Raw genomic sequence first — 115343 nt, forward strand, 5'->3', positions numbered from 1 at the left:
CTTGGTCGGCGTCGGCGGTGTTGTTTACGGAGGCGTCGGTGGTGGCGGCGGTGGCCGTGGCGGTCGTCGTTATTAATCGCCTCTCGCGATTTCTATCGCTAGAGAGAAGTAGATTCCCTTCAATGGGTTGCGTGATTGCCTGACACAGGCTGCGCGAAACTTGAATGACCAGCTAGTGCGAACCTACCCGGTTCGCCGGCTGTGACATTCGGTTTGGCCTGCTTTTGCTTAAGGCTGTTTCGTAATACGCAATCAGGGAATTACGCGTACAGAGTGATTGCTGTGATGGCGCATGCGTAAGCGTGGATGACTGCGCACGCCATCTTTCGTGCCTATAGCCCCGGGGGAATTGTGTCAAAGAACCAGAACACTGTAGAAAAACGACGACGAGAGTCTGAAAAGAAACGTAAAGCAGAAGAGAAGAGAGAAAAGAGACGCGTGCGCAAGGAACAGCCAGACGCGGATGTCCCACCATCTTCGAGCATAGATAACGGTGCCGACCTGGACTAGCAGGATGCTAGGATTCGTCCGAGATCATGTTTCCCAAACATTCCGCGAGGTTCCAAGCATGTTGTCTATTTCTGAAGTGAGTGTCCTGAGAACGTTTCGCAAATTTTACATGGAGCCCGGTGAGATGCTGTGCTTCAATGGAGTCGATCTCGCAACTAAGACTCCGGCTTTAGATAGTCTGGTCAATAAAGACTTTCTCATTCGCGAGAAATTCAACGGCGCTTTTTCTCTTACCCGCGCCGGTTATGTCAAGATGCGACATACCACTTAGGTCTGCCCGAAAGAATCGTTGACGCTTCTCACTCAGCAATAGAGTACGGAAGCGATACTGGGATTTGGTGACCGCTGCTGTTGCCTTGGCTTATTTGCTGTCCTGCTTTTGCGGGGGTGCAGGAAGTGAGTCCAGGAATCGATCAAGCTGTTGCAGATATTCTCCTGTGATCCAGTTGTTGTGACCGGCGTTGTCGATGGTGACCCACTGCTTCGGCTGGTTGGCTGCCTGGAACAGCTTTTCGGCCAAAGCAATAGGAATCGTACGGTCTGCGTTGCCGTGACTTTGCAGCAAAGGCCCCTGATACTGGGCGATTGCTGTGACCGAGTCGAGTTTAGAGCGTGAGACCAGCCAAGCAAGTCTCGGATAGTGAACGGCCGCCACTTCGCGAAGCGATGGAAACGTGCTTTGCAAGATCAATGCGCGTGGTTTCGCCTGAGCGGCCAATGCCGTCGCGACCGCTCCGCCGAGTGATTCTCCCATTAAGATCACGTCGGAATCGTTGACTTTCGCTAACTCACACAACTTGGCCCGCGCGGCCGTTGCATCTTGCAAGACACCTTTGACCGACGGTTTACCTTCACTCTTGCCGTAGCCTCGGTAGTCGAACGCGAAGACCGACAAGCGGGCTTTACGCTGCAAATAGCGAATCCAATCGACCCGCGTAGCGATGTTACCCGCATTGCCGTGGGCTAATAGGAGGACGCCTCGTGGCTCTTCACACGGGCAATACCAACCATGCAGTTGCGTGCCATCTTCGGCCTGAAAAGTCACGTCCTCAAACGTCTCGCCTTCCGGCTGCCAATCCCCCTCCGGGAACTTCGCAGGAAAGAAGAGCAGCAGTTCATCCAGAGGAACCATAGACGTTGTCGCATTGTGCTGAGAGTGGCAAGTTCGAGCAATGGTTGTTGTGGCCAAAACGGCACCTAGAATCAAGCCTGTCCACCAAAAACGATTCCGGTCCTTCATTGCGACACTCCGGGAAACATGCTGTTTCGAGAACATTGAGGTCTGCGCCACCAAGCCAATAGGGGCGACCAACGGCAGCCCCGGACTCGTGGCAAGTTGGCCCATAGTCATGTTGGATTACCGGCGCAGACATCAAAGACATCGATTTCAGTTTACTAAACGTGAACATAATTTGCTGGATTAAGACACGTCACACCTCGCGGCTGCCGGGCGAAATGCTGCGCTGTTAGAAAGGGCTCTCGTCCTGAAAAGGGTTTTCCTCTGCCGGCGGGGGCGTTTCGGCAGCAGGCTGGCCGAGGCCAAAGGGATCGTCGTCGGAGGGCTTGGGTGGGGGCGTTGGTGCTTGGTCGATTGGTGCTGAAGTGCTGGGGAGTGGTGTCGTTCGCTGGTGGTGAAGTTCGCGATAAGAGCCAGCCAGCAATCGATCTTCTCGCCCCTCGCCTGCCTCGATAATAATCGCCGATTTGGCCAGCACGTGGCGCTGCTTCACGTTGATGACATGACAACGGGTTTGGCATAAGCCGCAACCGACGCACTTATCGGCGAGAACCAGCGGAGCGGCGTACCCGGTTCCTTCCACGGGTTGCCCTTGGGCGTCCAGTTCGACGCATACCTGGGTATATTCGATAGCGTGATAACCGGCGGCCGTACATTCCTGCACGCACAGATCGCATGCTTCCTTCCCGGCGAAAGGAAGACAAGTTTGTTCGTTGACGATCGCCAGTCCCATGCGGGCAAAGCGTTTTTCTTCCAATGGCAACGGGCGAATCGCTCCGGTGGGACAAACCTGTCCGCAAGCATTGCAACTCGACTCGCATCCAGCCCAATCCGCATTGACGAGCGGAGTCCACAGCCCTTCGAGACCTTGCTGAAAGCTCTCTGGCTGCAGCACGTTGTTAGGGCACGCTTTGAAGCACTCGCCGCAGCGAATGCACATTTGCAAAAACTCACGCTCTGGCACGCTACCCGGCGGACGTACCGGCAGCCAAGGGGTACGCGAATCGTTCGGTACGATCGGTAGTTCGCTAGGAAGCTGAGCCCCGGTAGCTTTCGTTCCAAGAGCAACCGCCGTCCCTCCCACCACTGCAGCCGTAGAACCGATTGCCAATGATAGAAAGCCACGTCTTCCGATGGCGGTTTCTTGCGTGGGTGGATCGTTCTCGACTTTCAATTCAACCAGGTTCCAACGTTCGACAAACTTAATTGCATGCGTGGGGCAAACGCCTGCGCAGGTTTGGCAAAGCGTGCAATCGGTTTCGCGGGTGGTGAAGTCTGGCTTGATGGCGTCGAACGGGCAGACTTCGACACATTTGTTGCAATGAATACAGCTGGTTTCGACCTTGCGTTCGGTTAGGCGAAACAAATTCCCGAGAGAAAACAACGCGCCGCTGGGGCAAACGTACTTGCACCAGAAACGAGGCCGCAAAAATCCCAAACAGAGCACGCCGAAGAACAGCCCAATAGAAACTGCTTGCCCCAGATTGAATCCGGGAATCAAATGCCAACCACGTCCCAGGCCGGTTTGCAGCGGCTCGAATAGAAAAAGTAGCCCGCGGGTAATGACCGGGATGGCGGAAAAGAAGCCTGAAATCAGTACGCCGAACATCGCCGAGATCAAAATGGTGATCAGCAAATAATATTTGATATGCACCCACCAGCCATCGCCCGGAACCTGAAAGCGGCGCGTCCGTCCGGTGACTGCCCAATCGAACAAATCGATGGTGGTTCCCAAGGGACATAAGTAGCCGCAAAACCCTCGCGGAATCAGCACGCAAACCAGTAAGATGGCAGCCGCACTCGCCAGCGACCAAACCCAGCTGCGCGAGGCAATGGCCGTCGAAAGACTAACCAGCGGATCGATCATTAAGAAAGTTTCGGCGGGCAGCCACTCTTTGGCGGCCAAGTTGTCGGCATAATGGGCCGGCCACGCGGTAGGGTCGTGCTTGTACAAGCCAAACGTTTGCTCCCCTGCCCCACCCAAGATCAACTGCACCATTGCCGGTGTGGTCTCGCCGTTAGGTGAAAGGGCAAGCACCGTACTGCTTGCTTCTCCTGGCGTCACCTCCGCAATATGAAACTCGCCGAGCAAAAGATCTTCGTCGCCCGTAAGCGGTTGAGTTGGTTGTCGCACGACGAAGAGTGATTCCCCTTGCACCAGGCCATTTTTCTCGGCCTGGGCGGCTTCCCAGGTAAACAGGTTCTGGGCTTGGTCGAATCCGACGTACCGCCAGCCTTCGCTGATCGCTTGAGTGTTTACCGGCCGGGCGTCGTATGGCCAGCAGGTGTAAAAGAAGAGGGCACAGAAGGTGACCAGGCAAATTCCTTGTACCAGCCGCCGCACTGGCGAGGCCAACCAAGAAGGGCCGATTGCACGTAGCCAACGACGAAGCGGCCCACGCTTTTTCTTCGCCCAATCCGATTGCCAACCCTTGGGAACGAGAACGCGAAACAGTTGACCGCAGAGCGATGACGCTGCTGGTGTGCTGGTAGCCTGACGACGTAGCATCGGTACGTACCAATCAAGCCGCAGTATGGCGGTGGTGCGACGATCGAAAGCGGTAAGCAGCGCGATCAGGGACATCGCGGTTAGTGTGCCCAGAATGGTCCAGCAGAACGCCGGATGCTTTTGCGCCCAGGCCTGCCAGCTTGATGTGGGCGGCTCCTCTGGGTGTGTTAGCACCACGCCAAGCACCACCACGAAGGCCCCCAGGGCAATCGCTAAAGCGAGAGGTTTCCAGCGGGTGAGGTGCTTCTTCATGCTGGGGATCGGCTTTACGAAAGTCGGTTACGTATTGCTGACGAAAGTTTGAAAGCAAAGGAAGAGGTTCTTTTCACGAGCACTATTTCGCCCCTTGCGCCAGTGCTTTGGCTGTCGCGTTGACGATGGCCTGGGAAGTGATCGTGGCGCCGCTGGTTCCGTCGATGTTGCGATAACTTTGCTGCTCGACAATCTGCTGAGGTGTGTCGGTTAAGGCAGCGTAGAACTGTTTTTCCCGATGCTTGGTAACTTTGACCTGCGTGATGCGGGCATTGTTGACGGTGACTTCGACTTCCAGCGGGCCGTTATAACCGGTGGCCGATTGGCGATACTTGCCGTCCGCCACTTTGCTGACGTCGGCTTGGTCGAACAACCGAATCGCTTCAATCGCCTCCGCCGCGCGGCCTTTATAGCGAGAGAGATATTCCTGGTTGCGAGCCTGGTTTTTGTCGAGCACTTTCTGATAGTAGGCGATCGCCTCGTCTAGCCGACCTGCTGCGCGAAGCGCGTCGCCAGCGTTGAGCCAGGCTTCGTTGAACAGCGATGTCTTTTCAAACGATTGCGTCACGGCCAAGGCCTTGTCGACCTCGCCCATGTCGCCGTACAGCTTGATCGCACTGATATGCAGCCGATTTCCCGCGAGTGCTTGCATGGCCAGCGATTTGCTGCCTAAACGCCAGTAACATTCGCACAAATGAATGCCGGGTTCGGTGGTTGGTTGGGCATCGGCTTGTTGCAGCCAATAAGCGGCCCGTTCATAATCTTGCAGCAATTGGAAGTACATGACGCCCAGTTTTTCCTTGTCGCGCTGCAGCAAATCAGGCTCGTTTTGGTGCAAATCAAGGCAGTGGTAAACCAACTTGATCCCTGGCCGCCAGCGCGAAACGTTGGGATTGACGCGGCCCCAAATGTATTGGCCAATGTTCTTTGACTCGTCCCAAGGTCCGCCCGGATTTTTTGGCCAAGTCATATCTAGAGTCGCGGGATGATTCATTTCGGTGGTGGCTAACCAATCTGGCACGCTGGCCCCAATGGTATCGATTCGCTGCTGCACCTTTTCCGCTGTGCGGACAACTCGCGCAGTGGCTGCCGCTTCTTTCTCCGTAAGTACGAACCGTTTGCCTTTCAGTGTTACAGCGTGAACCTTGGCGTATGCGATGGTCTGGGTAACTTCCTTACCAGCGATCTTGAACTTGAAGTCGAACTCTTGGTTCGGTTTGCGGATTTCGAGAATCTCTCCCTGCACCTCCGTCCCGTTCAGAAACTCGACCAAATCTTCTGCGACGGAAAGCGACGACCAGAAAAAGACCAGGCTCAGGCTGATGGCCAAGCAAAAAAACAAATTGTTCTTGGTGGGGACAAGCATCATTCGTCTTCGGTAGAAAGGCGGGCGGAAAAGAGGCGAATAAGTAGCGACGTGAGGGGCGATTCGGTTATAAATCAATTGAGCAAGCTTCGCTCTCACCGATCGAAACCAGCGCGGCTATAACCGAGAACCTGATTTACTGAATGCCGGCACAGCATTCAGTAAATCAGGTCACTCGCCAGCCGGATTTTACCAGCCAGCGCAGGCGATTCAATGAGCAAACGTTCCCCTCCCCCTCTGCAGCGGATGAAATGAATGCGTCTTCGCTGCCATTTGCCTGCTTCACTCCTTATTCTTATTGAAAGAAGATCATGCGTCGTCACTCTGTTTGGCTGTTTACCGGTTGGTTTCTGCTGTTAGCGTTGGCAGGAAACGTGGTTGCCCAAGAGACCGCGCCGCCCCAGCATCAGGAAGTGATCTATGGCCACAAAGATGGCCTGGCGATGACGTTTGATGTTTTTCAGCCCGATGAAAAGCCCAATGGTGCAGCGGTTGTTTTTATTGTCAGCGGTGGTTGGTTCTCGAAATGGTCTCCGCCGCAGCAAACGCGAATGTCAATGAGCCCCTTCCTGGCAAGTGGGTATACCGGCTTTGCGGTGCGGCATGGAAGCAGTCCGCGCTATTCGATTGCCGAAGCGGTATCCGACGTACGGCAAGCGGTCCGAACGATTCGTCGCGATGCCAAACAGTACGGCATCGATCCCGATCGGATTGGTGTTTACGGGATGAGTGCCGGAGGACATCTGACGTTGATGCTGGCCACCACCGGAGACGATGGCAACCCGAACGCCGGTGATCCGCTGGAAAGAGTGAGCAGCCGCATCACCGCTGGGGTCGCTTTTGTCCCGCCGAGCGACATTACTTCGTACGTTTGGAGTACCCCAGGGCTGGCCGAGCAATACCGCCGATTCCCGGCGCTCGACATCTCGAAAGGAGAAGCCCAAGCGGTCTCGCCTCTCTTTTTCGTAACCGAGGACGACGCCCCTTGCTTAGTCATCTCAGGCGGCAAAGATACGTTGGTCTTGCCGGAACAAGGAAAGTGGATTCACGATAAGCTGGACGAGGCTGGCGTCGAGAACAAGTTTATCGTCTACGAAAACTCGGGGCACGGCTTAGAAAAGAACATACCCCAAGCGGTCAACGAAGCGGTAATGTGGTTCGATAAGTATTTGCAGTAGCCAAGCGCTGGCTAAGGTGAAATTAGAGGGGGTTGTGTAAGGAATCATCGGCTGAAAAGTTGCTGAGGGGTATTCGAGGGGAGTATCTTGAGGGAGAATTCGCTTCCCCTCTTTGCTCCTCATGCGTTAGGAATTGTCTTATGAAATTGATGCCCCACTGCTTGCTGGTCCCTTTTCTTCTGCTAGGAACCGTTGTGTTACCAGTTTCGGCTCAGGACGGAGAACGTCCTAATCGTCGCGGTGGTTTTGGTGGTCCCATTGTGCTGGCCGAGGATGACGTCGCGTTCTACCAAGCACCTCCTCAGGGCTTTAAGACCGAGCGCGAGGACATTCCGCATGGCAAGCTAGAAATGGTTGAGTACGAATCGAAAACGGTTGGTACCAAGCGGAAGATGCAAGTTTACACGCCGCCTGGTTATTCGGCGGATAAGAAATACCCCGTCCTCTATCTGTTGCATGGCATTGGCGGGGACGAGACCGAATGGCAACGTTTTGCCAATGTCAACGTGATGCTCGATAACCTGATCGCCGACAGGAAAGCGGTCCCCATGATTGTGGTGATGCCCAACGGCAGGGCTCAAAAGAATGATCGGGCAGAAGGGAACGTGTTTGCCAGTGCTCCGTCATTCGCGACGTTCGAGAAGGACTTGTTGGACGATGTCATTCCAGCGATCGACGCGAAGTACTCGGTAGAAGCCGATGCCGAGCACCGCGCACTGGCGGGACTTTCGATGGGCGGGGGACAAACGCTGAACTTTGGGCTGACGCACTTAGATACGTTTGCTTGGATCGGGGCGTTCTCTTCGGCACCGAATACGAAACCAGCCAAAGAATTGGTTTCTGATGTCGACGCGCTCAAGAAGCATGCCAAGTTGATTGTGCTGACTTGTGGCAATAAGGATGGCCTGATCAACATCTCGCAGCGGATGCACAAGTTCCTGCAAGAGAACGAAGTCGAGCATGTGTGGCATGTCGATGAACACGCACACGATCCGCAGCACTGGAGCAACAGTCTGTATTGGTTTGCTCAGAATATCTTTCAAGACCAGCCAGCGGCTCAGGATGCTGCCGCGAAGAACTAACGTTTTTCGCCTCGCAAGCGTTCTCTGGCTTTTCGCACGCCATGCACCCATTGCATGGCGTGCTTGTTTACGGGCCTGGTTTTAGTGATCGCGGAAATCGGTATACTACCCCGCGAATGAATTTCTCAGGTTCCGCCGATCGTGCTTGTTTCGGTTGGTGGCTTATTGAATTGGACGCTGCCAAGCGAACATGGGCAGCCGGCGGTTGCCGTACGATTCGCGTGCTGACAGCCTGGCCCGGCTTGCGATTGCGTCGGCAGAATTCAATAAATGTCTATAAGGTTAAGTTGATGGCGAAGATTCTGGTGCTCTACCATTCCAACAGCGGCAACACGCAGCGAATGGCCCAGTTGGTGGCCGAAGGGGCTGGCTTGGTTGCGGGAAGCGAAGTTCGCCTGCGTGATATTTCCGAGGCCGATCACACCGACCTTGCGTGGTGCGACGGAATTGCTGTCGGCTCGCCCACCAACTACGGCAGTGTCAGTTGGCAGATGAAGAAGTGGTGGGACGAGCAGCCGATTGAAAATTGGGGTCAGCGAGACGGCAAGATTGGCTGTGTCTTCAGTTCTGCTGGGGCTTGGGGAGGAGGCCAGGAATGGACTTGCCTGGCGCTGCTTTCCATTTTGATGAACTACGGTTTTCTCGTCTTCGGGCTAACCGATTACACCGGCATCAAATTCTCGGCCCATTATGGCGCGATCGTGGCTGGTGCGCCGCGAGAAGAAAAAGAACAACAAGCGTGCCGTCGACTAGGCCAGCGTTTGGCAGAGTGGGCAACGACCATGATCGATGGCAAAGCGGAATCGCACCCACTCAAACAATCGTACGACCGGTTTGGCGACTTGGGAAAATAGGGCCCGCCCCAAGCCAAATCTAGCCTTTGCTCTTTATTGAGAGACACGTTCGGGCTGGCTCGTGCGCTGAATTTGTCGGCCTGCTCAGGCAACTTCTACTGCTGCAACAATCGCTACGACTGCGCTGATCGTCGTAGCCGCTTCTTTCTGCGCGGTTCTTACCGGTAACAATCCAAAACGAATTAGGGAGACCCGCATTTGAGGGGGATTTTGCCAAAAGCAGATCGCTCCGCACGATTACGCCCCTATATTTCAACACGATTATTGAGGACTGCGTTGCCTAGCGAATAAGGGGCGACCAGCAATAGCCCGGGGTCGTTGAAATCGACCGGGCACGTTGTTGGATTGAACGCGTAGACATCTCAGTAAATCAAATTGAAACGAACAAGAAGTTAGTTCTGGGGTAGGTTCGTGGAGATTACAGCCAATACGATCAACAATGCGTGGCTTGTCGGATGCGCTGCGCTAGTTTTATTGATGCAGGCAGGTTTCTGCTGCCTAGAGGCTGGACTAGCGCGCTCGAAGAACAGTTCTAATGTGGCCGCGAAGAACATCGCCGACTTTGGAATCTCGGGGCTGATCTTCTGGTTGTTCGGTTTCAGCGTGATCTTTGGGACGACGCACTACGGGATTTTTGGTTTCGATCGACTGCTGGTGGGGGACGATCTGGATAGCGAATACTCGCTGGCCTTTTTTCTTTTCGAGCTCACTTTCTGTGGTACCGCGACCACAATCATTGGCGGTGCGGTCTCCGAGAGAATGCGTTTTACCGGCTATCTGCTTGTCGCCGCGATTACTTCCGCTTTGTTTTATCCTTTGTATGCGCATTGGGTGTGGGGAGACGGCGGTTGGCTGGCCGAGTTAGGCTTTGTCGATTTCGCCGGATCGAGTGTCGTGCATGGAGTAGGTGCCTGGATTGGGCTGGCATGCTGTCTCTTGATCGGACCTCGGCAGAATCGGTTTTGCCAAGAGAAGCCGATTGCCTACAACAGTCATAATCTTTCGATCGCGTCGATCGGTGTCTTTTTTTTAGCAATGGGCTGGATTGGCTTCAATGGAGGAGGCACGTTGCGGCTGGACGAACGCTTGCCGCATATCGTGACGGCCACCACCTTGGCCGGTATCGCTGGGATAACGACCGCGATTCTCTACACAAGAATGGTCCGTCGTAAGAAGGAATTGGAGACGCTTTTTAATGGCTTCATCGCAGGACTTGTCGCGATTACGGCTTGTTGCGATGTGGTGGCGTTGTGGGCGGCAGTCGTTATCGGAGCTGTCGCGTGCGGTTGTTCGATTGTGGGGGTGAAGCTTCTAGAAATCTGGGAAATTGACGACCCGGTGACGGTTGTGCCCGTGCATGGGTTAGCTGGCGTTTGGGGAACGCTGTGCGTCGCGCTGTTCGGCGACTTGGCGCTGCTCGATACCGGCTTGAGTCGCTGGGAACAATTCGCCGCCCAACTGTTAGGCACGGTGGTTTGTTTTGGTTGGGCGTTTGTCGGTGGATACGTCATTCTGTGGTGTATTAACCGATTTTATCGTTTCCGGGTTGACGCTTACACCGAAACGATTGGTTTGAACGTCGCTGAGCATGGCGATCCTTCCGAGCTTTATGAACTGCTGCAAGTGATGGAGCGGCATTTCGAGACAGACGATTTTGTAGTGGAATTCGATCTTCCCTCGGATAGCGATGTTGGGCAAATTGCCAAGGCTTATAACAAGTTGGTTGCCTCGCTCAATGGTAAGCAGCGACAATTAGACTCGGCGATCAGCGAACTCTACCAAACGAAACTCGACGTTGAAGAGTCGAAGCGCCAATTTGATTCGCTGAAGCACGCGTTAGATCAACATACGCTGTACTCGATTACAGATCGATTCGGAAAAATTATCGAAGTCAACGAAGGCTTCTGCCGCATCTCTGGTTACACCGCAGAAGAATTGCTAGGCAGGGACCACCGGATATTGAATTCCGGATATCACCCAAAGTCGTTTTGGGTGAACATGTGGCGAACGATCAGCCGTGGTGAAACGTGGCGTGACGAGGTTTGCAATCGCGCTAAGGATGGTTCGTTGTACTGGGTCGATTCGACAAACGTCCCCTTTTTCGACGCCGAAGGTAATGTCGAAAAGTTCTTTTCACTCCGCTTCGATATTACAAGTCGCAAGCAAGCGGAGCAAGCTTCGGAAGAGGCTAGCAATGAAATGCAAATGCTGTTGGATGGCGCAACGCATGTGGGCGTGATTGCCTCGGACTGTGAAGGAGTGATCACGACGTTCAATGCCGGCGCAGAGAGGATGCTGGGGTACTCTGCAGAAGAGATCATCGGAAAGCAAACGCCCATCATCTTTCATGATCAAACGGAAGTTGAACAACGCCGCCAAGAGCTATGCGAACAATACGGCAGGCCAATTAGCGATTTTGAAGTGTTTGTTATCAATGCCAAAATAAAAGGATGTGACGATCACGAATGGACGTATGTCCGTAAAGATGGCTCCACGTTAATCGTACGGCTTGTTATTACTGCTCAACGAAACCAAGAGGGGGAAATCGTTGGCTACTTGGAAGTGGCCCAGAACATCACCGAACGGAAGATCGTCGAGCAGGATAATTTGCAGTTAACAGAACGATTGAACCTAGCCTTGCGAGCTTCGGACACGGGACTTTGGGACTGGGAACTTCAAACAGGCAACATCGTTCTCAATGATGTTTGGTATACCATGCTCGGCTATCAGCCTGGCGAGTTGCCCATGGCTTTGGAAACGTGGCTTGGTTTATGCCATCCCGATGACATCGCCGTTTCGCGCGAGATACTGCAGCGACATTTCCGCAGAGAGATAAACGTCTATTGCTGTGAGGTTCGCGCACGACGCAAAGATGGTTCCTGGCATTGGATTCGTGATATTGGCGAAGTTGTCGCGTGGGATGAAACGGGCAAACCCCAACGGATGGTCGGTGTTCATATTGATGTGCAGGAATTGCACGAGGCAGTTGAAAGTGCCAATGCCGCCAATGCCGCCAAAAGCGAGTTTCTGGCGAATATGTCACACGAGATTCGCACGCCGATGACGGCCATTCTTGGTTACTCGGAACTGTTGCTAGGTGAACTCGGATCGCACAAACTATCCAATGAACAACACAACGCGCTGGAAACAATTCATCGAAATGGCGAGCATTTGTTAGCGATCGTGAACGACATCTTAGATATGTCGAAGATTGACGCCGGCAAGATGAATATCGAGATCATGCCAACCAAGCCGCTGAGCATTGTGGAAGAGGTGGTCTCGCTGATGAATGTTCGGGCGGTAGGAAAAGGGATCGCGTTGCGGGTACGCTTCGAGTCCGAATTTCCCGAGACCATTCAAACCGACCCTATTCGCTTAAGACAGATTCTGTTGAACCTGGTGGGCAATGCGATCAAGTTTACGGAAATCGGCGAAGTGAAGATTAGCCTTTCGCTGGACGCCGATCAGCAGTTGATGAAGTTTACGGTTACCGATTCCGGAATCGGGATGTCCGAGACTCAGTTGCAGCGGATAACCAATTTTGAAGCCTTCAGCCAAGCCGATTCGTCAACCACGCGTGAGTTCGGCGGAACGGGATTGGGGCTGCGGATTTCCAATTGTCTAGCACAGATGCTGGGGGGTGAGATTCATATCAGTTCCGAGAAGGGACTTGGCAGCACCTTTACCGTTACCGTTTCGACCGGGGATATTTCGTCGGCAGAGATGCTGACCCAGAAATCACTTTTGAATCGACCCTTTATTTCAAATTCAAGCGATCAATCAAACATCCCTAAGAAATTGGCGGAAACTCCTCAGGACAATCTCAAAGGGGTTCGGATTTTGTTAGCCGAAGATGGCATCGATAATCAACGCCTCATTTCTTTCGTCCTGCGAAAAGTAGGAGCTGAGGTTACCGTCGTCGAGAATGGAAAATTGGCCTACGACGAAGTGATGCGAGCCGAGCGCGAGAAGACGTCCTACGATGTGCTTCTTACCGACATGCAAATGCCAGTCCTCGATGGCTATTCAACCGTGAGAAAGTTGCGTTCCGAGGGGTATCAAGGCAAAGTGGTCGCACTGACGGCACACGCCATGGCCAGTGATCGAGATAAATGCTTGCAAGCGGGTTGCGATGGATTTGCCACCAAACCGATTGATCGAGTCGAACTAATTCGTGCGATTCTCGATATTCTTGACCGTGAATCCACCGATGGCGAAAGTGATTCGTTGGCACACAGCGGGAACAACTATTGAGTTCCCGCCAGCGATTATGTGAGCGTTGTCCCTTTTTTATTGATTCTACCGGGACATTCTGCCCCCTTCGCAGGATTTGGGGAAGGGGCTGATGAGGGCATTGGCCGGGCTTAGGAATGTCTCGCTATTGGCAAATAAACCCTCCTGCAGTAGGGAAAAAGTTTTGCATAAAGCTCGTTTCAACCTATTGTTTCCCACGAGGAGCAGGTTTCTCGTGGGAATCCGTTTTGATTGTGGCTTGACTAGGGTTCGTTGTGATGTCGACCGTAGCCGAAAACGCGTCTTTAAGGCGAAATTATTTGCCCGTGCCGCTGCTTACCCTTTGTCTGACGGGAACATTGCCGGTTGATATCTACTTGGGGCAAGAGAAGAATTCTGCCCCGGTCCTATTTCGTCGTAAACACATTGATATCGCGGGGAGCGAACTGGCCACTTTGCGGGAAAGTGGTATTGAAACCGTTTATGTTTCGCTTGATCAAGCCGACGACTATCAGCAACACCTGCAAAGCAATGTCTCCAGCATTATCTCCAATGCGGACCTGCCACTAGCGTATCGCTTGCAATTCTTAAGCGACACGGGACGCAGCATGTTGCGTGAGTCCTTTCGAGCCGACCAAGTTGACGGCATGATCCAACAAATCGGCGAGCTGAGTAGTTTTATAAGCTCGCTCATGTCAAAGAATGAGGTGGTCGTGTCAGAGTTGTTCGAAGTTTTACGTCACGACTATCAAACTTATACACACGTCTACAATGTGGCCACCTATTCGTTGTTGTTAGCGAAAGGGCTGGGGGTCACCGATGAAAAGGAACTGCAAAGTATCTCGATGGGGGGCTTACTTCATGATCTCGGTAAGCTGCGAATTCCGCTCCATATTTTGAACAAAAAGGAACGGCTTACGGACATCGAGTGGTCTATCATCCAGCGGCACCCAACCGATGGATTTATTGAATTGGCCGTCCGAGAAGATATCTCCGAAGCGCAGTTGATGATGGTTTATCAACATCACGAGAAGTTGGACGGTTCAGGCTACCCGGTTGGCATCGGAGCGAACGAAATTCACTTTTATGCCAAGGTGTGCGCGGTGGCTGATGTGTTTGAAGCCCTCACTGGTAACCGTCCCTATCGAAACCCAGTCACCAAAGCGGAAGCATTGGAAACTCTGGAGGGACTTGCTCCGCACAAACTCGACCAGGAAATGGTTCAATGCTGGATAGCACTCACGAATCGGTAGATACGGCAGGCGAGACAGCAAACGAAGACGCTTTCCATAGGGCGTTGAACACGCTGCCGTTGGAGATTGCCGTTCCGCGCAAAATGATCGAGGTTTACCAGGGAACTGGGCCAACGCTTACCTCGATGGCCGAGCAAAGACGTTTCGTGCGTTTTCGCTATCTGACGAAAGCGATTTTGCGATACAAGCAATCGTTTCCCTCGATCCCGCGATCCGATTCGTTACGTTTGGTGCTTGTAACCGACGTTTCTAAAACTGGGATCGGGATACTCAACAGCGAGCAACTTTTTCCCAGCGAACGTGTCAACTTGTGGACAAGCGGCAAGGGCATTTTACAGATCACCGTTGCCCGTTGCCGCAAAGTCAACGATCGCTGTTTTGAAATCGGCGCTATTATTTAGTGTTCGATCGAGAAGTGAGCGAACGTAACTTTCCCCTCGAGGGCTCGTAAGCCAACTTGGCCGCTGCCGTAGGAGGCATCGTTCGCGGTTAGTTGCGGTGATTCTGCCCCATCCAGATAAACCTTCAGCGTTTCCCCTTCGGCGACAACACGCAAATCGTACCAACGTTGTGGGGCGAAAGGGACTTGGGTGCTCGCCAGGACCGACATCTTTTGACCGTCACATTTCGCCAGAACCAACTGGCCTGACGAAGTGATTTGGGCAGCGTAACCTTGGAAATTGTCGCGTCCAATGCCGGCGTTGGCGACACGAAACACAATCCCGGCTGTTCCTTCTTCAGAATCGAAACGAACCCGCGTGTGAACGTCGAGATTGCGATACTCAAACCCACGTAGCAGCACCTTGTCGCCAAAACGGCGATCAGCACTCGCATTGATGCGTAGTTGCTTATCTGCCAGCTTCAGCGTTTGCCCATTGTAAAAATGAAGCAGTTCCCAGCGGTCTAAAGTATCGAATGCCTCGGATAAGTTGGGCCCTGGTTTTAAAGCGGGCTCTCCAGCAGGAACCGGCACCGGCACTCCCCATGAAGTCGGCTGACCAGCGACGGGCATTCCGTCGTCGTTCCATTCAACCTTTTTCAAATTGATGCAACGATTCCACGAGCCTTGCGGATCGATCGAACTGTGAAACACGAGCCAGTCCTCGCTACCATCAGGTGACGAGATCAGGCAGCCATGTCCCGGGCCGTAAACGTCTTTGGATCTGGAAAACCAAGGTGTCGCTTGCTTGACCCAAGCCGAAGCATCGAGCGGGTTCTCACCTTCCAGCGTCATCAAGCCAAAGCAATAGTCAGGCGTCCACGAGCCACTGGCCGCATAAAGAAGGATCGTTTTCCCATTGCGATGAATCAACTGGGCACCTTCGTTCAGCCCGTCAGGACGCCCCACCGTTTCCCAGGGATACATCTTCGAAGAAATATCGACGATTGGCCCAGTTAGCTTGGTGGGAGATTCCATCTCCGAGATAAACAAGTGCTGCGTCGAATCAGGCCGAGTCCCTTCGGGCCAGCCTGACCAAACGCAGTATCGTTTGCCATTCGGAAACTTCGAGACCGTCGCGTCGATTGCCCAAGCTGGCGTTTTCAGTTCCGCCGCGATCTTATAGCTGCCGAGGGGATCATCCGTTTCCGCTTCCAACACGATCACGCGATGGTTCGCGTTGTCGCCGTCGTCGGCACACGTGTAAATCCACCACTTGCCATCCAGGTAATGAATTTCTGGTGCCCAAAGCTGATCGCGATACGGACCTTTATCGGGGGCTGTGAACACCACGCGATGAATGCCTCGGTCGGTTAAACTTTCACTGCGGTAAACCGCAATCGCTCGGTCCGACTTCAAGCTGGCAGCCTGATAATACGCGCCGTCGGGCCCAACCATCAGGTAAGGATCTTGGGCGGCATAAACCGGATTTACAAAGGTTGTTTCGTGTTCTTCTGCATTGGCTGCGGTGGCAAGACAGAGACAAACCAACAACCAAAGCACGACCGTAACCCAAGAGGGAACGAGGGAACTGGCAAGCAAAAATCGCAAACGCATCGAAACGAACTTTCTCTTTGAAAGGTGGGGCTTTCAGCGACAAATGGCGATGTTGTTTGTCGATGATTACTTCTCAAAGAATAGTTGAAAGGGGCGTCGTTTGCCTACCGTCTCCGGCTGGCTTTCGCCACGTCAGACGCCAATTTGCCTGATTCTGTCGCCCCCGTGGCAAACATCTCAGGCAAATTGAGTTTACAGGGAGTTGAGTGGCCAAATCGGACTATTGCGGGGCGATGTTCGGAGGAATCCCTAGCAGGGTGGAAAATTCCAGCAGCAACCGTTCTGGCGTGCTCATTTCGTTCCGTTGGCGAAGCACCGAACGTGCCAATGCGGGCTTATCGGTCAGAATGCCATCGACGCCACGGCTAATCATGGTCGACATCGTCGTCGCGTCGTTGACCGTCCAAACGTAAATATCTTTGTGGTTATCGTGGGCGTTTTGAATGAACATCGGCGTCGCAAAGCGGGCATTGATGGCCAGAAAGTCGGCGTCGAGCTTTTTCAGATTCCCGGTCGCCACCGACAGCAGCAGCCCGACTTTCCAGTTGGGGCGAAGCGCTTTCATCTTTGCGACCGCTTTCCGTTTAAGCGACATAATCATGATCTGCGAGGCCATGCCTTGCTGGTCAACGATATCGGCCACGCGCTGCTCTAGCTGCTGATCGTGGCCGTAGTATTTCAGTTCGATGTTGACTTTGATTTTCCCTTTGCAGGTCGCTAGAACTTCCGCCAAAGTTGGTACACGTTCCGCACTGAACTCTGGGGCGAACCAGCTTCCGATATCGATTTTCTGAAGATCTTCATGCCGAGCATTCCACAGTTTTAGCCGGTTATGTGCTTGTCGCATGAAGTCGCTATCGTGAAAGACGACCACTTCGCCGTCGGCCGTTTCTTGCACGTCAATTTCAATCCAATTGGCCCCTGCTTCAATGGCGTGATGAATGGAAGCGAGCGTGTTCTCTGGGGCGGTACTCGAGGCACCCCGGTGGGCCATGATCTGGACGTTGTCTTCCATCTGCACACTATCCATACTCGCCAAACCAATCAAAATGGCCAGCAACACACCGACAATGCCAGCACAAGCCAGGCGGAAACGTGTGATTTGGAATACGTCATCCTCGGCATTGGAAAGGGCAAAATGCTGCGAAAGGTCGACCTCCTTTCCGGCTCCGAGGTTGCGATAACAGGCGAACAACATACTCGCGAACGTGGTCGTACCCAAAAGGTTGATCGTCAAGTTGACCAGCGAAAGGCAAACCAGCCCTACCCCGATGGAAGCAACCAGCCACTGCAGCGAGGAAGTCGAATCTGGCACCAAGTGATGCCAGAGCCAGCCAAGCAGAGACGAGGCAATGGTCGACACCGTCAGCATGGCAATCCCCCACAGAAACAGCATCGTAATCAGCGGGAAGCGGTGTCCGCGGACCCGCAAGCGACTTTGTCGGAGGGCTTCTCCCGGGGCGACACCTTCGAAGAGAACCAACGGAATGGCTAAAAGATAGCTGGCGACCAACCACAGCATCAGCGCTCCCAAGCCGATAGCCAGCACCGCGCCAATGCCCAGCGAAACACGAAAAACAGGAGGATTCTCTTTCAAGTAGTAGTTGATATCGTACTCGGTCAAAAGGGCCCAATAGACAGCCCCGGCGACCAGTAGGAACGGAACGATTGCCAAGACAACGACCACGATTAGCCGCAACGTCAGCCGCAGCACGGCAACGCCGTTCTTGGCAGCGAATTGTAACGCTCCGATCGGTGTCAACTTGGCGCCGGCTTCGTGCGAGGCAAGCACGCCGAGCAAGGAAGCTTGGGCGACAATCACAATCCCCAGCCAGAGCGTTCCGACAACCAGCGAGCAGAACCAACCCGCTGGCCCTAGCAGGAAGATCACAATATCGACATCGGAAAGAACATCGTCGCCAAAAGCTGCGAGCAACAAACGGAACAAACTGCTCAGCAAGGGGGTCAACAAGATGAACGTCAACAACTTGTAAAGCAAGTCGGTGGCAACCAGCGTTCTCCCACAGTTCCAAAGATTGCGCGTGATTTCCGAGGCTAATTGGCTCATAACAAAAAAATGGTGTCTTGACATCGTGTGAAAGTTTTGCGGCGACGTGCAATGGTTGCTTAGGATTGGGCATGATCCGCCAAGCGAGTTTGTAACATCTGCTCTAAACGCTCGATCTCGGTTTGAATATCCGGGTTACGATCGCGGATCAAATTATTCGTTTCGCCAGGGTCGTTCCGCAAGTCGTAGAACTCGTCGCGATCTTGGTTATGAAGGTCTTGGATCAGCTTGAAATGGGGTGTTCGATAACACCGTAGGGAAGCCTCCGCATAATGGCTCATGTCGTACTCGGCGTAAACGTCATTGTTCCATGCCGCAGGACTAGCGCCTTCGAGCAAAGGAACGAGGCTCCTGCCTGGCAGGTTATGATCGACAGGACGGCCGGCAATTTGAGCGAGCGTGGGGAAGAGGTCCAAACTGGTCGCACTTTGCGGAATAACCTTTCCCGCTGGAACGTTACCAGGCCAGCGAACAACCAGCGGCACGCGAAGGCTGTTGTCGTAGAGATTGGGGCGGTACTTATCCGAAATGACCCGTGTACCGTTATGCCACTCGCCTGGCGGACGCTTTTTGGTTGCCCAGATACCGTTCCCTTTATGCCAGATTCCGTTGTGCCCCATGTTGTATCCATGATCGGAGGTGACGATCACGATGGTGTTGTCGGTCAGCCCCTGCTGATCGAGCGCTGCAAGTAAACGTCCTAAGTTTCGATCGACCCCCGAAGTGCTGGCCAAGTATTCGCGCATCATCTGTTTGACCCGTTTCTCATCGAGGCCTGGGTAGCTCGGGATGGTAGGGTCCATTTGGGCGTACGGCTGCCAGTCTTCCTCTGCCACCGGCAACCATTTGCCATGCGGAGCACGTGTGGCCAGGCAAAGGAAGAACGGCTGATCGCTAGGGCGTTGGATAAAGCCAATCGCGCGGTCGGTCAAAATATCGGTAGTCAGTCCGGAGAACTGGCGGACCTCGCCATCTTCTTCCAGAGTCGGATCGTCTGGGGTGGTACCACCTCCGGTCAAGCCCATGAAATAGTCAAACCCATGCTGGGAGGGATGAAAGCGCTGCTTACCTTCGGCCAGCCAATCTCCCAAATGCCATTTGCCCACGAGCCCGGTACGGTATCCGGCAGACTTCATCATTTCCGCCAAGGTAACCGTCGTGTCGGGATCGAGCGCGACAGGAGCTTGGGGATCGTAAAGTTTGTGTCCTGGTTGGGGAATGAAATCGCGGATACCCAATTCGCTGGCATATCGCCCCGTCATTAACGAGGCCCGCGCCGGGCTACAAACTGGGGTCGTGCAGAAGAAATTTTGAAACCGCGCCCCTTCCCGGGCCAGACGATCGAAGTTTGGCGTGGCTGGCACCGGCACGTCTGGAAATTCGCCCGCTTCGACCGCCGTAGCAAACGCCCACGGGGCTTGGTCGTCGGTAAGCACCAGCAGCACGTTTGGCTTCTCGCCCCTAGCGACAGAAATTACCCCAATTAATAGGCAAACCGCCAACCAAAGTGATACGAATCGAGGCATCGCAATTATTCTGGAAGATAGAGAAAGTTTTGGGAGAAAACGACCCCAAGTTCGACGAAACACGTGCTCGTGATTGTCAACGTAAGTCAGCAGGCAAACAACCACTTACGTGGGTTCGTGGTGAAATCCACCACGCAATTACCAGGGGGCTCTCGATACCCGAGTTTAGCAGATATTGCGATAATAAAGAGGTAAGCCTCAATTTCGGAAGGCGGCAAATCATGTTCAACTGGTACGCAACACCGCAGGAGCAGAGAGAAACACTTCCCGGAGACGAACTGATTTCCGAGATTCAAAACTGCTCGACCTATGCCATCACGATCCATGCTTCCCCACACGAAGTCTGGCCGTGGCTTGTCCAAATGGGATGCAACCGTGGCGGCTATTACAGTTACGATTGGTTAGACAACGGCGAGAAGCGAAGCGCTAACCAGATTATCGAGGAATATCAATCAACCAAAGTAGGCGATATTCTTCCCTCTCGGCCTGGCAGTCATTACGGTTTCGAGGTCTTGCGGATGGAGCGTCCGCATCTCTTTTTGCTGGGGGCTTATTTACGGGCGGGGCAAATTGCTAACCTACCGTGGAACGACCCTCCACCGGCTGCGTACGTCCGTTCGACTTGGGCATTCGTTCTGAGAGAATCGGAAGAAGGTGCAAGGCTGATTGTTCGTACCCGGGGTGTAATTCACCCGTGGTGGTTCCGCATGCTCACCAATATGTTCTTCGTCCCAGCCCATGTCATCATGCAGCGGAAACAGCTGCTGAGTTTACGCGAGCGGATCGAGACCGCGCACATGGCGCAGGCACCTCCCCTAGTAAAAATGACGTAACGGTTTGCTTCCCCAATGGCAGCGAAGGTGGGCACGCCGACAAAACGTTGTGACGACTACGAGGAGGAAAGCCATTCCTCTGCGAGATGTCCCTTTTGAAAACGCAACGCGAAGTGGGGCATCTCGTTTGAATTTGCCTAAGGCAACCTCTGATGCGACTTTCTGTCGAAATTTGGCAAGCGAGTGACTTAATATATATACATCGTGTCGATGTGAAGTAGCGTCCCCGTCGATCACAAGAGTCGTTGTCACTTGGTTAGAGGAACATGAGTTTCACCTCGAACAAGCAGCCGATCTGAAAAAGGCACAGGAGATCTTGCCTGCGTTGTTGGGGAAGAAGCTCCGCGTGGAATTATGAGCCAAGCGGAGCGATGATTTTCAAAAGGGTTTGCCGGGCGATTACTTCTTCGCTTCCGCCGGGGTGTCTTGAAACAACTGGGAAGCAAACTGCCGGAGGTAGTTCCGCCAGTTGACCCAGGTGTGCCCGCCGTCGGTTTCTTCGTAAACGGCTTCAAAGCCATGCTTCTTCATGAGGTCGACGGAAGCACGCGAGGTTTCTACTAGAAAGTCATCTCGCCCGGTCGAAAACCAAAGCAGTTTCAACCCTTGCTTGAGTTCTGGATCTTTCAGCACTTCGAGGTGTTGTTCTTCCCAGGTCGGCTGATCGTTGGAAGCTTCTGGACCGCGCCGCCGAAGGCCGAAAATGCCGGAGCTAAACACGCCCACGTAGCCGTAGTCTTTCAGATCGTTCAGGGCGATGTCCAATGTTTGAGCGCCCCCCATCGAAAGGCCAGCGATGGCGTGGTTCTCGCGACCGCTTTTGACGCGGTAGTTCTTTTCGATCGTGGGGACAATATCGTCGGCGAACTCTTTAACGAACTTTTGCATCTGCATGCCGCGCTCCTGGCGATCCATGCGCCCCACGTGACCATCGGGCATGACGATAATCATGGGGACGGCTTCCCCGTTGGCAATCATGTTATCTAAGATCAGATTGGCCCGCCCGGCTGTAGACCACGAATCGTCACTGTCGGAGGCACCATGCAGTAAATAGAAAACCGGGTACGATTGGTCTCCTTTTTCGTAGCCTGGCGGGGTGTAAACGTGCATGCGGCGAAACTTGTCGAGCACTTTCGAGAAGTAGGTCACTTCCGCCACGGTGCCATGAGGTACATCGGCGAGTTGCATGAAGTCGAGCCCCGGCACGTAGGCCATGCTGAAAACGGTAGCATTGGCTTCGCTGGTTTCGCGATTTACCGGATCGGTCACCGTCACGCCGTCGATGTTGTACCGATAGCGAATCGGCCCGGGGGTTTTGACCGGACCGAAAACCAGTTCCCAGACGCCTGAATCGTTTTTCGTCAGGGCTCCGTTCTCGTTCAAGTTGCCTAGGTCCGGGCTGACCAGACGAACCGACTCGGCATTAGGGGCAAGAATGCGAAACGCAACTTTGCCATCTTCTAAGACTTCCGGTGAGACGACCTGAGGGGGCCGCTGCCGCCCTGGTTGCGCTTGGGCAATTTGTGGGATGACGATTAACGCTCCCAATACTAACAGAGCTGTAAGGGAAAAGTTCTTCATGTGTTTTATCCGCCTAATGGAGAGATTATGGAGGTCGGTGTGGGGAACCCAGCATGCGTTATTGTTTGAGTTCCGCCGATTTCGTGGGCCCCAGCGGTTGTGTTGCTGAATTTGTCGTTGGTCGCTATTGCTTTGTTGCTTTTAATTCCAACATGGTCTCGGCCAGCTTCTGCCCGATTCGGTTGTACCAGATGCCACTTCCGAAGTAATGATAAGCACGGTCGGAACCGACTTTCTGCCAAGCTTCGCGATGATCTTCCCAATCGGGAAATAACTCTTCGGCCGTTTTATCGACCAAGACATCCGTACGAATTGTTTTCACGTTGCCGGCGAACTCAGGGACTTCGTTCATTGCCAGTTGGGCGTCTTGAATTTTCTTCATGTTCGGTTGCGGCTCAGACGAACCATTCTGCCCCAAAGCCCCGATCACCACCGGCAGGTTAGGAGAATGCCAGGCCGCGCGAACATCGTGAATCAAGTGCTTTAGGTTCTGCTCGTACTCTTTAGGAGCGTGGTCGCCGAACATATCGTTGAAGCCTTGAAACCACACGAAGCCAGCGATGTGCGGCTGTTTACCTTTGAGCTCCGGGAATAGCTCGCCTGCATTCTTTAGCGTGGTGTCGACATCTTCCATCATCGCCTTGTAGGAAATACCGTACTCCGCTTTGATGTCTTCCATGGTGGGCAGAGGATCGTTCCGGTTTCGCTTTTCGTTATTGTTCCGTACCCGCTTTTTGGCCTGCTCCAGTTCTTCCGCCAGCACCTCTTCACTTGGCATGCCGGCGCTAGGGGGGCGGAACTTCTGATAGAGCGAATGCCCGCCCCAGGCCGTTTTGATAAGCAGCACTGGTTCGTCGTAGGCTTCGCCCATGGCAAAGCCGAACGCCAACTCGAGGCCGGTTTTATTGGGCGAACCGTAACCAATGGTCAGTGGCCCTTGGCGATTGAGGAACTTGATCAGCACGTCGTCCCGCTCGATCCACTTGCCATCTTGGCGGAAAGGGGCATAGATGGCTTTTGTCGGGTCGTTGGTTGCTTGATATTCCAGCAGTTCGTTACTGGCTTTTCCTTCCATGTTCGATTGACCGGCGAGGATAAAAACCTGGTAAGTATCGTCTGCTTCTGCCACGGAAACACCATGACAGCAAGTTAGCAGGGTAACGATCAGCAAGAGATTGAGACGTAGCACCGCAGGAACCTCATGAGAAGGGAGACGTGGGGCGAAGTTGAAGAGGCAAATAATGCTTGTTCCGTACAGACCAGGATCGCATACGGAACAAGCAAAATAAAGCACCTTGTGGCGAATTCTACGCGAGAGCTGCTAAGACATCTCGTGCGTCCCGCCAGCACTTCGCCAGTATTTGTCGACTTCCGACAAGATGAATAGAAGTAGCCCGGTCCCGAAAGCCAGAGCCCAAGGTCGCCAGGTGGTTGGTTGGGTTTCGAAGATTTGGTTTAAGAACGGCACATAAGTCAGCATCACTTGCAAGCCAATCATCGTGGCAATGCCTAGCCAGATTAACGGATTGCTGAACAGCCCCAACTGAAAGAACGAATGCCGCAACGAACGACACGTAAGCAGGTAGGCCGCTTGTCCCATAACGATCACGTTCACCGCAGCCGTTCGAGCTGACTCGAGTTCGACCCCTAAGTACTTTTTGAAGGCGAACACTCCGTAGGTCGCGATGACCAGCAAAGCTCCCACCCACAGCGTGCGCCCCATTAGCGGAACGGAGAGAATCGGTTCTTCCGCATCTCGCGGAGGACGCGCCATCAGGCCAGGCTCTTTGGGCTCGAAGGCCAAGGTCGCGCCCAGTAAGATGGCGGTCGACATATTGATCCATAAAATTTGCAGCGGCGTTATCGGCAACTGAAAGCCAAGAAATGCGGCAACCAGGATGATGCCCGCTTCGCCCAAGTTGGTGGGAAGAGTCCACGCGATGAACTTCTTCAGGTTGTCGTAAATCCCCCGCCCCTCTTCGACCGCCGCTTCGATTGTGGCGAAGTTATCGTCGGTCAAAATCATGTCGGCGGCTTCTTTGGTCACTTCGGTCCCGGCGATACCCATCGCCACACCGATGTTCGCTTGACGCAGCGCTGGGGCGTCGTTCACACCATCGCCGGTCATCGCCACCACGTTGCCGCGCGATTGCAAGGCTTCCACCAGACGCAACTTCTGCGCTGGTGACACGCGGGCAAACACGGCAATGTCTTCGACCGAGTCGATCAGGTCGCGATCCGAGAGGGCTTCTAGCTCGGTGCCGGTAATGCCGAACAGGCCGGTGTTCTCGTCGTTTCGGCGACCTTGCAAACCGAGCTGACCGGCGATGGCCGTGGCGGTGCCGACATGATCGCCGGTGATCATCTTGACCTTGATACCAGCTTCTTGGCAAACAGCGACCGCTTGGATGGCTTCAGGCCGAGGTGGATCAATCATCCCTTGCAGACCAAGCAGCTGTAGCCCGGTGGTAAGATCGTCGTGATCTAAACAGGTTTTCTCTGCCGGAAAGGTCTTCTTGGCGAAGGCCAGCACCCGGAGACCATCGGCCGCCATCTCGGCAACTTCGGTTTCGATTGCGGAGGGAGCCAGCGGGTCACCATTGGCTAAATGCTCGCAGCGTGGTAGAAGCCGTTCAACCGAACCTTTCACGTACGCCACGCTCTGCGTTTGGTTAAGCTGATGTAAGGTGGCCATGTATTGGTACTGCGATTCAAACGGAATCGCATCACGCCGAGGATATTGCATGTTGGCAGCTTGGTGGGTGAGACCAAGCTTATTGGCAGAAATCAACAACGCCGCCTCGGTCGGATCACCTTCCACTTTCCATACCCCCTGGGCGATGGAAACCAGACGCGTGTCGTTACACAATAGGCCCGCTCGTAGCATCTCGACAAGTTGCTGATCGTCAACCGGCGCGTATTCACTTGGCGTAACGGCAGAAACACTCCCTTGGGCTTCATAGCCAGAGCCAGCGACATCGTACTGTCGCGCGCCGGTGGATATTTTGCGCACCGTCATCTGATTCTGCGTAAGCGTTCCGGTTTTGTCGGAACAGATCACGTTGGTACTGCCCAAGGTTTCAACTGCTGGCAGTTTGCGGACGATCGCCCGGCGACGGGCCAAGCGCGAAACACCTAGGGCCAGCGTTGCCGTGACCACGGCCGGCAAACCTTCGGGAATTGCCCCCACGGCCAAAGCGACGGCGGCCAATATCACTTCAACCGGAGGCTCGCCACGCAGCAAGATTGCTAACGCAACTAAACCGGCCAGCGTGAGAATCACCTTCAGCAGCAGATGGCTAAGTTGATTGATCCGCCGCACCAACGGCGTTTCGAGAACATCTGCCGAGGCAATCAGCTTGTTGATGTGACCGATTTCGGTATGGTCGCCGGTGGCAACCACAATGCCGGTCCCCGTGCCGTAGGTAACCAGGGTGGAAGAAAACGCCATGTTGGCACGTTCGGCCAAAGGGGTTCCTTCTTCCAACGCGGCAACATTCTTTTCCACCGGAACCGATTCACCGGTGAGGGCCGACTCGTCGATTTGCAGATCTCGCTGGTGGATCAAACGAATATCGGCCGGCACACGATCGCCTGATTGTAGCTTCACGCAATCGCCAGGGACTAATTCGGAGGCGGCGATTTGCATGGTTTGCCCGCCACGGATTACGGTTGCCTCGCTGTTGAGGACCTTGCTCAGCGCGCTGATGGCTTTTAGCGCCTTGGCTTCCTGAACGTAGCCGATAACCGAGTTGACCAATACCACCGCGAAGATCACCGAGGCATCGACCCACTCGCGCAAAACAACCGTCAGCGCGGTTGCGGCCAACAGTATGTAGACCAGCGGCTGTTGAAACTGACGAAGGAAAATCCGTAGCTTCGTTTCACCTTCGGCTTGAGTGAGTTGATTCTCGCCGAAACGTTTGCGTCGCCGTGTTACTTCCAGTAAGGGCAAACCATGTTCAAGATTGGTTTCCCAGCGCGAGGCGATGTCTTCGGTGGCAAAGTGATACCAATGCTCCGTCTCTGGCCGACTCATGGGTACGCTCCTCAAGGGCTAGCCCAGTCAACAAAAGGTGACAGTCGACTGGTTGGGGTTGCTTCGTCCAAGGTGAATACCAGGGACATCCCTGGTCGAGGTCGGTCGTCAGTCACTGTACGACGAGGCAACTACGAATTCAAGCTCGGCAATTTTGGGGGCGTGCGATTACCGATGAAGAAGCTTGCCCACGCCTCCTGAAATAAGCGTAGACACGTTGGCTAATACCTGTGGCAAAGCAATTCCGCCAGGACTGGCCAGATATTTGGGAGACCAAACGGGATCGAATTTATCTTTGTAGTTGCGCAATCCCTGAAAGTTGTAGAAGTGTTCGCCATGTTGATAGACAACACTACAAACACGATTCCATAACGGCCCCAAGCGATTGGCATCGATGCCAGAAAGTGGGGCCATTCCCAGGTTAAACCATTGGTAACCTTGTTGGTGTCCGTAACGCATCAATTCGATGAAGAGATATTCCATCACGTTCCGCTGAGCGTCCGGAACGTATCGCATCAGATCGAGCGAGAGTTCCTGTTTATCGGCTCCTCGCCAAATATTCGCGAAGGCAATCGCCGTTCCTTGCGCGTCACGCACGAGGGCGATGTCGTAGCGTGAAAGATATTCTTCACGGAAGAAGCCGAGCGAAAACCCTTTCTCACCGGTCGACTTGTCGCCGAGCCAGGCGTCGGAAATCTCTTTCATGCGCGGCATGATTTCGGCGACGTCAGCTTGCGGAACGACCTCGAAGGTCAGCCCTGCTTCTTGGCACTTTTTATCGGTATGACGCAAACCACGGCGTTGGCTTCCCTCTAGCGAGAAGTCAACCAAAGAGACTCTGGCTTCTTCCCCTAGCTTGATCAGCGTGAGTCCCATTTCGACGTAGCGGGAAAGAGAGGCCTGACTGACTTGGTAAAAGACCGGCCAAGTTCCCGCAGCGTCGCAGGCTTCGCGAAAGTTCCACGCGGCATCGTCCATAGATGCGGCTTGACCGAAGGGATCTCCCATGGTGATCCAGCAGTTGCCTTGACAGCCGAACATAACGGCGGCCTGACGATCGTGACTGAAGACAAAACGCTTGTCCCCAAGCAAGGCCAGATGGGCGTGCGTTGCTTCACTTTTCGTAACCAGATCGGCCACTTCCGCCAGTTCCTCGTCGGTGGCTAGGGTGGGTGTGATCGGCTTAGGACGAAGCAGGCTGGCCACGGCAAACACCGTAATCGTGACCGCAGCGGCCAGCAGCGCACGAAGCGAGCGGGGGGCATCGCGTCGGTAGGCGAATTCCCACCAAAGGTCGTTGTTGTATTCGACATGCCGATAGGCGAACATCACGATCCAAAAGATCAGCCCTAACGAAAGCACCACGGCCAACAGCCACGTAGGCGAAAGGTTGGGTGAGAGGAGCTGCCCTTTGCGGAAGAAGTGACTACGGCACGGTAGCAACGCCAACAGCAAGACAAACAATACGATCGCTTCTTCGTAATCAAAACCTTTCGCCAGAGTGACCAGCACTCCACATCCCAACAGAATACAGGTGATTAACCAGGCCGCATCAATGCGGCGCTGCAAGCCGCGAGCTAAAACCAAAAGTAACGCGCCGATGACACTGCCCAGCAGGTGCGAGACTTCCACCACCGGGAGCGGCAGGAACTCGCGCAGCAGGGCCATGCGGCCTTTCTCGGCCGGCAACGAACCAGAGATCAACAAGATTAAGCCTGCGACAAAAACGCCGCCCGTTACCACACTCGGGCCAATGACACTGGTCCAGCGGACCACTTCTTTGCCCACGGCAGTCGCCTTGCCGGCATGTTGCCGGAACGTGGCCACCCCCACAATGCAAAGCCCCACGGTAAGTGGCAGCAAGTAATAAATCACGCGGTAAGCGAGTAAAGATGCCAGCAAACCGTGCGAGTCTGAGAAGGGAAGCATCGTCACCACGACCAGCTCTAACACGCCTAGCCCACCAGGAACGTGGCTGACCAGAGAAACAATGATCGCCAATATAAAGATAGCCGTGAACGGGAGAAAGCTGATTTGCGCGTCCTTCGGCAGCAAGACATACAATGCCGCTGACGCACACATGAAGTCGGTCGCTGAAACCAACGTTTGGGCCAAGGCAATCCGTAAGGGAGGCGGCTGAAAGTTGATCTTCATCCAGTGCAGTGGACGCTGTCGCACCCAACACACCACAAAGAACAACCCCACCATGCTCAGCAAGATCGCACCGAGCGGGCGACTGGTAGTGAGTGGCAAGTTAAACCGAGCCGGGATATCGAAAGGAGTGAACAAAAACAGCGTTCCCCCGAGCGTAAACAGCCCCATCCAAAAGGCCGCCGCGATCAAGAGGATCATTCGAACGATCTCGGGCGAGGTCATTCCCCAACTCGCGTACAGCCGCACACGAATCGGCGTTCCCCCAAAGACCGAGCCTAACGTATTGCTGAACGAATAGTACAGAAACGAGACAATCGCGACTTGGCGAAGCTTGAGAACATGATCGATCAGGTTAACGGCCAGCCAGTCGTAACCGATCATCACCGCGTAATTCAGCACAGTGAAAAACAGCGATAAGACAACGGCCTGCCAAGGGAGCGTTTCAAAGCTCTCCGCCACGTCATGTGCATGGAGGTTGCGAAATTCGTAGTGCAACAGCCACAACGCCCCGCCAAACATGACGACCGTCAGAATATTGAGCAGCGTGTGATAGTGCTGAGTAAGCCAGGAGAACCAGGTCGCACGGCTCTCGTCCGGTAGATCGATCGCGTCGTGTGCCAGCGCCGGCGGTATTGGTTCTTCTTCCTGAGAGGGACGATCAAACTGCGTCACGGATGGCTTCCCTCGACGGGCAAATTAACGGGGTTTTAAGATTCTGAAAATGGGCAACAGGCAACATGCTTTTCGCTTGCATCTTGCCGGGAATCGCTGGCAGCCCTCAATGATATCGCCGAATGACTGCGATGCTGGCAATGATATCAGTTTTCTGTCGTGCGTTGGGCAGAACCTGCGGACTTGCGCGAAAGGATTCGGCCATAACGATTCTGCCGAGATGTCGCTGTATCGTCATTTAATGGGTGATTCTTGTCGACCTCTTTTTGTGGGGTAGAAACCTCCGTGGAATGGGGGTGTGTTGGAAACATTTTATCTGGCCAGGAGGGCTTCTCGCGATCAAATCAATCGCCCCTTTTTTACCATTTATCGTCATCTGTATGGGATGTGCCCATCATCAGTTGGGATATCAGACGGTAAAGCAAGCCCATACCGTTGCGGATGTTCATACCCAGCAGGCTCTGGATAACCTTGCCAAATTTGTTCACAATCCCAACGCGTTGCCTCATTTTTCGTATCCATCGCAAGGCAGTTCGGAAGTCAACGAAACATCTCGCCTGCTCCGGCACGCTGATGTTTAAGCATTGCCAAAGGGTCACGTGTCTCACGAAGGATCCGCCGGCAGAGAGAGCCACCATACTGGCTGACCGTAAGTTTCGAAATAGCAAGAAGCCTCTTCAGGAAGAGGCTTCTTCGCTTTTCGTAGGTCGGGAGCGTCCGATTTCTTATTCGGTTTCTTTGGCTTCCGGCACTTTAAATTCCGCTTTCGCCCCTTGGACGGTCAGTTCCGTTTTCAAAGGACCTCCAGTGAATGGGGACTTGGCTTGTTCGGCTTAATCGATGGGTACGAAACGTCGTTGTTTAATTACCGATAAAAATCGATCCAACGCAACGTAATCTCTGACGGGTTGTCAGCGAATAGTGGGGCCGGCAAAGGAACCTCGAAGTAGCCACCTTCGAGCGGAATCGATGCATTACCACCAACGATTTTTACCTCGGTATAAAGCAGACTGGGAGGGGCCAGCGTGGAATGCTCTCGGCCAGATTGGTAAGTGGTTGTCTGCTGATGATCTCCGCCACTGGCAAGCGACCATTCAAACACCCCCTTCGCGTTGCTCACTTGCAACGATTCGAGCCCCTTCAGGTGCAAGCGAACGAGTACCTGGCCAGGCCAATGGTCGGCGGTGCGATGAATTGTCGCGGTGCCGATTCCTTTCTCACTGGTAATGTCGAAAATGGTTGCTTCCGCGTGTTGTAAGAACTTGACTTTCCCCTTACTAACAACGGCGCTTAGCCCATCCTGCTTTGGGGCAGTCTCTTGTTCTGCGGTTGCTGCCTTCAATTTCGTAACCTCGACGATCCATCGCGTTGGCCCTTCCACGCCAGGCCGACGTACCAACGTTCCCTTGACCGTTGCCTTCTTTCCTGCGAGCTTGTCGGCCAGTTGGCGGAGCTTGGCGTTCTGGCCGAAATCGAGTTCCCAAGTGATTTCGTTGGCTGTGATTGTGGTGCCGGTCGTTTCTCCGCCGATGGCTACCAATCCGGTCCGCACGGTGCCGACGACGGATACCGTGATGGAATCTTCGTTCGCTTCTTTTACGGCATGCCCATTGATGGTCGCGATGCCCTTTCGCTCGACCTGGACCAGCTTGTAACCAAAGCCAGGCCCACCCATTTTGGTACTAAAAATAACAAACGTAACATTCCCATCCGCATCGATCTGCGGATTCATCCCCACGTTATTCGGCCCAGGAGCCGTTCCGACAAGCACCAGATCTTGGGCGAAATCAACGTGAGGAACCTCTTGATCAGGACGCCAGGCCTGCCACAACTTCTTCCAGGCTGCTGCATCGGTAATGAATTCTGTTTGCGGAGCCAGCTTCCCTCGTAGCGACTTGTCCGCCAGCTTGCCCGACCACGTTTCAAGCGCCTTAATCTCCACCCGCTGCGCCAGCACCCAATCGGGACTGCACAGGATAGCCAAAAAAGCGAGTAAAAGACTTATTTTCGCGGTCATCGAGAGACTCCCAAGCTGTTCGTTATTCAAGTTCGTTAGTAAAGACGAACAACCCAGGCCAAGAGTTCTCGGCATGGGGCAATTTTTCAAATCGGCCAGAAACCAAGGCCCCAGGACGCCAAACAGATGAGGCCCTTCCCGCTTCAACCCCAAACCCTTCGGACTGTGGCGGACTAACGCATTTTCTTGGGAAGTTTCGGAATGACTTCTACCCTAGCTCTAAGGCACAGATTATTCAGGTCATTGATGAAAGGGACCACAAGCCCCATGATATAGTACTTGCGGTCATATTCGTCAACGATCCACGGTTCTAGTGTGCCGGTTTCCTCGTCCTTGGTGATCAGCCAGGCACCCTCAAACACCGAGCGGCGAACGATTTCACCAGCATAGGCAAGCAGCGGTGAAAACAAGGCTGCCCGTTGCTCTTGGAAGCTTTTGTTGTCCCATCTCGATAAGATGCGACCTTCCACCATGTCTAGGCTGAATGTGCTGAAGTCGAGGATGTCACGATCGAGCCCTGGCAGGTTCGCCAACTGATCGACGTGCTGGTCGATATGTTCTTCCCAGCCAGGGGTGATAACACCTTTGAGCATGTGTTCGCTAGGCATGTTTGCATTTCCTGGTGGCTGCGGTAGGTTTTTGGTTGAGTGCACGGTGACTCTTTTGTGTGTTCTGCGAATCAGCCGAGCATGATCAAGCAATCTTGGGTACCAATTGGGTAAGCCGCTCGCGCGAATGCGACATTAAACTGCGCAATTGAGAGAATCATAACGGCCCCTTCTCGGGTACACTAGCATATACCCCCTGCCCCTCTTCATGCTGCTACAGACTTACCACTTGCGACTCTTGAGGAGCGCCTACTCATGGCTTGGTTACGGATTGTGATGGTGATGGTTGGCTCGCTCGTTTCCTGGCAGGCATGCTGGGCCGATGACGCTACGTTGGCGCAGACGCAGCCGTTGGAACTCGCAGGCGACTTCAAACAAGCCGAGCAACTTCTCGACACGGCCTTGGCTCAGGACGATCTTTCGCCGGAAACGCGTTACACGCTTACATATGAACGGGACCGGCTGTTCCGTATTCGCCGCGATTTCACCCTTACTCAAGAGATGCTGCAGAAGAAGATCTTGGCTGGCGTGAAAGAAGCAACGCCGGAAGAATTCGCCCAGTGGCTGAAAGAAGGACGGTTCGACTATCGCGATATTGACGGCCAGCGGTTCTACATGGATTCGAGCGTGCGGAACCTGTTCTACCGCGACCCTAAGCTCGAACACCGCCGTTATGCCCCAGCCGACGAAGCCGACGTTCAGCAGTTGCGGCTCAACCTCACGCGTCAGATTCGAGCTGCGGTGAAAGCGGAAAAGTCGCCGTATGTGCTGACCAAGAAGTTCGATGTCCACTTTACCGGCAAGGTCCATGCCGACGCGGTGCCGGCTGGCAGCACGATCAAGGCCTGGTTGCCGATTCCGCGCAGCTTCCCGTTTCAGCGTGGGTTTCAATTGATTTCCAGCTCGCCTCAACCGCTGGAAGTTGCCCCAGCAGATAGCCCGAGCCGCTCGGTGTATTTCGAGCAGAAAGCGACCGCTGGCCAGCCCACCACGTTTGAAACGCATTTCACCTTCGAGCACGACGCGATCCGCTTCGATATCGATCCGTCGCTGGTTACCCCGTTTGATGGCAACGATCCAGAGATCGCTTGCTTCGTGCAGGAAGGCCCGCATGTGGAGTTCACGCCGGAACTAATTGCCCTTTCGAAAGAGATTGTCGGCGACGAAAAGAACCCGGCGATTGTGGCCCGTAAAATCTTTGATTGGATGTCGAACAACATTCAGTACAGCCTGGCGATCGAGTACTCGACCATTCGGAACGTCAGCGATTACTGCCGCGAGAAACGGTACGGCGACTGCGGGCAGGAAGCGTTGCTGTACATCGCCCTCTGCCGCGTGAACGGCATTCCGGCCCGTTGGCAATCGGGCTGGAACTTGTTCCCCGGGCGTTTGAATCTGCACGATTGGTCCGAGATTTATCTGGCTCCGTACGGTTGGGTTCCGGTCGATGTCTGCTACGGCATTACCGCCCTGCAATCGATGAACTACCTGACCGAAAGCGAACGGCAAGAAGTGGCCGACTTCTACTTCGGCGGCCTCGAACCATACCGCATGGCTGCCAATAGCGACCACTCGCAAAAGCTCTCACCCACCAAACTCGCCCCTCCGTCCGATACCATCGACTTCCAGCGCGGCGAATACGAAGTGGGAGATAAAAACCTCTACTACGATCGCTTCTCGTACGATTTCGAGGTCGAAGAAATCCCTGCGCCGACGACCACAGCTGCGAAGTAAGTAATCATCTTTATCGGGGGCCCGCCTGCGAAGCTATTACGTTATCGCAGGTGTTGTCGTGTTCGCGTTGGCATGGCGTGACAAATGGCCAGCGGTAAGTCGTGATCAGCAATCGACTATGCACCGCATTGTGTTGTCGATTGCGTCGCTAATACCAAGGGAATTGCTAGTCAATCCGGAACACAACACACAGCGTCTAGCAGTTCTTTTCAGGCTGACGTTCTTAGGCAAACCCTGCCGGTTATTTCTTGTTTTACGTCAATCCATAAACGCATCGTTCTTGCTTAAAGAGCCTCTCTTCTTAGGGCGTTTGTCCCGCTATTGCCAGCGTATTTCGAATTCTTGAAAGCTCTGTCAAAAGCAGGGTCATCTTCAGCTGACAACCCAAGATTGCTATTTGTTGTTCGTGCCCAAAGGTCTACCATGCTCGGCAATTTCGTAAAGCAAACACAACCGAGCTGCCATTGTTTTTGGGTCCAATCGAAGGACGCGACATGCCTTCAGAGAATGAATTCCGTTATCGGCCCGACATCGATGGTCTGCGAGCCATAGCGGTTGCTCTCGTCTTGTTGTTTCATGCTCGACTTGGCTTCACTGGCGGGTTTATCGGCGTTGATGTCTTTTTTGTCATTTCAGGCTACCTGATTACGGGGCTCATTCTTAAAGGGCAAGCTGAAGGCCGGTTCAGCATGGGGACTTTCTGGCAGCGACGGATTCGGCGAATTCTGCCTGCGTCGTTGGTGGTTGTCTTGGGCACGCTGGTCGCTGGTCGCTGGTTGCTTTTTGCTTCTTCCTGCGGATTTCAACCAACTGGCCGAGTCCGCGCTTGCTCAGCAGGTGATGTTGGCGAATGTCTATTTCAGCTATTCCCTCGATTACTTCGCGGGCCCGGCAGAAACGCAACCTCCATTGCATATGTGGTCGTTGGCCGTTGAAGAACAGTTTTACCTCTTTTACCCTTTGTTGCTGGTCGCCTTTCGGCCACTTGGCCGACGGACCACTTTTGTCTTGCTGGCCTTGTTGGCATTGGCGTCTTTCGCGTTGAGCGTTTGGGGCATGACGAAATCGCCCACGCTAACTTTCTTCTTATTACCAACTCGCATGTGGGAACTGCTCGCTGGCGGGCTGTTGGCCTTCACGCCGCTGCCGCAACGTTGGCCCAGCGTGGTTCGTGAAATGTTGGCTTGGACCGGGATGGTTGCGATTTTGGGAAGTGGCTGGTTCTATCATCCCTCGATGGTGTTTCCAGGCACGGCGGCTCTTGTGCCGGTGCTTGGCGCAGTATTGGTTATCTTGGCATGTGGTAGCCAACGTCCGACATCCTTAAGCCAAACGTTATCGCACCGCAGCTTCGTCTTCGTTGGCTTGACTTCGTATTCGCTTTATCTGTGGCATTGGCCCATCTTGGCGTTTATGCATTACCTGGTCGGTGCTGAACTTACCTGGTTCCAAACGCTTTTGGCCGTCGCAGGTAGTTTTGCCGCTGGGGTACTTAGTTGGCGATTCGTCGAGACCCCGTTCCGCCGGAACTTCACGCAAACGCACGTCAGCAAAACTGCTGGTACCGCGTTGGCGGCTTCGCTTGTGATGGGCTGCTTGGCGTTGGTGGTAGTGCAAACTCAAGGACTGCCGCAAAGATTGCCGCCGCAAATTCGTGAAATGATTCCGCTCGTCATGGGATTCGAGAAATACATAGCCGAGACCGAGCAATTGAAACAGAACCAGCCTTACCTGGTTGAAACGGCTGCCCCACGTAACGATCGGTGCGATTTGATTTTGCTGGGCGATAGTCACGGCATGATGGTCGCACCGCTGCTCGAACAGCTCAGCCAACAATACCAGCTTAACACCGAGTTCGTCGTTAAGGCTGGCGTCGCGCCTTTGCAAGGGGTTTGGAAAGCTGTCGATAGCGGGCGTGAAGGATTGGCCTGGGGGAATGCGGCGCTCGATTACGTTGTCTCGCGAAAACCAAAGAACGTGATCCTCGCGGGACGTTGGTCCGCCTATATCGACGGCCCGCCAGAAGCCACGCTCGCACGTTACCAACACATCCTGGTAGACGAAGCGAACCCCACCGTGCAAGGGAAATCGGCCCTACCTGTCTTCGAGGCGGCCATGATACGAACGGTTGCTGCCCTCGAAAACGCTGGCTGTCAGGTTTGGATCATGAAACAACCTCCTGAGCAAAAGCTCAATCCTCACGTCGAAATACCCCGTGCTTGTTTTATTGGTTACCCCATTCCCAGCGGCGTTTCCTGGGCAGAACACCAACAACGTCAGGCCACCGCCAACAACATCATCGATCGCCTCGCTGCCGCCAGCAGCCAGATTCAAGTTCTCGATCCCGCTGGCCATTGCTTTGATGCCGCGAACCGATCGATCATCGGTTCGCCGGAAGGTTCTTTCTATCGAGATGGGAACCATATCTCGCGGCTGGGCGCTCAGAATCTGATTCGACCTGCTATGCTCCCCATCTTCGAGCAAATGCAATCAATTCGGCTGGCCGAAAAACAAGACCTGCGGCCAGCGGCGCAGTTCGCCCGCTAACTGCTGCCAGCAATTCACCTTGTGGTCAGTGGCCGGCATGCTGCTCAGCCAACAAACTGCCAGCCAAGCCCGGGAAGACGCCCCAAAAGATCACCGAAAACGCCGCAAAGCACCCCTTCTCAAGCCGAGAAGAAACCACCTTCACCGTCATCGACCTCCCAGCCCAAAACCGAATCCCCTGCATCCCAGGCGGAAACAAAACTGACGTTACCGCTTAGACCAATCCCGGCGTTGGCGGCTGCTGGGGATTCCCATCTTTTTGCGGTACTTGGTCACGGTGCGGCGGGCGACGTTGAGGCCGTCGTCTTTTAGCTTTTTGACCAGGTCGTCGTCGGAGAGGGGTTTGGCTTTGTCTTCGGTGTCGATCACTTCTTGCAGGCGGAGGCGGATTTGGTCCCAGGTGACTTCTTCGCCAGCTTCGTTGACGGTGCCGCCTGCGAAGAACTGTTTCAAGGGGAAGATGCCGCGTGGGGTTTGGATGTATTTATCGTCGACGGCGCGGCTGACCGTGGTGACGTGAACGCCGACCTGATCGGCGATTTGTTGCATCTTCAGCGGCGTGATATGTTCGGGGCCGTTTTCGATGAAGTCCTTCTGGTAATCGACAATGGCCTGGGCGACGCGGCTGAGGGTGTTTTGCCGCTGGATGATCGCGTCGATCAACCACTGGGCGGCGTTCAGCTTGCGTTTGATGAACTCTTTCTCTTCCCGCGTGGCGGTCGGGCTGGAAAGGCGTTCGCGGTAGTAGTTGCTGATCCGCAGCTGCGGAATGTCGCGGTCTTCGGCTTGAACGACGTAGTTCCCTTCCTCGTCGATGTCGAGAATCAGGTCAGGAATCACGTTGGCGACGTGGGCGTCGTTGTAGATTGAACCTGGCTTCGGATCGAGGCGGCGCAGCTCGCTCCAGGCGGCCTGGATACGTTCGATCGAGAACCCGGTTGCCTTTTGGATCTGCGGCAAGCGGTTGTCGCGCAGGTCTTCCAGGTGGTTCATGATCAGCACGCGCAGCTCTTCAAAGAACATCCGCGAAGGGTCGATCTGCAGCAGCAAGCATTCCCGCAGATCGCGCGCACCAACTCCGGCAGGTTCCAGCGATTGCACGACATGCAGCGCGTCCATGGCCAGCTCTTTTAATTCGTCGTCGGCATCGGCGGGCATCAAGTCTTCGAGACTGGTGGTGAGGTAGCCGTTGGAATCGAGCGACGAGATAATCCGTTCCGACCATTCGCGCAGTTGGGGCTCGATGCTGAGTTCCGATAGCTGATGTTCGAGATGATCTTGCAGCGTTTCCGGGCGCGATTGAACGTTGGCCAGGGCGTCCATGCGGCGCTCGGCGTCGTCTTCCATCTGTCCGGAAGAACGTTGCGGGCGTTCGTCGAAGGTATCGGGATATTGCTGGTCCATTTCCAGCAGGCGTTCGAAATCGTCGACGTTGTCTTTGCCTTCTTCGACGACGAATTCCTGCTCGGACTCGGCCCGCGCTTCAGGCTCTTCCCGACGGTTTTCGTCCAGGTCGCTCGCTTCCTGTTCTTGGACTTCGAGCATCGGGTTTTCGTTCATCTCTTGCTCGATCTTCTCTTGCAAGGCGAGAACGGGCAGTTGCAGGATCTCCATGGATTGAATCATCCGTGGGGCCAGAACCTGCTTCTGGACCATTTTCTGTTCGAGACCGAAGGACATTCTCATAGGAACGATTCCGCTTGTGTGGGAAGTTGCAGCGTCGAAGTTTTCGGATCGATGATGCTAGGGCTTGGCATTTCGTGAATGGCATGTTCTTGGGTGCCATGCCGTCGTCTTCGTCGGCATGCTCACGCGGACGAGAGCATGGCACCCGTACGTTGGTACCAACGAAAAAGGCATGCTCCGGCTCGTCATCAACGATCCTGGTTTTAAAGTGACTGGCGACCGGTAAGGGCATCGGCCAGGACTTCTTTGTTGGCGAATTCGAGAACGCTTCCGGCGGTTACGCCTCGGGCCAAACGGGTTAATTTTACGGGGTACTCGGCCAGCAGGCTGGAAATATGCAGTGCTGTGCCGTCCCCTTCGGTGGTTGGATTGGTGGCCATAATCACTTCGCGAATGCCCCCTTGGGCAACGCGATTGACTAAGGCTTCAATTGTGAGTTGATCGGGCCCGACTCCTTCCAGCGGAGCGATCCGGCCTAGTAGCACGTGATACAAACCAGGAAAGACGCCTGACTGTTCCAAAGCGATCAGATCGCGAGGTTGTTCTACCACGCACAACAGCGATGCGTCGCGTTGGGGGTCTTGGCACACGGTGCAGAGTTCCCCTTCAGAAAGGTTGAAACACTGAGCGCAGTACCGGACATTTTGTTTCACATCGCGAATCGCATCGGCCAGCCCCAGGGCCTCGTCGGTAGGGACACGAAGGAGGTGATAGGCAACCCGCTCGGCGCTTTTGCGGCCGATACCAGGTAGTTTCGACAACTGGTCGATCAATCGAACGACCGATTCTGTCAGCTGTGCCATCGTTCCATTCGCTCCTTCTTTTTTGATTTTCCTGGCTTGTTTCACCGCCAGGCGAAACAAGCTTGGCCGGGGCCGCGCTTACTGGCCGAATTGGCTCAGGGCGGCATCCAAGCCGGGGACGTTTAGCCCGCTGGTGACCGATTGCATCATCTCTTGGTGCAGCTCTTTCCCTTTGGCCTGGGCTTCGTTGACGGCCTGAGGAATGAGTTCCTCGATCAGGTCCTTATCGCCATCGGCGATGAGTTTCGGATCGATGTTGATACTGACCAGTTCGCCGTGACCGGTGCAAATTGCTTCGACCAAACCGGCCCCGGCCGAGCCCTTCACACGCTTGTTGCGCAGCTCTTCCTGCATGGCCTTCATTTCTTTGCCGACTTGCGAGGCCTGCTGCATAATGCCGGCGATATTAGCAAGGTTTTTGAACACGGGCTGATCTCCTCGGTTTGGGTGTTATTGGTCCCAGGAAGTTTAGGTCAAGCTACGTGCTTTGGCATCCCAACGATGGGTGCCCTGCCCTCGTCCGCGTGGTCATGTTTCCAGAGGCGAGTTGCATGCCGACGAAGACGACGGCATGGCACTCTGGTACATGGCATGTCGAAACGAAGTTCTCGCAGCCTTAGGCGTCGGGTTCCCGTACGCCGGTCACTTCCGCGTCGAACAGTTCCATCGCCCTTTGGACAATCGGTTCCTGTTCGGCCAATAGTCGCGCTCGGACACGGCCTTCTTGCACGGCACGTTGAGGTGACATTTGCGAGTTCGGATCGCGTCCGGCGTTGGGATCTTCCATCGTCCGAAATTCGATCTGATACGCTTCACCACAAACGGCTAGGAATGCCTTTTCGAGGTCTTCCTGGCTCTTAGGCCGCCGCAGAGTGTCGACAGCCGAATTATACGTTGTAAAAAAATCAACGACTAGATGTTTTGGCCCAGAAATTGCTATGGCGTGCGATTTCCTGGCACAATCACCGACCAAGCCAGGTAGCTCTTCGGTGATTTGGTGCCACACCGATTTGACATTCTTCTCGGTTAGAACGAGTTTAGGGGCATTTGATGGGGGAGAAGCTTCCCCTATCGGCGGTTGCGGGGGCGGTTCTGGCGTTGGTGGTGCCGGCCTGGCTGGCTGGGGACGAATGGGGATCGTGGCCGGGGCCGGCGGAGGCGTTACGACTGATTCAGTCGTTTTTTTTTGCGGTATCGAAGGGGCAGCGGCTGGGGCACTTTTCGCCGGCAAGCCACCTTCCTTCAAGGTCGCAATCAAGCTGCCCAAGCTGTCCAGGTCGTCCAGCTGGCAAAGCCGCACGACGGCTGCTTCGGTCAGCACTTGGCCGTAGGTGCTGCGATGTAGCCGCACGAGGGTGTCGTCGAGGCACTGCACGGCGGCGAGTAGCTTGGCGACGCCTGCTTTCTGGGCCAGCGCGGTCCCTTCGTCGACCGAACCAGGGGGAAGCGATTGCAGCAAATCAGGCGATCCACCGCTCCCTAAGACCATTAAGTCGCGGAACAACCGGAGAAGTTGTTCGAGCAGTTGGCCAGGATCGACCCCTTCGGTAAAGACGCTATTGACCGATTGCAGCGCGCTGGCGGTGTCGCAAGCCAAGATTTGGCCTGCCAGGTCGACCACTTGTTGGTTGTCGGCGGTTCCTAGTAAGCGGTGGACCGATTCAACCGTGATTTCGGCATCGCCAAACGCCAGGATTTGTTCCAGCAGCGATTGGCTATCGCGCATCGAACCATTCGCCCGACGAGCGATTAACTTGAGCGCTTCATCCGCAGCCGGGACGTTTTCGGTATCGACGATATGGCGGAGACGGCCGACGATGTCATCGGGCAGAATTCCTCCGAAATCGAACCGCTGGCAGCGGGACAGAACGGTGATCGGGATTCGTTCCGGATCGGTTGTGCAGAAGATGAACTTGGCGTGGTCAGGCGGTTCTTCCAAGGTTTTCAGCAGCGCATTGAACGCTTCCTTGGTGAACATGTGGACTTCGTCAATGATGTAAATCTTGAAGCGAGCCCGACTGGGACGGACGTTGATGTTGGCTCGTAGTTGGCGGATTTCTTCGATACCGCGATTCGAGGCACCGTCGATTTCGAGCACGTCCACATCTTCGCCGGCGGTTACGCTCTGGCAGATTTCACACACGTTGCAAGGTGTGGAAGTGGGGCCTTTGACGCAGTTTAGGGCTTTGGCGAAGATCCGCGCAGAGGAGGTCTTCCCCACACCGCGGGCCCCGGTAAACAGGTACGCGTGGCCGACCCGGTTGCGCGCGATGGCGTTGCCCAATGCCTTGGCGACGCGCTGTTGACCCACCAATTCTTCGAACGATTGGGGGCGATATCGCCGAGCGACAACGAGATAATCGGGTGACGTATTTTGCTCTGCCACGATCCCTCTCAACCGGCAAAAGCCTGACTAGATAGTTTGCAGCCAACCGAGGCGAAAGAGATTCGGTTGTTCACGGTGCGATCAGTTTGACGCACCAGCGGGCTGGAAGCAACCGCCCGGCTGGTGATCGCCTGACTAGCGGTGGCAACGCATTTCGCCAGGAACGAGCTGTCTTGGAGTGATCCCCGAACAAGGTTCAGCCAGATGTGGCTGCTCCAATTAAGGCCTTGACCAGGTTACCAACATCCCCCTAACGAGGATCGCTCGAAGACAGCATGCCGCTTGCGACGGCCATTTTTCGTTTCACTGCCCTGGAGTGACCCTCGCACAAGAGTCCTCCGGGTGTGGCTGCTCCAGTTAAGGCCTGACCAAGTTGCCGGATTTCCCCTTGCGAGGGTCGCTCTAAGGCAGTGAGGGCAAACGACTAAGGTTACATCCCTAAGTGAAGATTGTCAAAGGGGCCTTGGCCAGCAAGTTGCCAATCCTCCGTAGTAGTAGGGTGCGTCTTGACGCACCAAGCCCTGCAATTTTGATCGCTACCAGGTGAGCGAAGCAAAGCAACCAACAAGTGCCCAGCGAAATGTTAGGCAAAATCAGTTTGCCATGTTCGCTTATTGCTGGTTGGCTTTTTTCTTCTCGGCTTGCTTTTGATAGCCGTTCAGGGCGAAGCGTATCGCTAGCGGAATCAGGCCGGTTGCGGCCAGGCTCAGCATTAACTGCCACGAAAGAACGGACGACATCCCTTCTTCTGAAATCGTTTTCAGGTTGGGCAGCGTGGTGCCAATCCACACGAATACTAACAGGGCCGGCAGCATGGCAAGTTGGCTTACCCACCAAAACGTCTTGAAGCTTATCGGCGACAGGCCCATCAAAAGGTTGACCAGCACAAAGGGGATTTGGGGGATCAAACGCGTGATAAACAAATAGAAAGCAGCACTTTCTTCGAGCTGCTCGTTGAATTTATCGAGCGTGTTTCCAAGGGTTCGTTCCACCCAATTGCGAAAGAAGTAGCGGCAGCCCACGAAATTAAGCGCCCCGGCCGTGGTTGAACCAAAACTAGCCAGCAAGATGGCCGGTATGAAACCAAACAGCCAGCCGCAAATGATCGTTAACAAAGCGCACAAGGGAACGCCAACGGCCAGCAGCAATGTGTAAATCAAAAACACAACCGTGTACAACGCTATCGGATGCTGCGCTTGCAGGTCGCGCAGGGCGTTCTCTTGGGTGGCCAGGTATTCCAGCGATAAGTAATCGCGAAATTGGTAGTAAACCATGCCTGCCAGGCCAATTAGGACGGCGAGTAGTGCGACGCGAAATCCCCACGTCTTCAGCCACGGATTGGCGTCAATCTCTTCTGGCGCGGCAAGTCGATCGCGCATCTCGAAATCGAGCTCATTTTCAAGTTCCATCGTGCTGTGTCCTGTCCGACCACTTGGTTAGGGGGCAAACAGGGTAACAGCAATCGGCGTGCCGAACATGAAAAGCTAGAGGAAGTGCAATCGCCTGTAGGGTGCGTCTCGACGCACCAAGCCCTGCGAGAACGCCTTGGTTCATCATCGCGTGGCAACGCTTAAATAAGCAGCTATTCGAATTCTTGGAACTCAGTCGCGAACGTAGGAACGTGTTTTCCCCAAGCGGAAGAATACTCGCCCAATCGCACAAACCGGTGGAAGGAAGACCAGGGCCATTCGCTTACTTGAGCAAATAGGCCATGTTTTGAGGTCAAAATCGATCTTCGCTCGCAGGCTGATCGTTCCTGCGGATGAAATGGCTTCGTTTAGGCCTGGCTCGTTGCGTTTCCACGCCGAGAGGGTAAATCAAGCTTTTTTGGCAGGATCTGGTGCGTCAAGACGCACCCTACGTTGGATCGCTGATCTCTCACTAAGCTTTCAATTTACCGGCGGTGGTGTGTTGTTGCAGGTCGGCGATCATTTCCAGGGTGGCGTCTTCCACCGCGCGTTGCCACTGTTTGGGTTCGTACTTCGAGGCGTACGGTTCGCGGGAGTAGGCGAAGATGATCCCGCGCGAGTTGTTGACGATTGAGCCGATGCCGTTTTCGTTGAACCCGCCAGCGACGTCTTTCGCTCCGCCCCCTTGGCTGCCGTAGCCAGGCACCAGGAACCATGTGCTAGGCATCGCTGCGCGAAGCTCGGCGAGTTGATCGGGATAGGTCGCACCAACCACTGCCCCGACGGCACCGAAGCCGCAGTTGCCGAGCGTTTCCTGAGCGAGTCCTTCGACGTAAGCGCCGACGCGACGATAGATGGGCTGGCCATCGACGACCAAATCTTGCAGCATCTTGCCGCCAGGGTTCGACGTTTTCACCAAGCAAAACAGGCCAGCTTCGTTGGCGGTGGCCGTTTCGACAAACGGAGTCAAGCTGTCGTCGCCCAGGTAAGGGCTGATCGTTAAGCAATCGGCTTGCCACGGGCTGTGCGGGCCGAGCATTCCTTTGGCGTAGGCGGTTGCGGTCGAGCCGATGTCGTTTCGTTTGGCATCGAGAATGACCAGCAGACCTTTTTCGCGGGCGTACTGAATCACTTCGGCCAGGACGATCATGCCGGCAGGACCCAGTTCTTCAAAGAAGGCGGACTGCGGCTTCACGGCGGGTACGTGCTGGTAAACGGCGTCGATGACCTCGCGGCAGAAAACGAGATAAAGGCCAGCTTTCACTTTCGGATCGTGTGTCCCGCGATGATCGCCTAACAACGTTTGCGGCAGCGATTCAAACCGGGGATCTAAACCCACCACCACCGGGGCCGCCGTGCGTACAATCGCGTCGTGCAAACGATCCGAGAAATTAGCCATTTCCGCAGTACCTTTCGTTATCAAAAATCTCAACGACCTACGAAGGTAAACCGTTTGTCGCAAAAGGGAAAGATGCCTACCCCGGACTAGGCAGAACAGACGATCATATAGAGCAGAATCCCCCCAGGAACCCCTATCCCTTGTGCTTTTTAGGTTTATGAAATTTTGACAGAAGCTGGGGGGCGTGATGACGATCAGGCAGAAATCGTCCTGCTCTATTTCGCAACTTTGTTCTTCGCTGGTCGTGTTACTTGCTTGGCTGAAGAGGCTTTGCTGGCCTTCGATCGCTTGGTTGGGCGCTTGCTTTGGGTTTCCACTCCTTGGCGAACCAACGATTCGACCCAGGCGTTCAGGCTCATTTTTTCGATAGCTGCCTGGGCACTTGCAGCTCGGTGAAGATCAGGGGAAATACGTGTTACAAACTGGCCAGAAAAAGGTTTGTCTGGTTCTTTGCCATGATCAGCACAGAATTTTAAATATTCGTCCACCGAGTCGTGAAAGGCTTGCTTGGTTTCCTCGACCGATTCTCCTTGAAAGGTAATCACATCTTGGGTGTTAATCACTTGACCATGCAGCAAGCCCGCTTCTTCGTCGATTTCGACGCGACCCAGGTATCCCTTGTATTGAAACACGATTAATCCTCCTCGACGAAAGCGAAGTTACCGGCATTGTCTATGGTTACGATGTTAGCCGCCACAAGAAAACTTCGGACCGATTTGACCGCACCTTTGTCGGTTTCCTTCTCGGGATGAGGGCGATGGAAAATTGCCACCATATCATTCAGCAGCACGCCAATTCGTGAGCCAGCGCGTTCTTCGACAACGGCACCTACTGCAACGAACATCGACTCGATGTCGCGCCAAGCAATGTTCGACCGAACCGGTTCCGCAAATATTGCCTCAAGCGTACGCCGGTGCTTTTTATTCATAACGATGATACCATTAAGTGATACTGATGGCAAGCAAGTCTTGAGGCAATTGTCTGATTCCGATTCGTAAATGGCCTGTTGCTACTCAGTTTATGGGCATCCACATACGATTGCCCGTGCGTGGGGATATTTGGCTTTCTTTTTGGGGCGATTGAACCCTTTGGCGTAGTTCCGCGCGATTCGTTGCGAGACACCATGGAGGGTGACGGTGGCATGTTCCTGGCTCCCCTTCCCTGCGACGACAATTACCATCCAACGATCTTTCTGCTCTTCTAAACCGATCATCCCCGTTTGATCCTCACATGCGGCTTGCTTAGCGTGGCTTGTTTCTGTGGAAGCGCGCAGCGAGAGCCTGGGGACGCACACCGTAGCCAGGAACTCGCTGCGATTTAAAGGCCGATTAGGCCCGAAAAACAAAGCGTGATCCCCGGTATCACGCGACCGGCCGACCGCCAGATCGGAGTTGGAAAGGTTTGCGTTTGAGATAAGAAGTAGTATATCAAACTGGTGTACATGCGCCCACTAAAAACTACGGATTGTAGCAACCAATTGGGCGGCCCCCCAGACCGACACGGTTGGTCTGCGCTTGCCCCGCGACGAGGCCGATGATTCCATGGATTTACCGGTCAGAGCCAGCGGAAACTTAGATTGTGGTGCGCGATCACTTCGCTCGTTTCGACATCAACCACGAGCCCTCCCATGGCCTGGTTATAGCTGTGATGCAGGCGGGCTTGGGGGGCGAAGTTGCGTAAGGCGCGGGTCCAAAGCTTGGGGCCGGTTTCGTTTAAAACGTCGTTGGCGGCGATGGTGCCTGGTGAAAGGGCTGCCAGGCGTTTGAGCACCACTTCCAGCAGGGGATGCTTCGCCGGCGCGGCGAAGATCCCGTTGGCCAGGCTCTGCGCGCGGCGGTCGCTTTCGGTGGAAAGCACAAGCGGTAAGCTGGCCAGGTAATCGATACTCTTTAGCCACCGCACGTCGGTGTCGCTGTACCAACCGCCCAACTGATGCACGATTTCAACCCGGGCAACATCGGCCGCCGCAGCCAACGGGCGTAAGTTACGGCAAAGTTGACCGGTGATGGGCAAAGCGAACACATCGTCGTCGCGCCACACACGCACTTCCCATTGGGGATGAAACTGACGGAACGTTTCGACGTACATGGCATCGCGCAGGGGGAGGTCAGCCGCGCCAAGCCACACAAAGTGCATTCGCTTCGCAATGCGATCCGAAGGTTGGGGCGATGGTACCGCGCCTTCAGGCTGCGGCAAACAGCCCGAAGGGCGCGCGTGAAAAACCTTGGCGGCGTAGTTCTTTTCGTGGTGCGTTGTCACTAGGCTCGCCCCCGGACATTGTTGCGGGTGGTGAAGCTGGGCGTTCCGGGCAGCAAGGTGAGCGTGCCACTGAAGTTCTCGATTTGAATTTGATAGCTCGTTGGATTGAAAAAGAAGAACGTGTCGCCGGCGAAGATATCGAGCACGGTCGAGCCAGAGATGGTAAACCAATGACGGGCTACTTCTTGGGGCGTTCGCGCAGTGATATATCCGTCGACCTCGTCGTGGTAAAGGTTCGTATCGGCTGGCTGCACGCCCAAGGTTGCGGTAAGCAGTTGATGCCGCCCGTTGAAGTTAGGGTAGGTGCTTCCTTCCTGCAGCACGTCGAGCGCCGCTTCGATTTGCGGGCGATCTAGCGTCTTGTCGAGCGCTTCGCCGTAACGTCCGGTCCGCGCGATCAAACCCAACGTGTAAGCGCCGGCGATGGGGGCATCGGGGGAACGTATCGTCGCACTGAAGTTCAGCAGGTAATGCCCTTGCGTCGGAATACGGAAGAAACCAGCGAGGCGATCTGTTTGTGCTTGCGAATCGGAATAAGTAATCCGATCGGCCGCGCCGAACCATTCGCATTGCGGTCCCAGCGAGGTGCCAAACGGAACAATCGATTTTGGCCCAACCACCTCGGCTCCACTTCCCATTCGAAATACGAGCCCCGCAGGAACGTGGTCTTGATAGGCTGGGGCGATCCAGGCAACTTTGTGTTCGTAGTTGGGGCGGTTGGGATCGCGGAAGGTGGTTTCGGGGCAACCATGAAAGCTAATCAGGCGATAGCCACCGCTGCCAGGGACGAGGCCAAACGAGGCGTCGCGGTTGTAGATATCGAACAAATCGATCGCCAGATAAGCGTTCCAACTTGGGGGCGAGTCAGACGGATAGCTGACCAACGCTTGCATCGGGCCATCTTGCGTGCAGTTGCCAAAGCTGCCAGGGAGAACCGCTTGCGGGCCGTTCACGTAAAACAACGCCGCATCTTGCCCACCAACAAAGGCCGCACGAGGCCGACCCAATCGCAAGACCGGTTCGCGCAGCTGGGCTCCTTCGATGGCATCGTACGCATCGTCATTCGGCGGCTCGCCGATCTGAGGGCCAACAATGGCAAACGGCGGAATCGTTTCTTGATCGGAGTTACGAAACGAGACCCACCGCTGACGATAGCGGGGTGGCGTGGGGAAGCTAGTCATCGCGTCACTCCTGAAGCTTGTTCGTGCGTGGCTTGTTTACGCAGGCTGTATTGCAGCTTTTCAAACAGGCGGCGTTCTTCGTAACTGATATCGAGGGCCGGGTCGTCGAAATTGACACTGGCATCGGTCCGCGAAGCGATTTGGCCTTGCGTGTTGATGCTCCAACTCACTTGGCGAATCGCTCCATCCGGCTCAATTGGTTGCAGACCTACGTACGAAGCCCCACCAATTTCGTGCGGACGCAGCGAAGCCAACGCTTGATCGAGATAGTAGTTGGCTTGCCGCGCGACCTCTTTTTCGTTGCTGAGCACCTTTTTCTTTTCGTGCTGGGTGAAGACTTCCAGTGCAATGTCGTTGCGATGAATGGTCAGAGGCGGCATCGTGCGCGTCTTCCGCCCGCGCAGGGTCGACCAATGTTGCAAATCACGCTGGCGAGGTCGCCGCCAATGCACGGCCAGGCGAATCCGCAGATCGGCTGGTTGCGGTTGGTAGGTGGCGGCACCCGGCTTCCACTGAAAGACCGGCTCAGCGAAATGAACGATGCCGCGCTGGCGGTCGAGCGTGAAGTGACGCGTGTAAAGATCTTGCGGTTGCTGGTTCAGATTCGGTTCGACTTTCGTTTGCCGACGTGGTTTGGCATAGTCGGTATCACCACGATCGAACTGGCCGTAAACCCATGCTGGTCGCCGCTGTTGGCTGCCATCGGGCATCGTTTCGCTTTCGACCTGGGTGGCTAACAACGGCAGCAGTTCGTCTAAGTGGTGCAGTTGGTTCTCGCGTTGTTTCGGCACGCCAGGCAAGTATTTTGGCGGTTTCACGCGGTACATCCGCCAAACGCTCTTCTTCGCCAAATCGCGGTACTTCGCTGCGACCCCTAAACAGTCTGGCAGCGCGATCGAATGCCAGCCAGCGCTGGGGCGATAACGCAATTCATCGAGAGGACGAATTTCTCCATCGACATCTTCCCCCACCGCTTCCAGCTCGGCATCGATTTGGTAACGCGTCGGCCCTGCGAAGAACTCGATCCCCAGCGATAGCTCTGGCGGATCGTAGCCAACGTGCCCCGCCATCAGCCAGGCGTTCTGCGGTAGCGATTTGCCCCGCCCGATAGGTTCGACGGCGACCTTGCCGCCAGTCTTCAGTACCACCACGCAGCCAACCGTGTCAGCGATTTGGGCGAGGGCTTGCGCTGGGTTGGCGATATCCCAATCGACGTAGGGACGCGCCAAATTGGGCACGTGGGAAAGATCAGGGCGATCGATTCCCATGGCAGCGAAGCAAAGCGAAAGAAGCTCGCGGGGTGTTTTTTCGGTACTAGGGACCAGCGAAGAACCATCCGCCCGCCGCACGTTCCATTGACCAGAGATTTGCCCGAAGCGTTGCCAACGCCAACGTTGGTCTAAAATATCGATCCGCGCTAGCGTTCGCCCGTTGGCTTGTCGCTCGAACCGAGGCCGATCGACCAGGCAATCTGGCAATTGAAACGAGACGCCGGTGGTTGGGTCGGAAAACTGGGCCGTCCCACTTTGCTGCGGGTTGATGGTCTCGGCCAAAGCGACCACCTGAATCCGACCAGGGCTGATTCCATGACTCAGCGTGTACTGCACGCTAAGGTAGTCGTCGATGCCGGGAAAGGAAAATCGGGGCTGCATGGTTGGTTCTCTTTCTATTGCTTGTCGCGTTGCACTAAGACCGGGCGATGGTGAAGTTCGTGCCCAGTTCCGGCAAGCGGGTGGTCGATTCATAGGCGATCGAAAGCGACGCGGCCGTATGGTGCGGGTCTTCGATGGTGGCGTTATCGCCTCGGCAGGTCACCGTGTTCGTAATCGTTTTCGCCCGCAAGTCTCCGACCAACGACAACCGCCCGTCGCCGCTAACCACTGTGTTGCCTGCCAGGGTGCCGGTAGTGCGATAGAAGAGAACGCCTCCTGCGATGTCGAGTTGCTCGACGCCGTCGGTCCCCAACAGAAAGACTTCGCCGGCAGTGACAAGCAGCGAAGAAATCGCGCTGCCAGAAAGTCCCTCGGCGGTAATCCGGCCACCATGAATTACGACATCGCCTAACGTGACGTTCTCGCCCAGAAAGAGTTCGACATCGCTGGCCGGGTCGTCTTCGTACCCGACCGATAGTTCGCCAAACTGAGCCGATTCGCCCGATTGTGGGGCGATGCTAACGACACCTTGATAGACGAACAGCTTGTTGTTGGCGTGTGTTCCTTGCAAGCTGACAGCGTATTGACCCGTTGCCGCTGGCGTGGCCGTGCTGAACACGGTGATGTTGCTGGCCACACTGCCGAGATTCAAACGTATCCGCGCACTACCGCTTCCCTCCCCTGCTCCGATCCGCACTTCATTGGCGCCAATGTTCAGCGAACGGGGGCGGTATTCGATGTAGGGAGAATTGCCGTCGCGGTTTTCGCTGGCAAGTCCGATGGTACCGGTGTAACTGGCCCGAATGTCGAGCAGAGCGAGCGTGAGCGAAGATTGGTTGAGGGCGTATTTCACTGGGTTTGCGGTTTGTTCCAAGACGACCGTATCGCCGTTCCCGGGTACGCTGCCGCCGCTCCAGTTGTCGGCGTTATCCCAGTGGAAAGGGCCGGTCGGCGAGATGAGCGAAGTGATGGTGATCGTTTGCGTTGATGTGCCGGTCAGGTTGTCTCCGTTCGCGCTGACGGAACTCACGTTCGTGGCGGCTTGGCTGCCGGTGAACTCAATCGTCCAAGGTCCGCCAGGGTTGCCGCTGACCTGGATATCGCCATTGGCCAAATGCGAAAGGGCTGCAAGCGCTGCCGCAACGGTGGCCGAGGTCGCATCGTAAGCGAGATCGCTGGTCGTGTGGCCAGCATGCGAAAGGGTAAACGTGCCACCGCTGACTTCTTCGCCCAGGGTGATTAACACCTGCTCGTTACGGGGCTCGATAGCGGCTTGCGTGATCGAAACCGCCAGCTGGCCGCCAGCTAGGTTCACACCACTGCCCGTTAGCAGGGCCAGGTCTTGCGAACCGAGGTTCTGGATGAACTCGATCAGCCACCCACTAACGCTGCCAGCGGTGACCACGACGTCGCCGCTCGATACATTCGCTAACGCTTCGAGTTCCGCTTGCACTGTGCTTGCTGAGGCATCGAACGCGATGTTGCTGGTGGTTTGCCCTTGAAACGTCAGCGTAAACGTGCCGCCGGTGGGGCTGCCTGGCAAGGTGACAAGCTGCTTTTCGTTGCGTAGGTTGCCACCGGTATCGGTCACGTTGAGCGGGATGAGGGCATTGTTGGTTACCCAGCCCAGGTCGAGATCAATATTCGCTTGGCCAGCCAAAATGCCGAGGCACTCGAACGAGATCGTGTAGTCGATATCGTACGCGCTCGATTCAGAATTGTCGGCGATCGTCACGGCGATGCTGGCATTCCCTACGCCCAAAGCCGCGCCGATGGCGTTCTTCCACATGCTCGGTTCACCATAGAAATAATTGGTGGTTTCCGTGCGGATGTTGCCGTAAGGATCGGTGCCGGTGATTTGAACGCCACTCGAAAAGTCGAAGGAACTGTTGTACTGCACGACGAAGTTGCCTGCGTAGTTCGAGCCTGACTGGCCGGCTTGAATTTGTGTGACGCTGACCGCTTGCCCGGTGAGACTCGCACCGTTGCCGCTAAGTGGTGGCTGCGTGGTTTGTCCGAGGGTTGCGGTGAACTCAACCACCCACGGACCTGCCGCGTCGCCGGTGACAAGGATGTTTCCACTGCCGATGTTGGTTAACGCTATGAGCGCGGATTCGACTTCTGCTGCGGTGGCGTCGAAGTCGAGGGGCGTGGTGGTTTGGCCGGACCAACTTAGCGTGAAGGTGCCGCCGCTGATTCCGGCTGGCAGCGAGATGCGCTGCTTCATGTTGCGCCCAGGCTGGCCGTTTTGTAGCAGTTCGACCTCAACCGATCCTTGCCCGCCGTTGGAAGTGCTGCCACTGATCGTAAATGGCGTGCCGTCCGCGCGGCCGGTTAGTTTGAGGGAACTGGCCTGGTGCAGGTCGGCAGGCACAAACGTTGCCGTCGGAAACTCTGGCAGCGAAGCCGCAGAAATCGCAGCGGACAGCCCGCTGTAAACGTGTTCGGCGGAAGCGGTCGTCGCGGTGAACGAGACCGCTTTACGGTTAATTGTGAGGGTGAAGCTGTCGCCGATCTCGACTTCGTCGACGGTAACTTGATCGACCTGGGCAATACCTTGGGCATCGCCGCGCCAGACGCAAAGAGACATGATGAAACGTACCTACCAAGGGAATATATCGATGAATGGAAATGAACGCAGAGAATGTCAGAACGTGGCGACGTTGGGCGAGCCTGACAAGGGAAGTGCCGACTCGAATTCGTACTGCCACGTGATGCGATAATGGTGATGGGCCGTGCCGACACGCTGGGGCGAAGTGCGGCTGATCACTGGCTCGCGAATCAAGTTGGCATAACCAAACAACGGCCCCGGCACAGGCGGATAGTTGGCATAACCGATCGCGCTGCCCGACTGTGCCGCGCGAAAGGTAGTGTTGGCCCGCAGTTGTTGCCGGACCGGGAAGCCGAAAGCCGTTTCAATATGCGAAAACAACGGCCCTCCTCCCGAAAGACGCAAGGTATCTTCGAACGAAATCAGCGCCGTCTGCGGATCGGCCAAGGGAACTTCAGCTTGAATTTGCAGGCGAAACGTACGCATCGTCGCATATTGAGCCCCGCCCCCTTCCGGAAAACTGGGGCCACTAACAACCCACGTTCCGCCACGCGTCTCGGCCGACCGCAGCGTATGCTGCGAGTCGCTTTGGCCGTCGGAGCGAAGTAAGACAAGATCTTGGTTTTGCTTGGCATACGCCGACTTCAACGCGGCGATCTTGCCATCGAGATCGGCTTGACCGTTGCCCAGCAGTTTGCCTTGAATGTCCCACGTCACGTTGTGGGCGACAGGGATGCCAGATTCGGCTAAGATCGGCTGACGCGTGATGGCGATTTGTGGCTCGCCGAGTGGATGGGTATAATCGCCCCACTTCAAATACATGGCAAGACTCCTGGAAAGTAGTTTGGCTGCCGCACTGCGATCAGTGTGATGCGCGAGGTTTCTGACTCGTAGGTTGGGATAAACGAATGACGGAGGAAAACCCGTTCGCTTCGCCGAAGGTGGATGTTTCTGCGGATAAGAACGCGCTTCCGAGGCCTCCCTCGTTTCTGTTTCTCTAGTTGCAGAGTGCCTTTCGTGCAATTCGTGCATTTGTTGGCGTGTTGCTGTTTCTTGGTTTTCTGGTTTTGATAGGGTTTGGGGCTCTGGAAGAGGTAGCGACTTCCGATAATCTCGAATCGATCGTTATGGGCGTGGTTAGCGCATTGTTAATGTTGTCCGTGGGCATTTATTTCTGGGTCGCCCAACCGCAAAATCGGTGAGCCTTATCCGCCTGCATGGCCTTCTCTGCTTCGCATGCTCACGAAGACGTGAGGCATGGCACAAGATTATGTTTGTGGTGTGTATTTGGTTTCGGGTTCTATTTCTTATCCGCCAACGGTTGTGCCGGGGCCGGCTAGGTGGGCTCGGCGGGTTGGTTGTTGGTTGATTTGCTGGGCGATGCGTTCCAGCAGTTCGGCTTCGCGCTGATCGAGCTGGGCAACTAAGTAGTCGCCGGCTCGTTGGGCTAGCGCGTCGATGTTGTCTTCGACTTGAATCTTCAGTTCACGCTCGACGCGGACGTTCGTTTCAACCAATTGCTGCAAGGTCGAGGAAATGTCGGACGGGTACGATGGGCTGGTCGGCGGCCTGGCGATCGCTGGCGGCAACGGATTGAAAAGGGAAGATGCCGCTGAACCGATTGGCGATTGACCCGCCGCAGAAGAAGAAACGCCTGGCGGGGTAGCCGTGTTCGGCTGAACTGGCGGGCTACGGGCAATTTCAACGGCGGAAGGTGAAGGCTCGGTTTCTTGTTCCGAGTTTTCCGGCAGCATGGCGGCCAACGCTTGATGCCGCGTTTGCGAGAACAAGGCAGCGTTTTGACGTGGCGCATCGGCTTGCCGGGCGATGTCGAGGGCCGTGCGTGGTTGATCGTTCGTAGGCATGGCTTAGTCGTTTCGTGTGTTGAAGGTGGGCTGCTGACGGGCGAGGTCGATTGCAGCGTGAAGTTGGTCGAGTTCAGCGAAATTACGGGCCAGGAGCAGGTCGTGTTTCAAGTGAGCGGGGATCGCGTGGCCAAATGTGGCTCGGGCGCGGAGCCAAAGCTGATAGGTTTGCTCGTTCTTACGGCTTAGTTTCAGCCGCCGAGCTTGTTCTGGGTTTTGTTTGGGGCATGAAGCACACGGCGTGGGGACGCCAGGGGGACGGGCCATGGCCACTTCGGTTCGCGAAGGACCAACACGCACGGTTTGTGTGTGTCCTGTTTGCAAATCGACAATCCACTTCGCGCAGTCGTTGCAGTCGAGCGAAGCCGCCGCAGGGTGCAGCACCAACAGGGCTACACCCTCGATCAGTTTTTTGCGTCGGCCAGTTCGTCGAACGTTTCCAGCGGTTGGCCAGAAGGAAGCGGATCAGAGGGCTCGTGCCCGGCGACAATCAGATAAATGCGGTCGAGCAGCTTCGGGCGTAATCGCCGCACATTGGCCGGCTTCAGTTCACGCGGCAGATTCCAGCTAAGCACTTGCTGGCAAATCGCGGCGACCATGACCTGGGTGGCCTCGTCGTTGGCCGCGGCTCGTAACATCTCGGCAATCCGTTGCCGCTGTTCATATAGCATCGGGCGAAATTGAAACGAGACCGCGCCATGCAGGCCAGCACTGGCTTGGATGTGGCCTGATTGGGTGTAACCGTCGTCGATGAAGTAAAGTGAATCGTGCATGGTAGTGCGCCCTGAAAGGCGAGTTTGAAGTTTTCCGTTTGTAGCGTGGCGTCTTGACGCACCAAGCCCTGCCTCACGGCAATTCATCGATCGCCGCGGCGCAAGGAACGAGAGACGCGTTAATTGGTATTCGTGAAGCGAATGGGTGGTAAGTTGTTGGCGGTGTCGGCGTAGGCGGCCAGGGTGATTTCAGGGCGGAGCGATTGTTTGCCGCGAATATCGACCGGGGTTTCTGGTTTTTGTAAACGCCCGAAGTCGATCGTTAAGCGATCGTTGCCGTTGTCGTATTTGAGTTGTGCTGCGCTGACCCCGGCAGCGTCGATCTCGCGCAGCTTGGCATGAAAGTTGGCGTCGTGATGGGTATTGAATGCCAGCGTGAGTTCTGGCTCGCCAGGCGGAATGGTGGTGCGCGTTTGGCTGTTGTTGTAATGATTGGTTTCCAACTGCTGGTCGATGGTCAGCACCAAGTCGTTCAGTGGGATGGGGGTGCCATCGAAGATCCAGGTGGCCTGGTGGTGAACGTAGGGCAACTTGGCGGAAAGGGTTCCGGCGATGCTGGGGAAAGTGCCAGCGGCGGCGAGGTTGTCTTTGGTTCGTCCTTCGAGTTGTAGTTCCAACGAAAGTGGCTGGCCCTGGGCACTACGAAAGATGGCACGCGAAACTTTGAGGCCGCGGTACGTTTCGACATACAACTGCTTGTCGATCGTCGCGACCAGCTCCGGTAAGCTCTCGGCCAGGTCGAACTTGTCGGCGGCCTCTGCCCCGCCCAAGATATACGGCAGCAGGAAATCGAGATCGTCGGGGCGTGGCAAAAGCAGGAGGCTGCCATCTACGGCGTAGGTGCCGGGCTGGGTGGCGTCGCCGCTGGGGCTGCGCTGGCCACGGATGCCTTGCGCGCGGACAAGTTGTTGCCGCTTGTTCAGGCTGCACGATTGAAACTCGAACTGCCGGGTGGCAAGGTTCGTGGCGTGTTGCGGCCCCAGGCCAAGCTGGGTGGCGTAACCCATGGTTACCATTGGTCGTTTTCCTTATTCCAAGACCCAGCAACGAATGATGAGGGTCGAAGCGTCGTATTGTTTCGCCCACGCCCCCGGCACAATGGCCTCGGTCGATTCAACCGTGCAGCGATAACAGCCGCTGGAAGCAAGGGGCGATTGATGATGAAAGTGGCGGCGTACCGCTTCCCGCCAAGCCAGAAGGCTCGAAAGCTGTGATTGGCCTAACTGTGAGTTCGCTTTCTGCAACATCGTGAACGAAAATCCATAACCGATGTCGCTCGATTGATTGGTGCCGGCGTCTCCTTCTTGCTCGTCGGCGGGGCATAGAAAGGCACCGCTAAGAAGTCGGTGGTCGCTGAAGTTGGCGGGGAAAGATTGCAGGCGAATCGTTTCGTCGGTTAGCCCGGGGAGGTCTAGCCCGACAATCTGCTGCTTCAGCGCCTGCCACAAGGTTTCGTACTTGGCGGTCATCGAGGTACCTACAGATCTTGGCGGCAAAGGCAGCGCCATTGGGTTTCAAAGTGTTCTTTCCACAGGGCTTGGATGGTCCAAACGGTTCCGTCGGTCCAAGTCAGCTTGCCGTTGCCTTGCAGCGAAACACCTTCTAGCGTGGCGTCCCAGACGATGAAGGTGGCGTAGTCGACCTGGCTGGCGAACCGATCGACGTGGGCCAGTTCGCTTTGCAGGGGCAGACACTTTCGCGCCTTCGCTCCGCTGACAGTCTGGCTGGTATCGTGGTAGCTGACCTCGCCGATATCCGGAAAGCTCTGCCAGGTCTGCTTGTACATGTCGTACTGCGAAGCAAACGAGGGCGTGGGAAGTGACGTGCTGCCGCTGACCGTCAAGCCAAAGTAGTTGCCGAAGTAACTGGCCATTAGGTGACATCCTTATTGGTAACGGTGCGGTTGCCGCTGGAATCGACATTGGCTTGCAGGCGCGTTTTCGTTCCAGCGGGGTTGGCGAAGCTGGTTCCGCCGCCGGTCGAATTGCCGGCGTACAGGGCCAGTGTCAGGCGAAATAGCTGACGCAACGTCCAGTCGGTTTCTACGCCGTTGACCAGGTCGAGCAGCGACGTCGCCAGGTTCGCGGAAGCCGCAGCATTGGGCGTATCGATCAGATCGACTTGAACCGCACTGCCAGGGGCGAACAAGGCATCGTAAACCACTTCTTCCAAAACAATGAACTTGGCCCGCACCGGCAGTGCGCCAGCCACGATGACGCTGACCGTCAGTTCGCCCACGTTGGCAGTATCGACCTCGTCGAAGGTGACAGAGTACTCGCCATTGACGCGATGCGAGGCACCACCGCTGTGCTTGGCGGCAGCGACGCCACCGTTGGGGATGAGTTGAATCTCGGTGTTGCCGATCGTTAAATCGGTGCGGGGCGACTTCCCGTCGGAATCGTCCAAAAACGGACCTAGCACGCGCGATTGGTCGTCGGTCGCTTGGCGGAGATAACTGTGCATTAGCGGGCTCCGATCATTTGCAAATGGTGGTGCATGAAGCTTGGAGAAACACCGCTGCTAGGCGGCGGATTTTTGTAGAGTTGAGTGAGATAACTGCTTAGGTCTGATCTCTCCGACTCGCTTAATGCTCGCGTGTAGAGGATGACATCGTAGATATCGCAAGGCAGAAGGCGGTTCTCACCTTGGTAGCGCCCTGCCAGGGTTAAGCCAGAAAGTGGCGACTCGCCAGGGCTTATCCCGTCGGAAACCTCGTTGTCGTCAATGCGATTGACAGACGCATCGCCGGCAAAAACGGCTACTTCCGAGAAACGTTGGCCAGGGGTGAAGGGGACGTTCGACCGTGGACCTCCGTTGACGTATAGGCCAATTTGATCGTTGTCGCGCACCCAAAGGATCGCCCTTCCACCAGAAACACCATCGATTAAAAAGCGGTTGGGACTGGTGGTGAGAATATTAACGACGATCGCAATGGTAAATGGGGAGGTTACGGCGTTCTCGAATATGGTTTGAAGATAATCGTCGACACCATCAAAATACGCGTAATGCCAGCCGATGGAGTCTTTCTTCAGCAATGGTTTTTTCGAGGTATTGCTTTGCGTTGCCCAGTCAATACCGACGGAGTCGGGGAGACAGCCGATAGGGTCGTTCAGATTCGCTACGATTGTTCCTGCTGCATCTTGAAAGGTACCCGTGGCAGGTTGATAGCGATGGGCCAAACCAATGATCTCGGTTGGGTGCGTTATTGGCATTACGGCTCCTCTCCTACAATGGGCAACAAGTTAGCTGCCTGCAACGCATCGCTCCACGTCCACCGCTGGCCTGGCAACCCGTGCAATGTGTTGCTATCGATCAACTGGCCTGAGGCAGCTTCCAAACGCCACCATTTGACCGAAGACAAAACCGGTTGTGCTTCGAACATCGCTTCTGCCATGGCGAATTCCGAGGCCGTGCTGCACCCGTAGTGCGTGGCTGGTTCGGCGGCGGTTGGGGAAAGCGGAATCCCAAACGTGCCGCTACCGTCGTCGGGATCGATGCTGGCAGCAATGGCGTTGGCCGCTTCCCGATCGGCGGCAGCCACGAGGATGATGTGTCGATAAGGCCAAGGCATGGGCCGGGTTCCTTCTAGGTGAGCCGTCCTAGTGAAATCGATTCTTGCGGGCCTTCTAAGCGAGCCAGCAGGTCGTCGATCTGTTTCAGTTCGGCATACAAACTTTGACGCAGCCCGACATGATCGACGTGATCGCCGGTGCCTGATGTGTTCGGCAGCCCGCCGGGGGAGGTCGAGGCCATCTCGGCCAGTTGCTGTAAGACCGCATCGCGTCGCGTGAGAAGGTCGTGGATGACCTCGGAGGTTGATTTAGGCATGGCAGTGTTTAGGATTTTGCAGGAAGAGAGACGATGGCCGAACTAAACCGGCACGGCGATCGCATGGTAAGCCTCGGTTTTCGTCGCGACGCCTGCGGCTTGAAAAGCTTGCCGCACGGCGTCTCCTTCGTCGATCGCCTCGACCGGGAAGTCACGCTCAGGCTGGCCGCGCTTTTTCACCGTGACCAGGTATTCGCGAGTTGGAAAAATCGTGGAATCGTTGCTGTTGGTGGTTGGGGTCATGAGCGGCCTACGTTGGGTAAGAGGGTTTAAACAGGAATGGCTAGTTGAAGGAATCAACGTTCGCATTTGGCAGACTACGAACGAGTTAGCGCGTTTCATGTGGGATCGTGCTCTGAAACACGAACGCTGAAGAGCTTTCAACCAACGAGCGGCCATTACGCCGCGACGTTCTTTTGCACGCAGCGTGGCTCGACGACGGCGACCTGGCCCATTTCGCTACTCTTCGCTTTGAAGGCGATATCGCGCTCGAAGTCGTCCTCGTTGCCAGCCGGGGCGGTGACCGACTCTGGGGCCCAGTTTTGCATGTAGGCAAACGCCTTCTTGAAGTCGCCGTAATACCAACTGGTGCTGGAAGACGTACGCCGCTTCACGTACTGGTTCGTAAGCGGAGCAGGCAAACCACGGTAGGGGTTGGCATATGCCGTGCTGGCTGCGTGGCCGATGTCGGTAATGCCTTGCGTGTCGCGGCGGATTTCGGTGGCGTTCAGAATCGACAACGCCGTTTGATACAGCGCGCCGGGAACCACCATTTGCTTCTCGCCAACAATGATCGGTTCGCCGGTGTCAGGGTCGGTCATCTCCTCGAACAAGGTGTCGGCCTTGGCCAGCGAGGCGAAGTCTTCCAGCGGGTTGACCTGCAAGTTGTTCCAGTCGTGATCGCCGTTTTGATTGCCGTAGGTGGGCTGAACGCCGCGTCCTTTGCGGTGATAGCGATCGACCAGGCCGAGTACCGTATCGAGGACACGTTTCTCCCAGTTGATGGCCAGCCACTCGGAACCTTTGTCGGCCATTCGCATCACTTCGCCCGTCTTGTCGAACAAGATCGCTTCCTTGGTGACCTCGACGATGAAGCCCCGTTTCTCCGTTTCCTGGGTTTCGATCCAGTCTTCATTCAAAGTGACACGCGGGTAGCTTTCTCCTTCGTCCACTTTCTGGGCAGCGTCCCCCAGTTGGCCGACGCCAGGCATTCGTTCCCACTTGTCGCCGGTAGGGACGATGGTCACCAGGTGCCGGGCAATCAATTGCGGCTTGTTGAAGTGATCGATCAGCTTCTTGACCATAAACGTTTGATTGATGTTGGCGAACGCGCTGGTGTTAATGCTTTCGCGAATCAGGTTCACCCCTTGCGGTCGGCCAGGCCGGCTTTCCTCCCAGCTTTGCACAATCTCGCGACCATCGGTCACGGTGGCGTAGAAGGCACGGCGAATCGAATAGTCCGACTCGATGACCTCTCCCTTTAAAATGGCCTTGCAGATGTTGGCTTCGGCCACGTTGACGACATGCGATTCATGCACCCCTTGCCGCCGCGCCTCCTTCCGCCGATCACGCTGCGCCGCAGCAAACTCGCGGCCAAAAGCCTGCCAGTTCCAAAGTCCTAGGTTAGAAATCATGTTGGTTTGTTCCTTGAGAACATTTCGTTTGTGTTGTTTGTGGTTGCGAGAGTGAAGTTGTCAGTGTTCTGTGAAGCGTTGCCACTGGAAGCCTAAGAAAAGGTTCACTGCGTCTCCTGTCCCCTCTCCCTTCCCAAGGGAGAGGGCTAGGGTGAGGGTTGGGCAGCGGGTACCCGGTTAGCCCCCTCACCCTAACCCTCTCCCCGTAGGGGCGAGGGGACCGGAGGTGGTGGGAAATGTGTTGCGTTGTTCAGCGCAAACGCATCGCTACTAACCGAACACGTCACGATTCCAACTCGCCAATCTGCATCGCGTGGGCTACGAATTCAAAGCGATCGAAAAGCCGAACGCATTCACGTCGATCGCAACGGGGGTCGCCGCTGCGTCTCCCTTCTTCACGCCGATCAGCCCTTTCATTTCGGTGGCATTGGTCAGTTCAAATTGCGGGGCGAAATATTCGCGGAAGAAGCTGCCAGGGCGGCGGACGAGTTCGCCGTTGATGCGGAAGGTGACTTGGCCGTTGGCGCCGAGCGTTGGTTGGTATTCGATTTCGAAGGTTGTTTCGCTGCCGTCAACGACAATCTCGGTGTCGAGTGTCTGCTGGGTCGCGCCGTAACTGACTTCGCAGAGCCACGTGTTGCCGCCGTCGACCTTGTAAATGCACGCTCCCCAGTAGTCGGCAGGCGGGCCGGCTCCGTTGTCGGCCAGAAAGGTGTTCTCGGTCGGAGCATTCATTAGCCCGAGGGCCAACACGTTATCGGCGGCGGCAGCTGTCGGAGTCCATTTCAATTGCGAACGAAGCGAGAACGCATGGGTAGTATCGAACTTGAAGATCTCGCCTTGGGTCGCTAGAAAAACGCCATCGTTGTTGCCAGGATCGGCGTCGCCGGTCGTTAACCGGCCGTAGCCACCACCAGCGGCGTCGGCAATCGAAAGTCCTGCGTTGGCATCGAGCCCCGTCACGGTAAGTTCGCTCGGAAGCCCGACAAAGTGCGTGAAATAGCTGGCCGAAACTTTCCAGTCGGCCCCTGCTTGCAGAGCAGGATTGGTAAAGGTTGGCATGAGTTATCCTTGGGTATAGTGCGTAGAAGTTTGGTTGATCAGGCTGTGTCTGACTGGCAGCGGAGTTGTTGTTTGGCAGCAATATGGGGGCAGAAAACATTGGTCCATCCGGCTTTTTTATGGATCTGCTTCAATCCGGTAGACTGGGTTAGCGAAAGCGTAACTCAGCAAACTAGGCTAAATCGGTGTGCCACGGGCATCTTGCCCGTGCGAAGTGGGTACCCGGTTAGCAGGCCACCCGGGCAAGATGCCCGGGGCACACGAGCGATGGATTGAATTTGCACCCATGAAAAATCCGGATCGACCAAAACATTCAACTCGCTGCGGCGTTTACATTCTCATCCGGCTTAGGAACGTTTCGTCATCTTGGGCGGGCTGGTAGTCGGCGAGGTCTTCTGGTTCGGCCCTTTCCAGTTCGTAGTCTTGGCTTTCCAAGACGGGGCCTAGTTCTTCGCCGTCGAGGTAGGCGTTCATTGCGGCTCGGTTGGGAAGTTGCCGCAAGGTGCGTGTAAGCCGGGCGGATGGCGTGATCCCGTGCGTTTTCAGAACCGATTCGATCACTTGATCGCGGGCACCTGCCAGCTCGGCTTCTGCCGCCACGGCCCGGGACCGCCACGACTCTTGGGTGTTGTCCACAGGCGCAGGATCTTGACCCAGCAGCTTGCGTTGTTGAGCGACGATTTCGCTGATTTGGTCGAGAACGGCGAACTCGTCGAGCGAGGTATCGGCCAACGTGGCGAGAATCAGTTGCCGCGTTGCATCTTTCAACGTCGCCTGGCCAGACTCGGGAATTTCGATCGCGGTTTTCAGCAGCGGATCGTCTTCACGCTCTAATGCTTCCAACACGGCGAACTTGCCGATGTATTGGCTGAGCGAAAGTCCTTCGATCAGTTGCTTGAAGGTGCATGTCGTTTTACTCAAGGAAGTTTGCTCCTGTTCAAAGATGCCGTTGTTGGTAGCGGGCCGGGTGACCAGGTCGACGCTGTTGACCTGCACGATGCGTGTCACGCGTTGCCCCTGGTTGTCGGTGGTCGCCTCGATCTCGGCATCGTGCGAGAGGCCGAAGTTCTTCGCGAACCGTTGAGCTCGCTCGACAATCGCGGCCGCTTGCGGGTGGCTTTTCAGATAGTGCAGGTCGGCGAACAGTTCGCCAGATTCAACCCGCACGTTTTGCAGATTGCCAAAGTGAACATCAATCGCGCGCTCGTCCCCTGGCAGCAGGCCATGGTTCAGGTAAACGGGTACCCCTTCATAAAGAGGAACCGCCGCTTCCAGTACGTCGGTTGGGTAATGGCGACCATTCTTCGAGCGGTTGCCGCAAACCTTCACGCCACGAATGACGCCTGCTTCCAGGTCAACCTGCAAAGCCGAAGTCTGCTCGACTGCTTCCGTTATGTGAGACATAGGATTTGTTCTTGGAGTGGAGAAATGAGGGCGTTAATCGGTTGTGGGACTTGGTTCCGATTTCTCTTGTTCTTCGGTGGGGTCCCAGTCGTACTTCGTGGCCAGGCTATGGCGCGAGACGATACCCATTTCGTGAAGCTGGGCATCTACGCGAAAATCTTCGGCTCGATTTCGTACGGCCGGGCTCGATCCCGTGACGATCACGTTGACACACGCAACCAGGTCGCACCAAGTCATGCCGTAGCGGTGAAGGTTTATCCGCCCACTCTCGAACTGCATCCGAATCACGCTCCACAGCAGCCGTTCGTAGGCTTTGGATAACCGTTCCTGTTCCGCTTCAATCCTGCGAACGAAGGGAGAGCTGCTTTCGAGAATCGAGGCGTAGTTGTTGTTCGAGGCGTCGCCGCTGATCATGTGTTCTGGCAGGTTCCAGCGCACTCCGGCGGTGCGTAGCCCGGCGTTAAGCACTTGCACAAAGTTGGCCGCTTGGGCGCCTGCCATGGGGCCGGCTTGAAACTTCTTGCCCTTGGTATCGATGACCGTACCCGCCGACCAATCGCTGATGCGTTCGGCCAGGTATCGACCATCGCTTCGCAGGCGACCGCCGCCGCTGCTGTTGGAGCGAGCGAGGCTGGCACCGAGGTTGGTGGCATCGCCAATCCCCAGGCCACCACTCCCTTGCGCGGCTTCGATAATCATGGCGATCGAGGCTTGAATGCCGGCCCCTTTCATCATGCGACGAAGCAGTTCGGTTGCTCCGACCAGGTCATTTTGAATCGGATAGAAGTCGCTCAGGCCCCGCTTCACATGCCGAGGCGTGTTTGCCTTGAGGTGCATCACGCGGCGCGGAGAATAGAACCGCCAGCTTTGGGCGTCGCCGTTCCATTGAATGAAGTAACCATGAATTTGCGTGGCGTCGGCTTCGTCGGTGGCAATTCCATAGCGCCAGTTCAAACGCGAAGCAGAACCGAGACGGCGTTCGAGGTAATCGGTATCGGCCGGTTCGGTAAGCCAGGCTGGCTCGGCCCGCCGCACGCGAACCTGATCGGCATTTTGTTCGAGCACCAAAATGACTTCGCCATCGATATGCTCGGCGTCGCAAAGTTCCTGCTCGAAATCGAGTTCCCAACGATTGTCGGCTAGGAAGGCATTGATGATCTGTTGGACGTCACGCACGAGTTGAGCTGGCACATGCTGCCCGCGCCGCGCGGTGGCGGCATAGTCGAAGCCGGTATGAATGATGTAGTTGCGAAGATTGCCGAGAATGCCCTGCCCAAAGGCTGACTGGGCCAGGAAGCGGGCAACGCCACGAATGGCCGCCAGATCCCATTCGGTTTGAAACACCGGGCGAAAATCGCCACTAGCGCGATCGCTGGCCACATCGGGCAATACCGGCGATCCGTGGTGGAACGGCACGTCGGCAAGCGAAGTGCGTCCCATGGTTGGCTCGTGCCACGATTCGTTTACACGACGGTTCGCGGCCTCTTGTCGGTCTTCGATCCAAGCGAGTTCCTGCCGCAAATAGTGCGACTCGATCTGAGCCCGCAATTCGCGGCATTCTCGAATCGGATCGGATTGGTTTTTGGCTGTCGTTTTCATGGAAGCCAAAGATGCCAGCAAGGCGCTTCAAACCTGAAGAGCCGCCAGCCCATTTTTTATTGCGGGGCAATCGCAAGCCGTTGCAGGCAGATGATTTGGAACGAGAAAAAATATTTTCTGAACTGGACATCGCAGCTTTCAGAAGAGTCGCGGTGCCAAGCAAGCTAGGGCAAACAACGGATTTTCGACTGGGTAACGCAGACTTTGTGTTGGGCTTGCGAGTCGTAATAAAGTCGTGCCTAGGAAACTACCGATGTACTGACTGGGGCATTCTCGTTTTTCCAGTAAGAAACTCACTCCGACCCACCATCTTGCCAGTCCTATGGAAAGACATGTGCCTGAAATGCCAGCGTTCGCGATGATTTCTGTTGTGATTCCTTTGCCCGACGATCGTGGGCAGCTTAGTGCATGCTTGCAAGGTTTCACGCAACAGCAGATCACGGTTCCTTTCGAGGTAATCGTGCCTACTGCCGAGCCGGTATCGGACGATTTGGTCGCGCAATTCCCTGATATTCGTTGGTTTCATCGACCTGGGCTGCGGATAAACGGTTTGTACAATGCTGGCGCGGCCGAGGCGCGCGGTAAGTATCTATACATTTCTGAATCGCACTGTGTTCCGCAGGCAGATTGCTTGCAGCAAGCTTTCAATTACATGCGGAAAGCGAATGTGAAGGTTGCTTGCAGTGCCAGCGACGGTCTGCCAGGCAACTTTGTTTCGGATGGCGAACAGCGAACTTTTGAAGAAGACTTCCTGCGCTGGCAAAGCGCAAGAAAGAGCAAGGTGGCGATTCGGGGCACCATGATCGAGCGTGCGTTGTGGGAGCAAGTTGGCGGATTTCACGCCGAATACGGGCACTTTTCTGAGATGATGATCGGACGCAAACTAGAATCCCTGGACGTGCGGACGGGCTTTGCCGAAAGCTCTTGGGTCAGCCACGGCAACCAGGTTTGCTTGCGAGAACTGGCCAACGAGCTGATCGAGTACGGCGAAGACGAGTGCCGCTGTAGTCACCTGGCCGCCCCCGACGAGCAGCCAAACGCCAGCCGGGAATGGCTGCAAAGAGAGAAGCTACTCAATCGCTGTGGACGCTTAAAACGTGAGCAGTGGTTGGAATGGGCGCGGCAACAGATTCGCGCGATCGCGATGAACTATGTTCCGATGAACTCGGACCGACGGTATGACTACTTTTTGAACTACTGGCGAGCCGCGATTCGCACAGGACGTTTGAACTACTTGGCTACCCTCAAAGGCCAAGCCATCGCTCCCGCCACAGCTACCACCAAGCCGGTTGCGGCCCGCCAGGCAGCATAGAGTGCTTGGCCACGCGCGATCTTCTAAAGCGACGATCGGTGCGCGCTTATAAGCCGCGAAATACTTGACCCCGGTCTGCCAGAGGGCTCATAATAGGCAGCATGTCTAGTATTGGTCATGCTGTAGAGTTTCATGCGCGCGGGGTGAAGGATGTATCGTGGGACATGGTTGTGTCTATTTCTGTTCACATGCTGGACATCTGCTGGTTGGGCACAAGAGGAAAGCGATCAGGAAATCGTAGCCCGAGCGCTCGAAACGGCCCAATCTTTGAAAGCGACCACTTCTGCTGGAAAAGAAATCGATTTGATTGCGACTCCCTTGCTGCGTTATGGCGATCCTGCACGCCAGAACGAAAAAGGGTTCTTGTGGGCGTGGGGCAAATCAGGCCGACCGGTAGCCGTTTGCGAAATGTTCATTAACACCAACCAAGCGTTTGCTACGTATGTTTTGACGTTAACTTCCGATCAGAAGATCCACGTTGTCACACCACGCGGAAACTGGCAACCGCAGAAGCTGCAACTGCAGATGGAGGAGGTCGAAAAAGTAATGCCTCCGGCCGAGACCGAAAGTCGCCGTTTGCAGCAGATGCGACAAATAATGCGTGGCTATGCAGCCCACGAATTTTGGGATCCGAATAATTCTCGCTACGAACTTCGTTTGTTGACTTCGCCCGTCTATCGGTACGAAGATAAGGAGGCCGGCATCGAAGATGGAGCACTATTCGTTTTCGCTCATGGAACGAACCCTGAGATCGTGGCCCTGGTCGAGGCGCATCACAACGACGGCAAGCGTAGTTGGAAAGTCGGATTCGTGCCGGTCGGAAGTGCCGAACTACATGTCACCCAGGATGAAGACGATGTCTGGTCGAAAGAGCGAGCCCCCGGCATCACCGGGCAGCCGAGCGACCCCTATTGGCTGTTTCTGGGAGCAAAATAATTGAATTCCAAACTTCACTTGCTCGGTTGGGTGATTCTGTTGGCATGTTGTGGCGGTTGTTCTTGTACCCCGCCACCTAGTCCGCCCCCGGCTCCTCCTTCCGTCGCCGGGCCTCTTTTCGATTCTATCCAGCGTCAAGAGATCGAAACGGCTACGGAGCTCTTGTTGAAAAATCCCCAGGCTTTTTCGGCCGCAGATGCACCCTACATTTTTCAGCTGTCGGAAGAGGACTTTGTGGCTTTATCGAGCACGCAAAAAGGGGAAGTGCAAGCCCAGACCATTGTGGTTGTGGGACAAGTCAAAACGTTTATCCGCGCAATGCTTGACCAGGCCGAGCAGCTAGCCGCAGACGACAAGCAAGAAGAGGCCGAGCAATATTATCACGCCATCGGCAGTTTCGGGCAGTCGTTGAATACGCAAGATCACCTGCTTGTCTTCCAACAAATGGGATCGGCGTTTCAAGAAGTAGCGAAATCGAAAATTCAGCAATGAATACCAATTAACGATCGTGCGCCAGTTCTTTGTTTGTTGTGCCACCTCGTAGCCAGCGCCAGCCTGCGTAACATAACGCTGCCTGCCCTAGTGCCATCCAGGCCATCACGCCACAAATGGCGATAGCGGCCACGTTCGTCCAGCGGGCTACGGTTAGCTTTTGTTGGTTGATGGTCGTTTCGATATCGCCAAGATGCTTATCGATCGAAGCAATGTGTTGGTCGACCATGGTGAGCGTGACGATGATTCTTTCGGTCAGGCGAATGATTTGTTGTTTTTGCTCGCCTGGGTTGTCTTCGGCCTGGGCGAGGCGTTGCCCTAGCTGCCTGGCCGACGCGATGCCCGTTTCAAGTTGCAGTTGAATTTGCTTGGTTTCTTCCAACAGGCCGTACACCGGTTGTGTGTCGATTGGCAAGCCTGACGATTGAGTCGCATCCAAAGCTTGGCCAATCATTTCGGTCGACGTCTCGACGGTGCTGGCCCATTGTTCGATTTGGTCGAGTTCGGCTAGAAACATATCGACGTGTTCTTCGACACCCAGCCGCGCGATGGCCAACTCTTCGGCCTGTTCTTCCGACCACTGTTTGACCTGCGTTTGAATGGCATCGGAAGTCAGCTTCATCGCTTGGACCCGCTGAGCCGCCAAGCCCACATACTGCCGCACCTCTTCCAGGGCGGAGTGTGCCGTATCGAACAGTTGGCCGGTCGCCAAGCTAGCACGCTGGCTGAAGGTAGCGATTGCTGCGATGGCCACAATACAGGCAATCGTGCCTACGATTCCTAAAGCCAACGTTAGTAGCGACCCAACAATTCTAAACATCACGCCTTCCTACGGATTCCCAGCATGCCCCTGGCCTACCAATGCAGACCGCTAGGTAATTTTAGGTTACACGCCCAACGCGAATCTGGGAATGACCGGCCAGTGAATGACGGAAGTTAGCTACGTGCCCCAAGCAAGAAGGTTGCCGCCAGCAAGCATTGAGGGGCCCAAAATAGGGGCTTTTTTCAAAGAACTGGGAGGCTGCGCAAGGAAATATTCGCAGCAGCAAGCGATCTGAGCGTTCACAATGCGACATGCTCACGTCTGTGTGAGCATGTAGAGAGAGGTCGCCTGATCGAAGTTAGGCGACTTTGCCTTCTTTGTGCCGCTTTTCCCATTCAGGCCAACCGTAGACGCCGTTATGGTCTTCGACACCCATGAAGCAGTCTTCGGCCAGAGGAAGCTCGTCGAATCGCTTTGCTTTCCGCGCTTTAAGCAGCAAATCCTTCAGCATATCGCCGATGGCCTCGGTCAGCCCGTCGTCGTCTTGCGTGACGCGCTGTTTGGTTCCATCGGGCAGGACCAGGTCGATTGGTTCCGGCTCGTCCTCGTCGTACAGCATGTCGATGGCTTCTTTCCACTCAGGAAATTCCAGCCAATTGTCCTCGATAAACGCATTCCATTCGCCATCGGGGGAAGCATCGGGGCGGGTATCGAAGACCAGCGCCACCCAGCCAGTCTGGTCGGCTTCGTAACCGAATGTGATCAGCGCGATCGGGTCTTCGTCCTCGCCCGGGCCGGCGTTGATGTATTCGGGGTATTCGTCAATTCGCTCTTGTAGGTAGTTGTAGATCGTTTCGGCGTCCGCCTGAAGATCGATAATCATCGTTGTCCCTTTGAAACGTACGGCTCCATCTCGCCGTTTCCACGCGGCTGGTTGTCCTCGAAGATTTGGCCTGACTCGACGGTCCGATTCCAGAAGCATGACGGAAGACGCGGTCGGCAATCCAAGCATAATAATCAGGATCGTCTAAGAGACAAAGAGCCCCTAAGACTAGACAAGCCCCGTTCCGTTCGGCGCCGGGAAACACGCGGCCAGATCCATCTTTCCTGGCCAGCAAGCTTCGGCCTAAAATGGGGGGCATTTCTCAGGCGAGCCCGCCTGACCGCAGCGAAGCCGATTGGGGGACGAGCCCTCAAAGGTCATACCCAGCAAGCGAGAGTATTTTGATCCAAGCCAGCTTTAAGAACGGCGTCCTTTGTCTCATTGTCTTGCTGGTTGGGTACATCCATGCCAATCAGGTGCTGCCGTACGGCTACGGATACTTCTCCGTAGAAATGATTGTCTTCTTTCAACCGATCTTAGTAGGATTATGGCTTGCCGGTGGAGCGGCCCCTTGGTGGGTTCGGGCTGTCGTATTTCTGGCGGCGTATCCTTACTTCCGATTAGTCATTCATTTCAATAGACACATCGAGGCCGAGTTTTTGGGGCTGGCATGCCTGCAAATGGTAGCCTCGGCGTTTGCATTTCGAGGCGTCTGTTACGTCTGCCGGCAGTGGCTGCAAAGGAAGGTTGCCAGGCAGCAATTTTCAATGCGGGGAATGATGCTGCTGGTTTCCTTCGCATTTGCTGCCTGTGTTGTGTGGGGAAACAACTTGGTCAATTTTATACAAAAAGGGGCCGAGGACGTTGCATGGCAATTTCTGGTTCTCCTGTCCGTCTGTATTTGTATTATGATGCTCGCCGCGCTGCCTGCTTTGTTCCGCACACGCGCTTATCGGAAATGGGCAATGGTGATTGTTTGCGTCATTATCGGGGCGATTCCCTCGGGAGTGTTTGGGATCATCTACTTGATTGAAGGAAGTCTGTATGATCTTGAGGACGTGTTTTCGGTCAATATCCAGACTTGGCTGGTTGCGTTCATCACGGCCGCTACCATTTACCCCTTGCAGGCAATCACCAAACGGGACGGTACTCCGTTTTATCCTGTGTTCACTCCGGTTGATGTCCCGCTGGAAGCAGTCAGCCCAACGTCGCCGACAGAGGTAGAGTTCTCGGAAGGGCTCGCCGCACCCGACAAAGCTCTATGAAAACATTGTGTCAAGTGTTTCTTTGTGAAAATCTATCTGACATAATCGCTCGACAAATATATTTCAAACACGATTGGAGCGAGCGATGCCAGTAATCGGAACCCAGCAGTCCCCAATTCGAATCAACACTTCGGAAACCCTGCTCGTCTGCCAGCCACAACGCATTTTTCAGGTTTGCTATCAACAAGGAGTCCCCTGTACTGGCAAATTCGATATGGCCGGCACTGGGCACGGCAATCTGGTGCTACAACCACCTTACCCGAAGGTGAAATACCAGGGAGATTGCTTCGAATTGCGGAAGGTTCACATTCACTTAAAATCAGAACATCTCATCGATTCGGACGACCCAAAAGACTACGAAGTCCATCTGCTGCATCTGCCGGAAGGGAGCACGGCCGGGACCGATCCGAAAGTGGTGATTGGCATCCTCTATCGGCACGATCCCAACGTAGAATCAGGCGGAGGCTTGGAATGGCTCGAAAAGGCACTCCGGTCTCAGGAAGAAAAAGGGCTCAGACGCAGTAAGAACGATGGTGGCGATTGTTCTAGCAAGCCATTTGAATTCGAGCCGTTATGGTTCTTTCCCAGTCAAGGCGACGCAAACGATGTAGAAAACTGGTTTCACTATCAGGGCTCACTAACCAGCGAACCTTTTTCCGAAGACGTCAGCTGGTTTGTCATGAAGAATGAAAGCGTGATCAATAAAGACCGCATCGGCAGAATCGAGCAATGCGCCGAACAACATGCCCGAACAGTCTACGCCTTAAACCGCCGCTTCATTTTGCGTAGCTTCGAGCAAGGTGAGTGTTTTAGAGAAGAATAAACCCCGGTGCCATGCCGTCGTCTTCGTCGGCATGCTCTTCCCTGCTTCACATGCTCACGAAGACGAGAGCATGTCAACGGTCGGATCAAGTCTGGTGATACGCTAGTTGCGGTCGTTGCGTAGCACCTCGAAAGAGTCGAGGAAATCAGCATCATCCCACGTATGTCGCTGGCCGTTGGGCTTGATCAGCCAAATGATCTCTGGCTCGTCAACGGTGCCATGCAGCACTTGCCAGATTTCTCCGGTTGGGTAGGTGGCGACAACGTTGCCATCCGGATCGCGCACGGGAAGATCGTGCTTCAGCTTGACCTGATCTCCGGCATGCACACCGCAAGGATAGATGGGTAGTGTATAGCTAGTAACGATTTTGAACTCAGGCTCGTCCGTCAAAAGTAACCTTCCTTCTTCTGTGGTGGCGGGGCGTATGATCAGGAGGCACGTTCGCCCGAATTAGGTTGAGTGAGGCCGGATTTTCCGGGTGCCATGTCGTCGTCTTCGTCGGCATGCTCTTCCCTGCTTCGCATGCTCACGAAGACGACGAGCATGGCACCGGTCAGATCAACCCTGGTGATACACACGTTGTGGACCACCTCGTCAACCTACCTCCATAGTCGTGATTCCGAAGATCTTTTCAGAGGCAATCTCTGGCGGTGGGCCGTGGTACATTCGCGTGCAGCCGAAGACTTCTTCCATGCGGTATTTCAGGCAAAGATCGACCGCGTCGGGGTTGTTGTCGGGGGCATCCAGCAGCAGCGGTTGGCTACTCAGTTGCAGCTGAAATGCCTGCAACAGTTCGTCAGCCACATCCGGCGAGTCCGCGAATAGGGGGCCTATTTTGTATCCCACCAGGCAAGGCCGCGCGACACCGAAGCCGAGCAGTACTCCTTCTTCCACATAGCCCAGCGAAACGGCGTTAGGTTGATTGATCCAATGCCCAAGGTAGATCTCGCGATACGCCGGAAAGCATTGTCGGTCGTACTCGGCTACCTTCGCCAAGGGAAGTGTATCGAGCGGTACGATCATCTCGCTTCGTTTCGCCGTTGCGGCAGGTTGGGCGAGTAAAAAGCGGCGATGCCGGGTGAAGATCTCAAAGCCACCGTTGGCATAAAACGGAACCATCGCGTCGACGCCATCCAGCCCAATCGAACCGTTAGGCGAAAGTTGCGCGAGCAAGCGATCGCGGCGGGCAAACCACAACTGCGTGCCCAGCCCTTTTCCGCGATATGGCTTATCGACAATAAACAACCCCATAAAACCAAACGCCTCACTGTGGCGAATGACCGCGCCCCCGCCGACGAATTCTCGATTCTCGCAAACAGCTAAGAAACCATTTCGATCGAGCCGCCAAAAAAGATCGGCATCGTTCAGCCCTGGATTCCACCCTTCGTCGCCAGCCCAAGCGACCAACTGGCGAACCTCCGTTTCGGTCATCGGACGAATTTCGATCATTTCGATTGATCTTCTGGAGATGGGGGGGGAAAGAAAACAGAGCGTCATCCGATGCAAGGAAGCGACAACCTATTCGCTTCTCTGCAGCAACCACGCACTTCGCAGGCCAAGGATTATAGCATCTCGTAAGGGCTCGGCACGCGAAATCTAGATTGCGGCCGTATGTGTTCAGCCCGTCGCACACAATCTGCGACATCGTTACGGCGCCGGATAAGCGCAAGACACCGCGCGACATAAGCCAGACTTGCCAATAAGTTTGCATTACGCCTGCAAGTTCGTTCGGTCCTTTCGATAAATTCAAACCTGGCGAGTTCCCGGGTCTTTCCCTAGTTCTTGTTTTGTCGCGCATGGCGGACAGGAAACCCCAAGTTGTCGCGCATTTGTCGCGTGATTTCTTGGACGGAAAAACGCGTCACGGCGCGCTTTTCATGTGGTCACGTGGCGCAGATAACTATGTCATCGCCTAGCGAAAAGAACTCCACCAGAAGACTTAGCTCGGCGAATCAATAGCCTGGGCGCCTTGTGTTCTCTGGCGATTTATTCCTTTCCTTATCGCCCACAAGCAGACGCCGGCTGCGTGCCCCGCTGTGTCACCCACCATCGACGCAGCGGGGCACTTTCTGCTGAGCCCACACATTCAACAAGAGGTTTCCATGTCTCCCTTTCAACAACGCATTGACCAGCTCACTTCCGCCGCCGTGACACAGTTGAACGGATCATTCTCCGTCGCTCGGTTGGGTCAGGTATTGCAGCAATTCTTGGTCCAGGCCATGCAAGCCGCCGCCCAGTTGCTGGCCAATCAAGGGCACGAAAAGAAGCAACTGGTTCTGGATGCACTGGGCAAAGCGCTCGATGCGATTCCCTTGCCGTGGTGGCTGGCGTTGATCCGGCCCCCTCTGAAAAACCTGGTGCTGACGATTGCCGACGGGGCGATCGAAGCGATTTACAGCCAATTCAAGGAGCAGCTTGCCCATGAGTAGCCTCACCCTTGGCGGCCTGATCATGCTGATTGCCGGTCTGATCTGGAAGCTGATGCCAAACCGCACCACACCGCCTAATTTACCGCTGCCCCCGGTCGAACTGAAAGAAGCGTTGCCTGGGACGACCGAGGCTAACTCTGCGCCCACACGCAGCGAAGCCTTTGCCGCTTGGCTGAAGATCGAACAGGCCATGCGTGCCCAAAACGCGACGCCTGAACAAATCCGAGCCGCCGGCCTGGCTTGCCTTACGCCTTTGATTGTGGAGAAACCACGCGATGAAAAGTAGCACGATCGTAACCCTAAGCGGGCTGGCCTTGGTCGCCTATTCGTTGATCGCGCCGTGGGTTTGGGGCGAAGCGAGTCGGCCTCGTCCGGTCGACCCTGGTGGCCCGAATCTCTTAGCGGTCTTTCAAAAAGCGGACGATGCTCGCCAAGCCGCTGCCGACGCGCAAGCGTTCGGCCTTTTGTGCCAGTCGTTGGCCGACATGATCGAGTTCGACGGCAAGCAGGCCGAACCGCAGCTCGTGAGCGGTGTGCAACTCGATAACTTTCGTACGCTCTCGCGTTTCTATCAAACGGGGGGCGGCAGCTATGCCCAGCGCTACCCCGCCCTGCCCCAAGTCGCTGGCGACTATCTGCAAAGCCAGCTGGGAACCGACGGGGGAAAACTCGACTCCGCCGACCGTGCCCGCTGGATTGCGGCCTATCGCCAGCTGGCCGCTTCCGCCTTGTACGCTGCTGATTCTCTGTAAGGCAAACCCAAATGCGAACGAACCATCTCCCTTATCGACCTCTGGCCATTCTCCTGTCCGTACTGTTCGGCGTGGTGGCTTTGTCGTGGCTGACCACTTACCACAACACGCCTGACGACACGCCCCTCGTCGAGCAGATCACGGATCGACAACCTTTTAAAGCGGCTGATGTGCCGGAGGAGCACTTCGGCTATCAGCCCAATCCGCAGGCAACCCGCAAGTTCTTGGCTCAGTTGCCGCGTGCCAATTTGCGAGAAGCAGCCCCGCAGTTATTCCAAGCCGATCCACCGCAGGACGATATCTTTCTCTATCGTGCCCTGTACGACGCCCATCTGAAAAAGTATGGCGTGCCGTGGCAAGTTGGCCGGCAAGGAATTGGCGACTGCGTTAGCTTCGGTTTCGCCCATGGGGCCGACATCCACTTGGCCGTGATGTGGTCTTTGGGGGATTCGGCCGACTGGAAACCAACCGCGACCGAATCGATTTACGGCGGCTCGCGGGTTGAAGCTCGCGGTGTGTCGCGCGGAGGCTGGAGCGACGGCAGCTACGGCTCGGCCGCCGCCAAGTGGCTGCGTGAGTATGGCCTTGTCTTTCGCCAGCCGTACGAAACGGTCGATCTTTCGCGCTACTCGGCGCAGCGCGCCAAAGACTGGGGCAACTACGGCAACGGCGGTCAAGACGATAACGGCCGACTGGACGCTGAAGCCCGCAAACATCCGGTCCGTACGGTGGCGCTGGTTCGTAATTTCGCCGAGGCTTCGGCCGCGATTCACAGCGGTTACCCGGTGCCGGTTTGCTCGATGGTTGGCTTCCGCATGCAGCGCGATGCCGACGGTTTCGCCCAGCCGCAAGGAACTTGGCCTCATTGCATGTGCTTTATTGCCGCGCGGCACGGTAAACGGCCTGGGCTGTTGTGTTTAAACAGTTGGGGGCCGAACTGGATCACTGGCCCGAAATATCCCAGCGACATGCCGGACGGTTCGTTCTGGGTCGACCAGCGCACGGTCGATCGCATGCTCGCCCAAAACGATTCTTTTGCCGTCAGTGGCTACGACGGTTTTCCTTTCCGCAAATTAGACCACGCCAAATGGGTGCAAGCCATGCCCGTCGGCGACAACGAGCCGAACTACGCGCTCGCTCCCTAAGGTGATGAAATGAAATCCTCGCAAATCATTTGGATTGCCGCGTTGGCCTTGTTTGCCACGTGGATGTTGATGGACAAATCGGTCGAGATCATTCATGGTCCGCAGCCAGAACCGACGCCTGCTCGCCGCGAAGGCTTGCTACGTTCGTTCGTGCGAGCCCTCGCCCATTGGGGACTCGATCGAGCGTTTCAAAAGAAGCCCCCGGAAGAGCCAGACCCGGACGATTTCCACCAAGCCAGCCTCGCCGAACCAGTTCTCTCGTTGCAAGCCCCGCCGACACTACCCAGCGAGTTTCTGATCCACGAAGGAGACGCCATCAACCATCACGCTGGCTGGTAAAACACCATTGCCGCGCCAATATCGTCCGACCTCCAAAACCTTAGGGTGCGTCTCGACGCACCGAGTGAGACTTCATTCTTGAAAGACCAACCATGATGAAAATCGTTCTGGCTTTACTCCTCCCTGCTTTCCTGGCAAGTTCGCTGGGCGCGGCAGAAGCGGAAACCATCGCTCTCTCTCAGGCAGCGGTGTCTTTGGCTTATGTCATCGCCACTCACGCTCGCCCGCAGGTTACGCCTCTGGTACCACCCCAGCCTGAGACCGCTTCCTCCGCACAACTAGCCAGCTACCACGCGGCGTACGAAGCCTATACCAAGCAAGGTCGCCCGATGGTCGTCATGGTCACCGCAACGTGGTGCCCCTATTGCCCGCAAGTGAAAGGCGAGTTGGCAGCAATGCAGCGCGACCAACAGTTGGGGAACGCTTCGCTGGTGATCCTCGATTACGACCAACAAAGCACCTTGGCTCAAAGCGTAATGGGCAAGCATCGCAGCCTACCCTTTGTGGCGCTGTTCACCCACGAAGCGAAGCGACCGCGCACTTATCGCCAAGTCTCCACCAAACAGCTCAAACAATACCTACAGCCGAAAACCATTGGGCAAGCGAATTAAAAACAAGGTAATCGCTTTATGGCTTGGCCTGACACCGCATTGCCAGCCGCCTCGTTCCACTTAACAGGGAAAACTCTATGAAAGGCTACTGCGTGCCAGAGCACGTTTGGCGAGCCGCCACCGACGTACCATGCGAGATTGCCAATGATGAAAGTAAACCGGTTGCCGATCGTTTAAAAGCGGTTTCCACGCTACATACGTTCATTCGCGATTCCTGGGAGATTCGGATTCAACTGCTGGAACAAGAGGCCGCTGGCCTCGGCACAGATTTGCCTGATCCAGTCGTTCGTGAAGACGAAAACTTCTTTGGAAACCACGCGCATGAAACGATTAAGCAGCAAGGTCTTGAAAGCCGCTAAGCATTCGCGGGGACCAGGCCAGATTTTGGTTCCCAAACCGATGCCGCATCAACTCTCCTTGCTCCGCGATCCGCACCGGCACAAAACGGCCGTGTGTGGTCGTCGTTGGGGCAAAACAGGAGCGGGCCTGCCGGCGGTGATCTACGGTCATGGCGACCAAAATCCTAGTAGCAAACAGCATTTGAAAGGGGCAATCGATGGCGGCACCATCTGGTGGATCGCGCCGACGTTTGGCATCACGCGAAAGATCGAACGCGACTTGATCCACAGCTTTCAAGCATCCGGGCTCGAGTACCAAAAAACACAACGCCGCATCGAACTACGCAGCGGCGGAAGCATCACCCTGAAGACAGCCGCTTCCCCTACGAGCCTGCGTGGCGATGGGCTCGACGGTATCGTTTACGACGAAGCCGCGTTCGCCCCGGAAGATTCATGGCGCGAAGCGCTGCGCCCTGCCCTGGCCGACAAACGAGGCTGGTCTCTTTTTCTCACCTCCCCCAACGGACCCAACTGGGTGAAAGAACGCTTCGATCGAGATGGCCTCGACCCTCAATTCAAATCGTGGCAATGCCCTTCTAGCGAGAACCCCTTGATGACGCCCGACGAAATTGAATCGCTCCGCATCGAAATTGGCGATCGTGCGTTTCAGCAAGAGGTGCTCGCCCAGTTTGTCGATACCGAAGGAGCCGAGTTCGCCGGCGCTTACTTTCAAAACCCAAACTTCTGGTTCGACGACGATCCACCTGAAAGCGAAGTCTGCCTGCGCGTGATGGGGCTTGATCCGTCGAAGGGAAAAGATGATCGCGCGGACTATACGGCGTTGATCATGGCCAAGCTAACGCGGGCTGGGCATCTCTACATCGACGCCGATATCGAGCGCCGCGATCTGACCACCATTGCCAACATCACCGTCGACCATGCGTTCCACTTTCAGCCATGCGGCATCGTGGTGGAAACCAATCAATTTCAGGAACTGCTGGTGATGGAGCTGAAGCGGGTTGTCGCCGCGCGCGGAATCGAAATGTTTCCCGTTCACGAGTTCACCAACACCACCAACAAAATCACCCGTATCCGCGCCATGCTGACTCCTTACTTGGCGCGTGGTGAACTCCATTTCAAACGCCGCAGCCATGGTGCCAATCGCTTGGTGCAGCAGTTGAAAGAGTTCCCCACCGGTCGCCACGACGACGGCCCCGACGCCCTCGAAATGACAATCCGCTTGATATCGCACTTGAACAACGGAGGATGCTTTAATCGATGAATCAAGGCCGCAAGCTCGACAACGCACTTGTCCAACGTATCCAGCGTATGCACAACTCTGGCTCACCCAAACGAACCATCGCCCGCGTCTTAGGCGTAAGCTACAACACGGTCAGCAAGTACAGCGACCAGAGCAATCGTGCGAGGCCGCCAGAATCGCCCCAGGTTAAAACAAAACCGAGCACTGCAGCCCAAACCGACCGAGCTGCATCGACCAGGTCATCACCCCGCACATAGCTGTCGCACGCTGCCGCAGTCGAATAAAGAACCTCGCCACCACCTGCCCAACCTACGAAAAGAGGAAATCACCAGGCCAATAGCAGACGCCCAAAATCGCAAATCAAAGGTCTGCCTAAAGCAAATAATCAGGCAAAATTGACACATTCCGCCCCCATCTGCGATCCCAGAAAGCACCATTTTCAGCATTTCCCCCGCCCCCATCCCCCACCAGACCACTTAACACTGCCAAGAAAATCCCGTAAAACAACCATCAAAGCCTTAGGGCCAGTAGCTCAGTCGGTTAGAGCAGGGGACTCATAATCCCTTGGTCGCGGGTTCGAGTCCTGCCTGGCCTACTAGACGGGTTTTGACGTGCGTCAGAACCATCACAATTCCCGTCAACGAACGACACCCCGGGCTTGTTTTCCCGGGGTTTTTTAATGCTGTCGTGGTTTGACGGCGATTGTCGCGAATCATCCATCGGATGACGTGTGCGCGTAAATCTGCGTGCAAATGCGTCAGACTTCCCTCGGACATCTTCGGTCGGCTTTTTGCGGGCCTCATCTGTTGATCGGCTGCTCACCTGGCGGATGGCGTCGTAGTCCTCTTCCAGGGGCTGTAAGTAGTTCGTCTGGGCGACTTCCTCAGTATGTCCCAGGATGGCTCGTACGACGTGCGAGGCGTAGATCCGGCTTAATTCTGTGGCCCTAGTCGAACGCAGGTTCTGGAAGATCCTGGGCCAAGGTGTGATGCCGGCGCGTTCCAAGTAGCGGATGAAGTAGTTTCGGAGGTACTGATTAGGATTGGCCCCTTTTAGCAACTCGACAAAGATAGGCGTGTTGCCAGGCGTCTTACTCGAAAGGTCTTCCCATACCTCCAGCATGTAAGGCTCGATCTCATCGAACAACGGTACCTTTCGGACCGGCCTACCGTGTGTCGCCCCCTTCTCGTCTGGCACCATCATCACACGCTGATCGGCCACGACATCGTCCCACGTCAACAAGAGGGCCTCATTGAAGCGGAGGCCGCCCCAACGGTATAGCGAGAACAGCAAACGCCAGCGGGCATTCGGCAAAGCATCCAGAACTCGATATGCCAAAGCCGTGTCGACATGGAACATCCGAGCACGATTACCACGTTGCCCAGTTCGCATGTCCGCGAATGGGTTGTCCTTGATGAACTTCTTTCTCACTGCGAAGTTGAAGAACGACTTAGCATTGCGAAGGCGACGTTGAACCGTCTCGGCCGCAAGCCCTGGTTGCTCCTTCTCGTAGGTCTCACCCGATTTCCGCGTTTTGGAAATCTTACGTGGCGATTGCAGAAAGCTCTTGAACTCATCGGCATCCCCGGGCGTGATCGTTGTGATGTCGCAATCGGCGCCAAAGAAGTTGATCAAGCTCGTTTGCGTCTGTTTCATACTGATAATCGTACGTGGCTTGACGCTTGTCTCTTTTGATTCGAGTATGGCATTCGTCAAGCTCTGCACCGTATGTCCGGCTCTCTCCTTGGCCAAACCAGCTCTCACCAATTGCTTGAATAGTCGCTCGTCGATCTCTTCTAACCAGCGTAGTAATTCACCATCAATTGGCGTGCGATGCACCGCGGATTCAATCAGGTCATCGATGCGCAACACGGTACGCTCTGCCGTTCTCTTCAGCCGGCACGTGAAGGAGAAACGCAATCGCTTGCCTGAAATTACTGGTTCGTATCGCCAGCCGTGCTTCTTACGGCTATCGGGAATCAGTCTTGCCAATACACTATTCCTATTGATGTTTTCTAGGTAGTCGCTATCTCAGAATTGTCGTAAACTCAATTTTGTAACATCGGAGTATTTTTGATCCTTCTCGTCACCGTTACCGGAGAGAAGTCCTTACTTCCAATGGCTCTTTTTGACATTCTCTGCCTACGCTCTTCCACCTTTGTCAAAGATTCTGAGCATGGGACAGCAAATGGGTTTTCAATTGATGAAACTGAAGACATTCTATTCGCCAGCGCTGAATTCTCATCCATGAAACGCGCGATTCCCCATTGCGTTAGCGCGGGAAGATGCCAATAGCAGAATCCGCCGATTTTGAATGGCGAGGGAAATTCACCTGATTCCACCCAACGTTCCAGGGTACGCTTGCTGACACTAAAATGCTCAGCAGTCTGCTCCTTATTCAAAAAATCCTTTGGGTGGAATGCGGTACGGGTACGGTCCATTTGCTCGTCTTCTACGTTCTTCATTGCTTCTCCCTAAACAACTCTATTACAACTCACAGGTAGTTCGCCTGAATCTAAAAAACAACTTCCTATCGGCACTGATCAATTATGGTTTTCAGGGCACTTCGCTTTGACCAGGACGTTTACACCAAGTTTGGCGAACTCCTCTTCCATGACCTGTTTTGCTAATTTCGCATTTTTCTGTGTGGTGAGTATTGAGTCGTGGATCGTGAGAAAAACATCATCCGGCCGAATCTGCTGTAGTCTGCCTAGGACGCCGTGAATGACAATTTCCGCTTCCATCTGCTGCATAATTCTCGCCAGTTGGCTCTTATGTCTTTTTCTCTTTGAGATCACGAAATCGTAGATTGTGGGAAACTCGGTCTTAAATACTTCAACGATCGGTTCGTTGGGGATGTTGTAGCCGATGAAAAAGAATCGCTTGAAGAGACGTTTCTTGATTTCGTCTCGCGATAAAGTGACCCCGCGACTCACGCAGGCGTCTTGCAGAAGTTCGTAGATTTTCCCTTGCTCCCCTGCTTCGACATACCGGAGGGTATCCGCATCGGCAATACCCCTGAGAACTGGACACCGTAATGGTTCCTCGTTCTGTCTGTTGTCTTGTTTGTTCTTCCTCGACACGCCCCAAGGTGCGTTTGCGCCTATTGATTGCATGCAGAGAAGGCCCACCAAGAGCGGCTGGGAATTGGCAATGTCGAGTTCTACAAGACGACAGCCATCGACGCGCAGAAACTGGCGACAATCTCGACTAAGGTTTGTCACATTATGGTGAACTCGCTTAGTTTCCGAGGGCGAGCAATAAAAGTCGCCGCGCGCAATGCGCTCAATCGCCAAGTCGTGAGCATCATAGTTGGGCAAATCTTTGCGATGGTGCCTCAACCATTCCTTAGCTTCCGTCGCAAGGATTTCAACCTTGCGTAAGTCGTCGGAAAGCCTGCGACAAATAGGACATCGTTGACCGATTAAATTTCTTTTATCTAACGAACGTCTGATCAGACCCTGAAGACGCCTGTCACGCGGGAAATAGCGAACAAAACTCGGTTGGCTTTTGGTGATAACAGGGCCGAACCCATACTTGTAACACCTTTTTCGTCTAAGCTTCCGTAAGACGTAGACAACTCCAGCTTCTTCTAGGTCATCGAGAATACGCCGATAGTGCAGTTTGGTCAGCAATTTACGAAAATACTTAGCCTTCAGCCGTACCGTTGATGCCTGTAAGTAAGGATCGCGTTCTTGCTGCTGCATTCGACGATAAGTTAGATGGACGAAGTACCGAGCACGGTCGGCCAAGTGAACTCGGGACGGATGGAGAATCGATTCAAAATCGACGTTTTCAGGTACGAATAGAGTTGCCTCTAATTCTTTGTGTGCTCTCCGTGAGTGTGTATCCCGGTACTCCAGAACATCGTACAGGCGGAACATAACTCGACGTCCCTGGTTTCGTGTGCGGATACCGCTGCCTCGTTTTCCCCGCCAATCGTTTAGGGTTCGACGAGGAATCCCATAGTCCTGCTCAATCGACTTGGCATCTAACCAAAATTCCGTGGAGCCACTATTCGGCTCCAGCAAACTCACATCTTGCACTATTCAATATCCTGTTACTTCGATTAGCCGATCCTTCGCTAAACAGCGATTGCCTACCTCATATTCTATAGAAAAAGGTGCATCGTACCAAAATCGTCAGACGAAATATGACAGGAAATACGTTACGAAAACATCAGAACATGCTTAAGAAATAGTGTACACTAACTCTCACTAAATCGCGTGTTTTGGCCTCAAGAGGCGTTCTGGTGTCATTCGTAAAAAGTGCCTCTCTAAGTCGAGTATCTCATCGCAAGGGCTAGGCGGATTAACAAGGGCGTCAGAATCGAAGTCGCATTCGCTAAAAAGTTTTAGCAAGTTTTTTTGATCAAGATGTCATTTCATTGTTCGGTTACGTCCGCAGATGTTTGGCCTCTACGCCCGTATAAGCCCTGCGAATATCGCTAAAGCCATAGAAGCTAAGAAGAATACCGGTCCCCACGCGTAGAAATGGAACCTCACGCGTGTGCGCGAGAAGTCTTTCGCCATCGTGATGTTGGTCTCACGATGGGGCATCCGGTTCAAACAGCCCTGGGGCATGGACGGTCGAAAATCATACGAAATCGGATCCTTGTTTCGGATTGAGACGCCTCGTAACTTTTTGAGTTTTGCATGGCGTTTTCTGGTCAACATCACTCGGGTTTAGTTGATTTAGAACGCTTTCAAGCCAAATTGTGAGCGAAGCGAATTGCATCTACCCCCCCAGCAGTCACTCTGCTAAACTCCCACGTCAGACAAACTTAACCACCAGCCTGGCTTCAACTTCCGCTTGGCTGCTCTCTCTTATTCGAAATCTTCGCTCCCAATGAATCCGAACCTCTCTTCCTTTATTTGGTCCGTGGCTGATTTGCTGCGGGGTGATTACAAGCAGTCGGAGTATGGCCGCGTCATTCTCCCCTTCACCGTGCTGCGGCGGTTGGATTGTGTGTTGGAAGGGACGAAAGAGGCCGTGCTGAAAGAGTTGGCCAAACGCGAAGCGTCCGGCGTCAACCCCGAGCCCTTCTTGCTCCGCAAGGCCAAGCAGCTCTTCTACAACACGTCGCCGCTCGACCTCAAGAAGCTGATGGGAGACCAAGACAACATCTTGGAGAACCTTATCGCCTATGTCGATGCCTTCTCCCCCGCCGTGCGCGATATCTTCGAGTGTTTCGACTTCCACACCCAGGCCCAGCGTTTGGAAAAGGCGAACCTGCTGTATCTCGTTACCGAAAAATTCGCCAACATCGATCTCCATCCGGAAGTGGTCCCCAACGAGCAGATGGGGCACGTCTTCGAGGAACTGATTCGCAAGTTCGCCGAAATCTCCAACGAGACTGCAGGGGAACACTTCACCCCGCGCGAAGTGATTCGCTTGATGGTCAACCTCCTCTTCATCGAAGACGATCAGGCCCTCACCAAGCCGGGCATCGTCCGCAGCATCTACGACCCCACGGCCGGCACCGGGGGGATGCTTTCGACCGCTCAAGATCACCTGGCCGAACAAAACCCTGAGGCCCGCCTGGTGATGTATGGGCAAGAGCTCAACGCCGAGTCGTACGCCATCTGCAAGGCCGACATGCTGATCAAGGGGCAAGATGTCAGCCACATTGTGCACGGCAACACCTTGTCGGAAGATGGCCTGCCGGGGCAGCAGTTCGACTATATGCTTTCCAATCCTCCCTTCGGCGTCGAATGGAAGAAGATTCAAAAGGAAATCAAGAAAGAACACGAGCAGCAAGGCTACAACGGTCGCTTCGGTCCTGGCCTGCCGCGGGTCAGCGACGGCTCGCTGCTGTTCCTGCTGCACCTTATCTCCAAAATGCGGCCAGCCCAGGATGGGGGCAGCCGGTTTGGCATCGTACTGAATGGGTCTCCCCTGTTCACCGGTGGGGCAGGCAGTGGCGAAAGCGAGATCCGCCGCTACGTGCTGGAAAACGACCTGTTGGAAGCGATCATCGGGCTGCCGACCGATATGTTTTACAACACCGGCATCAGCACCTACGTCTGGATTGTCACCAACCGCAAGCCGCAGCATCGCCAAGGGAAGGTCCAACTGATCGACGCCAGCGGCATGTGGCAGAAGATGCGGAAGAGCCTGGGGAGCAAGCGGAAGGAGCTTTCCGACGACCATATCGACGAGATCACCCGCCTGTTCGGCAAAGCGCAGCCGCACAGCACCAAGGACGCCGACGGGCACACCATCCCTATCAGCCGCATCTTCAAGAACGAAGAGTTCGGCTACCACACCATCACCGTCGAACGCCCCGAGCGGGACGAGGCGGGCAACGTCGTGAAGGAAACCCGCGGCAAAAAGAAAGGCCAGCCGAAGCCAGACACCAGCCTCCGCGATACCGAAGAAGTCCCCCTGGGTCAAGACATCGAAGCCTACTTCCAGCGGGAAGTCCTACCCCATGTGCCCGATGCCTGGATCGACGAAGAAAAGACCAAAATCGGCTACGAAATCCCCTTCAACCGCCACTTCTACGTCTTCAAGCCACCGCGAGAACTGGCCGAGATTGACGCGGAGTTGAAAGAGGTGACCGACCGAATTGTGAAGATGATTGGGGGGCTTTCGCAGTGAGTTTGAAGAAGTATCCTATATATGTGTCCAGCGATTCTTGGCAGGGAGATGTACCGTCTCATTGGCGAAAAACCTCATTAAAATACCTGGGAGAGTATCAAAACGGTTACGCATTCAAACCAACGGACTGGGGTGAGATTGGTCGTCCAATTATTAGGATCGCCCAACTAACGAGCGATGCTGCCCCGAATCTGTTTGCTGGAAAACTCGATGAGAAATTGAAAGTTGAAGATGGCGACCTCCTCTTTTCATGGTCTGCTACGATTGACACTTATATTTGGAGTTCGGGGCCCAGTTGGCTCAATCAGCACATCTTCAAAGTCACGCCATCCGCTGACGCAAATAAGAAATTTCTATTCTATTTGATTAAGCACGTAGCACCAAAGCTCGCCGATGTAGATGCGCACGGGAGCACAATGAGACATATCAAGAAGGAAGATCTTGGGGAACGCGTTTACGTACCAGATATCGAAGAACAAGAAGCCATCGCCAAGTTCCTCGATGCCGAGACCTCGAAGATCGACGCGTTGGTGGCCGAGCAGCGGCGGCTGATTGAGCTGCTCGCCGAAAAGCGTCAGGCGGTCATCAGCCACGCCGTCACCAAAGGCCTCGACCCCCACGTGCGGATGAAACCCTCCGGGATCGAATGGCTGGGGGATGTGCCTGAGCATTGGGAGGTGAAGAAGATCAAACATTCCGTACTTTCAATAGAACAAGGGTGGAGCCCTCAATGTGAAAATGACCCAGTGGATTCGGAGAAACAATGGGGAGTTTTAAAGGTAGGGTGTGTCAATTACGGCAAGTTTAATGCAGATGAAAATAAGGCTCTGCCAACTGATCTTGAGGCGAAGCCTGAGTTGTCAATCGTTCAAGGCGACTTGTTGATATCGAGGGCCAATACAATCGAACTCGTCGGCAGTGCTGCCGTGGCGGAGCGAGATTATCCAAACCTAATGTTGTGCGATAAACTCTATCGCTTGCGTCTAAACTTAAATGTTCTGTTACCTCAGTTTCTTTGCCACTTTTTGACCTCCGAACTGGCTAGAGAACCGATCGAACTCGGCGCCTCGGGCGCTAGTCCATCTATGAAGAATATCGCCCAATCAGTAATTACAGATCTGTATTTCGCTGCCCCAGATATCGCAGAGCAGCGCAGGATCCTCGATTCACTGGGATCAACGCTATCGGAGTTAGACCACTTAGCATTACAAGTGGATCAGTCGATAGCCCTCCTCCAAGAACGCCGCACCGCCCTCATCTCGGCAGCCGTAACTGGCAAGATTGACGTTCGTGAATTTGCTAGTGAGGAGACGGTCTGATGACCAGTGATCAACTGAATGATCAGAATCGCGATCACGAACCGGACTGGTTCAAATATGGATGGCAGATCTCGTTAGTGGTTATCGCTGCATTCGTAATTCTTGCCGGCCTGCAGTTTACCATGATAGCGACTGTTCAATGGCTCTTTGAGAGAGATGATATAACCGCGTTTGGTATCTCTGGGGATTTCTTCGGTGCCATCAATGCCCTTTTCTCTGCCTTGGCGTTTGCAGCCATCATCATCACGTTGTGGATGCAAAAGTACGAGTTATCTCAACAACGTGAAGAATTGGAGATGACACGCGGAGTGATGGTGCAACAGCAGCAGGAGATGAGGGAGCAAAACGAATTGCTTGGGAAGCAGCGATTTGAAACGACTTTTTTTCGGATGCTTGAGTTACATGGCCAAGTTGTTGAGACTCTACGGACAACTGACAATGCAAATTTTGGGCGTTCCGTTGTTGACGATATGGTTGAGTCAATACTCCGATTTGTTTACGCCAACGAAGGTGATCCAGGCCTAACAGTTGAATCAAGCATCAGTGCTTATGAACAGTGGTACCAACGCAATGAATCAGCAATTGGGCATTACTTTCGGACCCTCTACAACATTTTGAGCTTTGTCTCTGACCAGCAGATTAAAGACGAGAAAACATACACACGATTAGTTCGTGCCCAGTTATCCAGTAGCGAACTTCAATTGTTAATGTTCAATGCCCTGGGGAGACGAGGGCGAGATAAATTCAAGCCACTTATTGAGAAGTACACGATTCTAAAACATCTACCTCAGGACGATATACTCGATCTTCTTCGCCCAGAATTCAAACCTACTGCGTTTGAAAGTATGGACAACAGTTCAAATGAGTGACATCAAACTATTCCGCACCGATGGCCAGCACGTGACGCAGTTGGAAGGGCAATCGGTGGCCCTCGAAAAGTCGCTACAGACACTGATCGAGCGGCACCTGGATGTGTTTTTGGGGGTTAGCTTTCTGGCCTCGGAGTACTCGACCGGCAAGACGCACGGCGGGCGGATCGATACGCTAGGGATCGACGAAAACGGCTGCCCCTGCATCATCGAATACAAACGGGCCAGCAACGAAAACGTGATCAACCAAGGGCTGTTCTACCTAGACTGGCTGCTGGACCACAAAGGAGAGTTCGAACTGCTGGTCCTGAAGACCCTGGGAGCCACGGAGGCCGACAGCATCGAATGGTCCGGGCCACGGCTGTTGTGCATCGCCGGCAGCTTCACCAAGTACGACAGCCACGCCGTCCAGCAAATCAACCGCAACATCGAGCTCATCCGCTACCTCCGCTTCGGCGAAGAGTTTTTGTTGTTGGACATGGTCAACGCAGTGCAGGCAACCGGTTCAATTGAGGACGAGGTGGTTATCGCGCCCGGCAAGCCAAAGGCCAAGACCCGCGATAAGATGGTCAGCGAACAACTGGCTGACGCTTCGACCGATCTTTTGGACCTGTATGAACAGTTGAAAGCGACCTGCCTCAGCTTCGGCGACGATGTACAAGTCAAGGTATTGAAGCTATACGTCGCATTCAAACGCCTGAAGAACTTCGTGACGGTCGACGGGCGAGCAGCCTCAGGGATGCTCAACCTATACGTGAAGGTCGACCCACAGACCGTAGACCTGGAAGAAGGCTTCACCCGCGACGTCACCAACATCGGACACTGGGGTACAGGTGACCTGGAAATCGTACTGAGAAACCAAGACGACCTGGCTAAAGCCCTACCCCTTTTGCAGGCCAGTTATGAAGGATCGTAGCTCATGAACCTCCATACCGAAATCAAACTCGAAGACGAGATCTGCGAACACCTGGCCGCAAGCGGTTGGCTGTACGAGGCCAAGGACGCGGCTGGGTACGATCGGCAGTTGGCCCTCTTTCCGGCGGATGTTATCGCGTGGGTGAAGCAGACGCAGCCGGAGGCGTGGGAGCGGTTAGAGAAGAACCACGGCGCTGCGGCGGAAGCGAACTTGCTAAAACGCCTGCGGGGGGCACTCGACCAAAGCGGGACGCTCGATGTGCTGCGGTTTGGGTTCGATGTGCTGGGGTTATCGCAGCCGCTGAAGATGGCCCAGTTCAAGCCGGCCCTGGCAATGAACCCCGACATTGTGAAGCGGTTCGAGGCGAATCGCCTGCGGGTGGTGCGCCAGGTGAGGTACTCGCTGAGCAATGAGAACAGCATCGACCTGGTGTTGTTCTTAAATGGTATCCCGATCGCGACGGCGGAACTGAAGACCGACAACACGCAGAGCCTGGAAGATGCGGTTTATCAGTATAAGAAAGACCGCGACCCGGCCCCCAAAGGAAAGCCAGCGGAACCGCTACTGAAGTTCCCTTCTGGGGCGCTGGTTCATTTTGCCGTGAGCAGCAGCCGCGTGAAGATGACCACCAAGCTGGACGGCCTGAAGACTTTCTTCCTGCCTTTCGATCTGGGAGACGACGGCGGCGCTGGCAACCCGCTGAACCCCCAGGGGCACCGCACGGCGTACCTGTGGGAAGAGGTTTGGCAGCGAGATAGCCTGTTGGAGATTCTAGGCCGTTACATGGTGGCCGAGCTTGATAAGAAGAAGCAGATCGCCAAGTTGATCTTTCCGCGCTACCACCAGTTGGCTGTGACGCGGAAGCTGAAAGAAGCCGTGCTGGAAGAAGGCCCTGGGCACAAGTACCTGATTCAGCACTCGGCGGGCTCAGGCAAGACGAACTCGATCGCGTGGAGTGCCCACTTCCTGGCCGACCTGCACGATGCGGACAACCGGAAGGTGTTTGACACGGTGATTGTGGTTTCTGATCGGAAGGTGATCGACGGGCAACTGCAAGACGTGATCGACAGCTTCGAGCGTACCAAAGGAATTGTGGCGACGATCAAAGGAGACAAGGGAAGCAAGAGCGGCGAACTGGCCGAAGCGCTCTCGGGTAGCAAGAAGGTGGTGGTCTGTACCATCCAGACGTTCCCTTTCGCCCTGGAAGAGGTCCGCCGGCTCTCGGCTTCGGAAGGGAAACGTTTTGCGGTGATCGCCGACGAAGCCCACAGCAGCCAAACGGGCGAGGCAGCCTCGAAGCTGAAGCAGGTTCTCTCTGCTGAGGAACAGCAGGAAATGGAAGATACCGGCACGATCAGCAGCGAAGACGTGTTGGCCGCCGAGATGGCATCGCGGGCCAGTGATAAGGGGATCACTTACGTGGCCTTCACCGCGACCCCCAAAGCGAAAACGTTGGAGCTGTTCGGCCGCTTGCCTGATCCGACTAAGCCAGGCGGCGAAGGGAACCTACCGCAGCCGTTTCATGTTTATTCAATGCAGCAGGCGATCGAAGAAGGCTTTATTCTCGATGTGCTGAAGAACTACACGTCGTACAAGGTCGCCTTCAAGCTGGCCAACGCCGGCAAAGAGTTCGCCGATTCCGAAGTCGAACGCAGCACAGCCACCCGCGAGCTAATGAACTGGGTGCGGCTCCATCCGCACAATATCTCGCAGAAGGTCCAGATCGTGGTAGAGCACTTCCGCGAGACGGTTCAACCACTGCTCGGCGGCAAGGCCAAAGCCATGGTCGTGGTCGGAAGCCGTGTGGAAGCGGTCCGCTGGCAACTGGCCATCAACCGCTACATCCAAGAGCAAGGCTACCCTCTGCGGACACTGGTGGCGTTCTCGGGCGAAGTCGACGATAAAGACTCGGCCCCCGAACCACTGAAAGAAAATAGTTCTCTGCTAAACCCAGACCTCAACGGCCGCGATATTCGTGAAGCGTTCAAGGAAGACATCTACCAGATATTGTTGGTGGCCAGCAAGTTTCAAACCGGCTTCGATCAGCCGCTGCTGTGTGGCATGTACATCGACAAACGCCTGGCCGGCATTCAAGCAGTGCAGACTCTTTCGCGGTTGAATCGCTGCTACCCCGGCAAAGAGGATACATTCATCCTCGATTTCGTGAACGAGCCCGACGAGATCCTGGCGGCGTTTAAGACGTACTACACCACCGCCGAGCTCTCTGGCGTGACCGACCCGGAGTTGATTCTGACCTTGCGGGCCAAATTGGATGCGCTCGGATACTACGACGAGTACGAGATCCAGCGCGTGGTGAAAGTGGTCCTCGACCCCAAGGCGAAGCAGAAACAGTTAGAAGCGGCCATTACGCCGGTCGCCGATCGCTTACTGAAGCGGTTTAGCGCGGCCAAGGAAGCCTATAAACAGGCCACCGAAGCGAAGGACGAAAAGGCCGCCGAAGAAGCCAAGGACACGATGGAAGCGTTGATGATGTTCCGTGGCGACATTGGCACCTACGTCCGGGCCTACACGTTCCTTTCGCAGATCTTTGATTACGGCAACACCGACTTCGAGAAGCGGGCCATCTTCTTCAAGCAGTTGGTTAGGCTTCTGAAATTCGGCCGCGAGCGCGAAGGGGTCGACCTGTCCGAAGTCACAATGACCCACCACCGGCTATGGAACAAGGGAAAGAGAAGCTTAGGGCTTTCAGCTCATGACGCACCGAAGCTAGACCCACTCACCGAAGCGGGCAGTGGATCGGTTCAAGAGAAAGAAAAGGCCCTGCTGAGTGAGATCATTGAAAAGTTGAATGACCTTTTCGGCGCTGACACGACCGACGGGGACCAACTTTCCTACGCCAATACCGTCGCCGAGAAGGCCCTGGAATCGGAGACCTTACAGAAGCAGGCCGCCAACAACTCGAAAGAGCAATTCGCCAACTCGCCTGACCTGGGCTCCGAGATTATGGAAGCGATCATGGAAAGTATGGAGGTTCAAGAGGAGTTGAGCAAACGAGCGCTGGGCTCCCCAGCCATCCAAGCTGGGCTGCAGCGGATCTTGCTGGAAAAGCTAGGGCTGTATGAAAAGCTGCGGGAACGGGCCAAGGCGGGATAGCTGATCGAACGTCAACATTGCTATTTGAGCTCACTCTTCGTGCAATCCGCGGCGACGCGTTTGGGGCTCCTTTCTCGATCTAACTTAGAATTACATTGAATTGCCTAAAATCGTTTGAGGTTTCAGCCGAACCAATGGGTGAACGACGCTATAGAAAATTCGATCGTGATGGGGTTCACTCTTTTGGTGAGGTCGTTATCTTCCTGGGAAGCTTACCCGACCGGCGAAAAAGGAACCCAGTAAAAACCTTGGTTGGCGTTGGATGCTGAAATCCAGGCAACGCGACGGTAGTATGATCCGTCATAGCGACTGCGTCCTGGTCCTATTTGGCATAGTTACATAATAAGGCATCCACCCGGACTGATTGCAAAGTCCGACGCAACAAGTCACCCCATCACACTCACTTGGCATTAGAGAAGGCTTTCTTCTTTTCTTTTATGTAGCCAAGAGGAAGTCGCTACGCACTGACATTTGCTAAATAGGGATTAAGTTCGATGCTCGCCGCGTATGTTTTAACCAGGGAGGCCAGGCCAGTTATTAGCTTTGCTGGAGCAGATTCAGATCGCAAGGTAACGTGGTTCACGACTCCACCATGACAAAGATTAGTCACTCTGCCAGGCTGAAGGTGACTCTTGGCTGGAACACTGCTTGGCGAGATCTAGCAACTCACGAAGGTGATTATTTGAGAGCTGAGGAATCAGAGAGAGGAGTTCCTCGACCACGGCGCTCATGGGAGCGGATGAAGGCTGCACTGCGCGTAAATCTGCGTCAAAAGCGTTCTCGATTTGCACTAAGTCCTGAATAGAAAGCAGGTTACTCGAATCACTTAAAGTCCTGCCTGGCCTACTTTTCTGTCTTGCGTAAACTCGCTGGATTTTGCTTCGCCCCGTAATTTAGGGGCTTTGTTTTGTTCTGGGGTCAAACTTCGACGAGTCGTTGCGAGACCCCGCGTGCACTGACTGCGCCGGATTCTGCGCCGCTTTCTTGGCCGGCTCATCGGTGCGTTTCAGGGCCTTAGCAAAGTGGTCGTCGGTCACCTGCCAATAGTGATTCCGGGCCACTTTCACGCTATGACCAATCCAGGCCGTCGCCACGTGCTCGGGGTACTCGTCGGCGAGCTCGGTCGCCCGACTGGCCCGCATGTTCTGGAAGAGCTTCTCCCAGGGCTGTACACTCGCCTTTCTCAGAATGCGTAAGAACTGAGTCCGTAAATTGGCATTGGAGTCCCGATATCGATTGATCAGGTGCTTCTGGCCATCGTCCAGCAGTTCGCATCCGTCTTGCTGGTACGGTTCCAACTCCGGGAAGATTGGGATGATTCGATAAGCCTTGCCGGCGTGGTGCTCGGCATACGCGGTCTTTTTGATCGCTTCGGCGAGCGTTGGCAGTTCGCGGTAGAAGGTCAAGACCTTGTCGGCCGATGGTTGGCAGCGTTTCCGATAGTCCCGTACGATCGCAGAATAGCTATCGAGCTGTGCTTCGTTGTCTCCCGGACCGCAGCCGCCCTTCTTCTTTCGAGCTGGCTTGCAGATGTCATTCGGTTTTGTGGGACGTCTGGTCATCGGAATCGTAGCTCATCGAACGGCTGAAAAAGTCCTAATCGTTTCCCTCGTCTGCTGCGTCTCGGTGAACTTCGCTTAACGTTGCTCCTGACTTATCTTTCCATTCCGTCCAACCGTTGGCACTAGCCCCCAGAACTACCTGGGCTGCGGCGCTGGGGGATGGGAACAGGTAGTCCTGCAAATAGACATAAACGCCGTCCCGCTCTTCGATCACGCCAGAATCGAGCAGACGCTGTCGATTCGATTTGACCGAATCGGGCGCCGACGGCGTCAACTCAATCCGCGACTTGCTCCCCTCTCGGACAACAAACCCATCTTCCACCAGTTCCCCCGAGCCATCGCACCCGCAAACTCGGCAACAGCGGAATAACTTCGCAATCATTGCGGATCGATGCGAAGTCCCGCTAAAATAGCAAGCTTTTCCTACTCTCGCTACCGCCTAAGGGACCCCACTTCAGGATGATCACCGGGACCGTTAAATCACAAGTCGATAAAATCTGGAACGCCTTTTGGTCAGGCGGGATCTCCAACGGGCTGACCGTGATCGAGCAGGTTACCTATCTGCTGTTTGCTCGGCGGTTGGACGAGCTTCAGTTGAACAAGGAGAACCAGGCTAATCTCACCGGCGAGCCGATCGAAGATCCGATCTTCACGAAGAAGCAGCAGCGTTTGCGGTGGTCGCAGTTCAAGGACCTGGACCCGGAAACGAAGTACACCCTCTTTCGGGACGAAGTCTTTCCCTTTATCAAGTCGCTCAACAGCCGCGACGATAGCGCCTACGCCAAGTTCATGAAGGATGCCGTCTTTGTCATTCCTTCGCCGTCGCTGCTGGACCGGGTGGTCGACATGCTCGACGCCATCCCCATGGAAGACCGCGACACGAAGGGGGATTTGTACGAGTACCTGCTGTCGAACCTTCAGCACCAGGGACGCAATGGACAGTTTCGTACGCCGCGGCATATCATCAAGATGATTGTCGAATTGGTCGATCCGCAGCCGACCGATATCATCGCCGACCCAGCCAGCGGGACGTGTGGGTTTCTGGTGGCTGCTGGCGAGTACCTCCGCGAACATCACGCCAAGCTGTTCCACAATAAGAAGCAGAAAGAGCATTTCCGCAGCGGCATGTTCCACGGTATGGACTTCGATGCCTCGATGCTGCGGATCGGGGCGATGAATCTGATGCTGCACGGGGTCGAGAACCCTGACATCAAAGATCTCGATGCCTTGTCGCAGGATGGGGCCGAGATTCGCGATCGTTACACCATCGTCCTGGCCAATCCGCCCTTCAAGGGTTCGCTCAATTACGAAGAGGTCGCCAAAGATCTACTTCAGGTTGCCAAGACGAAGAAGACCGAACTGTTGTTCGTCGCCTTGTTCCTGGCCCAACTGAAGACCGGCGGGCGGTGTGCCTGTATCGTGCCGGACGGGGTACTGTTTGGCAGCAGCAAGGCGCATAAGGATCTGCGGCAGGAACTGGTCGAAGGGCAAAAGCTCGACGGCGTGATCAGCATGCCCAGCGGGGTGTTCAAGCCGTACGCCGGGGTCTCGACCGCCGTGCTGATCTTCACCAAGACCAACTCGGGCGGGACCGATCACGTCTGGTTTTACGACATGGACGCCGACGGTTTCAGCCTAGATGACAAGCGTGATCCGGTCGACCAGAACGACATCCCCGACGTGGTTGCCCGTTGGAAGAAGAAAGACCCCAAACAGGACACCAACCGCCAGGCCAAAGCGTTCTTCGTCCCCAAGCAGGAGATCGTCGACGCCAAGTACGACCTATCGATCAACCGCTACAAGGAAGTCGCCTACGAGGAAGTCGAGTACGACCCGCCCGAGGTGATTCTGGATGAGTTGGAGCAGTTGGAAGCGGAGATTGTTGGTGATTTGAAGACGCTGCGGGGTATGTTGGGATGAAATTACCTGCCGGTTGGACAAGATCAACGCTGGGCGATTTGTGCCGAACGAAGCCCAATAACGGAATCTTCCGAAAGAACGCGGAATATGAATCTAACGGCGAAGGTATGCCCGTCGTTTGGGTTAAAGAATTGTTTCGAGGAAATCAGATCGATGTAGAAGGTTCGCGTCGCGTCAAGGCAACGGCACAGGAGGTGAATAAGTATGGCCTCAAATATGGTGATGTCCTGTTCTGTCGGTCTTCTCTAAACGTAGATGGAATTGCGTTCAATAACGTCTATCTGGGAGATGATGACAAAGCTCTTTTTGAATGCCACTTGATTCGCGTTTCACCTGATCTTGCGCGAGTGTTTCCGCCTTACTTGAATTTGCTGTTGAGGAGCCCTAGCCTTCGAGCAATTGCAATTAGCAATGCCAACACCGCTACGATGACAACGATCGACCAGGCTGCTCTTTGTCGAATTGAAGTCGACCTCCCCCCTCTCCCCGAGCAGCGCCGGATTGCCGCCATTCTCGATCAGGCGGATGCCATCCGGCGGAAACGGCAGAAGGCGATCGAGCTGACCGAGAAGTTCCTGAAGTCAGCCTTCCTGGAGATGTTCGGGGATCCGGTGACGAATCCGAAGGGATGGAAAACAGTCAACCTGGATAGCATCGCCGATATTCAATCCGGCGTTACCAAGGGGCGGCGGTTCAATGGGAAAGAGACCGTGCACGTTCCGTACATGCGAGTCGCCAACGTGCAGGATGGTCGAATCGTACTTGATGAAGTCAAAGAGATTGAAGTGCTTCCGTCGGACGTTGAAAAGTATCTACTCCAGAAGGGAGATGTACTTTTAACGGAAGGTGGAGACTTCGATAAACTTGGGCGTGGTGCTGTATGGCATGCAGAAATTGCGAATTGCATTCATCAAAATCATATCTTTCGCGTAAGGCCTCGCGATGGGGTAATTTCGCCCGAGTACGCAAGCGCTTTAATCGGAAGCGGATATGGAAAGCGCTACTTTCTGCGAGCAGCCAAGCAAACTACGGGGATCGCGACTATCAATAAAGGGCAACTCGTGGAGTTTCCTGTGCTTTTACCTCCGTACAAGAAGCAACTTGAATACGAAGAACTCGTTGAAACTTACAGAGCTTTAGTTTCACGTAGCGAGCACACCGCGAAAGTTGAACACAACCTTTTCAACTCCCTAGTCCAACGCGCCTTCCGCGGAGAACTCTCCCCCGTCGAGGTCCCCTGATATGCCTTCCAACTTCGACTTTCTGCTGCCTGACTGGTCACCCCTGCATGAAGATGCGATGCAGGTAGAGGTGAACGCATTGACCGCGCCGCGGACGTGTGCGTTTTATGCGCGGCGGACGATGGAGCTGGCGATCAAGTGGATGTATGCCCACGACAGTTATCTGCACATGCCGTATCAGGATAACTTGTCGGCGCTGATCCACGAGCAGACCTTCAAGGATACGCTGGCCCCGGGGCTGTTCACGCAACTGAAGATGATCCAGAGCCTGGGCAACATGGCCGTGCACAGCAATGCGGCGGTCAACGCCAAGGATACGCTGATCGTCACGCGTTCGCTGCACCTGTTTCTCAGCTGGCTGGCCAAAGCTTACACCAAGGCCGGCAGCGTCCCGCCGTTCAACGCCGACCTGCTGCCCCGGCCGGAAGATGCTACGGCCCTGGCCGACCAGAATGCCGAGCAGCTGCAAGCCCTGCAGGGCAAATTGGCCGCCAAGGATGAGGCGTACCTCGCTTCGCTGAACAAGCTGGCCGCGACCGAGCAGGAGGTCGCCAAGCTGAAGGCCGAGATCCAGAAGATCAAAGCCGAGAATAAGAAGTCGATTGCCGACGAGGATTACACCGAGGAAGCAACCCGCGACCTTTTTATCGACTTGATGCTGCGGGAAGCCGGCTGGAACTTGGAAGCCGACAACGTGTTGGAATACGAAGTCGCCGGCATGCCCAACAAAAAGGGCGTAGGCTATGTCGACTACGTGCTGTGGGGAGACAACGGGCTTCCCCTGGCCGTAGTGGAAGCGAAGAAGAGCAAGGTCAATCCGAACGTCGGCCAGCACCAGGCCGAACTGTACGCCGATTGCCTGGAAGCGAAGTTCGGGCAGCGACCGGTGATCTTCTACACCAGCGGCTACACCACGTGGCTGTGGGACGATACCCGCTACCCACCGCGGCAGGTCCAAGGCTTCTATACCCGCGACCAGTTGCAGCTGATGATCAACCGCCGCACGTCGCTAACGGACGTGACGCAGATCAAGGTGAACAAAGCAATCACCGACCGCTATTACCAGGAAGAAGCCCTGCGGCGGATCATGCAGAACTTCGATGATATGTCCCGCAAAGCCCTGGTGGTGATGGCAACCGGTTCCGGCAAGACGCGGGTCAGTATCTCGGCGGTCGACATGCTGCTGCGGGCCAACTGGGTGAAGCGGGTGCTGTTTTTGGCCGACCGCACAGCCCTGTTGAAGCAAGCCCAGAACTCGTTCAATGATAATCTGCCGAATGTCTCGACGGTCAACTTGGTGAAAGAGAAGGAGAACGACCAGAACCGGGTCGTCTTCTCGACCTATCCCACGATGATGAACTGCATTGACGATGCCCGCAAGGATGGGAAGAAGCGTTTCGGCGTGGGGCATTTCGACCTGATCATCATCGACGAAGCACACCGCAGCGTCTATCAGAAATACGGCGCGATCTTTGAGTATTTCGATGCGCTGCTGCTGGGGCTGACGGCAACCCCCAAGTCGGAAGTCGACCGCAATACGTACGATCTGTTTGAACTGGAGGACCATGTCCCGACGTTCGCCTACGAGCTGGAGCAGGCGGTCGGGGACGAGTACCTGGTGCCCCCCAAGGCGGTCTCGGTGCCGCTCAAGTTTCTGCGCGAGGGGATCAAGTACGACGACCTGAGCGACGAAGAGAAGCAAGCCTACGAAGAGAAGTTCTACGACGAGGACGCCGGCGAACTGCCCGACCAGATCAATTCGGCCGCGCTGAACAAGTGGCTGTTCAACAAGGACACCGTCAATAAGGTACTGAAACACCTGATGGAAAGCGGGCTGAAGGTCGAAGGGGGAGACCGGATCGGCAAGTCCATTATCTTCGCCAAGAACCACAAGCACGCCGAGTTCATCGTCGAGCAGTTCGACGCCAACTACCCCAAGCTGGCCGGCAAGCACTGCCGCCTGATCGACAATCAGGTGAGCTACGCCCAGAGCCTGATCGATGATTTTTACATTCCCAACAAGCCGCCGTACATTGCGGTCTCGGTCGATATGCTCGATACCGGGATCGACGTGCCGGAAGTGGTGAACCTGGTGTTCTTCAAAATGGTGCGATCGAAAACCAAGTTTTGGCAGATGGTGGGTCGCGGTACGCGGCTTTGCCCTGACCTGTTCGGCCCGAACATGGACAAGGAGTTTTTCTACATCTTCGACTACTGCCAGAATCTGGAGTTCTTCGGCGAACGGCCCGACGGCGTCGAGGCCACCGTGCAGGAGTCCATCAAAACTAAGAACTTCAAACGCCGGCTACACATCATCGAACACCTGCAAGAGCAAGCCAAAGCAGACCTGCCGCCTGAACTGGCCGCACTTGAGGACGCATACCAAGGCCAACTGCAGGACGTGGTAAAGCGGATGGACGTGAACAATTTTATTGTGCGTCCGAAGCGCGAGTACGTGGAACGTTACCGTGATAAGGAAAGTTGGAAGGGATTGTCGAAGACCGATGTGGTCGACATCGAAGCGAACCTGGCCCCGTTGCCCTACGACGATGACGACGAAGAGTTTGCCCGCCGTTTCGACCTGCTGGTGCTGAACATGGAACTGGCCATTTTAGAAAGTGACCCGAAGCTGACCCGCTACCAGGAACGGATCCGCGAACTGGCCAGCGGCCTGGAAGAAAAGAAAAGCATCCCGGTCGTCAGCGCCCAGATGGAACTGATCCTGGAAGTGCAAACCGACGAGTTCTGGGAATACGTCACCCTGCCGCAACTGGAAAAGGTGCGGAAGTGCCTGCGAGACCTGATCAAGTTCGTCGACAAAAAGGGAGGCCAGGAGAACGTCTTTACGAACTTCGAAGACGACCTGGGCGAAGGCACCGAAATCGACGACCTGGTGCAAAAAGACACCAACCTGAAAAACTACCGCCTGAAGGTCGAACGCTTCATCCGCGACCACGAAACACACATCACGATCCACAAGCTGAAAACGAACAAACCAATCACCGAAGCGGACATCGCCGCCCTGGAAAGCATCCTCTTCTCCGACGAAGGCCCGGGCTCGAAGGAAGACTACCTGGAAACCTACGGCACCGACCAACCCCTGGGCAAGCTGGTGAGGCAAATCGTCGGCCTCGACCAAAACGCCGCCAAAGAAGCGTTCAACGAGTTCCTCTCCAGCTCGACCTTCACCGCCGACCAGATCACCTTCATCAACCAAATCGTCGAACACCTGGTACATAACGGGATGATGGAGCCGAAGGAACTGTTCGAGTCGCCGTTTTCAGATCTGCATGGTCAGGGCGTGATCGGGATGTTTCAGGATGATGCGAAGAAGGTGGTTTCTGTTTTGGAAGCGATTAACGGGAACGCGGTTGTGGCTTAGTGGCGATGATATCTTATCGACTGTACTGTTCGATAATTTGTCTCGACTACCTAGCAAGACAAAAGCTGGCCATGATGGCCCGCATGTTCATCGCTGTGGGGCGGCGAAGAGTGTGGAATTTGTATGGGCATGGATGGTATTGATTACAAAGCTTCCGGAAGGGTTTACCGTTTTTCGGATTTTTGAAGATCCTCGTTCTGACGGCGGCAACCAGCAGCACTCGCTGTTTGACATTCTCTTCATCACGCTGTGGGCGACATGTGGCCCTGGTCAAGGACTTGGAAGTTGGCAACTGCAAGATTTGCTTCCGAGTTCGCAGCACCGAAGACACCGGCAACCACCGCCGAATGTTGCATTTTCTTCGGGTATAAAGACGCATCGCGCTTCTACTACTGTCACCTGGGTGCGAAGCCTGACCCGCACCGTGGCCAGATTATGATCGTCAACGATGCTCCCCGATTAGAACCTAACGAAGAATGAGAAGCTGACCCCTTGGGACGATCAATGGCATCACGTCCTAGCAGCCTGTTGAATTTCTCAGATCGGCTACGTTATTGAGATTGAGCCGATTGCTGCGTTGTGAATTCCTCAATATATCTAATGGATATGCCTGCGGATTCACGCCTTGCACTCGACTCAATCTCAATAACTCGCTCACGAAGCAGAAATTCAACAGGCTGCTAGTACGTCGCAATGTCGATACGGTACGGATCGATGTCTTCTTCGACGACATGTCTATGCCTCACATGAGCGTAACCGACAGACGTTTGGCGCCGGGTGAGTTGGCATTGCTTCGTTCCACGATCTCAATTCCTTCTATGAGTTGACGGTATCCACCCTCTGAGGAAGTCTTGCGTGCTGTCGAATGGCAGGTGAACCGTATCCAACGGTTTGCGATTGTTCTTCCGCGACGCGGAGGTATTCACCCGGTCGAGATCGAAGAGGTGAGAGACGAGGATGTTCATAGCTGATGCCATCAGCTTACAACCTAATGTCGAGTCAGGTCATTCGCCGTTTTTGGCGTGAGCTCGTTGGTTAGTTCTTGAGAGGATCTCCGTAAGTCCGGTACTTTGGTTTGGCTGGCCACTTGGTTCCGTCACTGAATTCGGCGGAGTATGCTTTCCCGGCCAGCTTGGCCTTTTCAGGGGGAACATGCTGAAGGTCTCGTTCGCTGACATAGGAGCCATGGGCGGGGACCAACGCTTTATAGTTGAGCTTGTTGTCCAGCGAAGACATATAAAAGTGACCGGTGTCGAGAATTGAGTTTACCTGGTTCAGATCCCCATCAGGGCCTTTAACGCCGACGTTAATCATGACCTCCCACAGGTCTTTATTGGAATGGTTCGTGATTTTCAAGCGAACCTTGTTTCGCGAATCGTCGGTAAAGCCGAGCACTTCGACCGAGATTGGTTCCTTATGCTCTCCGTACTCAAGCGGTTCGACCGCGGATGGTTGCTTTTCGTGTTCGGAAAGAGGGATGTGCGTGAACCGATGCTGGTACTTGATCTCTTGCACTTCTGTGATCGGAACGATTGCCACAAGGGCTGGTTTGCCATGCAACGGGATGAAATTGCCAAAACCAGAAAAAAAGCCCTGATAGATGGCATCGTCGGGGCTGATGAGTTCTCCCTGGGCGTCAAACGCGAATACGCGATACTGCCGGCAAAAGTCGTGAAAGGGAGGCGTGGGTGGTTTCTTACATCGAATATAGAAACCAAGTCTCTCCGTAGAGAGTTCGATAATCTGCACTTCGTAGTCCCCTTCGCGAATCGATTTTCCGACCGTGGGATTTTCGATCCAGATAGGCTTCCAGGCTTGGGGTAACAGAAGCGTGAACTCGCCAGTCAGTTCCTCTAGTTCGTTCGCGTTTTGCAGCAGTCCCTTGAGAAGCAGATTTCGGCTCTCACTGAGCAGAATGCTCTTGGTCGGGCTCCAACCACTGGTCCTGCTCGACTCCTTGACGGATCTGCCGGGGTTGCCGCGCAGTGTGACCAATTCCCAAGGGAGTTCGTAGAAGTCCTTACCATCGTGACGCACGACTTTCCCCGGCAGCGGCAACCGCAAGAAACTAACGGACACCTTACCAGTCGCGTTCGGTACGTTTTGAAGTACGTCGGTGAGCTGAACTCGCAGGGGACCGGCAAAGGTGACGGACGGATATTCGTGTGCCAATCCGTCGACGACCGGGTACTTGCCCGGCGAGAGTGCAATAGTCGCATCCAAATTCTTATCGATATGATTCAGAACCTGGCGGTCGAAGTCCGTTCGCTTTTCCAAGGGCTTATTATTGACACGATTGAGCCAGTTTGTCATGGAGGGATTGTCCGGGTCGTAGCGGTAATAGCTGGGATGGTACCCAGCTTGGCGACAGGCCCGTTCGATGGCCTCGAGATGGGAGACTTTTTTCAGATCGAGCGAAATCTTCTGTTCTAGGGCATGATGCGGCGCGACCTCTGCTCTTAGCCCTGGGAAAGAAGCAATGAGTTGCTGTAGCACCTCGCCCAGCGGGACCTGATCGAACTTCGCGTCGATCTGCCACTGCTGCTCGAATTCCTCGACCGACATCTTGGGAATAGGCAACTCGGGGTATTCCCCCTGCCAACCTTGCGTCGATTCTTTCTCGGCTGCGGGAGTATCTTCTTGAGCAAAAGATGTGGCTTCGGCGGCAAGCCAAAACGTCACCCAACTAAGAAGGCAAAAAGCGTAACGCAGGGCAACATAAGACATGGGGATAACTCCCAAGGAATCATTGGCGGCAAAATGTGTAAACCGAATACTACCAAACCGGAGAAGGCACCGCGAGAACCGTTCCCAGCGACTCTGATAAGATCATCCGATCCGAGCCGATGTCTGCGGCGAGCTTGTGGGCGACGGTTTCCAAGAAGCGATCGCGGAAACCGAATAGCGGACGGAGCCTTAGGTTGGTTCGCCCTGTCTGTCGCCTGACACGATTTATCAGCGTAGTGGTCAACCTGACCGTAATGGAATCAAACGACTGTTCTGTGCGGACACCTGTGGCAACACGTGCTGGGCATAAAACGAACTGGCCGGCCGTCCACCGGCTTCTCTGGTTTCGCACGTCTTCCAGCCACCACGACAAGTTCTTTGGAGTCGACAACAAGAGTGTTATCTGATGAAAGTCATGGGCATGCGGCTCTCCTGCGGCTGTGAGAGTGGCCTGGGAAGAGATCGCATGCACACTGGTGGCTGGTCGGTTCATGTCGGAGGGCATCCGCACCAGTTTTAATCGATCACTCATTCGATGTTCCCTCGTTCGTCGCAGCGGAATTGAGTCGGAGCCAGGCAGTAGAAGATTGGATCGCCTACTCGGAATCCGCACTCGAAAGAAAGTCGGCGGCGCTGACGTTCCAAGGTGGGAACGGATCAGGATAGCTTTGCCACGCCTCGATTCCCAAGGCCAGCTCCTCATCGGTTAAGAGGCACGCTTGTAGCGAGTCGAGAAGACCTGATAGGACGGTCACCGGTAGTCGATGGGGGTTGGATTCCTGGGAGGAAGTTGGAGTTGTCCGTGGATCTGTCATGGCGAGGTCCTTAGTTAAGAATTTCCTCGTTCTCGGCGATTTGCGAGGAAAGCTCTCGCCACGAAGAGGCGAAGTGCTCAGCCGGTATCACGTTTCGTTTGCGGGTGTCCCACGGAATCAGCGTCATTTCTCGGTAGGGCAAACCCAAACGAGAAAGCACCTCCATCTCATAATCGGCGATCCAATCAATAAGACAGCGCGTTAGCATGGTGTAGCTTTCGCGATTTGTTTCGGTGATCGGTTGTGATTCTGGCAAGTCGGAATCGGACCAAGGGGGATGTTCTAATTTCGATTGCGACAAGTAACGAGGCTCGAACTTGTTACGCGAAAGAAAAACGCCTCCTAGCTTGCGATCTCCAAAGTAGGCACCGAATCCACGAAGAACAACGCAACGTCCGCCTGAGAGTGACAACTGGTAGACGCTGCTGGAACAATCCTTGCGATCGGCGGGCGGCTTTAACTTTTCAAAGCCTAATTCTTGCAGCCAGTTTCCCTCAGGGCGGAGAACATCCCGTCCCCAACACCAGCACTGCTGATTGAAGAGATCAGTCGCGTGTCTGCGAATTTGTTCTACGTTGCGAGACCGCACTTCATCTGCCGGACTTGTCAACATACTTGTTCTACCTTTGTCGATCACAGAAGCCATAATGTCCCCCAGGCGAGTATCAAGGAAAACACCAACGCGAACGCTGCTTGTCGAAACAGAAGCACAGCGGTTCTTTGCCAATTGGTCTCTCTGGCAATGGTCAAAGCAGTCACGAGACAGGGAAAAAGAACGCCAGCCAGATAAACTGCCGTGAGAGTCTGGGCAGCTGTCATGGGCGTGGTGAATCCTTGGTCTCCCGCGAATAGGAATATTCCATCTTTTCGAATCGAGGCCAGCATCAAAGGTAGTGACGCTTCCACGGGCAGATTGAAGATTGCCATCATGGGGCCAATGCCGCTGGACATCACATTAAGGACGCCTGCGTAGGCCAACAGCGAGGCAATGATGCAGATCGCTACAAATATTGGCATCGCTTGCAGGAAAAATTGCTGGATTGTCGTGCGTGATTCACGCCATAAGCTACGAGCACTTGGCCATTGCATGAACGGTCGTCGGGGAGTCATCAAGATATTTAACGCATCTCGGCCGGAACGGGGTGATGAGAGTCGCAAATAGACGAGCGTTGTTAGAAAGAGATATGAGAGGTAAATCAGGTTTAACACGATTGGGCTTCGTCCAAGCTGGATCGACACGGACGAGAGAACTGCCATGGTGGCAGGTAGTTGGTAGCTGCAGGCCGCTCCGAAGGCGATGGCTGCAATCGCCGAATCGCGTGAACAGCCGGAACAGGCACGCGTGCTGACGACGGCTGGCACGTTGCAGCCGAAACCCATCAAGATTCGCACGATATCTCTGCCGCTCAGACCGACATGCCGGACGTACGGATGAAGAGCGATGTTGATTCGTTCCACGAGTCCACTCGATTTGTAGACGCCAAGAATAACTGAGAAGAGAATCACCGTTGGCAAGGCCCAAACCAAGAGGAATGGTCCCATGTCGAGTAGTCCGTAACCAAATCCTTCGGTCCTGTTCGTGAGAAGAATGCGGATCGAGTTTGGCCAAGTGGACTGAATGTGGGCAACAACCGGATCGAGCCATCCCTCGACGACGGGATGTAAAACGTTGGCTAGTTCATTCGCACCGAAAATGGTTGCCAATGCCGGCAGAATCAATAACGCCGCCGCCAAAATAGGCCCGAGAACGCGATGCTCTAAGATCCCCGGTCTGGGTTCGATCCGCCAGCCGGCGTGGAACCTTAAGTTGCTGACGGTGAACTCGCTAGGCGTGAGCAGCGCTTCGCTAATCTGGTGTACTTGATGTTGGTTCAGGCAGCGACCATCGACGGTGATAAAGGGAATACCCGCTTCATGCGATAGCCGCTCGATCGCTTCCAGCGCGGCTTCGCCAGGTTGTATGCGGTCCCAATTTGAAACGACAACGACTCCCTGTTTTCCTGCGACCAACGGCAGGAGTTCCGCCAAGTCCTCGTCGAGCTGGGTCGCCTGGGCGACTAGCAGAATGGTTTCGTGTTTGCCAAGGGCAGCCAATGCTCGGCGAGTGGTTTCCGTATCCGACTGGCGGAATATCCCAGGCGTATCCACAAACACGAAGCGATCGGTCTGATACCGTTCCACGGCAACCGTCGAGCCCCGAAAATTAGCGACGCCAGTGGGCATTCCCGCTAGCGAAGAGATCAAAGTCGACTTGCCGGCACTCTCTTTCCCGACGACCAGTACACTCTGGCAGGCAGCTTCAGTTAACGTGGACATCGATGATCGGCTTTTCCGGTACTAACAAACACACTCTTCACCACAACACGAGAGATCGTCGAGATACATCCCCCATTGGCGATACATTTCCAGTTGCTCGGCCGGTAGTCCGAGACGGTCCGCGATGGCCTTGGCGACGACGGCAAAACGTTGCCGATATTTGTAGATAAAGCAAAACACGTGCTTGTCATGACGGACCATCGGGCCAGCTAGAAATAAGCCGGAAGTGATTGTCGATTCGTCATGTTCGGTGAGGAGGGGAAAACCATCTTCCTCGCGCGATTCAAATAAGTCGGCAATCAAACGAACGCTGCCGCGAAACCCGGTGGCTAATATGGGAGGAGCTTTCGACGTGAATGTCTCTCCATTGGCGCACAGAACGCGATAGTCAGCAGAGTCTTTCTGCACTTCAAACACGTCCATTTCGCTGACCAGCGAAACCCGATCGGACACCTCCTTACGTCGGAGTCGCTGCGCCGTGTACGTCGAAAGGGTTGTGCTGGGATCGCTTTCATCGCGTTTCCATGGGGCAACCTCCGAGCGATCCAGGACGGTAACCTTCTTGCCGGCCATGGCCAAATGGACTGCTGCATCAATCCCGCTTTCATAGCCACCGATCACAATGCAATCATCGGCGTTGATTTCCTTCCAGGAACGGACCAGCGAATTGTGAAGGCAATGCTCGCTTCCCGGAAACGGACGATCCTGCGGGTATTGAAATTCTCCTGCCGCCCAAACGACAAAACGTGCTCCGATGTTCCCTTCGTTCGTCTCGATGACAAAACGATCTTGTTGGGAAACAACCTTGTTCACCTCGGTGCCTATTTGCACGGGGAGTTTAAAGAACGCCGCAACGCTCTGCAGGAACGCTGCATACTGTCGGCCTGTCGGATGCTCTTCCTGCAGGCTATACGCGGGAGACGTCCCAATCGCGACCGCGTTGATGTCGAGCATCCCGATGGAGTTCGTAGAAAACGATGGGGTAATGAACCGCATTTCCTTGGGCCAACGAGCGAAGGAGGCGCCGATTTCGTGGCGGTCGAGAATCAGGAAGTTCTCGATGCCGGCATGCATCAGCGCCACGCCGATTCCTATTCCTGCAGCTCCTGCCCCGACGACGACGACTTCGAATTCATCGTGGGTGGAATCTTCGTTCGACGTTGAGCCCATTAAGAGTTGACCTCCTCCGAATCATCCGATTCCACCTCGATCACCGGTAAGGGATCGGGAAGTTTGGCCCAGCAATCAGGCCCGGCCATGAACTCGAGATCGGAGAGCAGGCAAGCGTTGAGACGCTGCTCTACTAGATCGCGGTCAAGCTCGATACCGATGAAAACGATCTCCTGACGCCGATCGCCATAGGTTCCATCGAACTGACTAAGCAACTGGGCACGTTCTTCCTCTTCGTCTGGCCAATAGTCATCACTCGCAGCGTCCCACCAGATGCCGGCGGGATTGAGTTGGATCGAAACGCCGGCCTGGGACCAGTGGTAGGCGTAGTCATTTCTGGTCGCAATCCAGGCAAACCCTTTGCTGCGAAGGACACCGCACAGGATGCCATCCTCGCGATTGAGCATGTCCCACAGACGTTCTGGATGAAACGGACGACGCGAACGATAGACGAAGCTGCCGATGTTGTATTCTTCGGTCTCTTTCGATTCTTCTCCCCGTGGTACTGTCAGCCAATCGGCGTGCTGCTCGGCTTCTTGAATGTTGAACAGGCCTGAACCCAGGATCCGTGAGAGAGGGACTTGTCCATGTTCAGTCGCTAAAATCTGAGCGGTGGGGTTCAGGCGTGTGAGTATCGATTGCAACAGGGACAATTGATCCGCATCGACTCGGTCGGCTTTGTTGATCAAAATCACATTGGCAAATTCGACCTGATCAACCAACAGGTCGACCACGTTCCGAGTATCTTCCTCGCTCAGCCCGATCTTTCGATCCACGAGATCATCCCACGAACCGAAATCGACCAGAAAGTTCTCGGCATCGACAACCGTCACCATCGTGTCTAACGCCGCTAAGTCCGATAGGCTCTGGCCTTCCTCGTCGACAAACGTGAACGTTTCGGCGACAGGCAGTGGTTCGCTGATGCCGGTGCTTTCAATCAGCAGGTAATCGAACATTCCCTCGTGCGCCAGTCGAGACACTTCGACAAGTAAGTCCTCGCGAAGTGTGCAGCAAATGCAACCGTTGGTCATCTCAACCAGACGCTCTTCCGTTCGACTCAGTTCAGCATTGCCGCCACGCACAAACGCGGCGTCAATGTTCACCTCGCTCATGTCATTGACGATCACGGCGACACGTAGTCCTTCGCGATTGGCCAAGACATGATTTAGTACGGTCGTTTTCCCTGCCCCAAGAAATCCTGAGAGGACGGTCACTGGAAGTTGTGGTATTGGCTTGTTGGAGATCATGAGTTTTCTTCTAGCAATAGATCAGTACGAATTCGACTCGCGAACATCACTTGTGAAATTACCTAGAGTTCTGAAACGCGAGCTTAGTGCGATTAGAGTCGACGCGGCGTCGTTCTATTTCCTCGTAGAGCTTCTTTTCAATTTCAGTTCGCTTCTCTGGAAACAATTCACAAAGTGCCTCAGCCAGAGTAAACAAGTCCGCTTCGGAGGCTTCTCCGGGAATCTTGACCAACGGAACTCCATAAGACGAAAGTCGCTCGCGCCACAAGGAGTCATCCGGGACACTCTCCCCAGTCTGATACAGATAGATGCTGCACGAACGCAAGCGAACCGCCCTTTCGTTCACCGCTTGATAAGATGGCAACTCCCCAGCTTGGAGCCAGAGGACGGCATCCTGGGGATGCAACAGCGTGTCGCTCGTCTCCGTATCTTCAAGCAAGCTGGCAATGGTTGTCGCCAAACGCGAATGGTGAACGCCAATGCGATGCTGCGTTCCTGATGCAACTTGAGCTTCGACCTCTGAAACGGCGTAACAAGAAAGCAGGCAGAACACCGACACAACGGTGCAAGTGCGAATCATGTTCCTACTCCAAGAAAGGCTCGGCTACATCCGTGCATACGCAACAAATCTGTACATGCATATCCGTTGCATGTGGACCACGTAGGTGGATTCTAGTGGTCATGCAATCGAGTTGCAAGTAGCTGTGTGTGGCAGAAGTGCCTTATTCAGAAAATTGTTGGTTCGCCGCTGATTGTGGCCGATTGCTTCGCCAAGCAATGAAATAAACAGAGCCCGACCAAGTCCTAGAAGCTCCTTCTTCCGCAACCGCTTCACGGATTCCCTCGACCGTGTCCCCGATGCGGGAACGGACCGTTAGCAAACGCTGGGGATGGGGGACGAAGAGCTCAGTGACGCGCCTGAGAGAGTTGTCACCGGTGGGGTCATGTTCCGAGCGGGAGACAACCACGTCGCCGACGCGGATCTCCTCGATATGCTTCAAGCCATCGGCCGAGTGTACCTTCGTGCCGGCAACAAAGCACAATTGCTACTTAGTCATCTTCACGATGACGTCTTTGACTTACGAAAAGAGTTTACGTCCTTCTTTTCGCGTACCTTCAGCTCGCAATCGACTCTCGACGAAAACATGCCACGGAAGACTGTGGCCATGGCATCTTGGCAGGTAATTTTAGGAGACGTACGGTTCGCGACGTGGGTTGGTCAGCATGAAATCAGCAAATGGCCTCATGGCCTTGAGCAACGGCAGTATCCCGTGCTTTTTCTCGTATTGGCGTTCTTGCTCGAACAGCGAAATGAGAAGGCAAAACAGAACGTTCAGATTCTCGTCGATGACTACTGGTCCAAACCGGTAGAAATCGGTAAGCAACAGCAGCGAGTTCTGCTGCGTGCCTTCCCCCAACGGCGAAGGCGGATTGCCATTGGGCAGGATCATTAACGGCTCAGGCATCGAAATCGACGAATCGAGAATCCCTTCTGCCAATTGACGCATTCGTTCCAGAGGCCAACGGTACTGAGGCGTCTGAAAGAAAGAATCATGGATATCCCAGGAGAACGGCAGATGCACCATCAGTTCGCGCTGTATCGGAGACACTTGCTCTACCCGCGTGGCCAGCGAAAGCCCCCTGGTAAAGATCGTATTAACCAATAATTTGTTGCTTGGTTCGACATGCCAGAATTCAACGACTTTGTCCTCTCGGAGGATTGCGTAATCATCCAGGGGGCGAGTTCTCTTCGTTTCCAGAAATCCCAATATCCGCTCGGAAAGCTGTTCCCGTCGGTGCAAGTCGATAACTAACAACTCCGGCACAATGGGTAGCTTGGCACCTTGGGAACGTAGGTACTGGGCGATCTCGTCATCATCCAACTGCACCGCATAAGAAAGGGCATTTCGTCGATACCCGACACTAAGATAGTAGGTCTTATGTAGGTCGACGCCTGCCTCGACGAGCAACCTAACACACTCTAGGCTGCTTGCCGCCACCGCGAGAAGTAGCGGATTGGCATCCACCGTATCGAGCTCGGAGAGTGCTTTCTTTTCCAGCAAGAATCGCACGACATCCACATGCCCTCGTGCGGCGGCCGCGCTCAACGCATTTTCTCGCAGGCCGTCAGCCCGCCGTTGATTCTTGTCGAGTCCATTTTCAAAAAAGAACTGAACCAGATCAAGCTTTCCTGCTTCAGCGGCCTGATATAGCCAAGGTTCCAATTCCAAGATCCACGAGTTTTCCGAAGCAATCCCCTCCACCCCGACGAGATCCCCCTGGGAGATCAAATGTTTTAGCTGTTGTTCAAGTTCGTTGGGGAGCATTATTGCCTCTTTAACGTGGCTATTTTGGGAAATACCTGGACAGGGATAATGTCCGTTGGCAAACCTAATTCTAACAGAATGACAGCCCTGATCAGCGGGCGACGGTATTACCTTGATCCGCACTACCTGCGAATATGAATCGACAAATCCCCCAACTCTTATTCCACGCATCAAATGATGGCATTTGTAACCCTGTGCGGCGAGTACAAGGTTATTGATGTCTGCGCGGGTAATCCAACATGGCAACGAACCGATTTGCCACGAATCCTGGGCTTCCGTTGGTCGTCCCTATTGGATTGGTGGCGCAGAGCTCAATAATCTGCCTTTGTTGTATGGCGACGTAAAATGGCTGCCAGCAGAGCACAAGACAATTCATGCATGCAATTCCCTACCACCAACCGCCTGGCGAGCTATGTCCAGCGCGACGACATAAGCAATACGTAACACCGCACGGTCCAGTCAGGGAGTGGACTTCCAGAGAATTGGAAAACTGCTAATGCTCTTTCCTTGCAAGAGGTCGACAAGCTGTCTGCAACGGCGTGTGACGAGACCGGTTCCGTATCTTTCACCGAGAACAAATCGCTCACCTTCTGTGAAGATCTTGATGATTGGTATTTTGTCGAACTCATCTCCCGTTTCGGATACCGTAAAAATTGGTCGCTGAACGCGTCTGACTTGGCCGTCACTCACTTCCCACCACTGTTTAACAAAGGATCCGATTCTGCCTGTGTGAGTATCGCCATCCTCACAAATAACGATATAGCCAATTTCAGATGTGCAGTCGACGTCTTGCGGCAAGAGATCAAACGTTTCACAAAGATACGGAATCGATACACGAGTAAGGAAGTCCGTAAGATTATCGACAATCGATGATCCGGTTGAATTCAATACGTGCTTCATATAACCACTCCACCTACCATGTTCATAAATACTTTATACTCGTCAATAGTTAACCCCCCTGCCCCGAATGGCACGGGCTTAAGCCGAGGGGTACGGGATGTAGCTTGGGGGCGTGTGTGCTATCGCAACTGGTTGCGATAGCGGTCTTCGCCAAGCATTTTTTGAGCCATTGATTGGAAAACGACGGCGAGGCTTCGCTGAAATGGAGGTGACTTACTATTTCCAACTTAGGAGGCCCCGCCGTGTCTGATCAGTCTAATGCTTCCGCCGCCGAAGTTCAAAGCAAGTTGCAGCATCTGAATTCTTTGCTCCTAGACTTGCTGTTGCCGGCTGAGAAAGTTGCCGCGATCTGCCGTGAGATTGACTTCGCGTTTCGTGATCGTGTCTACACTCCAATGGTGACCGTTTGGATGTTCATCACGCAGGTACTCTCGGCCGATCACAGTTGCCAACAGGCAGTCGCCCGGCTCAATGGTTGGCGAGCGGCACAAGGCCTGTCGCGCTGCAGTAGTGAAACGACTTCGTACTGCAAGGCACGCAAGCGATTGCCGGAAGCTCTGTTCGAAAGGTTGCTTGCTTGGATCGCCCTGCAATGCAACGAGGCGACCGTTGATAAGTGGCTCTTTCATGGTCGCGAAGTCGACCTTGTCGATGGCACGCGTCGTACAAGTCTTTTCACTGGCGACCGGCGCGGAAAGACGATCGATGCAGTGGGACAACCTGCTAACAACCATTCACGAACTGAAAGTCGGCAACAGCCCAAACCGCAACGAACCCCGCCAGATCTAACGCCGCCCGAAACCATACAAGCTCCTGCAGTCAGCCCGAAAGTCGATCAATACCCGGGAGGTTATAATGAGTTCGAGGTTAAGCTCGTGACATTCGAGCCTGGCACCTTTTCTTCCCTGCGGCTGAACCACTACGTCTCATCTAATAGGAAACGATTTGGACGATCATCGGACGGATTACCGATAGGGTCGGGATACTTGTTGATCCAATCTTCCCACTTCGAGAAATCTTCGCCAAAGTCCTTACCGGTCAAGCGTTTTAGTGAGGCGTATGCTTGGGCTTTGGGCCGATGCTCTCGCCTACCCTTTGGGATTTCTTGCTTAAAATTCGCCAGCAACAATTCCAATGGTCCCATTCGGCTCATTTAGCTGCCTCCATTCCGGAAAATCTCGGTCCAGCGTCTGATGTAGTCATTGGACTCCGTTAGTTGTGAAGCTGGAAGACCGTTGAGATATCTTTTAATTCTTCGTGCGGCCAACCATTCAGTGCCAACCTCGTCAAGGGCATACAGTTCATCGGTAGTATTAAAGAAGTCGTCATAGGCCTGTGCAAAATTACCACCTCTTGCACGTAACACATTGTTGTAACGCTGAGCGTGGACGATTTCGTGGGCAGCTTCGACGAACCGATGCGCTCGACTACGACTGAAGCTCCCTCGCTAATTGCGAGAATTCTTCGTCCTGTATCAGGATCTACATCAAAAAAGGAAGGGCCTCTCGTTGAAACGACTTCATCTACGAGATCGGCTAACCTAACACCAGATACAGAAGCTGCTTCATCAACTAGCTTTGATAGAGTGCCGCCCCCTCGGTGGCTTCGTCTATCTTTGAGAGCAAATGATTCCGTGCTGCCTGGGCCGCGATGATCGGGTTGTCGGTATCCGCGAAATACTTCAGGAACACCTCCATCGCTTCGTCGCAGGGACCGCCCATGTTGTGGACCCAAACGCCGGCTGATCCGACGAAGTAGGTGTGTTCTTCTTCGACGGGGAAGTTGAAGGTGGTGAAGAAGGCACCTTCTTCTGCAACGGTTTCGCGGCTTTCCTCGATTGTGCCTTCTTGGCCGTTGACCAGGCTGAAGTGCTAGCCAACCTTCAATTCTTCGGCGGGGACAAAGCCAGCTTGTTCGCGGACGAAGGAGGGATGCGTGGCGGTGCCGGTCAGTTCTTCGACCGTGTCCCCGATGCGGTAACGGTCCGTTAGCAAATGCTGGGGATGGGTGACGAAGAGCTCGGTGACGCGTCTGAGAGAGTTGTCACAGGTGGGGTCATGTTCCGAGCGGGAGACAACCACGTCGCCGACGCGGATGTCATCGATACTCTTCAAGCCGTCGGCCGCGTGTACCTTCGTGCCGGCGACGAAGCACAATTGGTACTTGGTCATCTTCACGATGACGTCTTGGAATCTGTTGAGTTGCCGAACCCGTGGAGAGTCATGCTCAAGTTGGAGGTGAACAAGAGCTTGAGCAAAAAGCCCAACAAGCCACGGCCATCAGGCGTGCCGCCCCATGAAAAGAACGCAGCAAGCCGTGGAAGCCTGCTCAACCGGCCAAGCTGCAACCCTTCAAAGCGGCTCAGCCTGCGAAGATCACGATGCAGAAGCCGAAGGCGTAGCTGTCGCAAAAAAACCTGCGGAGAATCAGGCAATTCCATGTGCTTTCTTCCATTCACCCAGCAAACCGACTTTGATCAAGTCATCTGGTTCGCCGCTCTTGATCCGTCCGACATACGTTTGGTCAAGAGTAAAGCTAATCTCCAGATCGGTTCTCTGTGAGAACAGAGTCAGTGCATCAACAATTTCAGTCACTTCTTCAAGATGCTGGCGATCAACGTCCTTGGGAAGATCGGCTCCAAATGGTGGAATTGCAGTGTAAAGGTCCAAAGTGCCGCCAATCATTCGCACTTCGCCATCATTTTCGTCTGCCAGTGTCGGTGGCCCGATCACCCACGTCCGACTTTCGGACAGCCTAGTGATCACGGTTCGCATTTGATTCAACACGTCATCGCCCAAGTGCCGTCCGCTCACATAAAAGCAAAACGTCGATCTTGGGTGGCTTGTTTTCACGCTTTGTGCCATATCCTAACCAGACCTCCCCGGTCCTCCCGGATTGTATCGAAAGCCACCCGGCATGTGAGCATCAAGATGTCGAGATGCAGGCAGCGGAACTGTAAGTGGAGTTCCCTGAATATGGTGCATCGGGATTGATTCGCCTCGCAGGGCTTCGTCACCGGGGAACCATCTGATCCAATTGTCATCGACTTCCGGCACTAGCCCGTCAGCAATCCGCTGGCGGTTTCTAGTGCTGAGAATATCGCCAACACCAGTCTGATCCCAAACATCTCGTAGGTTCCGCCAATCTCGTGGATTGTTTCTTACAACGCCGAGACGAGTAGTATTGGACGAAGCTGATGGAGCCGGCCCAACTCGCAAATTACCAGCGTCATCAAGATGTAATTGCGGAAGGTCACCAGCCCGACCCGGATTACGAGCAACCGTTGTTTGCCCACCAGAGGTTCGGTAGTGATAACCCTCCGGTAAGTCGGGCAGACTTCTGTTTGGGGCAACAACATCAACACGGTTGAATAGTCCCACTGTAGCAATGGAAAGGGCATCGTTAAAGGCCGTCCATCCTGGATTTGTTAAGTATCTGGAGAAGGTATCTGGATCTGCACCGGTGCTGTCGAGAGCCGTATCTACCAATAGGTTGTCTACGATTCGGTAGCCAACAAGAGCTTCAGCAAAAAGCCCAACAAGCCACGGCCATCAGGCGTGCCGCCCCATGAAAAGAACACAGCAAGCCGTGGAGGCCTGCTCAACCAGCCAAGCTGCAACCCTTCAAACCGGCCCAACCTGCGAAGATCGTGATGCAGAAACCGAAGGCATCAGACTACGGTGTAAATCGATTCTGAATTTGCAAGACACTCACATCACGATAGAGCTTTGCCCGACCATATAAACCGGCATAGTAGTGCGATTCAGGGATCCTGAGATTCTGTGGAGACATGATCGTTTCACCATCCAACACACGGCAAGCGCACACTAAATCCTTTTCAACCCAACCACTTGCGCCAGGTAGTCCACGTTCCAGCCGGCCATTCGACGGCGCATGGCGATGCTTTCCTTGCTCGGTTGCTGTTTGATGAGGGTGATGGCGAAGCGTTTTAGCCACGCCAAATTGTCCGTCGCCAGGCGATTTCGCACGCAGCTGTCGTCTTCGCGGAAGGTCATGTCGAGGCACCAGTGCAAGGTGTTTTCCATGCCCCAATGCCCGCGAACGGCTGCGGCGAATTGCTTCACGTTTGGTTTTAGTGAGCTTATATAATATCGTACATCGCTCGTATGGTGACCGTTTTTTTCGCTCATCCGAATCGCCACGCCGATCGTTTGCAGGCCCTTCCACTTCGTCTTGCCTGGCAGGTCTTTGGGCAGGCTCAGCTGATAATAGACGAGCGTTTCGGTACGCCCGTGTCCCTTTAAATTCTCCTCGAACTTGCGCGCCGTGACGTCGGCGAAATCGTTTTCCATGTGCTGCACGATATAGTCGCGAACATACGCGTGCAGCGTGCCTTGGTTCCCTTTCAGGGCCAGCACGTAGTCTCCGCCGCCGTCCATAATCGACGCGGCAACCTCCTTCTGGCAGCCTGCCGCGTCGATCGTGACGATCGACTTTTGTACGTTGATTTGCTCTAAAGGCTCGGGAATTGCCGTGATTTCGTTCGACTTCTCTTCGGTCGCCAACTGTCCCAGGCTGATCCCGCCCCGTACCGCCCAGGCACTCACCAAGTGCATCGCCCCGAGTCCTTTCTTGGAATCATGCGAACGCCGCACCGTTTTGCCGTCGATGGCGATGATCTCAGGACGATCTTCTTCGGCGGACGCATCTTCTCGCAAACTCTCAATCCACTTCTGAAAACATTGTTGGAAATAATTTGGTTTTAACGTCGCCAGCAACCGGCCGATCGTGTCGTGCGATGGAACACCGCCAGGCCAGGCCAGGTACCGCTTGAGCCATCCCACGTTCGACGCCGCCCAAATGCCAATCGATCGCGGCCCGTCCGCCCCGGCAATGACCGCCATGATGCAGATGACAATCAAGTCCCCCAGCAAATGCTTGCGATTGATCGAACTACGCGGGTCTTCGAGATCAGCAAAGTAATCGAGAATCGAAACCACATCATCCGACCCAAGCTCCATCTTCATCGCGCGTTTCCCGATCCAGGTTCCATGACAAAAGGAAAACGCCTATCATGCCAAAAAGAGAACTGCCGCGCTAGCCTAGTTTGCCCAAAGTGCGCGCCGGCCGTGCCATCCAACAAGCCGCCAGATGTGACGCTGGCAACAATATCCTCTTGGTGATCTTGATAAAAACTGCCAAGTACCAATCCGCACACTGGTCCAGCAAAACGAACCATGAGGTTACCGTTCTCCATCGACATCACTTTGAAATCTGGCGGTTGCATCACCACAGCTTTTAACGTTTCGTGAAACGCCTCCTCGTCAAGCTGTGACGCCGAATCTGAAAAGACTGTGGTACCGCAGGAGTAGACCACGAATGCTCTACTCTCATTGGTGTAGGCTTTCATGCGTTCTAGGATTTCGTTGACATCTTCAACGGTATTCGGTTCCCATGATGGTTTCGGGATGTTCATTTCTTTGTCTCACATTCTGCGTAATCATCGCAGAGATGGCAAATCTCAACTCCGCTCTGATGAAAGCAACAGACCCCTCGCTGTCCTCTGCCCATTTCACGGGCCATGCCTGACATCTGAAAATGTTTGCAGGTTAGACATGCTTTTAGCACTACATCATCGTGAAGAACTTGGCGACCAAGCGTGCGAACAAACTTGCCTACATTGGTCGCCAGATCATTGTCACTTTCGATGCAGTATGTCTTGCCCTCAATTTCCCATTCCAACGTCTCACCAACTAATCGCCACTGACCAGAATAAGACGTGTCATTGCTGTGGATTGAAAGTGGGTGGGATTCGGTCATCTACGATGTCTTGGCCTTTTCGGTGGAACAAACTCGCTTGGCCGAATGTAATTCGGTAGTTAAAGGCCGTCCATCCTGGATTTGTTAAGTATCTGGAGAAGGTAT

At 54.7% G+C, this 115343-nt stretch carries 98 protein-coding genes, 1 tRNA gene, 1 other RNA gene and 3 pseudogenes; 35 read left to right on the forward strand and 68 right to left on the reverse strand.

The annotated features are described in order from the left end of the window. Window positions 1-871: 871 nt before the first annotated feature. The 3 genes from DTL42_RS18095 to DTL42_RS18105 all read right to left on the reverse strand — a co-directional run bounded on the left by DTL42_RS18095 (window position 872) and on the right by DTL42_RS18105 (window position 5877). Window positions 872-1750 carry an alpha/beta hydrolase gene (locus tag DTL42_RS18095; RefSeq protein ID WP_234824261.1) on the reverse strand — a complete coding sequence of 293 codons (879 nt, stop codon included), beginning with the start codon at window positions 1748-1750 and terminating at the stop codon, window positions 872-874. Between the two features lie 226 nt (window positions 1751-1976). Further along, on the reverse strand, window positions 1977-4508 hold the full coding sequence (locus DTL42_RS18100; RefSeq protein ID WP_234824262.1) for a 4Fe-4S binding protein: 2532 nt from the start codon (window positions 4506-4508) through the stop codon (window positions 1977-1979). A gap of 82 nt (window positions 4509-4590) precedes the next feature. Beyond that, window positions 4591-5877: an FMN-binding protein gene (locus DTL42_RS18105; protein WP_114370593.1), complete on the reverse strand. Its 1287-nt coding sequence runs from the start codon at window positions 5875-5877 to the stop codon at window positions 4591-4593. Between the two features lie 308 nt (window positions 5878-6185). Between DTL42_RS18105 and DTL42_RS18110 the strand changes: the two genes are divergently transcribed. From DTL42_RS18110 to DTL42_RS18135, 6 genes are all read left to right on the forward strand, one after another. Next, complete coding sequence (locus DTL42_RS18110; protein ID WP_114370595.1) at window positions 6186-7052, forward strand: alpha/beta hydrolase; 867 nt, start codon at window positions 6186-6188, stop codon at window positions 7050-7052. 140 nt (window positions 7053-7192) lie between these two features. Continuing rightward, a complete protein-coding gene (locus DTL42_RS18115) occupies window positions 7193-8134 on the forward strand; it encodes an alpha/beta hydrolase (protein WP_234824263.1) in 942 nt (313 codons plus the stop codon). A 290-nt stretch (window positions 8135-8424) separates the two neighbouring features. Then, window positions 8425-8988 (forward strand): flavodoxin family protein, encoded by a 564-nt coding sequence (locus DTL42_RS18120; protein WP_114370803.1) that lies wholly within the window; start codon window positions 8425-8427, stop codon window positions 8986-8988. A 411-nt stretch (window positions 8989-9399) separates the two neighbouring features. Next, window positions 9400-13242, forward strand: a complete 3843-nt coding sequence (gene amt, locus DTL42_RS18125; protein ID WP_114370597.1) for an ammonium transporter — start codon at window positions 9400-9402, stop codon at window positions 13240-13242. A 257-nt stretch (window positions 13243-13499) separates the two neighbouring features. Then, a complete protein-coding gene (locus DTL42_RS18130; RefSeq protein WP_147274334.1) occupies window positions 13500-14474 on the forward strand; it encodes an HD-GYP domain-containing protein in 975 nt (324 codons plus the stop codon). Beyond that, window positions 14447-14875: a hypothetical protein gene (locus DTL42_RS18135; RefSeq protein ID WP_147274335.1), complete on the forward strand. Its 429-nt coding sequence runs from the start codon at window positions 14447-14449 to the stop codon at window positions 14873-14875. The genes DTL42_RS18130 and DTL42_RS18135 overlap by 28 nt, the downstream gene beginning before the upstream one ends. Here DTL42_RS18135 and DTL42_RS18140 read toward each other — a convergent pair. From DTL42_RS18140 to DTL42_RS18150, 3 genes are all read right to left on the reverse strand, one after another. Beyond that, the gene (locus DTL42_RS18140) at window positions 14872-16470 is read right to left on the reverse strand and encodes a family 43 glycosylhydrolase (protein ID WP_114370603.1); all 1599 of its coding nucleotides are present in this window, start codon (window positions 16468-16470) and stop codon (window positions 14872-14874) included. The genes DTL42_RS18135 and DTL42_RS18140 overlap by 4 nt on opposite strands. Window positions 16471-16690: 220 nt before the next feature. Continuing rightward, complete coding sequence (locus tag DTL42_RS18145; protein ID WP_158545447.1) at window positions 16691-18538, reverse strand: glycerophosphodiester phosphodiesterase; 1848 nt, start codon at window positions 18536-18538, stop codon at window positions 16691-16693. A 59-nt stretch (window positions 18539-18597) separates the two neighbouring features. Beyond that, window positions 18598-20064: a sulfatase family protein gene (locus DTL42_RS18150; RefSeq protein ID WP_114370607.1), complete on the reverse strand. Its 1467-nt coding sequence runs from the start codon at window positions 20062-20064 to the stop codon at window positions 18598-18600. Between the two features lie 221 nt (window positions 20065-20285). Between DTL42_RS18150 and DTL42_RS18155 the strand changes: the two genes are divergently transcribed. Continuing rightward, complete coding sequence (locus DTL42_RS18155) at window positions 20286-20897, forward strand: hypothetical protein (RefSeq protein WP_114370609.1); 612 nt, start codon at window positions 20286-20288, stop codon at window positions 20895-20897. Between the two features lie 399 nt (window positions 20898-21296). Here the strand turns inward: DTL42_RS18155 and DTL42_RS18160 are convergent, their stop codons facing one another. The 6 genes from DTL42_RS18160 to DTL42_RS18190 form a co-directional block, all read right to left on the reverse strand. After that, window positions 21297-22478: an alpha/beta hydrolase-fold protein gene (locus DTL42_RS18160; protein WP_114370611.1), complete on the reverse strand. Its 1182-nt coding sequence runs from the start codon at window positions 22476-22478 to the stop codon at window positions 21297-21299. A 124-nt stretch (window positions 22479-22602) separates the two neighbouring features. Continuing rightward, the gene (locus DTL42_RS18165; protein WP_199590170.1) at window positions 22603-23667 is read right to left on the reverse strand and encodes a sialate O-acetylesterase; all 1065 of its coding nucleotides are present in this window, start codon (window positions 23665-23667) and stop codon (window positions 22603-22605) included. Between the two features lie 132 nt (window positions 23668-23799). Then, window positions 23800-26517, reverse strand: coding sequence for a cation-translocating P-type ATPase (locus tag DTL42_RS26960; RefSeq protein ID WP_114370613.1), 2718 nt, complete (start codon window positions 26515-26517; stop codon window positions 23800-23802). 168 nt (window positions 26518-26685) lie between these two features. Continuing rightward, on the reverse strand, window positions 26686-29343 hold the full coding sequence (gene mprF / locus DTL42_RS18175; protein WP_114370615.1) for a bifunctional lysylphosphatidylglycerol flippase/synthetase MprF: 2658 nt from the start codon (window positions 29341-29343) through the stop codon (window positions 26686-26688). Window positions 29344-30208: 865 nt separating this feature from the next. Next, the gene (locus DTL42_RS18185; protein WP_114370619.1) at window positions 30209-31360 is read right to left on the reverse strand and encodes a hypothetical protein; all 1152 of its coding nucleotides are present in this window, start codon (window positions 31358-31360) and stop codon (window positions 30209-30211) included. Between the two features lie 173 nt (window positions 31361-31533). Continuing rightward, a complete protein-coding gene (locus DTL42_RS18190; RefSeq protein ID WP_114370621.1) occupies window positions 31534-31968 on the reverse strand; it encodes a hypothetical protein in 435 nt (144 codons plus the stop codon). A gap of 255 nt (window positions 31969-32223) precedes the next feature. Here DTL42_RS18190 and DTL42_RS18195 point away from each other — a divergent pair, with 255 nt between their 5' ends. From DTL42_RS18195 to DTL42_RS18205, 3 genes and pseudogenes are all read left to right on the forward strand, one after another. Continuing rightward, window positions 32224-33702 (forward strand): transglutaminase-like domain-containing protein, encoded by a 1479-nt coding sequence (locus tag DTL42_RS18195; protein WP_114370623.1) that lies wholly within the window; start codon window positions 32224-32226, stop codon window positions 33700-33702. A 494-nt stretch (window positions 33703-34196) separates the two neighbouring features. Beyond that, window positions 34197-34427 (forward strand): annotated as a pseudogene (locus DTL42_RS27190) (acyltransferase family protein); the annotation flags it as partial. Window positions 34428-34446: 19 nt separating this feature from the next. Continuing rightward, window positions 34447-36249 carry an acyltransferase family protein gene (locus DTL42_RS18205; RefSeq protein WP_234824264.1) on the forward strand — a complete coding sequence of 601 codons (1803 nt, stop codon included), beginning with the start codon at window positions 34447-34449 and terminating at the stop codon, window positions 36247-36249. Between the two features lie 207 nt (window positions 36250-36456). Here DTL42_RS18205 and rpoN read toward each other — a convergent pair whose 3' ends face one another. The 30 genes from rpoN to DTL42_RS18360 all read right to left on the reverse strand — a co-directional run bounded on the left by rpoN (window position 36457) and on the right by DTL42_RS18360 (window position 63740). After that, complete coding sequence (gene rpoN / locus DTL42_RS18210) at window positions 36457-37935, reverse strand: RNA polymerase factor sigma-54 (protein ID WP_114370628.1); 1479 nt, start codon at window positions 37933-37935, stop codon at window positions 36457-36459. 203 nt (window positions 37936-38138) lie between these two features. Continuing rightward, the gene (gene recR, locus DTL42_RS18215; RefSeq protein WP_114370807.1) at window positions 38139-38738 is read right to left on the reverse strand and encodes a recombination mediator RecR; all 600 of its coding nucleotides are present in this window, start codon (window positions 38736-38738) and stop codon (window positions 38139-38141) included. 78 nt (window positions 38739-38816) lie between these two features. After that, window positions 38817-39164: a YbaB/EbfC family nucleoid-associated protein gene (locus DTL42_RS18220; RefSeq protein WP_234824265.1), complete on the reverse strand. Its 348-nt coding sequence runs from the start codon at window positions 39162-39164 to the stop codon at window positions 38817-38819. A gap of 190 nt (window positions 39165-39354) precedes the next feature. After that, a complete protein-coding gene (gene dnaX / locus DTL42_RS18225; protein ID WP_234824266.1) occupies window positions 39355-41124 on the reverse strand; it encodes a DNA polymerase III subunit gamma/tau in 1770 nt (589 codons plus the stop codon). Window positions 41125-41433: 309 nt separating this feature from the next. After that, an RNA gene (ffs, locus tag DTL42_RS18230) (signal recognition particle sRNA small type) lies at window positions 41434-41529 on the reverse strand. 206 nt (window positions 41530-41735) lie between these two features. Beyond that, window positions 41736-42533 carry a TVP38/TMEM64 family protein gene (locus tag DTL42_RS18235; protein WP_114370630.1) on the reverse strand — a complete coding sequence of 266 codons (798 nt, stop codon included), beginning with the start codon at window positions 42531-42533 and terminating at the stop codon, window positions 41736-41738. A 472-nt stretch (window positions 42534-43005) separates the two neighbouring features. After that, a complete protein-coding gene (gene pyrF / locus DTL42_RS18240; protein ID WP_114370631.1) occupies window positions 43006-43932 on the reverse strand; it encodes an orotidine-5'-phosphate decarboxylase in 927 nt (308 codons plus the stop codon). 215 nt (window positions 43933-44147) lie between these two features. After that, window positions 44148-44564 (reverse strand): type II toxin-antitoxin system HicB family antitoxin, encoded by a 417-nt coding sequence (locus tag DTL42_RS18245; RefSeq protein ID WP_114370632.1) that lies wholly within the window; start codon window positions 44562-44564, stop codon window positions 44148-44150. Window positions 44565-44566: 2 nt separating this feature from the next. Continuing rightward, window positions 44567-44860: a type II toxin-antitoxin system HicA family toxin gene (locus tag DTL42_RS18250; protein ID WP_199590171.1), complete on the reverse strand. Its 294-nt coding sequence runs from the start codon at window positions 44858-44860 to the stop codon at window positions 44567-44569. Between the two features lie 90 nt (window positions 44861-44950). Continuing rightward, window positions 44951-45145 carry a hypothetical protein gene (locus DTL42_RS18255; RefSeq protein ID WP_114370633.1) on the reverse strand — a complete coding sequence of 65 codons (195 nt, stop codon included), beginning with the start codon at window positions 45143-45145 and terminating at the stop codon, window positions 44951-44953. A gap of 341 nt (window positions 45146-45486) precedes the next feature. Then, window positions 45487-46191: a glycosyltransferase family 32 protein gene (locus tag DTL42_RS18260; protein ID WP_114370634.1), complete on the reverse strand. Its 705-nt coding sequence runs from the start codon at window positions 46189-46191 to the stop codon at window positions 45487-45489. Continuing rightward, window positions 46191-47372 carry a hypothetical protein gene (locus tag DTL42_RS18265; protein ID WP_114370635.1) on the reverse strand — a complete coding sequence of 394 codons (1182 nt, stop codon included), beginning with the start codon at window positions 47370-47372 and terminating at the stop codon, window positions 46191-46193. Before DTL42_RS18265 ends, DTL42_RS18260 begins: the two co-directional genes overlap by 1 nt. Further along, window positions 47369-49024 (reverse strand): hypothetical protein, encoded by a 1656-nt coding sequence (locus DTL42_RS18270; RefSeq protein WP_114370636.1) that lies wholly within the window; start codon window positions 49022-49024, stop codon window positions 47369-47371. Before DTL42_RS18270 ends, DTL42_RS18265 begins: the two co-directional genes overlap by 4 nt. A gap of 34 nt (window positions 49025-49058) precedes the next feature. Beyond that, window positions 49059-51614 (reverse strand): hypothetical protein, encoded by a 2556-nt coding sequence (locus DTL42_RS18275; protein WP_114370638.1) that lies wholly within the window; start codon window positions 51612-51614, stop codon window positions 49059-49061. A 57-nt stretch (window positions 51615-51671) separates the two neighbouring features. Beyond that, entirely contained in the window at window positions 51672-52397 is a 726-nt protein-coding gene (locus DTL42_RS18280; protein WP_114370639.1) for a hypothetical protein, read from the reverse strand. A 485-nt stretch (window positions 52398-52882) separates the two neighbouring features. Further along, window positions 52883-53440 (reverse strand): hypothetical protein, encoded by a 558-nt coding sequence (locus DTL42_RS18290; RefSeq protein WP_114370643.1) that lies wholly within the window; start codon window positions 53438-53440, stop codon window positions 52883-52885. Between the two features lie 3 nt (window positions 53441-53443). Next, a complete protein-coding gene (locus DTL42_RS18295; protein ID WP_114370646.1) occupies window positions 53444-53827 on the reverse strand; it encodes a hypothetical protein in 384 nt (127 codons plus the stop codon). Window positions 53828-53844: 17 nt separating this feature from the next. After that, window positions 53845-54213: a hypothetical protein gene (locus tag DTL42_RS18300; RefSeq protein ID WP_114370647.1), complete on the reverse strand. Its 369-nt coding sequence runs from the start codon at window positions 54211-54213 to the stop codon at window positions 53845-53847. 119 nt (window positions 54214-54332) lie between these two features. Beyond that, window positions 54333-55229: a phage tail tube protein gene (locus DTL42_RS18305; protein WP_114370649.1), complete on the reverse strand. Its 897-nt coding sequence runs from the start codon at window positions 55227-55229 to the stop codon at window positions 54333-54335. A gap of 12 nt (window positions 55230-55241) precedes the next feature. Beyond that, entirely contained in the window at window positions 55242-55682 is a 441-nt protein-coding gene (locus DTL42_RS18310) for a hypothetical protein (RefSeq protein ID WP_114370651.1), read from the reverse strand. Between the two features lie 8 nt (window positions 55683-55690). Continuing rightward, complete coding sequence (locus DTL42_RS18315) at window positions 55691-56086, reverse strand: hypothetical protein (protein ID WP_114370653.1); 396 nt, start codon at window positions 56084-56086, stop codon at window positions 55691-55693. Further along, a complete protein-coding gene (locus tag DTL42_RS18320) occupies window positions 56086-56676 on the reverse strand; it encodes a hypothetical protein (protein ID WP_114370654.1) in 591 nt (196 codons plus the stop codon). Before DTL42_RS18320 ends, DTL42_RS18315 begins: the two co-directional genes overlap by 1 nt. Next, the gene (locus DTL42_RS18325; protein WP_114370656.1) at window positions 56676-57425 is read right to left on the reverse strand and encodes a hypothetical protein; all 750 of its coding nucleotides are present in this window, start codon (window positions 57423-57425) and stop codon (window positions 56676-56678) included. Before DTL42_RS18325 ends, DTL42_RS18320 begins: the two co-directional genes overlap by 1 nt. After that, on the reverse strand, window positions 57425-57784 hold the full coding sequence (locus DTL42_RS18330) for a hypothetical protein (protein WP_114370658.1): 360 nt from the start codon (window positions 57782-57784) through the stop codon (window positions 57425-57427). Before DTL42_RS18330 ends, DTL42_RS18325 begins: the two co-directional genes overlap by 1 nt. Window positions 57785-57798: 14 nt before the next feature. Next, the gene (locus DTL42_RS18335) at window positions 57799-58041 is read right to left on the reverse strand and encodes a hypothetical protein (RefSeq protein ID WP_114370660.1); all 243 of its coding nucleotides are present in this window, start codon (window positions 58039-58041) and stop codon (window positions 57799-57801) included. Window positions 58042-58083: 42 nt separating this feature from the next. Further along, window positions 58084-58284, reverse strand: a complete 201-nt coding sequence (locus DTL42_RS18340) for a hypothetical protein (protein ID WP_114370662.1) — start codon at window positions 58282-58284, stop codon at window positions 58084-58086. Between the two features lie 155 nt (window positions 58285-58439). Beyond that, on the reverse strand, window positions 58440-59675 hold the full coding sequence (locus tag DTL42_RS18345; protein ID WP_114370664.1) for a hypothetical protein: 1236 nt from the start codon (window positions 59673-59675) through the stop codon (window positions 58440-58442). 318 nt (window positions 59676-59993) lie between these two features. After that, entirely contained in the window at window positions 59994-60737 is a 744-nt protein-coding gene (locus DTL42_RS18350) for a hypothetical protein (protein ID WP_114370667.1), read from the reverse strand. A gap of 330 nt (window positions 60738-61067) precedes the next feature. Beyond that, window positions 61068-62141, reverse strand: coding sequence for a hypothetical protein (locus DTL42_RS18355; protein ID WP_114370669.1), 1074 nt, complete (start codon window positions 62139-62141; stop codon window positions 61068-61070). Between the two features lie 33 nt (window positions 62142-62174). After that, window positions 62175-63740, reverse strand: a complete 1566-nt coding sequence (locus DTL42_RS18360; RefSeq protein WP_114370672.1) for a phage portal protein — start codon at window positions 63738-63740, stop codon at window positions 62175-62177. Between the two features lie 343 nt (window positions 63741-64083). Between DTL42_RS18360 and DTL42_RS18365 the strand changes: the two genes are divergently transcribed. The 3 genes from DTL42_RS18365 (at window position 64084) to DTL42_RS18375 (ending at window position 66480) form a co-directional block, all read left to right on the forward strand. Next, the gene (locus tag DTL42_RS18365; protein WP_234824269.1) at window positions 64084-65052 is read left to right on the forward strand and encodes a glycosyltransferase family 2 protein; all 969 of its coding nucleotides are present in this window, start codon (window positions 64084-64086) and stop codon (window positions 65050-65052) included. Between the two features lie 150 nt (window positions 65053-65202). After that, window positions 65203-65988, forward strand: a complete 786-nt coding sequence (locus tag DTL42_RS18370) for a hypothetical protein (protein WP_114370676.1) — start codon at window positions 65203-65205, stop codon at window positions 65986-65988. Further along, a complete protein-coding gene (locus tag DTL42_RS18375) occupies window positions 65989-66480 on the forward strand; it encodes a hypothetical protein (RefSeq protein ID WP_114370678.1) in 492 nt (163 codons plus the stop codon). A 7-nt stretch (window positions 66481-66487) separates the two neighbouring features. On the opposite strand, the gene DTL42_RS18380 is transcribed toward DTL42_RS18375, so the two are convergent. Both DTL42_RS18380 and DTL42_RS18385 read right to left on the reverse strand, forming a co-directional pair. Beyond that, a complete protein-coding gene (locus tag DTL42_RS18380) occupies window positions 66488-67300 on the reverse strand; it encodes a hypothetical protein (protein WP_114370681.1) in 813 nt (270 codons plus the stop codon). A 301-nt stretch (window positions 67301-67601) separates the two neighbouring features. Continuing rightward, entirely contained in the window at window positions 67602-68126 is a 525-nt protein-coding gene (locus tag DTL42_RS18385; RefSeq protein WP_114370683.1) for a hypothetical protein, read from the reverse strand. A 341-nt stretch (window positions 68127-68467) separates the two neighbouring features. Between DTL42_RS18385 and DTL42_RS18390 the strand changes: the two genes are divergently transcribed. Next, window positions 68468-69331, forward strand: coding sequence for a hypothetical protein (locus DTL42_RS18390; RefSeq protein ID WP_147274337.1), 864 nt, complete (start codon window positions 68468-68470; stop codon window positions 69329-69331). A gap of 85 nt (window positions 69332-69416) precedes the next feature. After that, a complete protein-coding gene (locus DTL42_RS18395) occupies window positions 69417-70154 on the forward strand; it encodes a carbonic anhydrase family protein (RefSeq protein ID WP_114370688.1) in 738 nt (245 codons plus the stop codon). Between the two features lie 102 nt (window positions 70155-70256). Here the strand turns inward: DTL42_RS18395 and DTL42_RS26370 are convergent, their stop codons facing one another. Together DTL42_RS26370 and DTL42_RS18405 are read right to left on the reverse strand one after the other, a co-directional pair. Beyond that, window positions 70257-70544: a hypothetical protein gene (locus DTL42_RS26370; RefSeq protein ID WP_158545449.1), complete on the reverse strand. Its 288-nt coding sequence runs from the start codon at window positions 70542-70544 to the stop codon at window positions 70257-70259. Between the two features lie 204 nt (window positions 70545-70748). Beyond that, entirely contained in the window at window positions 70749-71603 is an 855-nt protein-coding gene (locus DTL42_RS18405) for a GNAT family N-acetyltransferase (RefSeq protein WP_114370692.1), read from the reverse strand. Window positions 71604-72190: 587 nt separating this feature from the next. On the opposite strand from DTL42_RS18405, the gene DTL42_RS18410 reads away from it, so the two are divergent. From DTL42_RS18410 to DTL42_RS18450, 10 genes are all read left to right on the forward strand, one after another. Then, window positions 72191-72583, forward strand: a complete 393-nt coding sequence (locus DTL42_RS18410; protein WP_147274338.1) for a hypothetical protein — start codon at window positions 72191-72193, stop codon at window positions 72581-72583. Continuing rightward, complete coding sequence (locus tag DTL42_RS18415) at window positions 72576-72869, forward strand: hypothetical protein (protein ID WP_114370696.1); 294 nt, start codon at window positions 72576-72578, stop codon at window positions 72867-72869. Before DTL42_RS18410 ends, DTL42_RS18415 begins: the two co-directional genes overlap by 8 nt. Continuing rightward, window positions 72859-73335, forward strand: coding sequence for a hypothetical protein (locus tag DTL42_RS18420; protein WP_114370698.1), 477 nt, complete (start codon window positions 72859-72861; stop codon window positions 73333-73335). The genes DTL42_RS18415 and DTL42_RS18420 overlap by 11 nt, the downstream gene beginning before the upstream one ends. Before the next feature lie 11 nt (window positions 73336-73346). Then, window positions 73347-74480, forward strand: coding sequence for a hypothetical protein (locus DTL42_RS18425; RefSeq protein ID WP_114370700.1), 1134 nt, complete (start codon window positions 73347-73349; stop codon window positions 74478-74480). Window positions 74481-74489: 9 nt separating this feature from the next. Next, window positions 74490-74819, forward strand: a complete 330-nt coding sequence (locus DTL42_RS18430) for a hypothetical protein (protein ID WP_114370702.1) — start codon at window positions 74490-74492, stop codon at window positions 74817-74819. Between the two features lie 92 nt (window positions 74820-74911). Further along, window positions 74912-75430, forward strand: coding sequence for a TlpA family protein disulfide reductase (locus DTL42_RS18435; protein ID WP_114370704.1), 519 nt, complete (start codon window positions 74912-74914; stop codon window positions 75428-75430). A 77-nt stretch (window positions 75431-75507) separates the two neighbouring features. Further along, on the forward strand, window positions 75508-75789 hold the full coding sequence (locus DTL42_RS18440) for a hypothetical protein (protein ID WP_114370706.1): 282 nt from the start codon (window positions 75508-75510) through the stop codon (window positions 75787-75789). Continuing rightward, entirely contained in the window at window positions 75752-77050 is a 1299-nt protein-coding gene (terL, locus tag DTL42_RS18445; protein ID WP_114370708.1) for a phage terminase large subunit, read from the forward strand. The genes DTL42_RS18440 and terL overlap by 38 nt, the downstream gene beginning before the upstream one ends. Continuing rightward, entirely contained in the window at window positions 77047-77286 is a 240-nt protein-coding gene (locus DTL42_RS26070) for a helix-turn-helix domain-containing protein (RefSeq protein ID WP_147274339.1), read from the forward strand. The genes terL and DTL42_RS26070 overlap by 4 nt, the downstream gene beginning before the upstream one ends. Window positions 77287-77550: 264 nt before the next feature. After that, window positions 77551-77624: transfer RNA gene (locus DTL42_RS18450), tRNA-Ile, on the forward strand. Window positions 77625-77899: 275 nt separating this feature from the next. Here DTL42_RS18450 and DTL42_RS27195 read toward each other — a convergent pair. The 3 genes and pseudogenes from DTL42_RS27195 to DTL42_RS18465 all read right to left on the reverse strand — a co-directional run. Further along, window positions 77900-78901, reverse strand: a pseudogene (locus DTL42_RS27195) (tyrosine-type recombinase/integrase); the annotation flags it as partial. A 176-nt stretch (window positions 78902-79077) separates the two neighbouring features. Further along, window positions 79078-79494: a helix-turn-helix transcriptional regulator gene (locus tag DTL42_RS18460; protein WP_114370710.1), complete on the reverse strand. Its 417-nt coding sequence runs from the start codon at window positions 79492-79494 to the stop codon at window positions 79078-79080. A 78-nt stretch (window positions 79495-79572) separates the two neighbouring features. Next, entirely contained in the window at window positions 79573-80913 is a 1341-nt protein-coding gene (locus DTL42_RS18465) for a hypothetical protein (protein WP_114370712.1), read from the reverse strand. Window positions 80914-81877: 964 nt separating this feature from the next. Here DTL42_RS18465 and DTL42_RS18475 point away from each other — a divergent pair. Genes DTL42_RS18475 through DTL42_RS18495 form a run of 5 tightly spaced genes read left to right on the forward strand, consistent with a single transcriptional unit; the run spans window position 81878 to window position 89850 of the window. Further along, the gene (locus DTL42_RS18475; RefSeq protein WP_114370716.1) at window positions 81878-83632 is read left to right on the forward strand and encodes a type I restriction-modification system subunit M; all 1755 of its coding nucleotides are present in this window, start codon (window positions 81878-81880) and stop codon (window positions 83630-83632) included. A 23-nt stretch (window positions 83633-83655) separates the two neighbouring features. After that, the gene (locus DTL42_RS18480; RefSeq protein ID WP_199590172.1) at window positions 83656-84951 is read left to right on the forward strand and encodes a restriction endonuclease subunit S; all 1296 of its coding nucleotides are present in this window, start codon (window positions 83656-83658) and stop codon (window positions 84949-84951) included. Beyond that, on the forward strand, window positions 84951-85820 hold the full coding sequence (locus DTL42_RS18485) for a putative phage abortive infection protein (RefSeq protein WP_114370721.1): 870 nt from the start codon (window positions 84951-84953) through the stop codon (window positions 85818-85820). Before DTL42_RS18480 ends, DTL42_RS18485 begins: the two co-directional genes overlap by 1 nt. After that, window positions 85813-86736 (forward strand): DUF5655 domain-containing protein, encoded by a 924-nt coding sequence (locus tag DTL42_RS18490; RefSeq protein ID WP_114370723.1) that lies wholly within the window; start codon window positions 85813-85815, stop codon window positions 86734-86736. The genes DTL42_RS18485 and DTL42_RS18490 overlap by 8 nt, the downstream gene beginning before the upstream one ends. A 3-nt stretch (window positions 86737-86739) precedes the next feature. After that, complete coding sequence (locus DTL42_RS18495) at window positions 86740-89850, forward strand: type I restriction endonuclease subunit R (RefSeq protein ID WP_114370725.1); 3111 nt, start codon at window positions 86740-86742, stop codon at window positions 89848-89850. An 893-nt stretch (window positions 89851-90743) separates the two neighbouring features. Here the strand turns inward: DTL42_RS18495 and DTL42_RS18500 are convergent. Then, window positions 90744-91412 carry a hypothetical protein gene (locus DTL42_RS18500; RefSeq protein WP_114370727.1) on the reverse strand — a complete coding sequence of 223 codons (669 nt, stop codon included), beginning with the start codon at window positions 91410-91412 and terminating at the stop codon, window positions 90744-90746. A 34-nt stretch (window positions 91413-91446) separates the two neighbouring features. Beyond that, window positions 91447-91794, reverse strand: coding sequence for a DUF4357 domain-containing protein (locus tag DTL42_RS18505; RefSeq protein WP_114370729.1), 348 nt, complete (start codon window positions 91792-91794; stop codon window positions 91447-91449). Between the two features lie 77 nt (window positions 91795-91871). On the opposite strand from DTL42_RS18505, the gene DTL42_RS18510 reads away from it, so the two are divergent. The 4 genes and pseudogenes from DTL42_RS18510 to DTL42_RS26865 form a co-directional block, all read left to right on the forward strand. After that, window positions 91872-93332 carry an HsdM family class I SAM-dependent methyltransferase gene (locus tag DTL42_RS18510; protein ID WP_114370732.1) on the forward strand — a complete coding sequence of 487 codons (1461 nt, stop codon included), beginning with the start codon at window positions 91872-91874 and terminating at the stop codon, window positions 93330-93332. Then, window positions 93329-94573: a restriction endonuclease subunit S gene (locus tag DTL42_RS18515; protein ID WP_114370734.1), complete on the forward strand. Its 1245-nt coding sequence runs from the start codon at window positions 93329-93331 to the stop codon at window positions 94571-94573. Before DTL42_RS18510 ends, DTL42_RS18515 begins: the two co-directional genes overlap by 4 nt. 1 nt (window position 94574) lies before the next feature. Further along, complete coding sequence (locus tag DTL42_RS18520) at window positions 94575-97955, forward strand: DEAD/DEAH box helicase family protein (protein WP_114370736.1); 3381 nt, start codon at window positions 94575-94577, stop codon at window positions 97953-97955. A 242-nt stretch (window positions 97956-98197) separates the two neighbouring features. Beyond that, window positions 98198-98475, forward strand: a pseudogene (locus DTL42_RS26865) (hypothetical protein); the annotation flags it as partial. Window positions 98476-98990: 515 nt separating this feature from the next. On the opposite strand, the gene DTL42_RS18530 reads toward DTL42_RS26865, so the two are convergent. The 9 genes from DTL42_RS18530 to DTL42_RS18570 form a co-directional block, all read right to left on the reverse strand. Then, complete coding sequence (locus DTL42_RS18530) at window positions 98991-100682, reverse strand: hypothetical protein (protein ID WP_114370738.1); 1692 nt, start codon at window positions 100680-100682, stop codon at window positions 98991-98993. 49 nt (window positions 100683-100731) lie between these two features. After that, window positions 100732-101214, reverse strand: a complete 483-nt coding sequence (locus DTL42_RS18535) for a hypothetical protein (RefSeq protein ID WP_114370740.1) — start codon at window positions 101212-101214, stop codon at window positions 100732-100734. Window positions 101215-101278: 64 nt separating this feature from the next. Beyond that, window positions 101279-101497, reverse strand: a complete 219-nt coding sequence (locus DTL42_RS26590; RefSeq protein ID WP_199590173.1) for a hypothetical protein — start codon at window positions 101495-101497, stop codon at window positions 101279-101281. Window positions 101498-101507: 10 nt separating this feature from the next. Next, a complete protein-coding gene (locus DTL42_RS18545; protein WP_114370742.1) occupies window positions 101508-102110 on the reverse strand; it encodes a hypothetical protein in 603 nt (200 codons plus the stop codon). 20 nt (window positions 102111-102130) lie between these two features. Continuing rightward, window positions 102131-103813, reverse strand: a complete 1683-nt coding sequence (locus DTL42_RS18550) for a nucleoside recognition domain-containing protein (RefSeq protein ID WP_114370745.1) — start codon at window positions 103811-103813, stop codon at window positions 102131-102133. Window positions 103814-103834: 21 nt separating this feature from the next. Continuing rightward, window positions 103835-104983 carry an NAD(P)/FAD-dependent oxidoreductase gene (locus tag DTL42_RS18555; RefSeq protein WP_114370747.1) on the reverse strand — a complete coding sequence of 383 codons (1149 nt, stop codon included), beginning with the start codon at window positions 104981-104983 and terminating at the stop codon, window positions 103835-103837. Next, on the reverse strand, window positions 104983-106230 hold the full coding sequence (locus DTL42_RS18560; RefSeq protein ID WP_114370749.1) for a GTP-binding protein: 1248 nt from the start codon (window positions 106228-106230) through the stop codon (window positions 104983-104985). The genes DTL42_RS18555 and DTL42_RS18560 overlap by 1 nt, the downstream gene beginning before the upstream one ends. A 58-nt stretch (window positions 106231-106288) precedes the next feature. After that, window positions 106289-106810 carry a hypothetical protein gene (locus DTL42_RS18565; RefSeq protein WP_114370751.1) on the reverse strand — a complete coding sequence of 174 codons (522 nt, stop codon included), beginning with the start codon at window positions 106808-106810 and terminating at the stop codon, window positions 106289-106291. A 607-nt stretch (window positions 106811-107417) separates the two neighbouring features. Continuing rightward, a complete protein-coding gene (locus DTL42_RS18570) occupies window positions 107418-108557 on the reverse strand; it encodes an ankyrin repeat domain-containing protein (RefSeq protein WP_158545450.1) in 1140 nt (379 codons plus the stop codon). 1527 nt (window positions 108558-110084) lie between these two features. Here DTL42_RS18570 and DTL42_RS26380 point away from each other — a divergent pair. Continuing rightward, window positions 110085-110246: a hypothetical protein gene (locus tag DTL42_RS26380; RefSeq protein WP_158545451.1), complete on the forward strand. Its 162-nt coding sequence runs from the start codon at window positions 110085-110087 to the stop codon at window positions 110244-110246. A 130-nt stretch (window positions 110247-110376) separates the two neighbouring features. On the opposite strand, the gene DTL42_RS26075 is transcribed toward DTL42_RS26380, so the two are convergent. From DTL42_RS26075 to DTL42_RS18610, 8 genes are all read right to left on the reverse strand, one after another. Beyond that, window positions 110377-110610 carry a hypothetical protein gene (locus tag DTL42_RS26075; RefSeq protein ID WP_147274340.1) on the reverse strand — a complete coding sequence of 78 codons (234 nt, stop codon included), beginning with the start codon at window positions 110608-110610 and terminating at the stop codon, window positions 110377-110379. A gap of 418 nt (window positions 110611-111028) precedes the next feature. Further along, a complete protein-coding gene (locus DTL42_RS26385) occupies window positions 111029-111178 on the reverse strand; it encodes a hypothetical protein (RefSeq protein ID WP_158545452.1) in 150 nt (49 codons plus the stop codon). 150 nt (window positions 111179-111328) lie between these two features. Further along, entirely contained in the window at window positions 111329-111628 is a 300-nt protein-coding gene (locus tag DTL42_RS18585; RefSeq protein ID WP_114370759.1) for a polymorphic toxin-type HINT domain-containing protein, read from the reverse strand. A 2-nt stretch (window positions 111629-111630) separates the two neighbouring features. Beyond that, complete coding sequence (locus tag DTL42_RS18590; protein WP_114370762.1) at window positions 111631-111897, reverse strand: hypothetical protein; 267 nt, start codon at window positions 111895-111897, stop codon at window positions 111631-111633. After that, complete coding sequence (locus DTL42_RS18595) at window positions 111884-112231, reverse strand: hypothetical protein (protein WP_147274342.1); 348 nt, start codon at window positions 112229-112231, stop codon at window positions 111884-111886. The genes DTL42_RS18590 and DTL42_RS18595 overlap by 14 nt, the downstream gene beginning before the upstream one ends. A 93-nt stretch (window positions 112232-112324) precedes the next feature. Beyond that, a complete protein-coding gene (locus DTL42_RS27200) occupies window positions 112325-112837 on the reverse strand; it encodes a hypothetical protein (protein ID WP_425305527.1) in 513 nt (170 codons plus the stop codon). 447 nt (window positions 112838-113284) lie between these two features. Beyond that, window positions 113285-114445, reverse strand: a complete 1161-nt coding sequence (locus DTL42_RS18605; RefSeq protein WP_114370768.1) for an ISAs1 family transposase — start codon at window positions 114443-114445, stop codon at window positions 113285-113287. Beyond that, complete coding sequence (locus tag DTL42_RS18610; protein ID WP_114370770.1) at window positions 114442-114894, reverse strand: hypothetical protein; 453 nt, start codon at window positions 114892-114894, stop codon at window positions 114442-114444. Before DTL42_RS18610 ends, DTL42_RS18605 begins: the two co-directional genes overlap by 4 nt. Window positions 114895-115343: the final 449 nt, after the last annotated feature.

Source organism: Bremerella cremea, from assembly GCF_003335505.1.
Taxonomy (GTDB): Bacteria; Planctomycetota; Planctomycetia; order Pirellulales; family Pirellulaceae; genus Bremerella; species Bremerella cremea_A.

What these genes read in the sequence shown, in the direction of transcription:
- DTL42_RS18095 (WP_234824261.1), bottom strand. Translation starts at nt 1,750, where the DNA reads ATGAAGGACCGGAATCGTTTTTGGTGGACAGGCTTGATTCTAGGTGCC.
- DTL42_RS18100 (WP_234824262.1), bottom strand. Translation starts at nt 4,508, where the DNA reads ATGAAGAAGCACCTCACCCGCTGGAAACCTCTCGCTTTAGCGATTGCC.
- DTL42_RS18105 (WP_114370593.1), bottom strand. Translation starts at nt 5,877, where the DNA reads ATGATGCTTGTCCCCACCAAGAACAATTTGTTTTTTTGCTTGGCCATC.
- DTL42_RS18110 (WP_114370595.1), top strand. Translation starts at nt 6,186, where the DNA reads ATGCGTCGTCACTCTGTTTGGCTGTTTACCGGTTGGTTTCTGCTGTTA.
- DTL42_RS18115 (WP_234824263.1), top strand. Translation starts at nt 7,193, where the DNA reads ATGAAATTGATGCCCCACTGCTTGCTGGTCCCTTTTCTTCTGCTAGGA.
- DTL42_RS18120 (WP_114370803.1), top strand. Translation starts at nt 8,425, where the DNA reads ATGGCGAAGATTCTGGTGCTCTACCATTCCAACAGCGGCAACACGCAG.
- DTL42_RS18130 (WP_147274334.1), top strand. Translation starts at nt 13,500, where the DNA reads ATGTCGACCGTAGCCGAAAACGCGTCTTTAAGGCGAAATTATTTGCCC.
- DTL42_RS18135 (WP_147274335.1), top strand. Translation starts at nt 14,447, where the DNA reads ATGCTGGATAGCACTCACGAATCGGTAGATACGGCAGGCGAGACAGCA.
- DTL42_RS18140 (WP_114370603.1), bottom strand. Translation starts at nt 16,470, where the DNA reads ATGCGTTTGCGATTTTTGCTTGCCAGTTCCCTCGTTCCCTCTTGGGTT.
- DTL42_RS18145 (WP_158545447.1), bottom strand. Translation starts at nt 18,538, where the DNA reads ATGAGCCAATTAGCCTCGGAAATCACGCGCAATCTTTGGAACTGTGGG.
- DTL42_RS18150 (WP_114370607.1), bottom strand. Translation starts at nt 20,064, where the DNA reads ATGCCTCGATTCGTATCACTTTGGTTGGCGGTTTGCCTATTAATTGGG.
- DTL42_RS18155 (WP_114370609.1), top strand. Translation starts at nt 20,286, where the DNA reads ATGTTCAACTGGTACGCAACACCGCAGGAGCAGAGAGAAACACTTCCC.
- DTL42_RS18160 (WP_114370611.1), bottom strand. Translation starts at nt 22,478, where the DNA reads ATGAAGAACTTTTCCCTTACAGCTCTGTTAGTATTGGGAGCGTTAATC.
- DTL42_RS26960 (WP_114370613.1), bottom strand. Translation starts at nt 26,517, where the DNA reads ATGAGTCGGCCAGAGACGGAGCATTGGTATCACTTTGCCACCGAAGAC.
- DTL42_RS18185 (WP_114370619.1), bottom strand. Translation starts at nt 31,360, where the DNA reads ATGACCGCGAAAATAAGTCTTTTACTCGCTTTTTTGGCTATCCTGTGC.
- DTL42_RS18190 (WP_114370621.1), bottom strand. Translation starts at nt 31,968, where the DNA reads ATGCCTAGCGAACACATGCTCAAAGGTGTTATCACCCCTGGCTGGGAA.
- DTL42_RS18195 (WP_114370623.1), top strand. Translation starts at nt 32,224, where the DNA reads ATGGCTTGGTTACGGATTGTGATGGTGATGGTTGGCTCGCTCGTTTCC.
- rpoN (WP_114370628.1), bottom strand. Translation starts at nt 37,935, where the DNA reads ATGAGAATGTCCTTCGGTCTCGAACAGAAAATGGTCCAGAAGCAGGTT.
- recR (WP_114370807.1), bottom strand. Translation starts at nt 38,738, where the DNA reads ATGGCACAGCTGACAGAATCGGTCGTTCGATTGATCGACCAGTTGTCG.
- DTL42_RS18235 (WP_114370630.1), bottom strand. Translation starts at nt 42,533, where the DNA reads ATGGAACTTGAAAATGAGCTCGATTTCGAGATGCGCGATCGACTTGCC.
- pyrF (WP_114370631.1), bottom strand. Translation starts at nt 43,932, where the DNA reads ATGGCTAATTTCTCGGATCGTTTGCACGACGCGATTGTACGCACGGCG.
- DTL42_RS18250 (WP_199590171.1), bottom strand. Translation starts at nt 44,860, where the DNA reads ATGAATAAAAAGCACCGGCGTACGCTTGAGGCAATATTTGCGGAACCG.
- DTL42_RS18255 (WP_114370633.1), bottom strand. Translation starts at nt 45,145, where the DNA reads ATGATCGGTTTAGAAGAGCAGAAAGATCGTTGGATGGTAATTGTCGTC.
- DTL42_RS18265 (WP_114370635.1), bottom strand. Translation starts at nt 47,372, where the DNA reads ATGACTAGCTTCCCCACGCCACCCCGCTATCGTCAGCGGTGGGTCTCG.
- DTL42_RS18270 (WP_114370636.1), bottom strand. Translation starts at nt 49,024, where the DNA reads ATGCAGCCCCGATTTTCCTTTCCCGGCATCGACGACTACCTTAGCGTG.
- DTL42_RS18275 (WP_114370638.1), bottom strand. Translation starts at nt 51,614, where the DNA reads ATGTCTCTTTGCGTCTGGCGCGGCGATGCCCAAGGTATTGCCCAGGTC.
- DTL42_RS18280 (WP_114370639.1), bottom strand. Translation starts at nt 52,397, where the DNA reads ATGTATTTGAAGTGGGGCGATTATACCCATCCACTCGGCGAGCCACAA.
- DTL42_RS18290 (WP_114370643.1), bottom strand. Translation starts at nt 53,440, where the DNA reads ATGCCTACGAACGATCAACCACGCACGGCCCTCGACATCGCCCGGCAA.
- DTL42_RS18300 (WP_114370647.1), bottom strand. Translation starts at nt 54,213, where the DNA reads ATGCACGATTCACTTTACTTCATCGACGACGGTTACACCCAATCAGGC.
- DTL42_RS18305 (WP_114370649.1), bottom strand. Translation starts at nt 55,229, where the DNA reads ATGGTAACCATGGGTTACGCCACCCAGCTTGGCCTGGGGCCGCAACAC.
- DTL42_RS18310 (WP_114370651.1), bottom strand. Translation starts at nt 55,682, where the DNA reads ATGACCGCCAAGTACGAAACCTTGTGGCAGGCGCTGAAGCAGCAGATT.
- DTL42_RS18315 (WP_114370653.1), bottom strand. Translation starts at nt 56,086, where the DNA reads ATGGCCAGTTACTTCGGCAACTACTTTGGCTTGACGGTCAGCGGCAGC.
- DTL42_RS18320 (WP_114370654.1), bottom strand. Translation starts at nt 56,676, where the DNA reads ATGCACAGTTATCTCCGCCAAGCGACCGACGACCAATCGCGCGTGCTA.
- DTL42_RS18325 (WP_114370656.1), bottom strand. Translation starts at nt 57,425, where the DNA reads ATGCCAATAACGCACCCAACCGAGATCATTGGTTTGGCCCATCGCTAT.
- DTL42_RS18330 (WP_114370658.1), bottom strand. Translation starts at nt 57,784, where the DNA reads ATGCCTTGGCCTTATCGACACATCATCCTCGTGGCTGCCGCCGATCGG.
- DTL42_RS18335 (WP_114370660.1), bottom strand. Translation starts at nt 58,041, where the DNA reads ATGCCTAAATCAACCTCCGAGGTCATCCACGACCTTCTCACGCGACGC.
- DTL42_RS18340 (WP_114370662.1), bottom strand. Translation starts at nt 58,284, where the DNA reads ATGACCCCAACCACCAACAGCAACGATTCCACGATTTTTCCAACTCGC.
- DTL42_RS18345 (WP_114370664.1), bottom strand. Translation starts at nt 59,675, where the DNA reads ATGATTTCTAACCTAGGACTTTGGAACTGGCAGGCTTTTGGCCGCGAG.
- DTL42_RS18350 (WP_114370667.1), bottom strand. Translation starts at nt 60,737, where the DNA reads ATGCCAACCTTTACCAATCCTGCTCTGCAAGCAGGGGCCGACTGGAAA.
- DTL42_RS18355 (WP_114370669.1), bottom strand. Translation starts at nt 62,141, where the DNA reads ATGTCTCACATAACGGAAGCAGTCGAGCAGACTTCGGCTTTGCAGGTT.
- DTL42_RS18360 (WP_114370672.1), bottom strand. Translation starts at nt 63,740, where the DNA reads ATGAAAACGACAGCCAAAAACCAATCCGATCCGATTCGAGAATGCCGC.
- DTL42_RS18365 (WP_234824269.1), top strand. Translation starts at nt 64,084, where the DNA reads ATGCCAGCGTTCGCGATGATTTCTGTTGTGATTCCTTTGCCCGACGAT.
- DTL42_RS18370 (WP_114370676.1), top strand. Translation starts at nt 65,203, where the DNA reads ATGTATCGTGGGACATGGTTGTGTCTATTTCTGTTCACATGCTGGACA.
- DTL42_RS18380 (WP_114370681.1), bottom strand. Translation starts at nt 67,300, where the DNA reads ATGTTTAGAATTGTTGGGTCGCTACTAACGTTGGCTTTAGGAATCGTA.
- DTL42_RS18385 (WP_114370683.1), bottom strand. Translation starts at nt 68,126, where the DNA reads ATGATTATCGATCTTCAGGCGGACGCCGAAACGATCTACAACTACCTA.
- DTL42_RS18395 (WP_114370688.1), top strand. Translation starts at nt 69,417, where the DNA reads ATGCCAGTAATCGGAACCCAGCAGTCCCCAATTCGAATCAACACTTCG.
- DTL42_RS18405 (WP_114370692.1), bottom strand. Translation starts at nt 71,603, where the DNA reads ATGATCGAAATTCGTCCGATGACCGAAACGGAGGTTCGCCAGTTGGTC.
- DTL42_RS18415 (WP_114370696.1), top strand. Translation starts at nt 72,576, where the DNA reads ATGAGTAGCCTCACCCTTGGCGGCCTGATCATGCTGATTGCCGGTCTG.
- DTL42_RS18420 (WP_114370698.1), top strand. Translation starts at nt 72,859, where the DNA reads ATGAAAAGTAGCACGATCGTAACCCTAAGCGGGCTGGCCTTGGTCGCC.
- DTL42_RS18425 (WP_114370700.1), top strand. Translation starts at nt 73,347, where the DNA reads ATGCGAACGAACCATCTCCCTTATCGACCTCTGGCCATTCTCCTGTCC.
- DTL42_RS18430 (WP_114370702.1), top strand. Translation starts at nt 74,490, where the DNA reads ATGAAATCCTCGCAAATCATTTGGATTGCCGCGTTGGCCTTGTTTGCC.
- DTL42_RS18435 (WP_114370704.1), top strand. Translation starts at nt 74,912, where the DNA reads ATGATGAAAATCGTTCTGGCTTTACTCCTCCCTGCTTTCCTGGCAAGT.
- DTL42_RS18440 (WP_114370706.1), top strand. Translation starts at nt 75,508, where the DNA reads ATGAAAGGCTACTGCGTGCCAGAGCACGTTTGGCGAGCCGCCACCGAC.
- terL (WP_114370708.1), top strand. Translation starts at nt 75,752, where the DNA reads ATGAAACGATTAAGCAGCAAGGTCTTGAAAGCCGCTAAGCATTCGCGG.
- DTL42_RS26070 (WP_147274339.1), top strand. Translation starts at nt 77,047, where the DNA reads ATGAATCAAGGCCGCAAGCTCGACAACGCACTTGTCCAACGTATCCAG.
- DTL42_RS18460 (WP_114370710.1), bottom strand. Translation starts at nt 79,494, where the DNA reads ATGAAGAACGTAGAAGACGAGCAAATGGACCGTACCCGTACCGCATTC.
- DTL42_RS18465 (WP_114370712.1), bottom strand. Translation starts at nt 80,913, where the DNA reads ATGTTCCGCCTGTACGATGTTCTGGAGTACCGGGATACACACTCACGG.
- DTL42_RS18475 (WP_114370716.1), top strand. Translation starts at nt 81,878, where the DNA reads ATGAATCCGAACCTCTCTTCCTTTATTTGGTCCGTGGCTGATTTGCTG.
- DTL42_RS18485 (WP_114370721.1), top strand. Translation starts at nt 84,951, where the DNA reads ATGACCAGTGATCAACTGAATGATCAGAATCGCGATCACGAACCGGAC.
- DTL42_RS18490 (WP_114370723.1), top strand. Translation starts at nt 85,813, where the DNA reads ATGAGTGACATCAAACTATTCCGCACCGATGGCCAGCACGTGACGCAG.
- DTL42_RS18495 (WP_114370725.1), top strand. Translation starts at nt 86,740, where the DNA reads ATGAACCTCCATACCGAAATCAAACTCGAAGACGAGATCTGCGAACAC.
- DTL42_RS18500 (WP_114370727.1), bottom strand. Translation starts at nt 91,412, where the DNA reads ATGACCAGACGTCCCACAAAACCGAATGACATCTGCAAGCCAGCTCGA.
- DTL42_RS18505 (WP_114370729.1), bottom strand. Translation starts at nt 91,794, where the DNA reads ATGATTGCGAAGTTATTCCGCTGTTGCCGAGTTTGCGGGTGCGATGGC.
- DTL42_RS18510 (WP_114370732.1), top strand. Translation starts at nt 91,872, where the DNA reads ATGATCACCGGGACCGTTAAATCACAAGTCGATAAAATCTGGAACGCC.
- DTL42_RS18515 (WP_114370734.1), top strand. Translation starts at nt 93,329, where the DNA reads ATGAAATTACCTGCCGGTTGGACAAGATCAACGCTGGGCGATTTGTGC.
- DTL42_RS18520 (WP_114370736.1), top strand. Translation starts at nt 94,575, where the DNA reads ATGCCTTCCAACTTCGACTTTCTGCTGCCTGACTGGTCACCCCTGCAT.
- DTL42_RS18530 (WP_114370738.1), bottom strand. Translation starts at nt 100,682, where the DNA reads ATGTCTTATGTTGCCCTGCGTTACGCTTTTTGCCTTCTTAGTTGGGTG.
- DTL42_RS18535 (WP_114370740.1), bottom strand. Translation starts at nt 101,214, where the DNA reads ATGAGTGATCGATTAAAACTGGTGCGGATGCCCTCCGACATGAACCGA.
- DTL42_RS26590 (WP_199590173.1), bottom strand. Translation starts at nt 101,497, where the DNA reads ATGACAGATCCACGGACAACTCCAACTTCCTCCCAGGAATCCAACCCC.
- DTL42_RS18545 (WP_114370742.1), bottom strand. Translation starts at nt 102,110, where the DNA reads ATGTTGACAAGTCCGGCAGATGAAGTGCGGTCTCGCAACGTAGAACAA.
- DTL42_RS18550 (WP_114370745.1), bottom strand. Translation starts at nt 103,813, where the DNA reads ATGTCCACGTTAACTGAAGCTGCCTGCCAGAGTGTACTGGTCGTCGGG.
- DTL42_RS18555 (WP_114370747.1), bottom strand. Translation starts at nt 104,983, where the DNA reads ATGGGCTCAACGTCGAACGAAGATTCCACCCACGATGAATTCGAAGTC.
- DTL42_RS18560 (WP_114370749.1), bottom strand. Translation starts at nt 106,230, where the DNA reads ATGATCTCCAACAAGCCAATACCACAACTTCCAGTGACCGTCCTCTCA.
- DTL42_RS18565 (WP_114370751.1), bottom strand. Translation starts at nt 106,810, where the DNA reads ATGATTCGCACTTGCACCGTTGTGTCGGTGTTCTGCCTGCTTTCTTGT.
- DTL42_RS18570 (WP_158545450.1), bottom strand. Translation starts at nt 108,557, where the DNA reads ATGCTCCCCAACGAACTTGAACAACAGCTAAAACATTTGATCTCCCAG.
- DTL42_RS26380 (WP_158545451.1), top strand. Translation starts at nt 110,085, where the DNA reads ATGGTCGCGAAGTCGACCTTGTCGATGGCACGCGTCGTACAAGTCTTT.
- DTL42_RS26075 (WP_147274340.1), bottom strand. Translation starts at nt 110,610, where the DNA reads ATGAGCCGAATGGGACCATTGGAATTGTTGCTGGCGAATTTTAAGCAA.
- DTL42_RS26385 (WP_158545452.1), bottom strand. Translation starts at nt 111,178, where the DNA reads ATGGGCGGTCCCTGCGACGAAGCGATGGAGGTGTTCCTGAAGTATTTC.
- DTL42_RS18585 (WP_114370759.1), bottom strand. Translation starts at nt 111,628, where the DNA reads ATGACCAAGTACCAATTGTGCTTCGTCGCCGGCACGAAGGTACACGCG.
- DTL42_RS18590 (WP_114370762.1), bottom strand. Translation starts at nt 111,897, where the DNA reads ATGGAATTGCCTGATTCTCCGCAGGTTTTTTTGCGACAGCTACGCCTT.
- DTL42_RS18595 (WP_147274342.1), bottom strand. Translation starts at nt 112,231, where the DNA reads ATGCGAACCGTGATCACTAGGCTGTCCGAAAGTCGGACGTGGGTGATC.
- DTL42_RS18605 (WP_114370768.1), bottom strand. Translation starts at nt 114,445, where the DNA reads ATGAAGATGGAGCTTGGGTCGGATGATGTGGTTTCGATTCTCGATTAC.
- DTL42_RS18610 (WP_114370770.1), bottom strand. Translation starts at nt 114,894, where the DNA reads ATGAACATCCCGAAACCATCATGGGAACCGAATACCGTTGAAGATGTC.